The organism is Saprospira grandis str. Lewin (genome assembly GCF_000250635.1).
Classification (GTDB): Bacteria; Bacteroidota; Bacteroidia; order Chitinophagales; family Saprospiraceae; genus Saprospira; species Saprospira grandis.
The window spans coordinates 3,948,090-4,063,432 of record NC_016940.1; the positions used below are offsets into that span (position 1 = coordinate 3,948,090).

89 protein-coding genes (2 of these 89 cut by a window edge) are annotated in these 115,343 nt (G+C 45.0%); 56 read left to right on the forward strand and 33 right to left on the reverse strand.

The window, feature by feature from the left end; genetic code table 11:
- On the forward strand, nucleotides 1-356 hold the 3' portion of the coding sequence (dut, locus tag SGRA_RS17485; RefSeq protein WP_015694141.1) for a dUTP diphosphatase. 79 nt of this gene lie to the left of the window's left edge; 356 of the gene's 435 nt are visible here — the last part of the coding sequence; its start codon lies beyond the left edge, outside the window; its stop codon occupies nucleotides 354-356.
- A gap of 281 nt (nucleotides 357-637) precedes the next feature.
- Nucleotides 638-1,642 (forward strand): sugar phosphate nucleotidyltransferase, encoded by a 1,005-nt coding sequence (locus SGRA_RS17490; RefSeq protein WP_041329761.1) that lies wholly within the window; start codon nucleotides 638-640, stop codon nucleotides 1,640-1,642.
- Between the two features lie 510 nt (nucleotides 1,643-2,152).
- Here SGRA_RS17490 and SGRA_RS17495 read toward each other — a convergent pair.
- Entirely contained in the window at nucleotides 2,153-3,097 is a 945-nt protein-coding gene (locus SGRA_RS17495; protein WP_015694144.1) for a LysR substrate-binding domain-containing protein, read from the reverse strand.
- Nucleotides 3,098-3,417: 320 nt separating this feature from the next.
- Here SGRA_RS17495 and SGRA_RS17500 point away from each other — a divergent pair, with 320 nt between their 5' ends.
- Both SGRA_RS17500 and SGRA_RS17505 read left to right on the forward strand, forming a co-directional pair.
- The gene (locus SGRA_RS17500) at nucleotides 3,418-4,077 is read left to right on the forward strand and encodes a peroxiredoxin (RefSeq protein WP_015694145.1); all 660 of its coding nucleotides are present in this window, start codon (nucleotides 3,418-3,420) and stop codon (nucleotides 4,075-4,077) included.
- A 228-nt stretch (nucleotides 4,078-4,305) separates the two neighbouring features.
- Nucleotides 4,306-5,691, forward strand: coding sequence for an MBL fold metallo-hydrolase (locus tag SGRA_RS17505; protein ID WP_015694146.1), 1,386 nt, complete (start codon nucleotides 4,306-4,308; stop codon nucleotides 5,689-5,691).
- 235 nt (nucleotides 5,692-5,926) lie between these two features.
- Here the strand turns inward: SGRA_RS17505 and SGRA_RS17510 are convergent, their stop codons facing one another.
- The 6 genes from SGRA_RS17510 to SGRA_RS17535 all read right to left on the reverse strand — a co-directional run bounded on the left by SGRA_RS17510 (nucleotide 5,927) and on the right by SGRA_RS17535 (nucleotide 14,281).
- A complete protein-coding gene (locus SGRA_RS17510; RefSeq protein WP_015694148.1) occupies nucleotides 5,927-7,501 on the reverse strand; it encodes a CHAT domain-containing protein in 1,575 nt (524 codons plus the stop codon).
- Between the two features lie 263 nt (nucleotides 7,502-7,764).
- Nucleotides 7,765-8,769 (reverse strand): cation diffusion facilitator family transporter, encoded by a 1,005-nt coding sequence (locus SGRA_RS17515; protein ID WP_015694149.1) that lies wholly within the window; start codon nucleotides 8,767-8,769, stop codon nucleotides 7,765-7,767.
- 6 nt (nucleotides 8,770-8,775) lie between these two features.
- Nucleotides 8,776-10,158 (reverse strand): DEAD/DEAH box helicase, encoded by a 1,383-nt coding sequence (locus SGRA_RS17520; RefSeq protein WP_015694150.1) that lies wholly within the window; start codon nucleotides 10,156-10,158, stop codon nucleotides 8,776-8,778.
- Between the two features lie 227 nt (nucleotides 10,159-10,385).
- Nucleotides 10,386-12,365, reverse strand: coding sequence for a BRCT domain-containing protein (locus tag SGRA_RS17525; RefSeq protein ID WP_015694151.1), 1,980 nt, complete (start codon nucleotides 12,363-12,365; stop codon nucleotides 10,386-10,388).
- Between the two features lie 58 nt (nucleotides 12,366-12,423).
- Nucleotides 12,424-13,449, reverse strand: coding sequence for an OmpA family protein (locus SGRA_RS19635; protein WP_015694152.1), 1,026 nt, complete (start codon nucleotides 13,447-13,449; stop codon nucleotides 12,424-12,426).
- A 13-nt stretch (nucleotides 13,450-13,462) separates the two neighbouring features.
- A complete protein-coding gene (locus tag SGRA_RS17535) occupies nucleotides 13,463-14,281 on the reverse strand; it encodes a protoglobin domain-containing protein (RefSeq protein ID WP_245538579.1) in 819 nt (272 codons plus the stop codon).
- A 450-nt stretch (nucleotides 14,282-14,731) separates the two neighbouring features.
- Between SGRA_RS17535 and SGRA_RS17540 the strand changes: the two genes are divergently transcribed.
- Both SGRA_RS17540 and SGRA_RS17545 read left to right on the forward strand, forming a co-directional pair.
- The gene (locus SGRA_RS17540) at nucleotides 14,732-15,223 is read left to right on the forward strand and encodes an LURP-one-related/scramblase family protein (protein WP_015694155.1); all 492 of its coding nucleotides are present in this window, start codon (nucleotides 14,732-14,734) and stop codon (nucleotides 15,221-15,223) included.
- 6 nt (nucleotides 15,224-15,229) lie between these two features.
- On the forward strand, nucleotides 15,230-15,721 hold the full coding sequence (locus SGRA_RS17545; protein WP_015694156.1) for an LURP-one-related/scramblase family protein: 492 nt from the start codon (nucleotides 15,230-15,232) through the stop codon (nucleotides 15,719-15,721).
- Nucleotides 15,722-15,955: 234 nt separating this feature from the next.
- Here SGRA_RS17545 and SGRA_RS17550 read toward each other — a convergent pair whose 3' ends face one another.
- From SGRA_RS17550 to SGRA_RS22345, 5 genes are all read right to left on the reverse strand, one after another.
- The gene (locus SGRA_RS17550; protein ID WP_015694157.1) at nucleotides 15,956-16,573 is read right to left on the reverse strand and encodes a peroxiredoxin-like family protein; all 618 of its coding nucleotides are present in this window, start codon (nucleotides 16,571-16,573) and stop codon (nucleotides 15,956-15,958) included.
- 24 nt (nucleotides 16,574-16,597) lie between these two features.
- Nucleotides 16,598-18,136, reverse strand: a complete 1,539-nt coding sequence (locus SGRA_RS17555; protein ID WP_015694158.1) for a polyamine aminopropyltransferase — start codon at nucleotides 18,134-18,136, stop codon at nucleotides 16,598-16,600.
- 88 nt (nucleotides 18,137-18,224) lie between these two features.
- Nucleotides 18,225-18,794 carry an energy transducer TonB gene (locus tag SGRA_RS17560; RefSeq protein WP_015694159.1) on the reverse strand — a complete coding sequence of 190 codons (570 nt, stop codon included), beginning with the start codon at nucleotides 18,792-18,794 and terminating at the stop codon, nucleotides 18,225-18,227.
- 82 nt (nucleotides 18,795-18,876) lie between these two features.
- Nucleotides 18,877-19,434: an energy transducer TonB gene (locus tag SGRA_RS17565; protein ID WP_041329762.1), complete on the reverse strand. Its 558-nt coding sequence runs from the start codon at nucleotides 19,432-19,434 to the stop codon at nucleotides 18,877-18,879.
- Between the two features lie 139 nt (nucleotides 19,435-19,573).
- A complete protein-coding gene (locus tag SGRA_RS22345) occupies nucleotides 19,574-21,787 on the reverse strand; it encodes an SDR family NAD(P)-dependent oxidoreductase (RefSeq protein WP_015694162.1) in 2,214 nt (737 codons plus the stop codon).
- Nucleotides 21,788-22,324: 537 nt separating this feature from the next.
- Between SGRA_RS22345 and SGRA_RS17575 the strand changes: the two genes are divergently transcribed.
- Nucleotides 22,325-22,780, forward strand: a complete 456-nt coding sequence (locus SGRA_RS17575; protein ID WP_041329763.1) for a hypothetical protein — start codon at nucleotides 22,325-22,327, stop codon at nucleotides 22,778-22,780.
- Between the two features lie 1,145 nt (nucleotides 22,781-23,925).
- Here SGRA_RS17575 and SGRA_RS17580 read toward each other — a convergent pair.
- Complete coding sequence (locus tag SGRA_RS17580; RefSeq protein ID WP_015694165.1) at nucleotides 23,926-25,590, reverse strand: IS1182 family transposase; 1,665 nt, start codon at nucleotides 25,588-25,590, stop codon at nucleotides 23,926-23,928.
- A gap of 74 nt (nucleotides 25,591-25,664) precedes the next feature.
- On the opposite strand from SGRA_RS17580, the gene SGRA_RS23875 reads away from it, so the two are divergent.
- Nucleotides 25,665-25,844: a hypothetical protein gene (locus SGRA_RS23875; protein WP_041329764.1), complete on the forward strand. Its 180-nt coding sequence runs from the start codon at nucleotides 25,665-25,667 to the stop codon at nucleotides 25,842-25,844.
- Between the two features lie 542 nt (nucleotides 25,845-26,386).
- On the opposite strand, the gene SGRA_RS17595 is transcribed toward SGRA_RS23875, so the two are convergent.
- A complete protein-coding gene (locus SGRA_RS17595; protein WP_015694168.1) occupies nucleotides 26,387-27,577 on the reverse strand; it encodes an OmpA family protein in 1,191 nt (396 codons plus the stop codon).
- 118 nt (nucleotides 27,578-27,695) lie between these two features.
- Here SGRA_RS17595 and nadD point away from each other — a divergent pair, with 118 nt between their 5' ends.
- Genes nadD through SGRA_RS17610 form a run of 3 tightly spaced genes read left to right on the forward strand, consistent with a single transcriptional unit; the run spans nucleotide 27,696 to nucleotide 30,492 of the window.
- Complete coding sequence (gene nadD / locus SGRA_RS17600; protein ID WP_015694169.1) at nucleotides 27,696-28,271, forward strand: nicotinate (nicotinamide) nucleotide adenylyltransferase; 576 nt, start codon at nucleotides 27,696-27,698, stop codon at nucleotides 28,269-28,271.
- Nucleotides 28,272-28,307: 36 nt separating this feature from the next.
- The gene (locus SGRA_RS17605) at nucleotides 28,308-29,609 is read left to right on the forward strand and encodes an AAA family ATPase (protein WP_015694170.1); all 1,302 of its coding nucleotides are present in this window, start codon (nucleotides 28,308-28,310) and stop codon (nucleotides 29,607-29,609) included.
- Entirely contained in the window at nucleotides 29,593-30,492 is a 900-nt protein-coding gene (locus SGRA_RS17610) for an HNH endonuclease family protein (protein ID WP_015694171.1), read from the forward strand. Before SGRA_RS17605 ends, SGRA_RS17610 begins: the two co-directional genes overlap by 17 nt.
- Nucleotides 30,493-30,549: 57 nt before the next feature.
- Here the strand turns inward: SGRA_RS17610 and SGRA_RS17615 are convergent, their stop codons facing one another.
- The gene (locus SGRA_RS17615) at nucleotides 30,550-32,058 is read right to left on the reverse strand and encodes a catalase (protein ID WP_041329984.1); all 1,509 of its coding nucleotides are present in this window, start codon (nucleotides 32,056-32,058) and stop codon (nucleotides 30,550-30,552) included.
- A gap of 322 nt (nucleotides 32,059-32,380) precedes the next feature.
- Between SGRA_RS17615 and SGRA_RS17620 the strand changes: the two genes are divergently transcribed.
- The 3 genes from SGRA_RS17620 to SGRA_RS17635 all read left to right on the forward strand — a co-directional run bounded on the left by SGRA_RS17620 (nucleotide 32,381) and on the right by SGRA_RS17635 (nucleotide 34,872).
- Nucleotides 32,381-33,328 carry a hydrogen peroxide-inducible genes activator gene (locus tag SGRA_RS17620; protein ID WP_015694173.1) on the forward strand — a complete coding sequence of 316 codons (948 nt, stop codon included), beginning with the start codon at nucleotides 32,381-32,383 and terminating at the stop codon, nucleotides 33,326-33,328.
- 251 nt (nucleotides 33,329-33,579) lie between these two features.
- Nucleotides 33,580-34,131, forward strand: coding sequence for a hypothetical protein (locus SGRA_RS17630; RefSeq protein WP_148268389.1), 552 nt, complete (start codon nucleotides 33,580-33,582; stop codon nucleotides 34,129-34,131).
- A 48-nt stretch (nucleotides 34,132-34,179) separates the two neighbouring features.
- Nucleotides 34,180-34,872, forward strand: a complete 693-nt coding sequence (locus SGRA_RS17635; protein ID WP_015694176.1) for a DUF2461 domain-containing protein — start codon at nucleotides 34,180-34,182, stop codon at nucleotides 34,870-34,872.
- Here SGRA_RS17635 and SGRA_RS17640 read toward each other — a convergent pair whose 3' ends face one another.
- From SGRA_RS17640 to SGRA_RS17660, 5 genes are all read right to left on the reverse strand, one after another.
- Complete coding sequence (locus SGRA_RS17640; RefSeq protein WP_015694177.1) at nucleotides 34,873-35,802, reverse strand: ion channel; 930 nt, start codon at nucleotides 35,800-35,802, stop codon at nucleotides 34,873-34,875.
- A gap of 6 nt (nucleotides 35,803-35,808) precedes the next feature.
- On the reverse strand, nucleotides 35,809-37,053 hold the full coding sequence (locus SGRA_RS17645; RefSeq protein WP_015694178.1) for a DEAD/DEAH box helicase: 1,245 nt from the start codon (nucleotides 37,051-37,053) through the stop codon (nucleotides 35,809-35,811).
- A complete protein-coding gene (gene dapB / locus SGRA_RS17650; protein ID WP_015694179.1) occupies nucleotides 37,054-37,782 on the reverse strand; it encodes a 4-hydroxy-tetrahydrodipicolinate reductase in 729 nt (242 codons plus the stop codon).
- Nucleotides 37,783-37,967: 185 nt separating this feature from the next.
- A complete protein-coding gene (locus SGRA_RS17655) occupies nucleotides 37,968-38,456 on the reverse strand; it encodes a hypothetical protein (RefSeq protein WP_015694180.1) in 489 nt (162 codons plus the stop codon).
- Nucleotides 38,449-39,717, reverse strand: coding sequence for an AAA family ATPase (locus tag SGRA_RS17660; protein ID WP_015694181.1), 1,269 nt, complete (start codon nucleotides 39,715-39,717; stop codon nucleotides 38,449-38,451). The genes SGRA_RS17655 and SGRA_RS17660 overlap by 8 nt, the downstream gene beginning before the upstream one ends.
- A gap of 193 nt (nucleotides 39,718-39,910) precedes the next feature.
- On the opposite strand from SGRA_RS17660, the gene SGRA_RS17665 reads away from it, so the two are divergent.
- Nucleotides 39,911-40,654, forward strand: coding sequence for a lysophospholipid acyltransferase family protein (locus SGRA_RS17665; protein ID WP_015694182.1), 744 nt, complete (start codon nucleotides 39,911-39,913; stop codon nucleotides 40,652-40,654).
- Here the strand turns inward: SGRA_RS17665 and SGRA_RS17670 are convergent.
- Entirely contained in the window at nucleotides 40,651-41,148 is a 498-nt protein-coding gene (locus SGRA_RS17670; protein ID WP_041329986.1) for a GbsR/MarR family transcriptional regulator, read from the reverse strand. The genes SGRA_RS17665 and SGRA_RS17670 overlap by 4 nt on opposite strands.
- A 171-nt stretch (nucleotides 41,149-41,319) precedes the next feature.
- A complete protein-coding gene (locus SGRA_RS17675; RefSeq protein ID WP_015694184.1) occupies nucleotides 41,320-42,345 on the reverse strand; it encodes an NAD-dependent epimerase/dehydratase family protein in 1,026 nt (341 codons plus the stop codon).
- Between the two features lie 304 nt (nucleotides 42,346-42,649).
- Between SGRA_RS17675 and SGRA_RS17685 the strand changes: the two genes are divergently transcribed.
- From SGRA_RS17685 to apaG, 3 genes are all read left to right on the forward strand, one after another.
- Nucleotides 42,650-43,525 (forward strand): YicC/YloC family endoribonuclease, encoded by an 876-nt coding sequence (locus SGRA_RS17685; RefSeq protein ID WP_245538581.1) that lies wholly within the window; start codon nucleotides 42,650-42,652, stop codon nucleotides 43,523-43,525.
- Between the two features lie 90 nt (nucleotides 43,526-43,615).
- Entirely contained in the window at nucleotides 43,616-44,236 is a 621-nt protein-coding gene (gene gmk / locus SGRA_RS17690) for a guanylate kinase (protein ID WP_015694187.1), read from the forward strand.
- The gene (gene apaG / locus SGRA_RS17695; protein WP_015694188.1) at nucleotides 44,214-44,603 is read left to right on the forward strand and encodes a Co2+/Mg2+ efflux protein ApaG; all 390 of its coding nucleotides are present in this window, start codon (nucleotides 44,214-44,216) and stop codon (nucleotides 44,601-44,603) included. Before gmk ends, apaG begins: the two co-directional genes overlap by 23 nt.
- 480 nt (nucleotides 44,604-45,083) lie before the next feature.
- On the opposite strand, the gene SGRA_RS23880 is transcribed toward apaG, so the two are convergent.
- On the reverse strand, nucleotides 45,084-45,989 hold the full coding sequence (locus tag SGRA_RS23880; RefSeq protein WP_245538582.1) for a hypothetical protein: 906 nt from the start codon (nucleotides 45,987-45,989) through the stop codon (nucleotides 45,084-45,086).
- A gap of 332 nt (nucleotides 45,990-46,321) precedes the next feature.
- On the opposite strand from SGRA_RS23880, the gene SGRA_RS17705 reads away from it, so the two are divergent.
- A complete protein-coding gene (locus tag SGRA_RS17705; protein ID WP_015691783.1) occupies nucleotides 46,322-47,518 on the forward strand; it encodes an IS256 family transposase in 1,197 nt (398 codons plus the stop codon).
- 91 nt (nucleotides 47,519-47,609) lie between these two features.
- Nucleotides 47,610-48,059: a hypothetical protein gene (locus tag SGRA_RS23565; RefSeq protein ID WP_148268390.1), complete on the forward strand. Its 450-nt coding sequence runs from the start codon at nucleotides 47,610-47,612 to the stop codon at nucleotides 48,057-48,059.
- Here the strand turns inward: SGRA_RS23565 and SGRA_RS22360 are convergent.
- Nucleotides 48,038-48,400, reverse strand: coding sequence for a hypothetical protein (locus tag SGRA_RS22360; RefSeq protein WP_245538583.1), 363 nt, complete (start codon nucleotides 48,398-48,400; stop codon nucleotides 48,038-48,040). The two genes, SGRA_RS23565 and SGRA_RS22360, sit on opposite strands and share 22 nt — an antisense overlap.
- 633 nt (nucleotides 48,401-49,033) lie before the next feature.
- On the opposite strand from SGRA_RS22360, the gene SGRA_RS17715 reads away from it, so the two are divergent.
- From SGRA_RS17715 to SGRA_RS17745, 7 genes are all read left to right on the forward strand, one after another.
- Nucleotides 49,034-50,572 carry a type I restriction-modification system subunit M gene (locus SGRA_RS17715; RefSeq protein ID WP_015694191.1) on the forward strand — a complete coding sequence of 513 codons (1,539 nt, stop codon included), beginning with the start codon at nucleotides 49,034-49,036 and terminating at the stop codon, nucleotides 50,570-50,572.
- An 18-nt stretch (nucleotides 50,573-50,590) separates the two neighbouring features.
- The gene (locus tag SGRA_RS17720) at nucleotides 50,591-51,979 is read left to right on the forward strand and encodes a Fic family protein (protein WP_015694192.1); all 1,389 of its coding nucleotides are present in this window, start codon (nucleotides 50,591-50,593) and stop codon (nucleotides 51,977-51,979) included.
- Entirely contained in the window at nucleotides 51,963-53,120 is a 1,158-nt protein-coding gene (locus tag SGRA_RS17725; RefSeq protein ID WP_015694193.1) for a restriction endonuclease subunit S, read from the forward strand. Before SGRA_RS17720 ends, SGRA_RS17725 begins: the two co-directional genes overlap by 17 nt.
- Nucleotides 53,121-53,162: 42 nt before the next feature.
- Nucleotides 53,163-54,488 (forward strand): AAA family ATPase, encoded by a 1,326-nt coding sequence (locus SGRA_RS17730; RefSeq protein ID WP_015694194.1) that lies wholly within the window; start codon nucleotides 53,163-53,165, stop codon nucleotides 54,486-54,488.
- Complete coding sequence (locus SGRA_RS17735) at nucleotides 54,475-55,425, forward strand: HNH endonuclease family protein (protein ID WP_015694195.1); 951 nt, start codon at nucleotides 54,475-54,477, stop codon at nucleotides 55,423-55,425. The genes SGRA_RS17730 and SGRA_RS17735 overlap by 14 nt, the downstream gene beginning before the upstream one ends.
- Before the next feature lie 193 nt (nucleotides 55,426-55,618).
- Nucleotides 55,619-58,831, forward strand: coding sequence for a type I restriction endonuclease subunit R (locus SGRA_RS17740; RefSeq protein WP_015694196.1), 3,213 nt, complete (start codon nucleotides 55,619-55,621; stop codon nucleotides 58,829-58,831).
- Entirely contained in the window at nucleotides 58,828-59,526 is a 699-nt protein-coding gene (locus SGRA_RS17745) for a M48 family metallopeptidase (protein WP_015694197.1), read from the forward strand. Before SGRA_RS17740 ends, SGRA_RS17745 begins: the two co-directional genes overlap by 4 nt.
- A 423-nt stretch (nucleotides 59,527-59,949) precedes the next feature.
- Here the strand turns inward: SGRA_RS17745 and bioA are convergent, their stop codons facing one another.
- A complete protein-coding gene (gene bioA, locus SGRA_RS17755; RefSeq protein ID WP_015694198.1) occupies nucleotides 59,950-61,248 on the reverse strand; it encodes an adenosylmethionine--8-amino-7-oxononanoate transaminase in 1,299 nt (432 codons plus the stop codon).
- Nucleotides 61,249-61,338: 90 nt separating this feature from the next.
- Nucleotides 61,339-61,818 (reverse strand): Dps family protein, encoded by a 480-nt coding sequence (locus SGRA_RS17760; RefSeq protein WP_148268392.1) that lies wholly within the window; start codon nucleotides 61,816-61,818, stop codon nucleotides 61,339-61,341.
- A gap of 803 nt (nucleotides 61,819-62,621) precedes the next feature.
- Between SGRA_RS17760 and leuS the strand changes: the two genes are divergently transcribed.
- The 4 genes from leuS to SGRA_RS17790 all read left to right on the forward strand — a co-directional run bounded on the left by leuS (nucleotide 62,622) and on the right by SGRA_RS17790 (nucleotide 69,550).
- Nucleotides 62,622-65,441 (forward strand): leucine--tRNA ligase, encoded by a 2,820-nt coding sequence (leuS, locus tag SGRA_RS17770; RefSeq protein WP_015694202.1) that lies wholly within the window; start codon nucleotides 62,622-62,624, stop codon nucleotides 65,439-65,441.
- Between the two features lie 441 nt (nucleotides 65,442-65,882).
- Nucleotides 65,883-66,500: a class I SAM-dependent methyltransferase gene (locus tag SGRA_RS17780; RefSeq protein ID WP_015694204.1), complete on the forward strand. Its 618-nt coding sequence runs from the start codon at nucleotides 65,883-65,885 to the stop codon at nucleotides 66,498-66,500.
- Nucleotides 66,501-66,503: 3 nt separating this feature from the next.
- Nucleotides 66,504-67,310, forward strand: coding sequence for an ABC transporter substrate-binding protein (locus SGRA_RS17785; protein ID WP_015694205.1), 807 nt, complete (start codon nucleotides 66,504-66,506; stop codon nucleotides 67,308-67,310).
- Nucleotides 67,311-67,507: 197 nt separating this feature from the next.
- Entirely contained in the window at nucleotides 67,508-69,550 is a 2,043-nt protein-coding gene (locus tag SGRA_RS17790; protein ID WP_015694206.1) for a DUF3857 domain-containing protein, read from the forward strand.
- Between the two features lie 66 nt (nucleotides 69,551-69,616).
- Here the strand turns inward: SGRA_RS17790 and SGRA_RS17795 are convergent, their stop codons facing one another.
- Complete coding sequence (locus SGRA_RS17795; RefSeq protein ID WP_015694207.1) at nucleotides 69,617-72,913, reverse strand: AAA family ATPase; 3,297 nt, start codon at nucleotides 72,911-72,913, stop codon at nucleotides 69,617-69,619.
- A gap of 522 nt (nucleotides 72,914-73,435) precedes the next feature.
- Here SGRA_RS17795 and SGRA_RS17800 point away from each other — a divergent pair.
- The 3 genes from SGRA_RS17800 (at nucleotide 73,436) to SGRA_RS17815 (ending at nucleotide 75,954) form a co-directional block, all read left to right on the forward strand.
- On the forward strand, nucleotides 73,436-73,966 hold the full coding sequence (locus SGRA_RS17800; protein WP_015694208.1) for a hypothetical protein: 531 nt from the start codon (nucleotides 73,436-73,438) through the stop codon (nucleotides 73,964-73,966).
- A 156-nt stretch (nucleotides 73,967-74,122) separates the two neighbouring features.
- Nucleotides 74,123-74,959, forward strand: a complete 837-nt coding sequence (locus SGRA_RS17805; protein ID WP_015694209.1) for a hypothetical protein — start codon at nucleotides 74,123-74,125, stop codon at nucleotides 74,957-74,959.
- A gap of 569 nt (nucleotides 74,960-75,528) precedes the next feature.
- Nucleotides 75,529-75,954, forward strand: coding sequence for a hypothetical protein (locus SGRA_RS17815; protein WP_015694211.1), 426 nt, complete (start codon nucleotides 75,529-75,531; stop codon nucleotides 75,952-75,954).
- 450 nt (nucleotides 75,955-76,404) lie between these two features.
- On the opposite strand, the gene SGRA_RS17820 is transcribed toward SGRA_RS17815, so the two are convergent.
- Together SGRA_RS17820 and SGRA_RS23575 are read right to left on the reverse strand one after the other, a co-directional pair.
- On the reverse strand, nucleotides 76,405-78,069 hold the full coding sequence (locus SGRA_RS17820) for an IS1182 family transposase (RefSeq protein ID WP_015694165.1): 1,665 nt from the start codon (nucleotides 78,067-78,069) through the stop codon (nucleotides 76,405-76,407).
- A gap of 615 nt (nucleotides 78,070-78,684) precedes the next feature.
- Nucleotides 78,685-85,683 carry a reprolysin-like metallopeptidase gene (locus tag SGRA_RS23575; protein ID WP_015694213.1) on the reverse strand — a complete coding sequence of 2,333 codons (6,999 nt, stop codon included), beginning with the start codon at nucleotides 85,681-85,683 and terminating at the stop codon, nucleotides 78,685-78,687.
- A 450-nt stretch (nucleotides 85,684-86,133) separates the two neighbouring features.
- On the opposite strand from SGRA_RS23575, the gene SGRA_RS24195 reads away from it, so the two are divergent.
- From SGRA_RS24195 to SGRA_RS17920, 16 genes are all read left to right on the forward strand, one after another.
- Nucleotides 86,134-87,414 (forward strand): RHS repeat domain-containing protein, encoded by a 1,281-nt coding sequence (locus SGRA_RS24195; RefSeq protein WP_245538585.1) that lies wholly within the window; start codon nucleotides 86,134-86,136, stop codon nucleotides 87,412-87,414.
- Nucleotides 87,415-88,011, forward strand: coding sequence for a hypothetical protein (locus SGRA_RS17835; protein ID WP_015694216.1), 597 nt, complete (start codon nucleotides 87,415-87,417; stop codon nucleotides 88,009-88,011).
- Nucleotides 88,012-88,275: 264 nt separating this feature from the next.
- Nucleotides 88,276-88,806, forward strand: a complete 531-nt coding sequence (locus SGRA_RS24200) for a hypothetical protein (RefSeq protein ID WP_015694217.1) — start codon at nucleotides 88,276-88,278, stop codon at nucleotides 88,804-88,806.
- Nucleotides 88,807-88,986: 180 nt separating this feature from the next.
- Complete coding sequence (locus SGRA_RS17845) at nucleotides 88,987-90,024, forward strand: RHS repeat-associated core domain-containing protein (protein ID WP_015694218.1); 1,038 nt, start codon at nucleotides 88,987-88,989, stop codon at nucleotides 90,022-90,024.
- Between the two features lie 62 nt (nucleotides 90,025-90,086).
- Nucleotides 90,087-90,755, forward strand: a complete 669-nt coding sequence (locus SGRA_RS17850; protein ID WP_148268393.1) for a hypothetical protein — start codon at nucleotides 90,087-90,089, stop codon at nucleotides 90,753-90,755.
- A 614-nt stretch (nucleotides 90,756-91,369) separates the two neighbouring features.
- Nucleotides 91,370-92,962, forward strand: coding sequence for an RHS repeat domain-containing protein (locus SGRA_RS23580; RefSeq protein WP_148268394.1), 1,593 nt, complete (start codon nucleotides 91,370-91,372; stop codon nucleotides 92,960-92,962).
- Between the two features lie 21 nt (nucleotides 92,963-92,983).
- Complete coding sequence (locus tag SGRA_RS17865; RefSeq protein WP_245538586.1) at nucleotides 92,984-93,802, forward strand: hypothetical protein; 819 nt, start codon at nucleotides 92,984-92,986, stop codon at nucleotides 93,800-93,802.
- 3 nt (nucleotides 93,803-93,805) lie between these two features.
- A complete protein-coding gene (locus SGRA_RS22430; protein WP_015694222.1) occupies nucleotides 93,806-94,366 on the forward strand; it encodes an RHS repeat domain-containing protein in 561 nt (186 codons plus the stop codon).
- Between the two features lie 64 nt (nucleotides 94,367-94,430).
- A complete protein-coding gene (gene tnpA, locus SGRA_RS17880) occupies nucleotides 94,431-94,730 on the forward strand; it encodes an IS66 family insertion sequence element accessory protein TnpA (protein WP_015691370.1) in 300 nt (99 codons plus the stop codon).
- A 36-nt stretch (nucleotides 94,731-94,766) separates the two neighbouring features.
- Nucleotides 94,767-95,537, forward strand: coding sequence for an IS3 family transposase (locus SGRA_RS17885; RefSeq protein WP_015694223.1), 771 nt, complete (start codon nucleotides 94,767-94,769; stop codon nucleotides 95,535-95,537).
- A gap of 114 nt (nucleotides 95,538-95,651) precedes the next feature.
- Complete coding sequence (locus tag SGRA_RS17890; RefSeq protein ID WP_015694224.1) at nucleotides 95,652-96,296, forward strand: hypothetical protein; 645 nt, start codon at nucleotides 95,652-95,654, stop codon at nucleotides 96,294-96,296.
- A gap of 1 nt (nucleotide 96,297) precedes the next feature.
- A complete protein-coding gene (locus tag SGRA_RS17895) occupies nucleotides 96,298-96,918 on the forward strand; it encodes a hypothetical protein (protein ID WP_015694225.1) in 621 nt (206 codons plus the stop codon).
- Nucleotides 96,919-97,570: 652 nt separating this feature from the next.
- The gene (locus tag SGRA_RS17905) at nucleotides 97,571-99,406 is read left to right on the forward strand and encodes a cell envelope biogenesis protein OmpA (RefSeq protein ID WP_015694227.1); all 1,836 of its coding nucleotides are present in this window, start codon (nucleotides 97,571-97,573) and stop codon (nucleotides 99,404-99,406) included.
- A gap of 75 nt (nucleotides 99,407-99,481) precedes the next feature.
- Nucleotides 99,482-101,926 (forward strand): TonB-dependent receptor, encoded by a 2,445-nt coding sequence (locus SGRA_RS17910; RefSeq protein ID WP_015694228.1) that lies wholly within the window; start codon nucleotides 99,482-99,484, stop codon nucleotides 101,924-101,926.
- Nucleotides 101,927-102,204: 278 nt separating this feature from the next.
- Entirely contained in the window at nucleotides 102,205-102,450 is a 246-nt protein-coding gene (locus SGRA_RS17915; protein WP_015694229.1) for an acyl carrier protein, read from the forward strand.
- A gap of 10 nt (nucleotides 102,451-102,460) precedes the next feature.
- Nucleotides 102,461-103,033, forward strand: coding sequence for a 4'-phosphopantetheinyl transferase superfamily protein (locus tag SGRA_RS17920; protein ID WP_015694230.1), 573 nt, complete (start codon nucleotides 102,461-102,463; stop codon nucleotides 103,031-103,033).
- On the opposite strand, the gene SGRA_RS17925 is transcribed toward SGRA_RS17920, so the two are convergent.
- Both SGRA_RS17925 and SGRA_RS17930 read right to left on the reverse strand, forming a co-directional pair.
- The gene (locus SGRA_RS17925; RefSeq protein ID WP_015694231.1) at nucleotides 102,990-104,039 is read right to left on the reverse strand and encodes a DUF6340 family protein; all 1,050 of its coding nucleotides are present in this window, start codon (nucleotides 104,037-104,039) and stop codon (nucleotides 102,990-102,992) included. The two genes, SGRA_RS17920 and SGRA_RS17925, sit on opposite strands and share 44 nt — an antisense overlap.
- Before the next feature lie 314 nt (nucleotides 104,040-104,353).
- The gene (locus tag SGRA_RS17930) at nucleotides 104,354-104,923 is read right to left on the reverse strand and encodes a glutathione peroxidase (RefSeq protein ID WP_015694232.1); all 570 of its coding nucleotides are present in this window, start codon (nucleotides 104,921-104,923) and stop codon (nucleotides 104,354-104,356) included.
- Between the two features lie 109 nt (nucleotides 104,924-105,032).
- Here SGRA_RS17930 and SGRA_RS17935 point away from each other — a divergent pair, with 109 nt between their 5' ends.
- Nucleotides 105,033-105,314: a hypothetical protein gene (locus tag SGRA_RS17935; RefSeq protein WP_015694233.1), complete on the forward strand. Its 282-nt coding sequence runs from the start codon at nucleotides 105,033-105,035 to the stop codon at nucleotides 105,312-105,314.
- A gap of 2 nt (nucleotides 105,315-105,316) precedes the next feature.
- Here the strand turns inward: SGRA_RS17935 and SGRA_RS17940 are convergent, their stop codons facing one another.
- A complete protein-coding gene (locus SGRA_RS17940) occupies nucleotides 105,317-108,613 on the reverse strand; it encodes an AAA family ATPase (protein WP_015694234.1) in 3,297 nt (1,098 codons plus the stop codon).
- Between the two features lie 301 nt (nucleotides 108,614-108,914).
- On the opposite strand from SGRA_RS17940, the gene SGRA_RS17950 reads away from it, so the two are divergent.
- From SGRA_RS17950 to SGRA_RS17970, 5 genes are all read left to right on the forward strand, one after another.
- Nucleotides 108,915-109,661 carry a methyltransferase family protein gene (locus tag SGRA_RS17950; protein ID WP_015694236.1) on the forward strand — a complete coding sequence of 249 codons (747 nt, stop codon included), beginning with the start codon at nucleotides 108,915-108,917 and terminating at the stop codon, nucleotides 109,659-109,661.
- Between the two features lie 39 nt (nucleotides 109,662-109,700).
- Nucleotides 109,701-110,120, forward strand: coding sequence for an acyl-CoA thioesterase (locus tag SGRA_RS17955; protein ID WP_015694237.1), 420 nt, complete (start codon nucleotides 109,701-109,703; stop codon nucleotides 110,118-110,120).
- 1 nt (nucleotide 110,121) lies between these two features.
- Complete coding sequence (locus SGRA_RS17960; RefSeq protein ID WP_015694238.1) at nucleotides 110,122-111,531, forward strand: hypothetical protein; 1,410 nt, start codon at nucleotides 110,122-110,124, stop codon at nucleotides 111,529-111,531.
- Nucleotides 111,516-112,565 (forward strand): hypothetical protein, encoded by a 1,050-nt coding sequence (locus SGRA_RS17965; RefSeq protein WP_015694239.1) that lies wholly within the window; start codon nucleotides 111,516-111,518, stop codon nucleotides 112,563-112,565. The genes SGRA_RS17960 and SGRA_RS17965 overlap by 16 nt, the downstream gene beginning before the upstream one ends.
- Before the next feature lie 193 nt (nucleotides 112,566-112,758).
- A complete protein-coding gene (locus tag SGRA_RS17970; protein WP_015694240.1) occupies nucleotides 112,759-115,236 on the forward strand; it encodes a TonB-dependent receptor plug domain-containing protein in 2,478 nt (825 codons plus the stop codon).
- A gap of 56 nt (nucleotides 115,237-115,292) precedes the next feature.
- On the opposite strand, the gene SGRA_RS17975 is transcribed toward SGRA_RS17970, so the two are convergent.
- Nucleotides 115,293-115,343 carry the final stretch of a hypothetical protein gene (locus tag SGRA_RS17975; RefSeq protein WP_015694241.1) on the reverse strand. 627 nt of this gene lie beyond the right edge of the window, so only the last 51 of its 678 coding nucleotides appear in the window; its start codon lies beyond the right edge, outside the window; it ends in the stop codon at nucleotides 115,293-115,295.

Below are 115,343 nucleotides of genomic sequence, written 5' to 3' on the forward strand. Positions count from 1 at the left end.
GAGCCAATATCGAAACGCCCATCCGCCTAGGCAGCCTAGAGCGGACTGTAGTGCCTACGGGCTTGTTTATAGAATTGCCCCAAGGCTATGAGGCCCAAGTGCGCCCCCGCTCTGGTTTGGCCCTCAAAAAAGGCCTTTCTGTTCCCAATGCTCCAGGCACCATTGATAGCGATTATCGCGGAGAAATTGGCGTTATCCTTGTCAATTTATCCAAGGAGGAAATTGAAATTGCCCCCGGCGAACGCATTGCCCAGTTGGTGGTGGCCGCCTACCAAAAAATTAGCTGGCAAGCCGTAGAAAGCCTTGAGCAAAGCGAAAGAGGTACAGGCGGTTTTGGTAGCACAGGCCGCCAATAAATACTTTTTAGTTCCCTGAAAAACTTACTATATTAGGCCGAAAATTTTTATGTTTTTTTTGGGGCCCGCGGGCTTCGCCCGCCGCTACGCTCCGCAGCTCGCAAGCCTGCTCGGCCCTTCGGCCTGCGGCCTCGGTCTGCCGCTTCGCGGCACTGCTGCGCATCGCTGGGCCAGCTCAACCATATAGCGCGCTTTTGGCCGTTCGGCTCCGGCCGCTGGCCCAATATAACGCCCTTTCATCATCTTCAATTGATCTATTCTAGGAAATAAATTAAGCAAAAATGAAACTCATTATACCCATGGCGGGAAGAGGAACCCGCCTGCGTCCCCACTCAATTACTGTCCCTAAACCTTTGGTTGCTGTAGCCGGAAAGCCTATTGTGGCCCGCTTGGTAGAAGATTTGGCCAAAGCTTGCCCAGAACCCATTGACGAAATTGCGTTCATTATTGGCGATTTTGGCGAGCAGGTAGAAGAGGATCTCAAAGCTCTCGCCCAAAGCCTTGGCGCTAAGGGAAGTATTTATCAGCAAACAGAAAAGTTGGGCACCGCTCACGCTATTCTCTGCGCCAAAGAAAGTTTGCAAGGTCCAGTTATTGTCGCTTTTGCCGATACGCTCTTCCAATCGAATTTTAAACTGAATATGGAAGAAGATGGCCTGATTTGGGTCAAAAAAGTAGCTGATCCCTCTGCTTATGGCGTAGTGAAATTGGACCAAGAAGGCTATGTAACCGACTTTGTCGAGAAGCCCAGCACTTTCGTTTCTGATTTGGCCATTGTAGGTATTTACTATTTCCAAAGTGCCGAAAACTTAGAGAAGGAACTCCAATATTTAGTAGATAACAACATTATGGACCGAGGCGAGTATCAATTGACCAATGCCTTGGAAAATATGAAAACTAAGGGCCTCAAGTTTTCTACTAGCCGCATTGATGAGTGGTTGGATTGTGGCAACAAAAAAGCTGTAGTTCATGCTAATCAGCGGGTATTAGAGATTAAGGAGGATGCGGCCCAAATTGCTAGCGATTTGCAGCAATCTAATAGCGTAGTGATTCCCCCTTGTTTTATTGGTGAGGGCGTTGTTTTGGAAAATGCGGTAGTTGGTCCACATGCTTCTATTGGCAAGGGCAGCCTTATCCGCAATTCTATTGTCCAAAATAGCTTGATTCAAGAAAACTCACAGGTGGAAGATGCTGTTTTGAGAGATACGATGCTAGGCGCATATGTAAAATATAAGGGCCAAGCACAAGCTTTGAGCTTGGGCGATTACTCAGAATATAGCTGCTAAGCCAGCTATTTGGTCCAAAGAAAAGGGCGCTTGTCTGTTCACAGACAAGCGCCCTTTTTGCGTTCAGGCGGTTAGTTTAGTTTTGCCCGCTGGCCGCAGGCCAGTTTTTTTGGCCTAGCGATGTGCAGCAGTGGCCGCAGGCCAGACCAAGGCCGTTAGGCCGCAGGGCCGAGCGAACAGCGAGCTGCGGAACGTAGCGCCTGCCGTAGGCAGGAGGCCCAAAAAAAAAGAAATTATAAGGCTGTTTAAAGTTTTGTGTTTCCCCTTTCTGCTGCCTAGGGACAAGCCCCTAGGCTAGCTTTTCAGACAGCCCTCTAAAGAGGGCCTTTGGATAAGGTCCTTCTCTGCTATAACGACTGAGCAAGGTCTTGTATATAAACCTTTTAAGCCCTTTAGGGCTGACTCCATTTAATTAGCCTGGGGGCTTGTCCCTAGGCGACTATTGGCAGCTAAAACCCCAAATTTTATTCAGGTACACAAAATCTTGAACAGTCTCAAAATTATAGCCCCTTACTCAGGCATAGTAATGCGCATTTCATTATTCTTATACTGCTGGCTCTTGAGCAGGGGCTTCACCAATTCCTTGATTTCCTTATGCAAAACTTCCATCAAGCGCAATTTCGCATAGGGCCGATAAAAAGCCAAACTAATTTCCCGAACAGGAACGGGCCGCTCAAAATAAGCCAAACGCTGCTGCCGCTCTTCAGAAAGTTGCTGGAGATAAAGCTCCGGAACCAAAGTGAGTCCCCCCATTTGGTCCACCAAAGGCAATAAACAATCAAAAGAGTTGGCCCCCAGTTTTAAGTTGGGCCAAGGACTAGCCTTTTGCCGCAACTGACAAAGATCCAACATCTGATCCCGCAAACAATTGCCCTCTTCCAATAGCCAAAGCGGCCGCTCCAACAAAATATCTGGAGTCGTATAGCGCTTAATCTGCTCCTCCGCACTGCCATAAACCAAAAGCAATTCATAATAGAGCACCCAATCCTCTATACTGCTATCCTTCAATGGCGTACTCAAAATGGCCAAATCTAATTCGCCCCGCTTGAGGGCCTCGGTCAAACTAGCCGTGGGCGCCTCGATAACCTCTAGCTCTACCTCTGGATACTTGAGCAAAAAAGGCTGCAGAAAAATAGGCAGCAAACTACTACTAATGGTCGGAATAATCCCCAAACGTAGCTGTCCCGCCACTTTTTGCTTAACATTTCGAGCCAAATCATAAAAATTATCCGTCTCCGATAAAATACGCCTAGCCGCCATAATCAACTCCTTGCCGCAGTCCGTTGTGACCAAAGGCTGCGTCTTGCGGTCAAATATCATGACCCCCAATTCCTTCTCTAATTTCCCAATCATGCTGCTCAAAGTGGCCTGACTCAAATCCAATTCCTCCGCCGCCTTGCTAAATTGCTTGTGCCGATCTACGGCAATGATGTATCGTAGCTGCTGTAATTTCATACTATTAGTTTTTGTTATACCGCCTATAGTTTTTATCATTTTTAGTTATAGTTATCTTGCCTTATCTTTGTATCAACAAGGACGGAAAGCCATAGGCCAAAAGATAGTTATTAGTTTTTATTATACAGCCTATAAATTTTATCATTTTTAGTTATAGTTATCTTGCCTTATCTTTGTATCAACAAGGACGGAAAGCTAAAGGATAATTCGTTAATTATTTATTATAGCTAATAGATTTTCTTCTTGTCCAGATTTAGTTCTTATTTTTTGTTCCTAGAACAAATTTAATTTATACAACTTATCAAATAAAAATACCAATTATGGAAAATCCCACTGAAGTAAACTTCAACCCTATGCCTCGCATCGGCGACCAAGCACCCGATTTTGTAGCACAAACTACTACCGGCCCCATGAAATTCTCTGAGTATGCAGAGGGCAAATGGATCGTTCTCTTTTCTCACCCCGCCGATTTTACACCCGTTTGTACCACTGAAATGAGTGGCTTCGCTATCCGCCAAGACGAGTTTAAAGCTCTAAATACCGAGCTCGTTGGCCTAAGCATCGATAGCCTTCACGCTCACCTCGCTTGGGTAAATAATGTACGCAACAACACTGGCGTTTACCTCAATTTCCCCATCATCGCCGATATCGACATGAAGGTCTCTAAGCTCTACGGTATGCTTCAGCCCAATGAAAGCGAAACCGCTGCCGTACGCGCCGTTTTCTTCATCGATCCTAGCAAAAAAATTCGCCTAGTTATGTATTACCCACTCAATGTGGGCCGCAATATGGACGAAATTCTCCGCGCACTAGAAGCCCTACAGGTTTCTGACGAACATAAGGTGGCTATGCCTCTAGACTGGCGCAAAGGCGATAAGGTGATCGTTCCTCCACCCAAAACTTTGGCCGAAATGGACGCTCGCATCGCCGATACTTCTTGCGAAAAAGTAGATTTCTACCTCGCTAAGAAGTCTCTCTAAGAGATTATTTTTTAGGGGCTGCCCCAGCCTTCGGCTGGGTCGCTCCCCTCTGGGCTCGCTCTTTGCTCGGCCCATCGCCAGCAAGCTGGCTTGGTCTGGCCCTTCGGGCCACCCGCCGGGCAGCTCAGCCTGCGGCCCTTCGGGCCTGCAAAACGCAGCAGACCAAATTTGTCACTCCAATTATTTTTTCCCAAACCAGAGGAGCCGATCCTCCCAATATTCCGAACTATGTTTTTTAAGCACATTTATGATAAAAGCTTAGCTCAAGCTAGCTATATGATCGCTTGTCAAAAAGCAGGCGTGGCCGCCGTAATCGATCCTAAACGGGATGTAGATACTTATCTAGATATTGCCAAGCAAGAGGGCTTTACGATTACGCATATCCTAGAAACACATATTCATGCAGACTTTTTGGCCGGTAGCCGAGAATTGGCCGAACTAACTGGAGCCAAAATGTATCTCTCCGCTGAAGGTGGCGAGGGCTGGGAATATGAGTTTCCGCATGAAGGCTTAAAAGATGGTGACGAATTTTGGTTGGGGAACCTCAAGTTTGAGGTTTGGCATACGCCTGGCCATACCCCAGAAAGTATCAGCTTCTTACTCAGCGATACGCCCGCAACGGAAGAACCCGTTATGCTCTTTACTGGAGATTTTGTCTTTGTTGGCGATATCGGACGACCCGATTTGTTGGAAAAAGCCGCAGGGATCAAAGGTACTCAAGATGAAGGGGCCAAGCAAATGCTGGCTTCTGTCCGCCGATTCAAAGAATTGCCCGATTTTATTCAGCTTTGGCCCGGCCATGGCGCCGGCTCTGCCTGTGGTAAGGCCCTTGGTGCCGTACCTAGCAGTACTGTAGGCTATGAGAAAATCCGCAACTGGGCCTGCCAATTAGCCGATGACGATAAAGCATTTACCGATTATCTGCTAGAGGACCAACCCGAGCCGCCAAAGTATTTTGCCAAAATGAAGTTGCTCAATAGAGTAGAACGCCCTCTATTAACCCAATTGGCCCCCGCTCAAGAACTCGATTGGCAGACCGTAGCCACCGCTATGCAAGCGGGCATCCCTCTAATTGATGCGCGCCCCAGAACGCAGGTCGAAAAAGAGGGCTTTATTCCCGGCACGCTAAATATTCAGCATAATAATGCCTTTTCTACTTGGGCCGGCTGGTTCCTGGATTATGATAAGGACTTTATGCTTTTGGCCGCCGAGGACCAAATCGATGAGCTCCGCCGAAAACTTATGCGCATCGGCCTAGATAATTTCAAAGGATTTTTGCCTGCTACTGCGGCCTATCCGGAAGCCTTGCATCAACCCGATATTATTGAGCTAGCAGAAGTAAAAGCGCTAAAAGGAAAGTATCGTATTTTTGATATTCGCTCAGCCAAAGAATACAAAGAGGGCCATATTGAAGGCGCAGAACATTTCTTTTTGGGCAAACTTTATGAACTAGCCAAAGATGTAGACCGCAATGAAGCCATTATTCTACACTGTCAGGGCGGAGATCGTGCGGCTATTGGCTACAGTATTTTGGTCCAAATGGGCTTTAAGAATATTAAAAACTTTAGTGGCGGAATTAAGGCCTGGACGGCTGCAAAAGAACCCTTGGTTTAGTGTATTAGTTATAGCAAGAGGACAATACATTAGTTGTCAAGCAGGGAGGAGCGAGAAATCGCTCCTCCTTTTTTGGTCCAGCTGGCCCAGCGCTGCGCAGCGGTGGCCGAAGGCCAGACCGAGCAAAATGAGCGTTAGCGAAGTTTTGTGAAGGGCCGAGCAGACCTGCGAGCCGCGCAGCATAGCGGCGGCCGACCTAGCCGAAGGCTAGCCGGCCGCGGGCCCCAAAAGCTAGTTATTTTCGGTAAACTCCTTCTGCATCAGCATCTCGTCGCCAGCGAAAGATCACCGACAAAATTAGAATTAAGCCAATGCCCCCAGCAAAAATGCTGGCCAAAAAAAGTAGGGCATTTCCCATGGTTTTTTCGGCTAAATAGAGCGGTTGATCGATACCAATTTGGACAAAAGCGGCCCAAAAAATGGGGTGGGCAGCTATGCTATTTTTATTGGCCGAAAGGTATTTTAATTTGGCCCTTTGCAAGGCACTGCTTTTATCGGCCCCGGCCGCAATTTGTCGGTAATAATCCTCCATAAGGATAGCCGTGCTCTCGTCATTTACCTGCCAAAGACTAACAAGAGCCGCAGGAGTGCCAGCATACATAAAGGCCCTAGCCAAAGAGGCCGTTGCATTTCCTTCTTGGAAGCGGCCTACGGCTGTTTCGCAGGCAGAAAGGACCACCAAATCGGCAGAAATGGGCAAATTCATAATTTCATTGGCCATCAGCAGATTGTCTTCCTCCTTTTGAGGCAGATTAGAAAAAGCGAGCCCAGATCGCAGCGGCTCTGCTTTATCCTGAATTCCGTGCATAGCCAAATGAATCACGGCATAACGTTTAATGTTAGCCTTAAAATTAGCTTCGCTGGCTAGGCTATCTAGTAAAAAACGGCCCTCAAACTGCCGAGCGAGTCGCCCAATTTCTAGGCGTGTTTTGGGCAAACTTTCTAGTTTTCGGCCTTGCCCTTCTGTGTAAGAGCCTGCAATAGCCAGCATTTGGCCGCCTTTTTTGGGGCGGTCTTTCTGTTGTTCTAAAAACAGGCTACTGCTATAGTGGTAAAAAATGGCTTTATCTTTTATCAAATAGGGCAGATCGCCAAAGCGCTTTTTGCCTGCTGGCCGATTGAGCAGCACCTCAAAAGGAAGTTGTAATAAGGGACCATCAGGAATAATCAGTAGTTTTTTGTTGCTAGGCAGCAAGCTGCTCAAGGGAGCCAAAAGCCGCTCGTACAAAGCCGAAGATTGCTGGACAAAAGGGCCAACTAGCTCTGGCTCGCCTAGTTCTAGTTGTTTGGGGGCGCTTAATTGTTGCCTAAATTGCGCTAGCTCTTCCTCCAATTGATCAGAAGCTAAGCCCAAGCGGAGAAACTGCGCGGTTTCTTGGTCCACATAAAAAACATAAACCATAAAATTGCCCCAGAAATACTCTAGGCAAGCTGTATTAGCGGGCAAATTGGCCTGCAAATCAGCTAAAGAATACTGCCGCAAACTATCCGATAGTTGGGCCAAGGCTTGCTGCTTAAACATAGCTCGGTCTCGAATCCGTTTATACTGCTGGATCCAGCTATATTTTTGCGCATGGCTCTGAGGAGACAAAAGTCCTCTTTCTAGATATAGAGCGGCTTCTTGAAGCAAACTCTCTTGCTTTTCTGCCGATAAAGAGGACCAATTTTCTTCTAAATGCTCAAAAAGGCGATCAATCTGCAGCAAAGAAAAGCTATCTACAGTAGCTAGGCTAGCTGTAGGAACCGGTTGTGCCCAAGACAACTTAAGGGCACAGCAACAGAAGAGGCTCAAGATTAGGATTCTAAACATTTTGGGCTAAATTTATAGAGTGGGGACTCCCAAGATACATAATGCCCAATTGTTCTAAAAACGAAGCCTTAACTTATTATTTATATCTTTCTGTTTTTTTGGGGCTGCCCCTCGCTTCGCTCGGGTCGGGCTGTGTCCTGGCTCGCAGGTCTGCTCGGCCCTGCAGTTTTTTCGCTGCGCTCAAAAACTTGGGTCTGCGGCTTCGCCGCCCCAGTTTCCATCCCTCAGCCGTTGCAGGCTTCGCCTGCCTAGGGGGCAGCAGACTAGCGGCCGTGCATTTTATTGAGCAAAATATTGTCTGCGGTCCAAGCTAACTGCCCTTCAAATTTGGACCTTCGTTTGGGGCAGTCTTTTTTGCTGCAAAGGGGGCAAGAGCTGGGGCGGCAGGCATCTAAATGTACAAAAAGCTCTACAGGCGAAGATAATTTTTCGCGCAAGAGTTGTTCTAATGCTTCTACTTCATCATGCCCTTCTCGGATATCAAAGTACCAAGGCACCGAGAGGTGACAGTCGATATGCAGGTCGCTCCCATACTTAATGATGCGCAGGTTGTGCACGTCAATCCAGTTTTCTTTTCGGTTATCTTGTAAATCTTGTACAATTTTATGGACCAGCTCATAATCTAGCTCATCCATAATACCCGCCAAAGATTTTCGGATAATATGATAGCCCGTATAGGCAATGAGCCCCCCAAATAGAATCGCCACTATATTATCGGCTAACCGAATCCAATATCCCTCTGCCGATTGATATTGCAAAATCATGATGAGGATAAGGCCAAAAATAAGCCCCAAAGTGGAATAAGCATCTGATTTTAGGTGCTGTCCGCTAGCAATCAGCGCAAGAGAATGTGTCTTTTTACCTTGTTTTTCGGCCAGATGGCCCAAAAAATAGTTAACCGCCCCAGCAAAGGCCGTAATATATAGCCCCAAGTCAATAGGGCGCAGCTCATAGTCTCCAGCAAAAAGACGGTAGCCAGCTTGACCAATAATCAATAGGCCAGCAAAAACAATAAGGCTGCCCTCGGCACCAGCAGAAATAAACTCTATTTTTCCATGCCCATAAGGATGATTTTCATCTTTGGGGCGGGCAGCCAGAATGAGGCTGTACAGCCCCAGCGCCCCCGCCACCACATTGATAATACTCTCCAAGGCATCGGTTAAGATACTACTCGAGTTAGTATAAAAGTAGGCGATAAACTTGGCGGCTAAAAGCAAAGCCCCCAAGAGGACCGCCCAAGCCTGTAGGCGAATATTCTGCTGGTCCAAAATACATTACTTTTTGTGGCGATTGCGCTTAGAGGTGGTTTTCTTCTTGGGCGTAGTTTTTTGAATATAGCTTTTGGCTTTTCCATTAAACTGCCGCTTGCGTTTGCTGCTTTTTTGTTTTTGCTTCTGCTTGTAATCCTTTTTTTCATGAAAAGCCCCCTGAAAGTTGGGATCTTCCTTTCTCTTTTGGTGGTCAATTTCCTTGGCAATCTCTTGCTTTTCGGCAAAAGGGGTTTCCGGAATCTCCAAATTGGCCGGTAAGTCATAAACGGGAATGGCCATTCGGATTTTCTTCTGGATTTTCTGAATGTGATATTGCTCGGCCGCTTGGGCAAAGCTAATGGCTGTTCCTGTGCGGAAAGCTCGGCCAGTGCGCCCAATGCGGTGGACATAGTCCTCATGTAGGCGGGGCACTTCAAAGTTAATGACATGGCTCACTTCGGGAATATCAATTCCTCGGGCCATGACATCGGTACTGACCAGAATGCGCAGCAAACCTTCTTTAAATTCCTTAAAGGCATTGATTCGGCTATTTTGGCCCTTATTGGAGTGAATAAGGCGCATTTCACCTTCTAGTCGAGCGTGCTGTAGGGCTTCAAAGACCTTGTTGGCGCTACGTTTAGAGCGGACAAAAATGATGACGCGATCAAAGCCCTCTTCTTTTTGGAAAAGGTGGACCAAAAGATTGAGTTTTGTTCCAAAATTGGGCGTATAATAGAGCCGTTGTTCTACGGTTTCTACGGGGGTGGCTTCTGGGGTAATTTCTACTTTATGGGGAAAATCCATAAAGTTCCAGCTGAGCTCTTCCACTTCTGGCGAGAAGGTGGCCGAAAAAAGCAAATTTTGCTTTTTTCTGGGCAAGAGGTCCAAAAGGGTATTGATTTGAGGGCGGAAGCCCATATCGAGCATGCGGTCGGCCTCATCTAGGATCAGAATTTCTACTTTTCTGAGGTCCAAATTCATTCTTTCGTAGAGTTCGAAGAGGCGGCGGGGGGTACAGACCACCATGTCTGTACCTGCTTCTAGTTGTTTGGCTTGTTTTTGCCAGCCCACGCCGCCATAAAGGCCCACCATTTTAATATCGGTGTATTTGGCTAGCTCTTGTTGCTGTTCCAAAACTTGCAAAACCAATTCTTTGGTAGGCACCATAATAATGGCCCGAATAAAATCAGGCTGATGATATTGCAGTTTTTGCAAAGAAGGCAGGAGGTAAGCCGCTGTTTTTCCGGTTCCCGTTTGGGCAATGCCAATGAGGTGTTGGCCTCCACGAATGAGCGGAATTGCTTTTTCTTGGATGCCGGTGGGTTGTTCAAAGCCTAGATCTTCTAGGGCCTTAATATATTGAGGAGAAAGGCCAAGTGGGCCAAAATTTTCTTTAGTAATAGACATAAATCTGTAGTTAGTGAGCTAGCCTTGGGCCTTTAGGCCCCTTTTTGCCCTTTAGGGCTATTTGTCGAGCCGGCCTAGCGATGCGGAAGGGGGCGGCGAAGCCGCAGACCCAACAAAATGAGCGAAGCGAATTTTGTGCAGGGCCGAGCAGGCTTGCGAGCCCTGTAGCGTAGCGCCGCAGCTTGCTGCGGAGGCCCCCTAAAAAAAGAATGCAAAGCTACAAGAAGTTAACGAAATACAGCAATCTCTACCCCTTTTTGATGTAGCTTTCTAAACATAGGCTCCTGTTTTAATACATAATCAAGACTATAGGAGATATAATTATGGCTGAGATAAATTATCTTTAGTTTGGGGAATTGAAGAATTTCTTGAGGAACTTCCTGAAGCGTTTGAATTTTTAAATCCTGATCGGGGAAGAGCGCTGCTGGCGGTTTCATTGGTGGTGTATAGCTAATGACCAATTCTTCTAAATTTTGGAAATGGACAATTGATTTAGGGACGGCCAGGTCAAAATTATTTCCTGAAATATCCAGCCTTTCCACTTGCGTCCAAGAAAGCATATGTTCGGGGATCTCGCTAAGTCCTAAGTCGAGCAGATGGAGGGTGTTTTTGGCTAGATCATCTGCAAAAAAGGCATCCATCCATTCAGGGTCATTGGATTGAACCACCTTTAGGGCCCCTAGACCTGTACGTTTATAGAATGCTTCCAAAAGGCTCTTGATTTCGAGTTCATTAGGTGCTGCATTGATATATCGATCAATGGTATGGGCAAACTGCAGTTCAGGGAACTGTTCGCTAAAGAGTTTCCAGCGTTTTTTGACCACCGTACTAAAGGAACGAGGGCTGATGCGCTCTATTTGCTTGAGGGTTAATTGTTTGATTTTCTTGTCTTTGTTGGTTTTGTAGAGCACAAATAAAGTAGTGCGGAGCTCAGTAGGGCAGCCGCCTTGTTCCAGCATATAGAGTCCTAGGCGAACCATTTCTGGATCTTCGCTGAGCAGCAACTCCTTCAAGTTGTCTAGCTCTTGGCTAGGCGCTTCTTTGAGGTAGGCCTCTCCTTTTGGTTCGAGGAGCTGCAGCAGGCTTTTTTCGCTTAGGATTTTAATTTGGGGGTATTTGGTGAGCGGATCGCCCTTAATTTTGGGCAGGTCGCCAAGGACTAAAAGTTGGGTTGTGGCGGTAATTTTATTTTTGGGAATCAACTCTAGCTCCTTAAGTTGTTCTTTGAGCTCTCGTTTATTGCTTTTAAACTTTCCTTTGAGCACAATTTCGGCTCCTGCTTTTAGCTCGGGCAAGTTTTCTTGAATGCGTTTTTCGAGCTCGGTAAAAATTTTATCTCTAAAGTTGCTCAAGGGCAAATCAAGCAGTTCAATGAGTTCATTGCTAGACAACTTAGGCAGTTCTTTTTCTGGCTGCTTCAAATAACTGATGCAATCTTGCAGAAAATCAACTTTATAATGATTCTTTTTGGCGGCATTAAAGAGGGGAACAAAATCTTGGAAAAAGGGAGAGGCCTTATCCGATTTATAGCCTCTTTTAAAGTTCTCTAGGGCTGGAAACTGCAGTAGCAGTTCGGCTTGATCCATCAGCGCCATATCGTGCAAAGATAGCTTGCGCAAATTGGGCAATTGGAGCAAAGGGCTATTTTTGTCTACTTTTAGCTTGGCCGAAGGGGCCGAAAATTCTTCTAGGGAAGTTAATTTAGAAAAGTTTTTGCCTAAACGTCTCAAGCTATAAAAATAAAGAATATGTAGCTCTTTCAGTTGAGAAAGCTTGGAAATACTATCTGGAAGTTGCGGGGTATCTTTCCAACGACAGGCTTGTAGATCCAATCTTTCGAGTTTAGAAAGTTGGCCAAAAAAGCTAAAATCTGTTTTTCTGTCAAACTGTTGCCCAGACAAACGGAGCTCGACCAAATTGGGGAAAAGATAGGGCAGTTGCGGCAGGAGCTTAGGCGAATGGGTTTCTAAATAAAGCCGCTTGATTGTAGGCATGGGCTGCGGATCTCGGCCCTCCCATTCAAAATCTTTGGGGAGTTCACTGAGCCTGAGCTCATGGATTTGAAGAGCAAAAAAAGATTTTGGAAAACGGTTGAGGTTGAGTAGGGGAGGAACATCAAAAAATAGCGATTTTTCTTGCTGCACTTGGGCAATTTCGTCGGCAATCATCTTGCGCTCCAGCTTCTCTTCCTCTATATAATGCTTCATTTTCTATATTTTGACGCAAAAATACAGTTTTTGAGGAAGAGAAGGGCCTTAAAGTGCTTTAATTAACCCAAGAAAAAACAACACGTCTATTTTCTTGGGCAGATTTACCCTTAACAGCTTGGCTTTCTCCAAAACCTTTGTAGCTAAGTCGATCTTTAGTAATACCTTCTTGAATTAGATAATCATAAACTGCTTTGGCTCTCTCCTGAGAAAGACGCAAATTACTCGCTTCGCTCCCTTCTGTATCGGTATGGCCAGCAATATTTAACTTTAGCTCGGGCCATTTTTGTAATAAGAGAATCAATTTCTGTAGCTCTTTTTTGCTATGAGGCCGTAAACTTGCCTTTTTATAGTCAAAAGCAATTGGAGAGAGGATGATTTCTGGACGGCTACTATCTGATAGGGAGCGAAGAGAAACATCATCAATGAGGTAATAAGCCATCGCTTTTTCTCCAGGAAATGGCGGAAGCCGTTCTAATTTATTCTGGGAAGCAAAATAACCAATGATCAAAGTTTGAGCGGAATGATCAGCTATAAATTCTTGACTGTAAAGTTGCCAGTTTTCCGCTTGCATGACTTCTTCAAATACAAATTGAGGACTAATTCCTTCAAGTTTTCCATGCTGTTGTTGAACAAAAAGGCTGTCACTGAAAGCAAGCCCCAATCCATGACTATAATATGCAGCCGACTTTTTTTTGCATACCCAAAAACTAAAACGATAACGTTCTCCCTTTTTTAAAGCTTGTTGAAGCTGGATTTGTACATATTCCCGCTCCTCAGAATTTTCATCATAGATCTTTAAGCCGAGCATATTATTTCCACTCTGGGGCAAGTCAATATAACTTAATTCACTCAGGGCAAACTTTAGCTTTTTAAGCTTTTTTTTAGATCGCAACCAAAGGTCTGGGCTAGCTAAATTAGGCGACTGCCAAGCCGCTAAATCGGTTCGGAAGTTTTGCGGACCGCCATAACCCAAAGGTTCTGCTTGACGGTAATTTTCAAAGCTCGGGTTGGGGATAAGCTCCAGGCCTTGAGCCTGCAGAAAACAAGGTATTAAATAGAGGAGGGGGATAAACTTTTTCATGGGGAAGAGGGGATTAAATCGCCAATTCTTGCAAATTGACCAATTTTAAGTTTCTAAAAGCGTAGGCTTTATTTAAAGCATCTTTCATACTACTTTGGCCATCAATTTCTTTAAGTCGAATGTCTAGCTCCAATAAGGTTTGGGCCATAATTGGGCTGATGCCCGAAACCAAGGCCTTGCAGCCCATCAGTTGCACAGCTTTGAGCAATTGCAACAAGCCCTTGGCCTCTTCCAATTGTAAATGATGCAAGCCTTTGATATCTAAAATAAACACCTTAGCCGATACTTCTGAAACTTTATGCAGGGCTTGTCGACTCACTTCCTTGAGCCGCTTTTTGTGCAAAATACCCACCAAAGGCAAAAATAAAATATCGTCCCAAATTTGAGAAAGTGGTGCCGCCAGACGCAGATTTTCCTCTTCCAAAACTGCTTCCTTTCGCTGGTTGTAGCTATCTACAATGATGGCGATTTCCTGCTCGATACGCATATGAAAAGCCTCTAAAAGATCAAAATCTTCTAGCTTCAGTGTTCTAAAAACTTCTCGAAAGAGATGGCCAAATAAAACCATGCCCTCAAAATAAAATTTGAGGGGCAAACCAATGCGCGCATGCACCAAACCAATATTTTTTCGCCTTTCCTGATAGGCTTCATCAAAGTCTAAGGTCCAGAAGTCGGTCCAATAACTTTCATGTAAGGCTTTGAGATGTTTGATTTGCTGCTCGGAGCTAAAAAAATGCTTAAACTCTGACTGGCTCAGCATCCGATCATAAAATTCATCTATAATCTGGGGAAGTTGGCCAAGCATCAAATCGGCATAGCTATGTAAAATCATATCGTCAGCTAAAATTTGTTCTTGACTTAAAACTTTAAGGGGCTGCATCTTATAGGTTCTTGTTCTGCTCCAAATGTACGGAAAATATATAGATGTCTTTATATTATAAAAAAAACTTTTTAAGAAAAGGATAATCCTCTTTTGTCACAAAAAATAGTTATTATTTTTTGGGGCTGCCCCTGCGGCCCTTTGGGCCTTGGGTCGGGCTGTGTCGTGGCTCGCAGGTCTGCTCGGCCCTGCAGTTTTTTCGCTGCGCTCAAAAACTTGGGTCTGCGGCTGCGCCGCACCACTTTCCATCCCTCATCCGCTCATCGGTTTTCTTTGCGCTAGCATTTTGCTTCGGCAAGAAAAACAGCGGCTTTATTGCTTAGCTTAACTTTTTTGTTTATTATTGAGTTGTAGCCAGCTCACTGGCTTTTTTATCCTCATACAACCTTAAAACATAGTAATATGCCCGGGCTATTTCAATTGAAAGAAAAAATCTGGAGTTTTGGAGGCAATTATGTCATTCGAGACCAAAATGAAGAACCTGTTTATGCGGTCAAGGGAAAAGTTTTCTCTTGGGGCAAAGACCTTTCTTTTCAGGACTACAATACTGGCCAAGAGCTGTTTCGCATCAAGCAAATTTTGATGAGCTTTATGCCGCGCTTTGAAATTTTGAAAGATGGGGCTTCGGTGGCGGAAATCCGCAAGGAGTTTCAGTGGTTTGGCCAAAAGTTTACCCTAGATGTGCCTGGCCCAAATGATTATACGATTGATGGCTCTTTTTGGCAAAGAGAATTTGAATTTCGCCGAGCTTCGGGCCTTTCTGCTAGAGTGTCTAAAGAGTTTTGGAATTGGACCGATACTTATGGCATTGAAATTTATGAGGGTGATGAGGCTTTTATCTTGGCCACCGCTATTGTTATTGATTTGGTGCTGTTTGAAAAGAAATCAAACTAAGTAGTCATGTCAAAGCGCTTTCAGCTCAAGGAAAAAGCTTGGAGTCTAGATAGTAGTTATCTAATCCGAGATGAGCTAGACCAAATTATTTATTTGGTAGACGGGAAGTTTTTTTCTTGGGGTAAAGACCTATCTTTTCGAGATTATAAAACAGGACAAGAGTTATTTCAAATTAAAAGACGGCTTTTTTGCCTGTTGCCTCAGTTTGAAATAAAACATAAGGGAGAAGTCATTGCTGAATTACGTAAGCAGTTTTACCTTTGGGGACATCGCTTTAGTTTAAGGTTTTCAGGAGGGTCAAATTACCAAGTTGAGGCTGGCTTTTGGTCCAGAAACTTTGTTGTTAGTGCAAATGAAAAACAATTAGCAAAATTGTCTAAAAAGTTTTGGGCATGGACGGATACTTATAGCGTCGAAATCTATGAAGGAGACGAACAACTAATTTTGGCTGCTGCGGTCATTCTTGATTGTGTTTTATTTAATCATGGTTCAGATTAGACAAAAAAAGAGCGGCTTTGGCCCAGCGCTGCGCAGCGGTGGCCCGAAGGGCCAGACCCAGTTTTTTTGAGCGTAGCGAAAAAAAACGCAGGGCCGAGCGAATAGCGAGCCGCGTAGCATAGCGGCGGCCGACCTAGCCGAAGGCTAGCCGGCCGCGGGCCCCAAAACATAAAAAATCTCAAAAAAAGAGATCAAAAAAAAGCCAGTAGAAAAAATCTACTGGCTTTTGTCGTTTTATTTGCTGGCTTTGAGCACCGCCAACAAAACTTCGGGGGCCAAACGCACTTTATAATTAGGATTGATGTAAGAAAACTGAACTTCTCCTTTTTTATTGAGGACAAAAACAGCAGGCGCAGGCAATTGATAGTGTGTTTCTCCAGAGCTTTTTTCTAAATCGATGCCAAAAGCTTTATAGCGCTTTCTGGTTTTATCGTCTACCTTAAAGGCTAAGCCCAGTTGTTGGGCATACTCCATTTTACTGTCAGAAAAAAGCTGATACTTGAGCTCTTCTTTATCAATGCTTTTCTTGAGATTTTCTGGAAGATCAGGAGAGACGGCGACAACTTGGAAGCCCAGCTCTTTTATTTGGTCTTCAATTTCTTGCAATCCACTAAGTTGTTTATTGCAGTAGGGGCACCAACTTCCGCGGTAAAAGACCAAAACAGTCTTTTCTTTTTTGATCAATTTCTGAACATCTACAGATTCTCCATCTGTATTTTGCAGGCTTCCTTCAGGAATAGTTTCGCCAATAAGGATCGGACAAATTTCATTGGCTGCGGTGGGAACATTTTCGTTTTGGGCAAAAGAAAGACTGGCCCAAAAAAGGAACAAAAAAACAAATAACTTTTTCATAGGAGAGGGTTGTTGTTGATGAAGTTAATACCAGTCCCAATTTCCTTTGCGGTAATAACTGCTAAGTACAGGATCATGAATTCGGTTGATTTCAATTTCTGTTGTATCTATGGGAATTACTGGTTTACCGAATGAAGTAATATGCAAAAGTGCATCTTTGTTTAGCCATTTTGTAGGGATCTGCTCAAGATTAACATTTCTTAAAGCTTTGAGAAAACCTTCTTGGGGCAAATCTTTGGCGCCGAGTGTCCAGCCCCATTGCCCTAGTGTAAGTACTTGATTATGAATTTGTAAACTGCTAAATCCCGCTTCTTTTACTGTTTTGTCAATGCAAGCAAAAGCCTTGCTGGCATAATAAGGGCTGCCCGATTGAATAGAAATGAGTCCGCCTGGCCTTAACTGTTTATAACACATTTTATAAAATTCATAAGAGTATAAACGGCCCAACTCAATACTTTTGGGGTCTGGAAAATCGCAATAAATCAAATCGTAAAAATCTAAGGTCTTTTCCATATACTGAAACGCATCGCCATTGAGAATTTCTACTCGAGGATCTAGCAAGGCGCTGTCATTCATAGTTAAAAAAATGGGGTTGGTTTTGGCCAGCTCGGTCACTTTGGGGTCTAAATCAACCAACATAATTTTTTCAATGCTGGGATATTTGAGTAATTCTCGAACCACGCAGCCATCGCCACCGCCTAAAACTAAAGCCGTTTTGGGATCGGGATGCAAACTGGCGATAGGATGGACCATAGGTTCATGATACATCCATTCATCTAAGGTAGAAAGTTGCTGGTTGCCATTGATATAAAACCAATGATTGCCCTTCCATTCGGTAATAACCAGTTTTTGATACTTAGATTGATGCTGGAAAATGACTTTATCTTTATAACGTTTCTGTTCGCCAAAAAGAATAATAGGTTCTGCCGCAAAAAAACCAGCCAAAAGCACTAAACCTACGGCAAAAGCCCCAATTTTAAAGGCCAATTTATGCGCTTTGGGAAAAAGTTGGCCCAAAAAGACCAATAATAAAAGCGCTACGCCAAAATTGACAGCCCCCAAAACAAAAGGCGTATAGGTAAGGCCCAAATAGGGAAGGCCCACAAAAGCAAAAAATAATCCGCCAATCAAACTGCCGTAGTAATCGTTTTCCATTACCGCAGAAACATTTACCCGCAACTCCTGATAAGCATCATTGAGCCGAACCACCAAAGGAATTTCCATCCCAATCAATAAACCAATCAGAATACAAAAGCTATAAATAAAAACGCCAGTGTATTCCATATAAGCCGTGGCCGTATAGGTAAATAAAGCCGAAAAGGCCACCAAAAGGGAAAGCGTAAACTCAATAATGACAAAACTGCTCAGCAAATTCTTTTCAAAATACTTGGAAATCCTACTGCCCAAGCCCATAGAAAAAAGCATAACAGACAAGACAATCGTAAACTGAAAAACAGAATTGCCCAAAAAATAAGTGGCCAAGGTGGCCAAAATGTATTCGGCCACAATACCCGAAAGACCAGTGGCAAAAAGAGATAATTTGAGAATGTTGGATTTTAACATGACAGCTTGAATAGGTCCATAAAAAAACTAGCCGCCCAAAATAGACAGCTAGTTGCAATTTTGCTAATTTTTAAAGGAGTTCGACCCGCTAATCTTTTTCTGACTTAAATCGAATCGGTACAACCATGCGCATCGAAACTTTTTTTCCGAATTCTTCTGCCGCTTCCCATTTTGCCGTTATGGCTACAACTTTTACGGCATTTAATGCAACTCCCTCTAAACCCAATCCTTCTTCGCCCATAAACCGAAGAAGTTCAATGTTTTCCATTTTTCCCTCAGCTGTTACCACAAATCGAATATAAGCTACCGAATTGATGTTTTTTCCCTTGGCCGCCTTAGGAAAAACAGTAGCAGCCGATAAATCTTTCATCAACGCTAGCTGCCCACAGGTTTTTCGCTCTTCTGGACTTTCATCTTCTGAACATTCTTCTGTAAGATAATAACAATATTTCGGCACATAATCTATAGTCGGAGCCGGTGCGGGTGGTGGCGGCGGTGGTGGCGGCGGCATGTCTTCTACAACTGGCGCTGGAGGAACTGGCGGCGGTGGCGGAATTAAAGTATCAACCTCCACAATATATTGCGGAGCTCCCGCAGCTTGCGTAGCCTGAATTCCCCCTACAAAAAAGAGGAGCAAAAATAAATAGCGATAATACATGAGCATATTTTTCAGAGGTGAAATAAAATCTTTGCCTAAAAGATGTTTGTATGAGTTTTTTGTTGGAAAATGGAGCAAAAAATTAGTCCTGCTCCTCCAATTTAAATTTAATAGGGACAACCATTTTCATCGGGATATATTCCCCCTTATGTTTTGTCGCTTTCCATTTTGCCGTTTTAGCTACGGTTTTTACTGCATTTAATGCAGCTTCTTCAAAGCCCATATTTTCTTCTCCTACTAATTTGGCCAACTCAATATTTTCCATTTTTCCCTCCACAGTTACCGTATAGCGAATGTAAACTGTTGCCTCCAAAGATTTTTCTTTGGCCGTTTTAGGGTAAATAGTGGCCGCTGTTAAAACTTTATGTAAGGCAAGGTCAGCACATCTATTTTTTGACCAAAAATCATCATCGGGACAATCATCAGAAAGATAATAGGGGTCCATGTAGTTTATTTCAAACCCACTATATTGATCTGCTGCAGCTGTTCTTGGCGGTGGCGGAGGTGGTGGCGGAGGAAAAGGAAGTGCTGTTTTCTCTTTTGTTTGCGGAACTAAAGTATCAGCCACTGCAATTGCCGCTAGCATACTATTAACTCCCCCCAGAAAAAAGAGGAACAAAAATAAATAGCGATAATACATGAGCTTGTTTTTCGGCGGTGAAATAAAAGCTTTATCTAAAAGATGTTTATATCAGCTCTTTTGGTGGAAAAACTACCCCAAAAAAAAGCGCGCAAAAAACTTTTGTTTTCTGCGCGCCTCTCTTTATTTCTCTAAAGTTTTACTCAAACTTTTTTCCAGAGCGATCAATAACGGCCGCACTAGCTTGCTGATTGGCAAAAAGAAGCAAATCTTGAATATTTACTCTTTCTGGGCGACTAGCCACAAAGAAAATAGTTTCCGCTACATCTTCGGCTCGCAAGGGCGTGAAATCATCATAAATTTTTGCTTTTTCTTCATCGCCATCAAAACGAACCAAAGCAAATTCAGTTTCTACATGCCCCGGATGAATAGCGGCTACCCGAACGCCATAGCGATGCAAATCTAAACGCATTCCTTTGGTGAGCATATCTAAAGCGGCTTTTGTGGCGCAATAAACATTTCCGTCAGAATAAGCTTCTTTGCCTGCAATCGATCCGATGTTGATAATAAATCCTTTTTTATTTTGGACCATAATCGGACTGATCGCCCGGCTCAAGTAAAGTAATCCTTTCAGATTGGTATCAATCATTGTTTCCCAATCCTCAATTTTTCCCTCATGAATGGGGCCTCTACCTTTTGCCAAGCCCGCATTATTGATCAAAATATCAATGTTGCTCCAAGATTCGGGCAATTTGGCCAAGGCGGCATCAATTTCTTCTTTATTTCGAACATCAAAAGAAAGCGTTTGCACTTCTAACTGCTCAAAATTTTCACGTAATTGCTCCGAAAGTTCTTCTAAACAGGCTGCTCGGCGACCAGTTAATACCAAACGGTAACCTGCGCGAGCAAATTGCCAAGCCGTAGCCCGACCAATACCAGAGGTTGCGCCCGTAATAAAAACAACTTCTTCTGCATGAGGTGAGCGCAAAATTTCTTCTTCCGATTCAGGCAGTTGTAATTCTTCGGCCAATGGTTTTTGTTCTTCTGGGCGAATCACTTTATACAACTGATCCAATTCTTCTGCCTGCAATTCGGGATTTAGCAAACAAGCTTGCAAATAATTTGCTCTGGCCGCTTCAATTTGTCCCTGTTTTGCCTGGCAATCGGCCAAAGCCAAATAAGCCAACTCATATTGCGGATCAATTTCTAAGGCCCGATGCAATAATTCATTCACTCTAAACAATGAGGCAAATCTTTTGCGCAAATGCAAAGCATACTCATAATAAAGCGCTGCCGATTCTTCATTGACAAAAATTGCTTTTTTATAATATTCTTGCGCCAATTGCTGCTCTTCTTCCTCAAAATGACGATCTAACAAACGCGCCAACCAAATCAAAGCGCGACCATTACTGGGATCCAACACTAAAATTCGTTCATAAGCCAAACGGGCTACTTCATAATCCGCTTCTTCCGTTTCGGTTTCTGCAATGACAAAAAGCGCATCCAAAGAGCGAACTTCTGTCAAATATTCTTGGGCCGCTTCCAAATTTTCGTCTTCTAAAACTACTTTTTCGGTCGCCACTTCTTTTTCTTCCTCTTTTTCTAGAACGGTCGGAATTTCTTCCACTTTTTCCTCTTCTACAGCTTCCATGGGTTCTTTTTCCTCCGCTGTTTTTTCTTCCTCTTCGATTTCCTCAACAGAATTTTCTGCCTGCTCTTCTTCCGCTTCTTTTTCTTCTAGGGGCGTTTCTTCAGGGCTTTCCGCTTCCAAAATTTCTTCTTCGGCCCGAGATTCTACTTCTATTTCTGGAGCTTCTTCAATTTCTGCTTGCTCTTCTTCTGTTTCTTTTTCTTCGCTTTTTTGCAAAGCTGTAATATCGATTGCTTGCAAAAGGCGACTAAACTCGCTGGCTTCAAAGTCGGCCCAAGGACTAGGCGAAAGCGCATTGATTTTTCGCAAAAAGCTGCCAATATTTGTCGATAAACGTTTGGCAAAAAGTTTTTTCGCTTCAATTTCTTCTAATTCATCGGCTGCTGCTTCTCGGTTGGCTTTGCGCAGGCGAATCCATTCCTCATGCCAAAAATCTCGGTAGCGCATGAGTTCATGAATGGTTTTTGTCTGCGTGGGCGTTTCGATAATTTGGCCGTTAACATCTTTTTGCCGACCATTTAAAATAATGGGCAAAATTCGCTCGGTTTCTAGCATCAGCGAGCTCAGCGCTTGCATGGCCAGATGATCTTTTAAAAAGTTATCGCTAAGTAGCAGCAAAACTTTTTCTTCACTATTTTCTAGCTGCTGGGGGCTGGGGTTGGCCACTAACTGGACTTGGCTGCCAGCAAAAAAATGCTGCAAGCGTTGAAATTCTTCGCTGTTGGCCGCTACATATAATACAGGGAGTTGATATTGAGGCATAGTTTGACGTTATTTTTTTCCTTGGCCTAAAGTAAGGGCTTTTGAAAAGAAATGAAAGTTTAAAACTACAGAACTTTTCATTTTAGATAAAAATTAGAGCTATTTTTTGGGGCCTCCGCCTCCCTTCGGTCGTCGGCGCTACGCTTTGGGGCTCGCTGTTCGCTCGGCCCTGCGTTTTTTTCGCTGCGCTCAAAAAACTGGGTCTGGCCTGCGGCCACCCCGCCGCATCGCTAGGCCAGTCGCTTCGCTCCTTCTAGACGCAGAAATTTAGTTCTGCTAGTTATGGGCCGATGGTTTTAACCATCGGCTCATTTTTTTGGATGTAGAATGGATTTCTTTTTTGCTGTGGGTTTTAACCCACTGGTCAAGAAAACCATCAAGAAAAATCCCCCTTTCAAATAGCGGCTTTCAATTAGCGATGGGGATAAAAATTACATTGATTTTTCGGCCACTTTTTTTCTAAAAAATTATTAGTCAGTCTATTGACATTATTATTTTTTAGTCGTAACTTTAAAAACAACAAAAAAATGGCGCCCCATGATGACTCTCGAACAAAAAATGCAGGATTATAAACTGACTAAGAAAATGCTCAAGGCTTTTTACGGCATTTCTTATCCCACTTTGCGCAAACGCCTGCGCGCTGCGGGTTTGGACCATTTTATTGGCCGCAGAAAATTTTTCTTTGCCGAATTTCTCCTCATTTTTAAGGCATTGGGCCAACCTACAAGCATTTTAGAAGAAGTTGCAGAACTGGCCCTTATTTATGAGCAACTCATTAGCTTGGGCTTATTGCAGGGGCAATCTCAGAAAGATTTGCCGCAAAAAGGACAAAAAAAGGAGGAAATTCTTTTTTCCTCGTCAAAATTACGGCTTTTGCAAAAGCCCTTGGCTTTGCTCAATCGCTTTATTGCGCTCTATTATCAAGTTTTACTAAATGGTTTGGACCTTTTATATGGCCCAACAAAAAAATATGCTGTTCAACAAGCAGCTTAGCTTCGTCTATCAAGAATAGCAGTTATTTTAGCCCTCAATTTTTACAATCTAATTTTTTATAGCCATAGCCTAAAGCTCATGGTTGTAAGTCTATGCAAACTGGCGGGCTGAAGCCCTTGTTTGCTGGGAAATGGAAAAGGATTTTAGTTGACTTTTCCTGAGCCGATGGTTTCAACCCACTGGTCTAGAAAACCATCAAGAAAAAATCCCCCTTTCAATTAGCAGCTTTCAATTAGGTTCAAGCCTAAAAACAACAAAATTTTTCTTCGGCGGAAAAACTGCGGTGGTCTGTAGGTTGAAACCTACAGCCAGGCAACAAAAAGGCATTTCATTTTAAATGGAGGTTTAAAAACCTCCATAAAAAAACAGGGATTAAAATTTCTCTTGGGGAAAATCAATGGACCAAAAATCATCATGTTCAAAGCGGCAGAGGATTTTAATCCTCTCCGCACTATAGATGTAGAATAGGATTGTTGTATGGCTGTGGGTTTCAACCCACAGGTTCAAAAAAACAACCGCCCCGAAAAAGGAAACGGTTTTAGTTTAATTTTTTAGGAGCCGATAGTTTTAACCATCGGCTCATTTTTTTGGATGTAGAATGGCCTCCCTTCTTGCTGTGGGTTTTAACCCACTGGACCAAAAAAAACTTCAAAAAAAACACCGCCCCAACCACAACCGCAAAAATAATCCCCTCGAATGAGGGGATGACAATTTTTTGCTTAGCCTAGGGCCTTGGCCCTGGGGTTCCTATGAAATTTATGGGCGCTAATAATAGACATTATTTTTAGTCTTTAATTTTTAGTGTGGAACTTGTTTTATGGTCATGGGCTAAAGCCCATGCTTGTAAGTCTATGCAAAGAGCGGGCTGAAGCCCTTGTTTGCTGGGAAATGGAAAAGGATTTTAGTTGACTTTTCCTGAGCCGATGGTTTCAACCCACTGGTCTAGAAAACCATCAAGAAAAAATCCCCCTTTCAATTAGCAGCTTTCAATTAGGTTCAAGCCTAAAAACAACAAAATTTTTCTTCGGCGGAAAAACTGCGGTGGTGGGGCTGTTGAGGAAGTCAAAAGTCATTTTTAGGACTAAAAAAATAAAAAATGTTAATAAGTGTCCATTTTTTACAAAAAGGCAATACTTGCCCCTTAATTACCCTCTTTTTGCGGCAATACTTTTGTTATTTCTGTTAAAAAGAGTCGTTTTTGATGTTTTTGGACAGACTTCGTCCATAGTTCGAGCTTTATGCTTTGCTAGTTTGGCAATATTCATACTCATAGCAAGCAAGCCGACCTCTATATTCACCTTCTTTAATCCTCGAAGCATCAGTCGCCGAAAGCCTTTGTTTTGTTTTAGCTCTCCAAAACAGCCTTCAACATCTACTGATCTTCGTTTTCGTTTTCTAATCCCCTCTTCACTTAAAAGTAATTTTCTTGCTTTGGCTCTTAATCGCTCTAGATTAGGCGTTCTATGGATTCTTCGATTTGTAGAGGTTTTTTTATTTGAGTTCTGTTTTAAGCAGGGCTCCATCAGCGCACAGCCCTTACAGTCTGCTGCTTCATATATATTTGTTTCTTTAATGTAGCCTGACCGAAGTGTCTTTTTAGTCTCTCCTATTCGGTTTATTTTTTTCCCAACAGGACAAATATAAAAGTCACCTTTTTCATCATAGTGAAGGTTTCTAGCATTCGCAAACTCTTTTGTTTTAAAATTTCTTCGATGCTCTCTGTAAAAAGAGCCATACTTTACAAAACCCTCTATTCCTTTTTCTTCTAAAAAAAGATAATTTTCTTCGCTTCCATAGCCAGCATCTGCGGTAACTTGCTTGGGATAAAAATTATAACGCTCTTTAAATCCCTCTAAATGACGGATATAGGTGGCCATATCAGAAGATGTTCGCTCTACTGAATAATGAGTAATTACTCTATTGGATGTCGAAAATTGAATATTGTAATTTGCTTTAAGCTGGCCATTTTTTAAATGATCATCCTTAGTTCGCATAAAGGTGGCATCATGATCCGTTTTACTATAACTTCCACGGCCATCTATAATAGCTTCCTGATCTTCATAACGTTTATAGCGATCTGCAAATTTATTTATCGCCCTTAAGTTTTTTTTTTCTTCCTTGGCGATCTTTGCTTTTATTTCCTTATCTGACACTAACTGATTGATTCTATCAACAGTCTCTTGTATCTTTTCTGAGCTAGCCTTTTTTCCTAAATTTAAGGGCTCAATCTCTTGTTCCTCAGACTTATAAAGGCCTTCTAAATAAGCCCAGAAACCTTCCAGGCGCTCTCTGATTTTTTCTTTACTACTAGATAAACGATTCGCCCAAACATAAGTATAGCGATTTGCATTAGCCTCTAATTTTGTCCCATCTGTATAAACATCTTGCAAATCAACTAGACCTGCTTCTGCAAGTAGCAAAACGATATCTGTAAAAATATCTTTAAACATCTCTCCCTCAAATCCTTGTAGGCGCTTTGAGCGAAATATACTAATCGTAGAATGATCTGGAGTAGAACGGCCACTCAACCAAATAAAAGGAATACTCTCTTTTAAGGCTTTTTCTATTTTTCGAGAAGAGTAAGTGTTGTCTAAATACGCATAAATCAACACTTTAATCATCATTTTCGGGTCGTAAGATGAGCTTCCTCCACCTTTATAACTATCATATAGGCGTTTCAAGTTGACTTGTTCAATCACTTGATTGACAACTCGAACAGGGTGATCTGCTGGAATCCATGCTCCTAAATCCTCAGGAAACATGCTCATCTGATTTTGTTGGCTATTGCGAAATACAGCTTTTCTTTTCATCCTTAAATTTACAAAAAATAGACAACTTATACAACTATATACCTATATAGTTTTTCGGTAAAAGTAATTAGCTAATGTCTTTTTCAACAGCCCCCCAGGCAACAAAAAGGCATTTCATTTTAAATGGAGGTTTAAAAACCTCCATAAAAAAACAGGGATTAAAATTTCTCTTGGGGAAAATCAATGGACCAAAAATCATCATGTTCAAAGCGGCAGAGGATTTTAATCCTCTCCGCACTATAGATGTAGAATAGGATTGTTGTATGGCTGTGGGTTTCAACCCACAGGTTCAAAAAAACAACCGCCCCGAAAAAGGAAACAGTTTTAGTTTAATTTTTTAGGAGCCGATAGTTTTAACCATCGGCTCATTTTTTTGGATGTAGAATGGCCTCCCTTCTTGCTGTGGGTTTTAACCCACTGGACCAAAAAAAACTTCAAAAAACAACAACCGTCCAAGCACAAGCGCCAAGAAAAATCCCCTCGAAAGAGGGGATGACAATTTTTTGCTTAGCCTAGGGCCTTGGCCCTGGGGTTCCTATGAAATTTATGCGGGATAGAAAAAACAAGAAGCCAAAACCGCCGAAGAAAAAAGCCCAAAGAAAAAAAACAGATGAGCGGATGAGCGATGCGCAGCAGTGCGGCGCAGCCGCAGACCCAGCAAAAAACTTGTTTTTTTGCGCAGGGCCGAGCGACCAGCGAGCTGCGAAGCGTAGCGACCCGAGCCAAAGGCGAGGGGCAGCCCCCAAAAAAAGCCCAAAATTTTACTTTTGGGCTTTAAAGTGCTTATGAAATATGTTTAATCCTCATCGGTATAAGGATCAACTTCTGTTTCGTATTCGACTTCGAGATTTTCGGCATCTACTTTAGTGACGGTAAACTCTACGCGGCGGTTAATTTGTCGGCCTTCGGCGGTATTATTGTCGGCAACGGGTTTGCTTTCGCCAAAGCCTTTATAACTTAAGCGATTTGGGGCCACGCTTCCTTTTTGGACCAAATAATTATAGACCGATTTTGCGCGGTTTTCTGATAAGCGTTGGTTGTAGCTATTGTCTCCGCGGCTATCGGTATGCCCATGAATGGCAATTTCCATGCTTGGATATTCATTGAGCAGGTCAATGACCTCTTGTAATTGCTCGTTAGATTCGGGCAAGAGGCCCCATTTTGCAGTCACAAAGAAAATGCGATCCAATTTAACCACATCGCCAACTTTTGGTGGCGGGGGCGGAGGCAATGCGGGGGGCTCTTCTTTAAAGTTGAGTTCGCAAAGCATGATATCATCAATGAGGTAGTAGGCATTTTCAAAATCTCCGGCGGGATCGGCAGAGCCTTCGATCATTTCTGTACTTTCATTATCGAAAAAATTGCCGAGGATAATCCAATTGGAGCGGTTTGGCGAGACAAAAGTGCCAGAATACTTCACCCATTCTCTTTTATCTTTATTGATGACCTCTTCCACATTAAAATCGGGTTTAATTTCGGTGAGCGGGTCCCAAGTTTTTCCTTTGGTCAGTCGGGTAGGCGAGAGGGCCAGCCCAATATTATTGCTTACATATTTTGAGCGAACGGCACGGCAGACCCAAAATTCAAAGTAATATTCGGTTCCTTTGCGCAAAGTTTGGGTCAATTTGGCCTGCACATATTCTCTATAGACGCTGCTGCGTTCCGATTTTGGGTTGTGCGTTAAAATAGCGGCCATTTTATAGCCCGAATGCGGTTCGTCAATGATTTCATTGTTTCTTTTTGCCGACTTTAGGGTTTGTGGAAACACAATTTTTAAGTCAGGCGTCGATAAAGAAGGGCTAGACCAATCAGAAACGCTATAACGAAAGGTTTTAAAGCCATCGAGATCATCTTTAGGCGGTTTTGCTCTAAGTTTTTCAAAACCGGGATTCGGAACCAAGTTGGGGCCCGATCCTTCTGGAGCTTGCGCCATCAAATGAAAAGGCAGGGCCAGAAAAGCTGGCCAAAAAAGGTATTTTTTCCACATAATTAAAGTCTGTTTTATTTAAAGATACTAAAGGCGGGCTAAAGTCACAAAAAAACGGAGCCTTCTAGGGCAATCCGAAAAGAAGGCTGTATATTTTCGGCAGAATAAATTAAAAATTATGAAAGTAGGACTCTTTTTCGGCTCTTTTAATCCCATTCATATCGGGCATTTAATGATTAGCAGTTATTTGTTGCAACATAGTCCTTTGGATGAGCTATGGTTGGTGCTTAGTCCGCATAATCCACATAAAGAACGAAAAACTTTGGCCGATGACTACCTGCGTTTAGAAATGTTGCAGGCTGCGGTGGAGGAGGAGCCGGGCTTAAAAGCTTGCGCTATCGAGTTTGATTTGCCCAAGCCCTCTTATACCGTAGATACTTTGGCTTATTTGCGAGAAGAGCATCCCGAGCATGAATTTGTTTTGCTGATGGGGGGCGATAATCTGCGCTCTTTGCCCAAATGGAAAAATTATGAGCAAATTTTGGCGCATCATACTATATATGTATATAAACGGCCAAAAGTAAATTTGGGCGAGCTGGAAAATCATCCCAGTATTCATTTATTTCCAGAAGCGCCTTTGGTAGAAATTTCAGCTACTTATATTCGTCGGCAAGTAGCCAATGGGGGAAGTATTCGTTATTGGGTGCCCGATGCCGTGCGAGAAATTATTGAGAAATCGGGAGTGTATCGTTAGGTTTTAAATATTCAGGGACATTAAATTGATGAGCGTATGCAGTTAAAAAGCTTGAGCATAGAGGGTTTTAGAGGCTTTAAGGATAGACAAGAAATTATTTTTCCTGAAAATGGGGAGCCTTTGGTCATTTTAGGGGTAAATGGAGCGGGAAAAACTGCGGTCTTGGAGGCAATTCGTGCGGCAATTGCTCCTTTTGTGTTTGACTTAGGAAGTCAAAACAAAGCATCTGTTTCAGATGCTATGGAGCGAATGCTTAAATATCAAGATATACATTTAGAAGCAAAGAGAGCTGCAGTATTTTTAAAATGGAGTTGTGATTTGGGTTCTAGGAGGTTTGACTTGTATGCACAAACCATCTTTTATAAAAGGGATGCACAGAAAGTAGAGTTTTTTTTGAAGAAAAAAAATGACTACAGATTTTACGTTAATAGGGTCCTCCGTTACGACACTGAAGTAAGCCTACCTGTAATTAGTTATTATGCTTCAGATAGGAATATTAGAGATTCATCTTTAGATTTTCTGCAGAAAGAAGAAATTACCACTTGGTATGCAAACACATTAAGTAATGGCCCAGTCGATTTTAAGCGGTTTTTTTCTTGGTATCGTTTTACAGAAGATATTGAAAATGAGCAACGATTAGGACAAGAAGATTTTAGCTACAAGCATCCTCAGTTAGAAGCTGTTCGGCAGGCAATTATACAAATGATGGGAGATGAGTTTAAGGATTTGCGAATACAACGCAGTCCTTATGTCGATATGATTCTCAAAAAACAAGGGGCACAATTATCCGTCATGCAATTATCTTCAGGAGAAAAAGCATTACTAGCTTTAGCAGGAGATTTAGCAATGCGTTTGGCTTTGGCCAATGAAGGGGAAGAGCATCCGCTGCGAGGCGCAGGCGTAGTCATGATTGATGAAATTGATTTGCATTTGCATCCTTCTTGGCAGCGTAAAGTGGTGAGCCGCCTACGGCAAACTTTCCCTAACATTCAGTTTATTTTGACGACTCATTCTCCTTTGGTAATTAACCATTTAAAAGCAGAATCTTTATATCTCTTAAAAGATAACCAATGTTTTCCAGTCATTGATTTTAATCCTTATGGTGCAGATATAGAAACTGTTTTGGCTTGGCAGGGGCTATCGCCTGAAGAAATTCAGGGAGAAGTTCCGCTAGAAGGAATAAGTAAAACACTTCAGCTTATCCAAGATAATCAGTTGCAAAAAGCAAAAGAGGAAATTGTAAAGCTTAAGAAAGAAATGGATAAAGAGCATCCTAAAATTAAGGCCTTGGAGAGCCAAATCGAAATAAAAGAAATGCTTAATGGAATGGATTTATAAAGCAGTTTGTAGTGAAGGGAAAGAGGCCTTAGATAATTGGCGTCAGCCACATGAAATTGCTTTAGACGCTATGTATTCAGATAGTCGGATTCCGGCTTCTACTTTATGGGAGTATTTAGACGATAATAGAACGGCCAATTTTGATAAAAAAATTCTTCGAAAGTTTCTATTAGAGGAGCAGGGCCACATCTGTTGCTATTGCGGTCAGCGAATAGATATGAATACAACTGTCATCGAGCATCTACTTGATAAAGGAACAGACAGAAGGCTTACCTATGATTACTCTAATCTTTTGGCTTCATGCAATGGAGGCAAAATGAAAATACATCAGGTAAAAGTAGCAGAAACCCTAACTGATATCGCAAGTTTATATGCTTGTCATCCTGCTGATTTAGAGGAGTTACATGAAAGTATCCCTGAGAAAACACATATTAAAAAATTAAAGCGAAAAGCAGATATTAAAAACCTTCGAGAAGGAGATCGTTTATTTATTCAGTTTGGAGATAAAGCAACAAGACATTGCGATGCAGCAAAAGGCAAAGAGGAGTTAAGATTGTTACCAACAACTAGTTTTCGTATTGAAAATAAGTTTAGCTACGATCTAGCAAAAGGCGAAATATTGGCTAAGAATGAGGGGGCAAAAATAAATATTAAAGTTTTGGGTCTCAATCAAAATAACTTACTTAAACAACGGCGGGTGGAGGCTAGCGAACAACAAGAACAGCAGTTGTTACAACTTTTTAATGAACTTAAAGCCATGGGGCAATTAGCAAAATTTAAGCTGCTACTAAAAAAATTATGGCTTTCAACTTTTGAAAAAAATGCAGAAGGAGAAAAGAAAACCTTTCCGTTTCTCCGAAGGTTTATCATAGATAACTACTAGCTGTCCCAAAAAAAAGCCCAGTCTACAGACTGGGCTTTTTATCTTTCTCCACTAAATTTATTCATGTTTCAAACTGGCCATGACCGCCTCCACATCAACTTCTAGGCCTTGGGCCACGGCAGCACCCAATTTGGGGTCTACTCTAAAGAAGTGACAAAGTTGGCGATTGATAATCGTCTCTCGTTTTGGACCAGCAATGCCTTGCATAGCCCCCACAATATTGGCCACCAAATTATGACGATCATAATCGTTCATGACTTCATTGAAAAGGGCGGCGGGCTGACTAAAATGATCGTTTTCGCCAGGCCCCTCATTCCGATCAAAGAAATCGGCCACAGGATCCTTAATTTCCTCCGCAGGCTCCGTATAACTCGCATCCTCATAAATGTCATCAAAACTATTGGGATAATAGTTGGGCCCCTCTTCGCCATTGCCATCTACCCGCATCAAGCCATCTCTTTGGTAATTTTTTACCGCAAAAGGACAACGATTGACGGGAATTTGCTCATAATTGGCCCCCAAACGATAACGATGCGCATCGGGATAAGACAATAAACGACCCTGCAACATTTTATCGGGCGAGTAGCCAATGCCATCCACAATATGAGCGGGCGCAAAAGCACTTTGCTCTACGGTAGCAAAATAATTTCTGGGAATTTGATTCAATTCCAAAATCCCCACTTCCTGCAAAGGGAAGTCTTTATGCGACCAAACTTTTGATAAGTCAAAGGGATTAAAAGGCAAAGCCTGCGCCTGCTCATCCGTCATGGTCTGAATCATAAATCGCCATTTAGGGAAGTTGCCCGACTCAATCGCTTCTACCAAATCCCGCTGAGAGAAATCCATATCTTTGGCCCGCATCTGATCGGCCTCTGCCCCAGTCATATTTTTGATGCCTTGTAGGGTCTTAAAATGGAATTTTACCCAAACGCGCTCGTTATCCGCATTCACCATACTAAAGGTATGCGAACCATAACCATTCATATGGCGATAACCATAAGGCGTGCCTCGGTCCGAAAATAAAATCAAAACCTGATGCAAACTCTCTGGATTTAAGCTCCAAAAATCCCACATCATGGTTGGACTTTTCAAGTTGGTTTTAGGATCCCGCTTCTGTGTATGAATAAAATCGGGAAACTTTTTGGGGTCTTTGATAAAAAAGACGGGCGTATTATTCCCCACCATGTCAAAATTGCCGTCTTCGGTGTAAAATTTTACCGCAAAACCTCTAGGATCTCGCTCGCTATCGGCGCTGCCTTTTTCGCCACCTACGGTAGAAAAACGCAGAAAAACCTTGGTCTCTTTGCCAATTTGGTTCAAAAACTTGGCGCGGCTGTACTTAGATACGTCTTGGGTCACGGTAAAAGTACCAAAAGCACCGCTCCCTTTGGCATGCACCACCCGCTCGGGAATCCGTTCGCGGTTAAAATGCGCCAATTTTTCATGCAAAATATAATCTTCTAGCAAAAGAGGACCCCGACGGCCCGCAGATTTACTATTTTCGTGATTCGTATAAGGACGGCCAGAAGCCGAACGCAATTTATGATTTTGCTCTTTCTTACTCATAATATATGCTATGTTTAGGATGAGGAAAATAATATGATTTTTGGGCCTCCCGCCTTCGGCGGGCGCTACGTTTCGCAGCTCGCAGGTCTGCTCGGCCCTTCGCAAAAAAACGCAGTTTTTTGCTCGGTCTGCCGCTGCGCGGCACTGCTGCACATCGCTAGGCCAACTAAAAGTTGCTTCGCAAAGAAAGGCTCCCTTTGGTCGCCCCGCTTGGCGCGCCATTGAATTTAGTATTTTTTCTTTGCTTAGACAAATATAGTTTGCTGCCCCAATTGTTTAAAATGATATATTTGATATAAGTATCGACTAAACCGATGATAAGATGAATTTACAGCAACTCGAATATATTTTGGCCCTAGAAGAGCATCGGCATTTTGTCAAGGCGGCAGAGGCTTGCTTTGTTACGCAATCTACCTTGAGCATGATGGTCAAAAAGTTGGAGGAAGAACTGGGCGCGCCTATTTTTGACCGAAAACAAAAACCTTTGGCCCCAACGCCTCTAGGCGAAAAAATTTTGCGACAAGCTCGTTTGGTTTTGCAGCAGGCTGGGCAGCTTAAAGCTATGGTCGATTGGGAACAAAATCAGTTGGGCGGATGCTTGCGCTTGGGAGTGATTCCTACCTTAGCGCCTTATTTATTGCCCTTGTTTTTGCCTAGTTTTCTGGCGGCTTGTCCAGACTTGCAAGTAGAGCTCCGAGAAATGCAAACCCAAGAGATGGAACGGGCCATGCTTGCGGGAGATTTGGACCTAGGCATTTTGGCTTTGCCTTTTGGCCATCCTACTTTGGTCCAAGAAAGCCTCTTTTATGAAGACTTCTTATTATATGGAGATGATTTTGAAATGGAGAAAAACTACTTCTTAACCGAAGAGTTGGACCTTTCTCAACTTTGGTTGCTGGAAGAAGGCCATTGTTTGCGCCAACAATTGGTTGATTTTTGTGCCTTGCAGTTGCAAACTGGCGAAAGTCGACAGCTTAATTATTTGGCGGGCAGTTTGGAAAGCCTCCGAATGCTAGTCGATTATCAGGGAGGATTTACCATTTTGCCCAGATTGGCGGGCCAGGCTTTGCCCCCAAAACAACAGGCGAGCTTGCGCAGTTTTGCCGCCCCCCAACCTTATCGAGAAATTGGTTTGCTTCGGCCCGCCAACTTTGAGCGCCAAGCTCTGTTAGATTTACTCAAAGAACAAATTTGGTCTCATTTGCCTCCTGCTTGTCCCAGAGAATTGCCCGCAGCAGGAAAATCTTGGCCCGTTCATTTTGAGGATTAGGGGCGGCGAAGCCGCCCTGGCCCGAAGGGCCAATTGGCCCAGCGCTGCGGAGCGGGTGGCCGCAGGCCAGACCGAGCAAAACGAGCCCTAGCGAAGTTTTGCGAAGGGCCGAGCGAGCAGCGAGCCCCGCAGCATAGCGGCGGCCGCCCCAAATTGAAGGGCGGCCGCGGGCCCCAAAAAAGAAATAATCTAAAAACTAAGGACTGCATTTCATTTTTGATGATTAAAGCAGCTGAAAAACAATGAAAAATATGGTGGTTGATAATTTACAATCCTTGATAGATGAGGTGCTTTTACTGGCTAAGGATAAAGAAAAGTATATAGAAAAAATAGTTCAGCCTTATCCCTTGATGGAAGAATTGCGCAAAGAACTGAGCGACTATGCCGATGTATCAATACATGATGGATTCAAAGTGCAAGTTTATATTGACCACTCCGAATTCAAATCTGGAGACTTGGAAATCTACTATCAGACGAGCCTGTCTTTTTCTAAGTTTGTCAATGCAGTAAGACTCACGTTTTATTGTTCTGTGAAAAATCCAGATCCTAGGACTCATAGCGGATACATTGACAGAGAAAGTTATGACGATTGCTTTATTCAAGAACAATTTGATTTGTGCAAAAAAATATGGTCATTTTTTGAAAAACATGGAATTACAGTAATTATGGATCAAGAATATGAATATGTTGTAGCTGGTTTAGACTTTGTTAATCAAAGATTAGCTCTTCGAGGAGCACAACCTACGGCAGGAATGTTGTTTTTTGAAGACTTTTTTGGTTATGCTGAAGAGCGATGGGGATAAGGGCGGCCGCGGGCCCCAACATTATAGAAAGATAAAAAAGAATTGAAGATGCAATATTTTGATGCGGATTTCCTCGGTTTTTTTCGAGAATTGGCCGCCAACAACGAAAGAGAATGGTTTAAGGCGCGCAAAAAGCGCTATGAGGAGTCGGTCAAGCAGCCTTTTGAGCGTTTGATTGAGGATTTGGGCCAAGAAATGCAGCGGATAGAGCCGGGCATTGATTTGCGTTTGCCCAAAGAATTGATCTTTCGGATTTATAAGGACAGTCGATTTTCCAAGGATAAAACACCTTATAAGCTGCATGCTTCGGCTATTTTATCATCCAAAGGGCGAAAAGCGATTGATTGGCCCGCCTATTATTTGCAATTTGGTCCGGCGGGAGTTTGGGTGGGCGGTGGTGCCTATCGTTTGTCGCCGGCTCAAGTTTTGGCTGTTCGGGAAGCTATTTTGGACCAAAGAGAAAACTTTGAGCGTTTATTGGCTCAGCCTGCTTTTGAGCAGTATTATCCAGCAGGTTTGCAGGGCGAAAAACATAAGCGCATCCCCAAGCAATTTCGGGCTTTGGGCGAGGAATTGCCCCTGATTTACCAAAAGCAATATTATTTTATGCGGACCTATGAGGAGGAGGCAGAAATGGATGAAATTCTGCAAAGCAAAGAGCTTTTGCCTTGGCTTTTAGAACATTTTGAGGCGGCCATGGGAGTTAATCGCTTTTTGCGAGAGGCTTTGGCGGGGGAGTAGTTAGTTGCTACTCAGATACTCAAAATCAGATATTTTACTCAGCTCCAATAGCGTCTTCCCATTTCGGCCAGCATGAAACATAGGTACAAATTGCGCATTCCAAACCATTTCCTCGCTACTATAAGAGTGGTAGGACCGGAGTTGGATGCCATGGCTATCATCATGGGCCTGAAAAATGACAATTAGCTCTAGTTTTTGGCGAGAACAACTGCTTTTCCCCAAATTTTGAATGGGCGAATCTTCATTGAGCGGATGCACTACGGTCCAATTGAGAGGCATAATGCGCAGTTGTTCCCGCTCCAAAGGCAAAAGCGAAAATTTTCGGCTCAATTGGCCCAATTCATTTTCTTCCAACCAACTGGCCACCAAAGAAATTTGCGCCTCGGCCAATACTTTTTGTCGGGCATTGGCTATGCGAAACATCAGGGCTTTTCCATCTTGATAAGGCGCAATCAAGATGTTTTTGCTATAACGCAATTTTAAATTGGGCTTAGAAAAACGGGCAAAAAGCAGCCCCGTGGCCAAGGCAAAACTCAATAAACCCACAAAGGCACCCGCCGCAGCAATGCAATTGGCCGCAAAACCTTCTGGACTCACACTGCCATAACCTACGGTGGTCAGGGTTTGTACACTAAAAAAAAAGGCCTGCCAAAAATGCGAAAGTTCGGGATTTCCCGTACTCAATTGCTCAATGCCCACAGCCAAATACAAAAGCGCAAAAACTGTGTTGATGAGCAAATAAAAAGCAGTGAGGACCAAAAAGAAACTGCTCCAGGAGAGCTCTACCAACCACTGATAGGACTGAAAACGCTCAAAAAAAGCATTGTCTCTATAGATGTTGAACTGCCCATTAGGCAAAATTAAACGATCTTGTTCCCCTCGAAGGGCGGTGCCAAAACCCAAATCCTGAAAGCGCCTCTTTTTGGCCATCTCCTTTTATTTCTTCCGTTTTTTACGTCGATTTTTCTTGCTGTCTTCGGCTTCTTGGATTTCTCGCATTACATCTTTAAACGAATAAGTCTGCGAATCACTGAGGTCGATGGTGGCTTCATAATCCTCTACCGGAATATCCAGCAATTTGATTTTTTGCCCCATATACTCCTCAATTTTCTCCAACATTTCTTCTTCTCTAGGCGCACAAAAAGAAATGGCTTTCCCTCTTTTTCGACCTCGGCCCGTTCGGCCCACTCGATGCACATAGTTCTCGGCCTGGTCGGGCAAATCGTAATTGATGACCAAATGCACATTGGGAATATCAATGCCTCGAGCACTTACATCGGTGGCAATGAGCAAACGAACTTCGCCTTCGGCAAAGGCTTTGAGCGCAGCAGTTCGCTCTTGCTGTTCTTTGTCGCCATGCAGACTCCTGGCCTCAATTTTCACTCTTTGCATAGCCGCCAACAGCCGCTCTGCCCGCACACGGGTGCGCACAAAGGCCAAAATCTTCTGATTGGGATTTTCCTTATACAAACGCTCCAAGAAAAAGCGCTTATCCTCCATATCTACAAAGCAAAGGGAGTGGTCAATATTTTTATTGACGGGATCTTTGGGCGAAATCTGAATCCGAATGGGATTAGAGACTAGCGAATAGGCCAGTTTCTTAATTTTCTGGTCAATCGTAGCCGAAAAAAACAGGGTTTGCCGCTTTTGGGGCAGCCGCTGCAAAAGGTCCTGAATATCTTCATAAAAACCAAATTGCAACATTCTATCGGCCTCATCCAAAACCAAGGTTTTTACAGCCTGCAAACGCAATGCGCCCTGAGCTTGTAAATCAAATAAACGACCAGGCGTAGCGACCAAAATATCAACTCCTGTCTCCAATTTAGCCAATTGTTTATCCTGCTTGCTCCCCCCATAAATGGCCAGGGTTTCAATCCAACTTCCACGAGTCAAATTATGAATAAAGGACTCAATTTGTTGGGCCAATTCATGCGTAGGCACCATGACCACCACCTTGGGCGACCGTCCTTTGCTTTGATCCTTTCCCGCTAGCAGTTGCTGCGCCAAAGGAATGGCAAAAGCGGCTGTTTTTCCCGTTCCGGTTTGGGCCACGGCCAAAACATCCTGCCCTTTCAAAATGGGCTCAATCGCTTTATACTGAATATCGGTGGGCCGCTTAAATTCTAGGGCGGCCAGACGCTCCTTTAAGATTTGCTCAAAGGGATAACGACTAAATTTCATTTATTGCTCTTTTAAAAGGTCTTTCATTCCAAATACACCATTTTTTCCCGCCAACCATTCGGCCGCTTTGAGGGCGCCAGCCGCAAAACCAATGCGGCCTTTTGCACGATGCGTAATTATAATTTCATCTTCCGAAGATGCATATTTCAGGCTGTGCGTGCCCGGAACTCCCGCTTCTCTTAGCGCAAAAATGGGAAAATGATTTTCTTTTTGGCTGCCTTCCAAATTGGGAAATTCGGCCAAATACCAATCTTCAAAGCGCTTATTATGGGCCAAAACGCCCTGCGCCAAAGAAATAGCGGTCCCAGAAGGAGCATCTTTTTTCTCCAAATGATGAATTTCCTCCATTTCCAATTGGTATTGCGGCTGCCCGGCCATCAATTCGGCCAAACGCTCATTGAGGGCAAAAAATAAATTGACGCCAATGCTAAAGTTAGAGGCATAAAAGAAGGCCCCCTTTTTTTCTTCGCAGGCAGCAGCCATTTTATCCCAATCAGCTAACCAGGCAGTAGTGCCCGAAACAACGGGAATCCCTCTTTCAAAGCAAGCCAAATAATTGTTCAAGGCAGCATCGGGCTGACTAAATTCAATGGCTACCTCTGCTTCCAACTCAAAATTATCCCAATCGCTAGCTTGGTTAATTTTTCCGACCACTTCATGCCCGGCAGCCTGCGCCATTTTATCTAGGGTTTGCCCCATTTTTCCATATCCGATGAGTAGAATTTTCATTTTTTCTGTTTTTATTTTTTTTGGGGCCTCCGCTGCGGCTTCGCCTTGCGGCGGGCTGTGTCGCGGCTCGCTATTCGCTCGGCCCTGCAGTTTTTTCGCTGCGCTCAAAAACTTGGGTCTGCGGCTGCGCCGCCCCGCTGTCCATCCCTAGGCCTGCGGGCGCTTCGCGCCCTGTAGGACCGAAATTAAATATGATGTTCTGATTTTATGGCAAAATCTGTTTTTTTGTAGTTTTTCCTTAGCCTCGCTTTGAATCGTTTAATCTTTGTGTTCAGCTTTTTTAGCCCTTTGCTATTGCAACTCAAAAAAAGCTTTTTTTGCCAATTAGCTTTGGCAAATAAATTTAGGCTGGCTTCTAGTTGCTCTATTCCCGCTGCAATATCCTGCCCTTTTAGCTCAACAAAAATTTGTGTTTCTTTTTCCGCTATTTCTAAAAGGGCATCGCAGCGCTTTTGTCCCTGCCAATTGCTAACCTTCTGTTGTAAGTTGTTTTGAAAAGCACAGGTTTTAGTTTGCTCTTTACAGCCTAGCTGATTTCCTCTAGCCTGGCATTCGTCCAACTTAAAATGCGCCACTTCTAGTTTTTTAGGGTTTTTGAGTCTAAAAGTAGAGCGTTCGCCCGGTTCTTTTACCACAATTGTCGAATGGGCTATCTTTTGATGACAACTATTCATAGGGTTCTAGATTAAGGAGCTCATCAAAATCTCGATCAATATTTTCGCCGACCTCATCAAGGATTTGGGCATTGAGCAAGCCTGTTTCTTCATCCCAAAGCGAAAAAGCAGCTCCATCTTTTAGCATATAAGCCGAGAGCTCTTCTTTTTTTACTCTTAAATAAGACGGATGCTTTTGGTCCAATGCCTTTTGGTCCACCTTTTCATTTTGGGCCAACTGTCCCGCCAACAACATATTATTAAGCACACTAATGAGGTAGGGACTATGCGTACTAATTTCTAAATGCATATCTTCTTCATGTGCATTATACATTAAAATCAATGCTTCTAGTACTTGGCGCTGCGCCTGTGGAAATAAATGGGTTTCTGGCTCTTCTATGTAGAGGCTAACTGCCGTTTTTGTTCTTCTAAACCAATGACGGATTACTTGCAAAAGGGGCAAAACTTCCTGTTGGCCCGAAGAAGCTTGTAGTAAATTGATGTGACGACCATCTGCTAAGCTTAAAAAGTCGCCATCTACTTCTTGCACATATTTTCCCTTCAGCACCTGCTGAATTAGCACTTCTAGTTCTTGTTCTAGAGGAAGAAGTTCGCGCCCTTCTCGATTTTCTCGAGCCAATGTCTTTTTCATGCGCTCATACTCAGAGGCAAAGTCCACAAAACTAGGGTCCAACTCATTTTCTGAACGCAAAAAAGAAAAGATGTTCTCTTGTAGAAAAGCAAAAAAACTACGACCAGAGGGGACAATTTTATTAGTGGCTAAAGATGCTGTTTTTAGCTTTTGAATGAAATCGTTCCTAAAATCTTCCTCTAAATGGTATTCGTCATAAACACCATAAAAATCTACAGGGTTTTCGCCTCTACTTAATATTTCTGATACATTCGTGAATGTAGAAATATAGTTATCAATCCAATCTTTTGTTGTTTTTGAGGTATCCAGTCTTATGTTCTGTTCATTCGGCTCTCGCTTTATATAAATAACATAGCCATTCAACTGATAGGAAATGCTAAAAGCGCTATCCTTGGGCCAGCTAGAAATTGGAAAAGTTTTTTTAAAGTTTTTATCTGCTTCTTTATCTAAGATCGAGATCCCATTAAAAAAATGCCAAGGAAAATTAGAGTAAATATTCCTAAAAAAATAAGCCAGCTTCATCAGCACACTTTTGCCAGAGGCTTGAGGGCCAATAAAGAGGTTAATTTTATTGAGTTCGATTTTAAGGTCCTTAAACCCAGCGAAGCCTTGTATTTCCAGACTTTCCATAGCTGCTATATTATGCTTTGAATTTATGTAGAGGAGATTCTATTCCGCCCCAAAGATACGCAAGTCTATAAGAACTCATTTAAAAATGGCGGTCTTATAGACTTGTTTTTTTAAGTTTTCCCTAAGCGTTCTTTTTCTATAACTTGTTTATCTTGCCCAAAATTTTACTCCACGCCTAAACCTACTTAAGCTCATGCTTCGCCTCCTACGCAATATCTTTTGTTTTTGGCTGCTGCTGATGTTTTTATTCACTGGCGCTTTGGTCTTCCCTTTCTTTTGGCTCAGTTTCAAGTTGCTCAAAGGAGAGCGAGAAGCCTGGACCACCCTCTATATTACCAAGTTTTGGGGCTTTTTATTGGGCCTTTTGGCGGGACACTGGATTCGGATTCGAGGCAAAGAAAAAATTGACCCCAAAGAACGCTATGTCATGGTGAGCAATCACTTATCTATGATGGATATTCCCGTTTGTGCGGCTGCCGCCCCCATGCCTTTTTCTTATTTGGCCAAATGGGGCGTGCGAAAAATTCCCGTGGTGGGCTTTGTCTCCCACTACCGAGACGTTTTTGTCGATCGCCGTAGCCCCGAAAGCCGCAAAGCGAGTATGCTCAAATTGCAAAAGTATTTGGAGGAGCAGCGCTCGATCCACTTGTTTATTGAAGGTACCCGAAATGTCTCCGATGAGCCCCTGCAGGCCTTCCATAATGGCGCTTTCAACTTGGCGGTAGACAGCCAGCAGCCTATTGCGGTGCTGACCATCATCAATACCGATAAGATTCTGAGCTCCAAAAATAAGTTTCAGGCAGGGCCCGGCCTTTGCTGGGGCGTTTGGTCCGATCCCATTTCCACTCAAGGAAAAACTCGAGCCGATATCCCCGCCCTAAAAGAAGAGGTGCGCCAAAAAATGCTAGCAACCCTAAAAGAATTTGGCCGCGCCTAAATCATCTTGAGCAAAACGCTCATCAGCCATTCGCTATCGGCATCTACCAATCTTTCGAGCAAACCATCGGCTTTTTTAGAAAAGAGCTCAATAGATTGAATCATGGCCACAAATTCCTCCTTTTCCTTGCTTTCTCCCTCAATATCTTGCACATCTTCTAGCACTTTGAGGGCGGGCTCTAGCTCTTTTTTCTTGCGGTGAATAATAATTTGCCGCACGACTTTCCACATATCTTTTTCGGCCACAAAATACTCTCTTCGCTCTCCCGCTTTTAGGCGTTTATAGACTAAGCCCCAGTCAATTAGGGCGCGGAGATTCATGTTTGAGCTACCTCTAGAAATTTGTAGCTCGGCCATCACATCATCGGCAGAGAGGGGCGCTTCGGAGACTAGCAGCAGGGCATGTACCTGGGCCATACTCCTGTTGATTCCCCAATTGGAGCCAAATCCGCCCCAGGCTTCAATAAATTTTTCTTTTGCTTCTTGCAGTTGCATAGTTGTTCTTGTTTCTGAGCAGATTTTTCTTTTTTTTGGGGCCTCAGCTGCGGCTTCGCCTTGCTGCGCTATGTTGCGGGGCTCGCAGGTCTGCTCGGCCCTGCGTTTTTTTTCGCTGCGCTCAAAAAAACTGGGTCTGGCCTGCGGCCACCCCTGCACAGCGCTAGGCCTTTAGGGGGCCAGTAGTCCAAAGGGCTGTTCTCCGCTCTCGGCTAATTTATACAATTTGGCGCTATCTTGCATACAAACAGACAAGGGACGGAAATCTTTGCCTAAAAAATCAATCACTTTTTGGTTGTCATATTCGTATTTGCTATTCAAATTGCGGGCAATTTCTTCGGTAATTACTGGGGGCAAGCCTCTAATCCAACTACGGAGCTTTTCCAGTCGCCAAAGGAGTTCAACGCCCCAACTGGGCAGTTTTCTTTTGGGGGGCTTTTTGCCCAAGGCATTGGCCATTTCGCTAAATAGGGTTTGGTAGCTACAATTTATACCATTTAAGATAAAGCGTTGTCCCTGCGCCTGAGGATTTTGCAAAAGGGCCAAGGAAAACTCGGCTACATCTCGCACATCCACAAAGCCCGTAGCCCCAGCAGGATAAAAGGAAAGTCCCTTGGCCACTTGCTGAAACATTTGGGCGGTGCCCTTGGCCCAATAGCCTGCCCCCATAATCACCGAGGGATTGACAATGCAGGCGGGCAAACCCTCCTGAATTCCCCGCCAAACCTCGCATTCTGCCTTAAATTTACTAATGGCGTAGTTAGAATTATATTTACTGTTTTCCCATTGCGATTGTTCATCAATGCGCAACTTTTTTTCGTCTCGGCCCAAAGCGGCAATGCTACTCACAAAAAGCGACTCAGAAATATGGGCATTTAGGGCCGCATTGACCAAATAAGTGGTGCTATCGGCATTGAAGCGGATCATTTTTTCGGCCTCTTTGGGCTGAAAAGAGACCAAGGCTGCCGCATGAATCAGGCTATCTACTCCCTCTAGGCAACTTTCTACAAAAGAGAGGTCCAGTAAATCGCCTTCTCGCCAATCAATTTGTTGGGCCATTTCGCCCAGTAGGTCCATAGGGCTGCCTGGCCGTTTGCTGGCCCGAATCCGGTAGCCTGCCTTTAGGGCCTCTCGGACCAAATAGGCGCCTAAAAAGCCGGTGGCCCCAGTAATGAAAAGTAGTTTTTGATTATCCATGCGAAAGAGAAAAAAATTCTGAGCGTTGCAAAATAAATAGCGGCGGGCTGTGCCGCCAAGCGCTATTTGGCCTAGCGATGCGAAAGGGGGCGGCGAAGCCGCAGACCAAAGCCCGCAGGGCTGCAGGGCCGAGCAGACCTGCGAGCCCTGAAGCGTAGCGCCGCAAGGCGAAGCCGCAGCGGAGGCCCCAAAAAATAAAAACAGTTTGGGCCAAGATAAAGCTTTTGGGCAAAAAAAAGGCGGCTAGCTTGGGAAGACAATGGAATAATGCGACCTTTGTGCCCTTAACCAACATCATTTGGAGATGCTATACTCAATGACGGGCTACGGACGTGGCCAAAAAGAAGGCAACAAAGGCCATTATTTAGTAGAAATTCGGGCCGTAAATAGCAAAGGCTGTGATTTGCGTCTGCGTTTGCCCTTGCAGTTTCAGGCCAAAGAAATGGAGCTGCGCCGTTTGTTGCAACAGCGATTGGGCCGCGGGAAAATTGATTTTAGCCTACAATTAAGCCATGCCGAAAAAAGCGATTACCGCATTGATGAGGGCGCTTTTATGGCTTATGCCGAGCAACTCAAAAGTTTGGGGGCCGAGCTAGAAGTGCCGCCCGGCGATTTGTTGTATACGGTAAGCCGCCTGCCTGCGGTGGTCGTGCCCAATGAGGATAGTTTGTCGGAAGAAAGTTGGGCCGAGCTTTTGGCTGCGGTAGAGTTGGCCATTGCGCAATTTAATAGTTTTCGGGCCGAGGAAGGCTTGGCTATGCAAAAAGATTTGTTGGGCCGACTAGAAGAAATTGAGGCGCTTTTGCAAGAGCTGCCCAAACATGAAGAAGAGCGGCTGCAAAATGTACGCGAGCGCTTGCACAACAATTTAGATAGCATTTCTTTGAAAAAAGAGCTAGATGAAAACCGCTTTGAGCAAGAGTTGTTGTATTACCTAGATAAGCTCGACATCTCGGAAGAAAAAGTGCGTTTGGCCCAACACTGCCAGTACTTTAAAGAGGTACTTTTGGCCAAAAAGCCCGCCCAAAAAGGGAAAAAGCTCAACTTTATCAACCAAGAGATGGGCCGAGAAATCAATACCCTAGGCTCTAAGGCCAATCATGCGCCCATTCAACGCCTGGTCATTCAAATGAAAGAGGAAGCCGATAAAATCAAGGAGCAACTAGCTAATGTGCTCTAAAAATCGGCCTAATTTCCCTATCTTCGTGGCCTATTTCAAAATGGAAGCGTTTTATAAAAAAGCACTTTCTCACAGAATATCGCAGAATACATGCAGCAAGAAGCCAAACTGATCATCTTTACCGCCCCTTCTGGAGCGGGGAAAACCACTATCGTCAAACATTTGCTCAAAACCCGCAAAGATTTGGCCTTCTCTATTTCGGCCTGTACCCGTAGCCAGCGCTATGGCGAGGTGAACGGAATGGATTATTACTTTTTGTCTTTACAAGACTTTAAGCGCCGGATCGAGGCCGATGAATTTGTGGAATGGGAGGAAGTCTATGACAATCAGTTTTATGGCACCTTAAAAGAAGAGGTGGAGCGTTTGTTGGCCTTGGGCAAAAGTGTCCTTTTTGACATTGATGTCAAAGGAGCCGTAAATATCCAGAAGCATTATCCAGAGCGCTCGCTTTCTATTTTTGTCAAGCCGCCTTCTGCCGATACGCTTTTTGCGCGTTTGCGGGGCCGCAAAACGGAAGATGAAGAAAGTCTGCGCAAGCGGATTGCTCGGGCTAGCGATGAGCTGACCTATGAATGTAAATTTGACTACACTTTGGTCAATGACAATTTGGAGGTGGCCTTAGCGGAAGCCGAAAAAGTAGTAGAAGCCTTTATTTCGGAAGGCAATTCGGGTTTAGAAAAACTGAAGCATGGAAACGGCCATCACGCATAATATTAAGGTTACGGTAACTGCTGTTTATCAGCCCGATTACTCTCGGCCCTTGCGCTCGGAGTTTGTCTTTGCCTATCAAATTCGCATTGACAATTTGGGCAAGCGTCCTTTGCAGCTACTCAGCCGATATTGGTTGATTTGGGATTCTAATGGCAGCCAAAGAGAGGTAGAAGGCGAGGGCGTAGTGGGCCAACAGCCGGTATTATATGCTGGCGATTTTCATGAATATGTTTCGGCCTGCCCCTTACAGAGCGATATTGGCTATATGCAGGGCTATTATGTCATGCGTTATTTGGATGGCGAAGAGGAGGAGGTCAAGGTGATTGTTCCTCGTTTCCGTTTGCAAACGCCTTTTAAGAATAATTAGAAAGGAGCGACTCTGAGGAGTCGCTTTTTTTATGCCAAATAGTTAGTTCATTTTCTTGTCGATGGGGTAACGATTAGAAGGATTTGGGGCCCGCGGCCAGCAAGCTGGCCGCCGCTATGCTGCGGGGCTAAATTTAATGAGGGTTTCAACCCTCATCTATATATCATTGCGAAGCAATACCATTGTTGCGGTGGGTTTTAACCTACCGAAACGGGCCTGCGCAGCGCTGGGCCTTTTGGCCTTCGGCCATGGCGGCGAAGCCGCCATCTGCAGCCTAAAGGCCGCAGCCAATCCGGTTGGGCTATCATCTTGCTCGCCGCAGGAGCTTAAAAGCCCCTGCTTCCAAGATAGAAGGCAGGGACTTAGGTTTTTCAGGACCTGCGGCTTTTAAGCTGCAGGCCATGGACCCCATAAAGAGTTAGCTGATTGGGTCTTAATCTGGCTGCGGGTTTTAACCCGCAGAGATATAAAAACAGCCCCCTACATCAATTCCAATTCAACCTTAGCCATTTGGCTTGCTGGATTATCAAAGAAGAGCAAGCGGTGGCCCACAGGCAGTTGCAAACTAACGCTTTGGTTGGGCTGCAACTCATAGATCTGAGCGGGGATATCATTTGCATTAGCGGCAGAGTAATACTTGACAGCCTCTCCCTCAAGATGTGTAATGCGGATGGTTTCTCCACCACGGAGCAAACCCTCTAGCTGGGCCGAGCGGCTTTCTGCAGCTAGATCTATCTCAAAGAGGCCATAATCTTCTTCTTCTGTGCTTTCTTCGCTGCTACCGTTGTTGCTGCGGCGGAAGTACTTGAGTTCGTAAAAGTCAGCCACCTGATTGATGTCTCGGTAGTAGTGAAACTCTAGGCGAGCAAAGCAGGCAAAGAGTCCCAAAGACAATTCTTCTCGCTGCTGCTCGAGCAGGGTAGAGTTGTTACTGTAGTGGTATTCTAGTCCCTGCTGTTCGTTGCGGAGATCTTCTAGTTGTTGGCCATAGCTGGCAACGGTAGTTCCTAGGTTAGCCAATTGGGGGTCTTGGAGTAGGTTGCGCCCCAAAGTTTTAACGAGTTGGATGCGAACTTCAAGGCTATTATTTTGAAAAACGCGACGCCCCTGCGGAAAGAAGCTTTTGTACTGACGGCTCTGATTGTCATAGCTGATCTGAATCTCGGCGGCCCAACGGCGAAGTAGGGGGCCCGTTACTTCTTCTAGCAGCTCATTAAATTCAGCTGTTTTTGCATGATAAGCCGTACGCCCATCAATAGAACGCTCATACTGCTGCAAGAAAGCAAAATAAAAAGGCTCGAAAAAGGTCAAGATGTCCTGAATGTCAGGATCCGTAGCCGCTTTGATGCGTAGCTTGCTCAAATGATCTGTAGCTAGCTGATACATTTTTTTGAAGGACCCTTTCGTACTGCTATAAAAGAAATTACTTAGGGCTGCCCAATCTGGATTTTGAAACATAATAATAAAATTATTGGGGTTGTAAAATATATAACGTTATAAACTTAGGTAAATACTTTTTAAATGTCAAGCTTTTCCCTAAATAATTATAACTTTTTTGGTATTTGCTGTTTACGACTTATTGTTTTAGTGCGTTAAATAGGCATTTTAGTATGTATTTGCAAAATGGAGACTGTTTAAAATTTTGTGTATGGGCAAAAAAAGGGGTAAAGATTAGGAGGTTTAATATCAATTTAATTACTTAGAAAAAAAGTACCGCTATGGACAAGAAACAAGAAGAGTTATTAAACCGCCTACTAGGAGATGTGAAGAACATTGAGGAGCTAGACAAGCTAACAGATGACCTCAAAAAACGAGGAATTCAAAGTTTGTTAGAAGGAGAAATGTCAGCGCATTTAGGGTATGCTCGTGGCGAAGAAGTCCAAGGAGAAAATCGCAGAAATGGCCATTCTTCAAAGAAGATCAAGACGGAAAGTGGCAAATTACAAATAGAAATACCAAGAGATCGAGAGGGTAAATTTGACCCTGTAACAGTCCCCAAACACAAATCGATGACGGCTAAGCTGGAGAGTGTGATTACACTATTGTATGCTAAAGGTATGAGCCTGTCTGATATAGTAGAGTATATGGATGAAATTTATGGTCAGCAGTACTCTAAGAGTCAAATTACAACCATTACTAATAGCCTCTTAGATAGTATTCGAGAGTGGCAAAATCGGGTTCTTGATGAGAAGTATGCGATTCTTTGGATTGATGGGATTCACTATAAAATTAGAGAGGATGGGCAGATTAAAAGCAAGGTTTGCATGATTGTACTTGGGGTTAATTTAGCAGGCTATCAAGACATTATTGGCATGTATCTCTTTGAAAAAGAGACTGCTGCAAATTGGGCCACAACTTTGAATGACATTAAAACAAGAGGGGTAAAGGATGTTTTATTTATCTGCTCAGACAATCTAGCTGGCTTGGACCAAAGCGTTGAGGCCGTCTTTCCTCAGGCAGCTCATCAAATTTGTGTGGTCCATCAAATTCGCAATTCTATGAAGGTTGTTGAAGCCTCTAATAGAAGAAAAGTGGCCAAAGATATTAAGCTCATTTATACAGCTCCTAATGAAGCTGAGGCCAGAAATCGGCTTCAAGATTTTGAAGAAAAATGGGGTGATCGCTATCCTTACATCATTAAATCTTGGGAGAAAAACTGGGACAATCTCACTGTCTTTTTATACTATCCTCAAGAAATCAGAAAGCTTATTTATACCACAAATATTATTGAAGGCTTTAATGCTGGCCTGAGAAAATATACCAATAACAAACGCTCATTTCCAAATGATGCTGCGGCCATAAAATCTATCTATTTAGCCGCTATGCAAATTCAAAAACGATGGAAGGTCAAACGAGCTGGTTGGACCAAAGTTTTCAGCCAGCTTTGTGTCTGTTTCCCTGACCGGGTCATCTAAATTTTACCACTCGCCTCCTAGTCTCTATTGACCAAATTTTATTCTGATACACAAAATCCTGAACAGTCCCGCAAAATGGATTATCAAGGTATTGACAAGCTATTCTGCAGCTACAAAATGGCATCTTACATTTGCGGTAAGCTATTCTGCAGCTGCAAAATGGCATCTTACATTTGCGGTAAGCTATTCTGCAGCTGCAAAATGGCATCTTACATTTGCGCTAAGCTATTCTGCAGCTACAAAATGGCATCTTACATTTGCGGTAAGCTATTCTGCAGCTACAAAATGGCATCTTACACTTGCGGTAAGCTATTCTGCAGCTACAAAATGGCATCTTACACTTGCGGTGAGCTATTCTGCAGCTACAAAACGGCATATTACATTTGCGGTAAGCTATTCTGCAGCTACAAAACGGTATATTACATTTGCGGTAAGCTATTCTGCAGCTACAAAACGGCATATTACATTTGCGGTAAGCTATTCTGCAGCTACAAAACAGCATATTACATTTGCGCTAAGCTATTCTGCAGCTACAGAATAGGGCATAAAAGTTTTGATTGGGTGTTCTGCAACTGCAGAATAGGGCATAAAGGTTTTGATATGGTGTTCTGCAACTGCAGAATAGGGCATAAAGGTTTTGATTGGGTGTTCTGCAACTGCAGAATAGGGCATAAAGGTTTTGATTGGGTGTTCTGCAACTGCAGAATAGGGCATAAAGGTTTTGATATGGTGTTCTGCAACTGCAGAATAGGGCATAAAGGTTTTGATATGGTGTTCTGCAACTGCAGAATAGGGCATAAAGGTTTTGATATGGTATTCTGCAACTGCAGAACAGGGCGTAAAGGTTTTGATGGGGTATTCTGCAGCTACAGAATAGGGCATAAAGGTTTTGATGGGCCGTTTGGCCTTCGGCCATGGCGGCAAAGCCGCCATCTGCAGCCTAAAGGCCGCAGCCAATCCGGTTGGGCCATCATCTTGCTCGCCGCAGGAGCTTAAAAGCCCCTGCTTCCAAGATAGAAGGCAGGGACTTAGGTTTTTCAGGACCTGCGGCTTTTAAGCTGCAGGCCATGGACCCCATAAAGCGTTAGCTCATTGGATCCTAATCTGGCTGCGGCTTTTAAGCTGCAGGCCATGGCCGAAGGCCAAACGGCCAGATAGCAGGCCCGAAGGGCCGCAGGCCTAGCGATGTGCAGCAGTGGCCGTCAGGCCAGACCGAGCCGCCCTAGGCGGCGAAGGGCCGAGCAGACCTGCGAGCTGCGAAACGTAGCGCCGCAAGGCGCAGCCGCAGCGGAGGCCCCAAAACAACAGCGAGCTGCGACAACCAGCCTCGAAGAGGCGCCAGTTCGATGACCGAAGGGAATAAACGTAGCGCCTGCCGCAGGCAGACAACAAGGCTGCAAGCCGCAGTTCGACGACTGAAAGGAGTAACGCCCCCAAAAAAACAGCAGCATCTCCCGCCAAAAAAAACTTGCTCAAGCTTACTGAAAGCCTTACTTTGGGTGCATTATATATAGCATGCTAAAAGCTAAAACAGTGAGTAAAAAACTAACTACAGCAGAGATTAACCAGGTGGTTTGGAAGGCCTGCGATACCTTTAGAGGGGTGATTGACCCCAGCCAGTATAAAGACTATATTCTGACGATGCTCTTTTTGAAGTATGTGAGCTCGGTGCATGATGCTAAACGGGCCTTTTATATGGATAAATATGAGGGGAATGAGCAGCGAGTGCAGCGGGCCATGGAGCGAGAGCGCTTTAAGTTGCCCGTGATGAGTAATTTTGCCTACCTCTATGAGCAGCGAAATGCAGTAGATATTGGGGAGCTGATTGATAAGGCTTTGGCGGCCTTGGAAGAGGCGAATCCCGAAAAGCTGAGCGGAGAAGGTGCGGGGATTTTCCGCAATGTATCGTTTAATAGCAGCAATTTGGGGGATCTCAAGGAGAAGAATGTCCGCCTAAAGCATTTGCTGAAAGACTTTAATAGTCTGGACCTGCGGCCAGAGCATTTGGAGGGCAATGATGTGATTGGAGATGCCTATGAGTATCTGATTCAGAACTTTGCGGGAGATGCGGGCAAGAAGGCTGGGGAGTTTTATACCCCCAGCGAGGTCTCTACTTTGGTGGCTCGATTGAGCAAGCAGGGGCCTGGGGTCCGCATTTATGACCCCACTTGCGGCTCTGGTTCTCTATTGATTAAGGCGGCCAAAGAGGTGGGCAGCAAGGATGTTTCGCTCTATGGGCAGGAGGCCAATGGCAGCACCTGGGCCATGGCTATTATGAATATGTTTTTGCATGGCTTTGATGATGCAACCATCCGTTGGGGCGATACCCTGCGCAACCCCAAACATAAGGAAGGGGATGAGCTGATGAAATTTGATACGGTGGTGGCCAATCCCCCTTTTTCTTTGGATAAATGGGGTAGAGAAGAAGCGGAGACCGATCCCTACAACCGCTTTTGGCGGGGAATGCCCCCCAAGAGCAAGGGCGATTGGGCCTTTATTAGCCACATGATCGAGTCGACTTATGCGCAAAAGGGGCTGGCTATTGTGGTGGTGCCGCATGGGGTGCTTTTTAGAGGCAGCTCGGAGGGCAAGATCAGAAAGCAAGTGATTGAGGAGAACCTCTTGGATGCCGTGATTGGCTTGCCGGCCAACCTCTTTTATGGAACTGGGATTCCCGCCGCCATTCTGGTCTTTAGCAAGGCCCGGCAAAAAGATCGCTCGGTCCTCTTTATTGATGGGAGTCAAGGTTTTGAGGCCGGCAAAAAGCAAAACCGCCTAGGCGAGCAAGACCTAGAGAAAATCGTGGCGACTTATCGGGCCTATAAGGCTGGAGATTATGCCCTGGGGGTAGTCGAGGATAAATATAGCTATCTGGCCAGCTTTGAGGAGATCGAGGAGAATGATTTTAACCTCAATATTCCCCGCTATGTAGATACCTTTGAGGAGGAAGCGCCCGTAGATATGGCCGCTGTGCAAAAGGAGATTGCAGCGCTAGAAGCAGAATTGAAGGCGGTGGAAGCCGAGATGCAGGGCTATTTAAAACAGTTGTTTTAGACCAAAAAACAAGAAGCTATGAAATGGCAAACAAGCATAAGACGGATTAAGGAAATTCAAGAGGAAATTGCTCAATTGGGCGAGCTCTCTAAAGCTCGGAAGCAGGAGCTCTGGGAGCGCATACGTTTGGATTGGAATTATCATTCCAATGCCATGGAGGGAAATACGCTGACCTTGAGCGAAACCAAAATTTTGCTGACGCATGGTATTCATGCGGGGAATAAGTATGGGCGACATTATGAAGAAATGAAACTTCATCATGAGGTACTGAATATGCTTCAGGCTATTGTGAGAGAAGAACGTCCTATTACGCAGCACCTTATTAGAGGCTTGCATGCCGAAATGATGGGGGAAAAGTATGAAATTGATGCGCAGGACCCTCAAGGGAATCCTGTAAAGGTAGCTGGACGGCCAGGTGAGTATAAAAAGACCCAAAACTTTGTGCAGCGAGGGGCTGAACGCTATACTTATGCAGCGGTGGAAGATGTGGAGCCTCGGATGCAATCCCTGATTGCTTGGCTGCAGGAAGAAGAAGAAAAGGGAGAGCGGCATCCCATAGAACTGGCCTGTCGCTTTCATTTGGAATTTGTAACTATTCATCCCTTTGATGATGGCAATGGCCGTATGGGCCGCATCTTGATGAATTTGATTTTGATGAGAATGGGCTTGGCCCCAGCCATTATCCTGAGAGAAGAAAAAGAGCAATACCTAAGAAGGCTGATTATTGCGCAGGATGGGGGAGCCCTGGAGCCCCTGCTTGATTTTGTCGCAGAAAGTTGTTTGGCCGCCATGGAGTTTCGCCTCAAGGCCTATAGGGGCGAAAGCTTAGAGCGGCCAGATGATTGGGAGAAGCGCTTGCTTCTTTTGCGAGAAGGGCCTAAGCTGCCCACATTAGAGAAAAATGCGGAGCGGGTTTATGAAAGTTACTATAAAAGCATTTTGCCTTTGTTTGAGCGCTTGAAAGATAAGCTGAAGCAGAATTTTGCGCCCTTTTTTTATGATGGGAAGGATACTCATTATATAGATGAAACGGAAGTATCCTTATCATCATTAGATTTAGATTTCGGTTTTAATCGTAATAAGATTAAGGAAGACCGAGATATTATGGATATGACAGGGATGCATAATTCTGGTGTTAGCTCTGCAGGACTTCATATACAGTTTATCTCTTTAATGGAGGACCGTACTAAAAGCTTAGAAATAACCATTAAGGCTTTTTTTCACGGCTATTCTTATCGAGTAGTGATTAGTTCTCCTCAAATAGAAGAAACCACTCTTCTAGATAAACGCTATGCCGAAGAAATAACTGCCGAAGAACAGGCTACAATCATCTCTACTATTGGTAGCTCATTAGCCAAACAACTAGAAGCACTATTAAAGAAAAAAGGGAATGAAGACAGAATATAAAAAAACAAAGCTGGGACTGATTCCTGAGGATTGGGAGCTGGTGAAGTTGGGGGATGTGGTGAATAAAATTTCTTCAGGAAAAACAAAAACAAAATCAGCAGAGGGGAAATATCCTGTTTATGGCTCAACTGGCGAGATAGGGAAAATCGGTAGCTCAGATTATAGTGGGAAGAGAATTTTGGTAGCAAGGGTTGGCGCTAATGCTGGAACTTTGTATCAAGTTGATGGCAGTTATGGAGTTTCTGATAATACATTGATTGTTGACGTTAAACCTGCTGCAGAAATAAACTATGTGTACAATCTTTTAATAAAACTTAGGTTGACACAAATGGCTTTTGGCTCAGGGCAACCACTAATAACAGGAGGCCAATTAAAAAGTCTAAAAATCCCCCTTCCCCCCCTCCCTGAGCAGGTTCGCATAGCGGACTGTCTATCGCAATGGGATCGGGGCATTGCCCTATTAGAGCGTTTGATTGCCCAAAAAGAGGAGCAAAAGAAGGGCTTAATGCAGCAGTTGTTGACGGGCAGGCAGCGTTTGCCGGGCTTTGCGGGGGAATGGGAGCGGGTGAAGTTGGGGGATGTAACTAAACGTGTTAAGAGAAAAAACACAGAGTTGAATGATAATGTAATTACTATATCTGCCCAAAGAGGATTTGTAAGACAAGAAGACTTCTTTAGTAAAAGGGTAGCAAGTAGTACATTATCTAATTACTATCTACTTCACAAGGGCGAATTTGCATATAATAAGAGCTATTCAAAGGGCTACCCAATGGGAGCTTTTAAGCGACTAGATGATTTTGATAAAGCTGTAGTGACAACACTTTACATTTGCTTTAAATGTAAAGAGCATGTAGACTCAGATTTTATGCAACAATTTTTTGAAGGAGGAATGATGATAAAGGGGCTGATGAGAGTCGCTCAAGAGGGAGGCCGAGCCCATGGATTATTAAATATTAGCTTAACAGACTTTTTTGATTTACCGCTAAGTCTTCCCCCTCTTCCCGAGCAAAAGGCCATTGCGGCGGTATTAAACACTGCGGATCGGGAGTTAAGTTTATTGGGGGCCAAGTTGGGGCAGTATCGTCTGCAAAAGCGGGGGTTAATGCAGCAGTTATTGACGGGGCGGAAGCGCTTGGTTTAGCAAATGTTATTATATTGAGGGGGAAAGAAAAAAACAACAGATATGGAATTGAAACGCTTAGTCCTAGAAGGCTACAAAGGCTTTAAAAACAGGCAGGAAATTGTTTTTCCAGAAGATCGCAAGCCTTTGGTTTTTGTGGGGATGAATGGGGCGGGGAAAACCGCTTTGTTGGAGGCGATACGCTTGGGCTGTGATGCTTTTGCTGCAGCCTTGTTTGATTCAGAGAGCGAAGGGTTGACAATCAATCAATTATCCTATATCGCTCAAGAAGTTCAATCCTCAATTCATATCGATAAGGAGGAAGCAAGCATAAAGCTAAGCTGGAGCTATCCTATTGAGGAGCCCTCAACGCTATTTTTTGTCCAAACAGATTTAAGGAATGGTCCAACTCTCTCCGAGGGCTATCGAAGAAGTCAGCTAGCTGGAAATTTTTGGGAGCTACCAAAGCGGATTCTTACGAACCTAAATGAACGTCGAAAAGACTATTCCTTGTCCTTGGCGGTTTATTATCCCTCGGAGCGTTTGATTGGAAAAGGGGATGACTATGATTTTGAGCTTGACTATTTTAATCGCAATCAGTTGATGGCTTTTAAGGGAGCTTTAGAGCGCAGTATCAACTTTCAGCAGTTTTTAGATTGGTTTAAGGAGCAGGAAGATTTAGAAAATGAACTGCGGATTAGCTCGAAAGATGACTATAGAGATCGTGCTCTAGAAGCGGTACGCCAGGCCATTGCATCTGTTTTAGATGATTTTAGTTCCGTTCGGATACAGCGACATCCTTATGTAGATATGGTGGTCAAGAAAGGGGAGCAAAAGCTTTCTTTAAAACAACTGTCCTCTGGTGAAAAGGCCTTATTGACTCTTGCGGGAGATTTGGCCATGCGTCTATCTTTGGCCAATCCGGGTTTAAAGCAACCCCTAGAAGGTCGGGGCGTGGTGATGATCGATGAGATAGATTTGCATTTGCATCCTCGCTGGCAGGTGGATGTTATTGGGCGTTTGCGCAAAACCTTTCCCAACATTCAATTTATTTTCACTACGCATTCGCCTCTAATCATCAATAGGCTGCCCCCCGAAAGCTTATATTATCTGGATAATAATGAATGTTATCCCGCCACAAGCATGGAGGAAATAACCTATGGGGCCGATATTGATCGGATATTGGCTTGGCAGGGCGTAAAGGATGTTTTGCCAAGGGATATTGTGGATAAGATGGATGAAATCAGCCTCTTGATTAAAGATAACGCATTGGAAAAGGCCCATATAGAGCTGCAGCAGCTAAAACAAAGGATGAACAGCGCTCATCCGACTTTGGCTGATTTGGAAATGGATTTAGAGTTTAAACAATCAGAAAATGAAATGGATTGATAAATCAAAACCAACTCCTGCAGACCTAAAAGAATGGCATGACTATCAATTATCCTTGGGGAAATTAGCTGCAGATTATGCAGATTCCAATGTAAAAGGAGCTGATATTTATAAATATCTCGATCATAGTCGAGAAAGGTATTTGGGAGATACGGAAGGCTATACTAAAGAGGCTCTCCGAAAAACCTTAGTCGAGGAGCAGGCTTATCTTTGCTGTTATTGTGGAAAACAAATAGAGCTTAATCATAAAACGATTATTGAGCATCTGTACCCCAAGTCCAAAGATAAAAGCAAGACTTTTGAGTACGCCAACTTATTGGCCTCTTGTGATGGGGGACAGCATTACAAACCCTTCTATACCCTCAAGGCTGCAGACATTAAGGCGAGCTATGAAGAGACTCTTAATACTTTGGAGGAGCAGCTAAGTTTAGAGCGAGATAGCCTTTTAGCCTTGTATGTAGAGATTCCGGTAGAGGAACATGAAAAGTGGTTAAAGCAATTATGTGATATTGAAAACCTAAAATCTGGGGATCAACTGTTTATTGCTCGTCCTTCTTCCGTACAACCTCATTGCGACGATAAAAAGGGGGGGCATATTATTCCCTTGGATCCAACAATGAAGACTATAGCCACTTATTTTGAATATCTCCCTTCGGGGAAAATCCAAGCTGCCAATCTCGCAGACCCAATAAAAGAGGAGGCCGTAAAAAAGACAATAGATAGATTGGGGCTAGATGCTCCCCTGTTAGAAGACGGCCGAGAGAGGGCTTTTAAAGAGGGGAAAAAGTGGAAGAGGAAGCTTGGGCTTGAGTATGGAAGAGCTACTCCAGATTATGAGAAGGCGGTCGCTTTTTACGTAAAAAAATGGAATCAGCCTGATGCTGCAGGGAAATTAGCCCCCTTTGTATTTGTGAAGATAGCGGCTCTCTGTTCTTAGTATAGTATTTTGGGGCCTCCTGCCTGCGGCAGGCGCTACGTTTCGCAGCTCGCTCTTCGCTCGGCCCTGCGGCGCTTGCAGCGCCTTGGTCTGCGGCTGCGCCGCACTGCTGCACATCGCTAGGCCGAATGGAAGCTCTGCGCTTCGGCCATATAGAAAAACGCATTACAGACAAACATTAAACATAAAAACAATGCAAAGACCATCCTTTAAAGAAGATCATATCTCGCAAATACCGGCTTTAGCCCTTCTAATCAATATGGGCTATCGTTATTTATCGCCTTCGGCTTGTTTGCAAGCAAGAGGGGGCAGTCATCGGACCGTATTATTAGAAAACATCTTGGCGCAGCAGCTCAAGCGGCTCAACAAGATAGAGCGGGCAGGCCAGCAAATAGACTTTACGGAGGCCAATATAGGGCAGGCTATTCGCCGCTTGACTAGTTTACCTTTGGCAGAGGGCTATATTACGGCTAGTCAAAAGCTCTATGATCTATTGACGGCGGGAATATCTTTAGAGCAATCCATAGCGGGCCAAAAAAAGAGCTACAACCTAAAGTATATCGACTTTGAGCATCCAGAGCGCAACTGTTTTCATCTCACAGAAGAGTATTCTGTTTTGCGTACGGGCCGCCGGGATCATTATCGGCCAGATATTGTCCTTTTTGTCAATGGGATTCCCTTGGGCATCATAGAATGCAAGCGGCCCGATATGAAGCAGCCCATAGCGCAGGCTATTTCTCAGCATCTGCGCAATCAGCAAGAGGATGGGATACGGAATTTGTATGTCTATGCACAAATCTTATTAAGCATCTCGACCAATTCGGGCAAGTACGCCACCAATGGCACCGCAGAGAAATTCTGGTCGCACTGGCAAGAGAAATTTGCCAATGCGCAGGCCAAGCAAGATTATGAGCAGCAGCTATATGCCCTAAAGAACCGCCCATTAAGCGAAGCAACTAAAAATGCCCTTTTTGAGGAGCGTTATCGCTATGTTCGTCAGTACTTTGATGCCTTGGGGGCAGAGCCCATAGCGCCTAGTCCGCAGGATGCCTACCTTTATGGTTTGTTTCGGCCTGAGCGTTTGTTAGACTTTGTGCGCAACTTCATTCTTTATGACAATGGGGTAAAGAAACTAGCTCGCTACCAGCAGTATTTTGCGGTGGCCAAGGCGATGGAGCAATTGCGGCCCATACAGGCGGGCAAGCGCTCCGGGGGCGTGATTTGGCATACACAGGGTTCGGGTAAGTCGCTAACCATGGTGCTATTGGCACAGGCCATTGTGATGGATCCACAAATCAAGAACCCGAAGATCGTACTCGTAACGGACCGCACGGATTTGGATGAGCAAATTACCAAAACCTTTCAGAAATGTGGGATGCCCGTAGAGAATGCAAAGACGGGCAAGCAATTGGTGAGGCTCTTAGAAGAAGATGGGGATGTGGTCATTACCACGGTCATCAATAAGTTTGAGACCGCAGTAAAGAAAATGAGCCAGCCCTTGCAGAGTCCCAATATCTTTGTTTTGGTGGATGAGGGCCACCGCACACAACATGGAACCTTCAATGTCAATATGGAGCGGGTATTACCCAATGCTTGCTTTATAGCCTTGACGGGAACGCCCTTATTCAAGAAAGACAAAAACACCTTGAGTAAGTTTGGGAAGTTGATCGATCATTATACCGTCGATCAGGCTGTCAAGGATGGGGCCGTTGTGCCCTTGCTCTATGAGGGGCGGCATACGGCCCAAACTGTAAATGCGGCAGCTTTAGATAACTTCTTTTCGATGATTGCGGAGCCCTTAACGGAATATGAGCGCAAGGATTTGAAAAAGAAATTTAGTCGGGCGGATCAGCTCAATAAGGCGGATCAGAAGGTTTATGCGCAGGCTTGGGATATTGCCAAGCATTTTGAGGAGAACTTTCAGGGGACAGGCTTTAAGGGGCAATTAGTGGCTCCCAACAAAGAGACGGCCATCAAGTACAAAGAATTTTTGGATGCCACTACTTTGGTCAGTAGTGAGGTCGTCATCTCGGCCATAGATGATCGGGAGGGAGAAGATAGTGCTTATGGGGCCAGTTCTGGTCGGCTAAACTCCTTTTGGAAAAGGATGATGGAAGAGCATGGAAATGCCAGTCGTTATCAGAAAAACATTGTCAATCGCTACAAAAATGAGGAGCATCCTGAGCTCATCATTGTTGTTGATAAGCTATTGACTGGTTTTGATGCGCCACAGAATACCGTATTATATTTGACCAGAAACCTCCGCAATCATAGTCTATTGCAGGCCATAGCGCGGGTCAATCGGGTGCATCCGGACAAGGACTATGGGTACATCATTGATTACTATGGGGTATTAGGAGCCTTAGATGATGCTTTGGCCACTTACTCCTCCTTTGATGATTTTGATCCTGATGACTTGAAGGGCACTTTAACCGATATTAAGGAAGAGATTGGCAAATTGCCGCAGCGGCATACGGATCTTTGGGACATTTTTAAAACGGTCAAAAACAAGCGAGATGCAGAGGCTTATCAACAGCTCTTGGCAGATGAAGCCATTCGCCTTAGCTTTTATGATAAGCTGCGGGCCTATGCGCGGACATTAAAAATGGCTTTATCTTCTGTAGACTTTCATAAGGAGGAGCCCAAAAATCAATTGGCCCAATACAAAGAGGATTTAGCCTTTTTCTTAAAGCTGCGGAAGGCGGTACTCACTCGCTATTCTGATCAGGTAGATTACAAGCGCTATGAGGGCCAGATTCAGAAGTTGATTGACCAGCACATCAGCAGTTCGGGAGTAGAGCAAATTGTAAGCATGGTCGATATCTTTGATACCGAGGCCTTTCAGGAAGAGGTGGAAAAAACCATAGGGGATCGGGCCAAGGCGGATAAAATAGCTTCTCGGACGGCCAAGCACATTAGTGAGCGGCTAGAAGAGGACCCTGCTTTTTACCGCAAATTCTCGGAGATGTTAGAAGAGGCTATACGAGATTTCAAGGAAAAGCGAATGACAGAGCTACAATATCTCAACAAGCTCAAGGACCTGATGCAAAAGGTCTTGAATCGGGAAGATAGTAGTTTGCCGGCGGCATTGGCTGGGCATTCGGAGGCACAAGCCTTTTATGGTTTGGCTTTGGAGGAGTTAGGGAATTTGGTCCCCTCGGAGCTGGAAGCGGAGAAAAAGCAACAGTTAGCCTTAGCTTTTGCCTTAACTAGCGATCAGCTCATAAAGGATATGATTGTAGTAGATTGGGTACAAAAGCAGGATGTACAGGGGCAGATGTCGATTTCGTTGAGTGATATTATAATTGATAGTTTAGAGGCAGAGGGCTTATCTCCTGATTTTGACCAGGTCTATCATTTAGTAGATCGTATTATTGCCAATGCCAAAAAGAGATATAAATCATGAGGGATGTCATTGCCTTTGGTTCCAAGCAAATCACTTATGAAATCAAGTATGTGGACCGTAAATCTTTGGGAATTACGGTCACGCCAGAAATGCAAGTGATTGTAAAGGTGCCGCCAGAGACCTCCTTGGCGCTGATTCGGGAGAAGGTGCACAAGCGGGCGCCTTGGATCATCAAGCAATTGAGTTACTTCTTATCCTTTCATCCTAGGCGGACAGAGCGGACCTATGTCAGTGGGGAAACGCATTTATATATGGGGCGGCAGTACTTGCTCAAAGTCATCCTTTCGGAGGGGCCGCAGGGTGTAAAATATCGGGGGCGCTATATAGAAGTGCATACTAAAGAGAAGGCCAAGGCAAAAGAGCTGCTTTTAGCTTGGTATCGGGGGCGGGCCGAGCTTAAATTTAAAGAAATTGCTGCGCCTTTAATTCAGCGCTTTAAGTCCTTTCATGAAGGGCCAAGCGCCATACAGTTAAGAGAAATGCCCAGTCGATGGGGGAGTTGTACGCCCAAGGGGAAAATCATCCTCAATCCAGAGTTGATTATGGCCCCCAAGCGTTGTATAGAGTATGTGATTATACATGAGCTTTGTCATTTGTTGCATCCCCATCACAATCAGGCATTTTTTGAGTTGCAGACGCTGCTCCTACCAGATTGGGAAAAGTGGAAATTTCGTTTAGAGCAATTGCTGGCTTAAGCTATTTGGCCTTCAGCCATGGCGGCTTTGCAGCCACCTGCAGCCTAAAGGCCGCAAATTCTAGAGCTGTAGGTTAAAACCCACAGCCAATTAACGAATGCATTTTAATATGGTATGGAGGGTTGAAACCCTCCATAGATAAACAGCTTCTGGGCGGTTTAAATCATAAATGCGGTGGCTAAGAGGTCCGTTAAAAGAATGAGGGTTTCAACCCTCATACATATATCATTGCGAAGCAATACCGCTGTTGTATGGCTGTAGGTTTCAACCTACAGGCCCGTATAGCAGGCCCGAAGGGCCGCAGGCCTAGGGGCCTGTAAGGGGGCCGCGCAGCGGCAGACCCAGCCAGCTTGCTGGCGCAGGGCCGAGCAGACCTGCGAGCCCTGCAAGGGCCCGGCCGCCAAAGGCGGCAGGCCCCCAAACCTACCCCCCAACAGCACTATCCAAAAGAGCCAAAATCCCCTCATGTACCTTGCCCATTTGCTCTTCTGTGATGCAGTAGGGCGGCAAAACATAGACCGTATTGCCCAAGGGGCGCAACAACAAGCCTCTCTGAATGAAAAACTGCCAAATCTCATCGCGGATGTTGTTGAAGTAAGAGGTGGAGTCGGGCGTCTGTAAATCAAAGGCCCAAACTACTCCCTTCTGACGCATATTCGTCACTTTGGGGTGCCCAATGATCTGCTGCCCAAAGGCTTTATGCTGCTGCTCGATCCAGCGAATCTGCTCCCAGGTTTTTTCCGAATTGGTCAGCTCAAAGCTGGCCAAGGCCACCGCGCAGGCCAAGGGATTGCCCGTGCAGCTATGCCCATGAAAGAGGGTTTTGTATTTGTCATCGGACCAAAATGCCTGAAAAATTCTATCGCTGCAAGTAGTCGCGCCCAAGGCCATCGTGCCGCCCGTAAGGCCCTTAGATAAGCAAAAAATATCGGGATCATGAGCCAAAAAATCACTGGCCCACCAACTGCCCGTTCGACCAAAACCCACCATGACCTCATCGGCAATAATGAGAATGTCTTCCGATTTGCAATGGGCCAAAAAAGGATCTAAGGCCGCAGCCTCATAGATCCGCATACCCGCCGAACCCTGTACCAAAGGCTCAAAGATAAATCCCGCAATTTCTCCCTGATGTTGGTCCAATAACTGCTCAAAAGCAGCCAAACTCTCGGCTTCCTGGCCAGGCAAAGGTGGCTCTACAAAAAGCACATCAAAAAGATAGGGGGCAAAAGGGGCCGAAAAAGCAGAGCGTCCCCCCACCGACATGGCCCCAAAGGTGTCGCCATGATAGGCCCCCTCAAAAGCAATGATCTTCGTTTTGGGGTTCCCGATGTTGTGCCAATACTGAAAACACATTTTTAGGCCCACCTCTACGGCTGTAGACCCATTGTCCGAAAAGAAGAAACGAGACTGATTATCAGGGAGTTTACTCAGTACTTTTTCGGCAATTTGTACAGCAGGCTCATGCGTAAAATTGGCAAAAATGACATGCTCCAATTGCTCGGCCTGCTGCTTGAGGGCCGCCGCAAAATTGGGGTGGCTGTGCCCATGCAAATTCATCCACCAAGAAGCAATGGCATCAATGTATTCCTTGCCGTCCTCATCCCAGAGCAAAGCGCCCTTCCCTTTCGCAATCGCAATCGGCGCCTCGGCCGTTTTCATCTGTGTAAAAGGGTGCCAAACGACAGCCTGGTCTCTTTGGACCAAAGAACTTTTCTTTTGCATAAGATTCTTTTTTGTGAGCAAAATGTTGGGCGAAAAAAAAGCGCCCCGGCCAATCTGACCAGCGCGCTTAAGATATAAAACTATTTAGAACTAGCCCAAATAGGCATTATACATCCAAGCCAATTTCTCTTGCTCCCGAATATAGTCGCTCATCAAGGCATTAGTGCCCTCATCATTGGCCTCATCAGAAAGCCCAAGCAGCTCGCGTTCTAGCTCAATAATGACCGAAAAGGCCTTTAGTACATGGGCCAAACCCTCTTTTCCATCAGTCACATTGGTGATTTCTTCAATAGATGATTGCTCCAAATATTGGCTGTAGGCATGCAAAGGCTGCTGCCCCAAAGTCAAAATCCGCTCCGCAATTTCATCGATTTTGATCTGCAAATCGGTGTAAATTTCCTCAAATTTGGCGTGCAGCTCAAAAAAGTTATCGCCCTTGATGTTCCAATGAAATCCACGAGTATTGATGTACAACAATTGGTAATTTGCCAATAGTACGTTTAGTTTTTCAGCCAATTGTTGGCTCTCGGCATGGTCCAAACCAATGGTAGTTGTCTGTTTTTTCATCATTGTTTTTTTATGAGTTAATGCCCAATTATACATAAAAAAAGAGGGATAATCAACCTTTCTAAGTGGTTTAGGACTTTCTTATTTTTTGGGGCCTCCGCTGCGGCCTGCGGCCTTGCGGCGGTTACTCCCGTTGGTCGTCGAACTGCGCCCTAAAGGGCTTGTTGTCGGTCCGCAGCTCGCAGGTCTGCTCGGCCCTGCGCAAAAAAACAAGTTTTTTGCTTGGTCTGCGGCTTCGCCGCACTGCTCCCCATCGCTAGGCCGTTTGGCCTTCGGCCATGGCGGCTTCGCCGCTATCTGCAGCCTAAAGGCCGCAGCTCCTAGAGCTGTAGGTTGAAACCTACAGCCAATTAACGAATGCATTTTTATATGGTATGGAGGGTTGAAACCCTCCATAGATAAACAGCTTCTGGGCTGTGTAAATCATAAATGCGGTGGCTAAGAGGTCCGTTAAAAGTATGAGGGTTTCAACCCTTATACATATATCATTGCGAAGCAATACCGCTGTTGTATGGCTGTAGGTTTCAACCTACAGGCCCGTATAGCAGGCCCGAAGGGCCGCAGGCCTAGGGGCCTGAAAGGGTGGCCGTCAGGCCAGACCCAGCCGCTGAAAGCGGCGCAGGGCCGAGCAGACCTGCGAGCCCTGAAAGGGCCCGGCCGCCGCAGGCGGCAGGCCCCAAAAAAAAACAGATAAAGCAGCTTAAAATCCCTTCAGTTAAAACAGTTCTTTGAAAAACGCCAAAACTTGGCTAATTTGCAGCCTTAGATCGAATTCATTTTTAGTATCATTCAAGACAAGAAAAAAAATGGAATATAGGCCACAGGAGATCGAAGAAAAATGGAGATCCTATTGGAAAGAAAATAAGACCTACCAAACTCCCACTACTTCAGATAAGCCCAAGTATTATGTGCTCGATATGTTTCCCTATCCTTCTGGAGCAGGTTTGCATGTGGGCCACCCCCTAGGGTATATCGCTAGCGATATTTTTGCTCGTTATAAGCGCCTTTCGGGCTTTAATGTGCTGCACCCTATGGGCTATGATGCCTTTGGCCTGCCCGCCGAGCAATATGCCATCCAAACGGGGGTACATCCTGCAGTATCTACAGCCGAAAATGTGGGCCGCTATCGCCAACAGCTCGATAAATTGGGCTTTAGCTATGATTGGGACCGCTCGGTCAATACTTCTTCTCCTGAATACTATAAATGGACGCAGCAGATTTTTATCTGGTTGTTTGAGCATTATTATGATACCACTGCCGATAAGGCTTTGCCCATAACAGAACTCATCCGTCAGTTTGAGGAAAAAGGCTCTGCCACCGTAGCAGCAGCCCATAGCCATGAAGAGCATTTCTCTGCCGCCGATTGGCAGGGCTTTTCGGCCCAAGAAAAGGAAGAGGTGCTCATGAATTATCGCCTAGCTTACCGCAAAGTGGGCTATGTGAACTGGTGCGAGGAACTCGGAACCGTTTTGGCGAATGACGAAATTAAGGATGGCCGCTCGGAACGCGGAGGCTTTCCCGTGGTCCAAAAACCTATGATGCAATGGGCTTTGCGCATTACTGCCTATGCCCAACGCCTACTCGATGGCCTAGATACGGTAGACTTTTCAGAGGCGCTCAAAACACAGCAGCGCAACTGGATCGGTCGCTCTGAAGGGGCCGAACTCTTCTTCCTCACCGAAAATGAAGAGGATAAAATCGAGGTCTTTACCACCCGCCCCGATACCCTTTTTGGGGTGAGCTTTATGGTGCTCGCTCCCGAGCATGAGTTGGTCCAAAAACTAACCACTGCCGAACAAAAAGAAGAAATTGATGCTTACCTACACTATGTAGAAGGCCGCTCGGAACGCGACCGTATGATGGATGTAAAAACCATTAGCGGCGCCTTTACGGGCAGTTATGCTATTCATCCATTTACCGGCAAAAAAGTGCCGATTTGGATCAGTGAATACGTTTTGGCAGGTTATGGCACCGGCGCTATCATGGCCGTTCCTTCAGATGATGAACGAGATCAGCGTTTTGCCCAGCATTTTGGCCTAGATATCTTGCCCGTAGTCGATCAATCGGACTACCCCAATGCAGAAATGGGCCAAAAAATCGGCAAACTAATCAATAGCGATTTCTTGAATGGCCTAGAGGTTAAAGCCGCTATTCCCAAAGCTATCGAAAAGCTAGAGGCCCTAAATATTGGCCAGCGCAAAGTGAATTTCCGCTTGCATGATGCCAACTTTAGCCGCCAACGTTATTGGGGCGAGCCTTTCCCCATCTCTTATGATGCAGAGGGCCTCACGCAGGTAGAAACCGCCTTGCCCGTAGAATTGCCCGAGCTAGATAATTTCCAACCTACAGCCGACGGACATTCTCCCCTGGCCCGAGTGGAGTCTTGGGTAAATACTCCCGAAGGCCGCAAAAGAGAAACCGATACCATGCCTGGTTTTGCTGGCTCTAGCTGGTATTTCCTCCGCTATATGGACCCCAAAAATGAAAATGCTCCCTTCTCTGAAGAAGCCGTTAATTATTGGCAGGATGTCGATCTTTACCTCGGTGGAGCAGAACATGCCGTGGGCCATTTGATGTATTCTCGCTTTTGGCATAAGTTCCTTTACGATTTGGGCAAAGTACCCACGCAAGAGCCCTACAAAAAACTGGTCAATCAAGGCATGATCCAAGGGATCATCGAGCAGATTTATATGTTCAAAGAAAAGAATGAAGCTGGCCAAACGGTCTTTGTTTCTGCCGACCGCATTGCCGAATATGGTGGCGAAGAGGCTTTTGCCCTTTTGCCTGTGCATATCGATTTTGTGAGCAATTATGGCCAAGAAGATTCTCATTTGGACCAAGAAGGGGTGGCTAAATTCCTGGAATGGCGCCCTAGCTATGCCGATGCCGAATTTATCTATAATGAAGCGGGACAGCTAATGACGGATAGCGAAATTGGCAAGATGTCTAAGCGCTATTATAATGTGGTCAATCCCGATGATATGGTGGCCCTTTACGGTAGCGACTGTTTCCGCCTCTACGAAATGTTCCTCGGTCCCTTGGAAGACTCTAAGCCTTGGAACACGAGCGGAATTTCTGGTGTGGCCAAATTTCTCCGCCGCCTTTGGTTGTTGTTCTACAGCCCAGAAGGGGAGTGGTTGGTCCAAAAAGAAACGCCTACGGCCAAAGAACGCAAGGCTTTGCACCATTGCATCAAGCAAGTGCAGCATGGGCTCGAAAGCTTCTCGCTCAATACCTGCGTGTCCGATTTCATGAAGCTCAGCAATGAGTTGCGCGATCTCAATTGCCATAAGGCCGAAATTCTAGAGGGTTTTGTCTTGTTGCTCGCTCCCTTTGCCCCGCATCTCGCCGAAGAACTTTGGCAGGCTTTGGGCCATCAGGAGTCGGTCTTCAAAACGGGGGCTTTCCCTAGCTTTAATCCCGCCTATTTGGTGGAGGATAGCATCGTTTATCCCGTTTGTGTCAATGGGAAAAAGCGGGCGGCTATCGAGCTAGCCAATGGTTTGGCCCAAGAGGCCATCAAGGAGCAAGCTTTGGCTCTAGAAGATATTCAAAAATGGATTGAAGGAAAGACGATCCGCAAGGTGATTGTTGTGCCCAAGCGCATGGTCAATATTGTGGTTTAAGTTTTGTTTAAGGTCTCCAAGTTTGCGAATTTGGAGACCTTTCTGTTTTTTAGGGGCCTCAGCTGCGGCTTCGCCTTGCTGCGGTTACTCCCTTTGGTCGTCGAACTGCGGTCTAAAGACCTTGTTGTCGCTTCAGGGCTCGCAGGTCTGCTCGGCCCTTCAGCCGCCTTTGGCGGCTTCGGTCTGGCCTTCGGCCACCCTTTCGCATCGCTAGGCCATAACTGTAGGTTGAAACCTACAGCAAAAATGCTATTGCTTCGCAATGATATATGTCTGAGGGTTGAAACCCTCAGGAATTTAACTTTTTGGCCCTCCTTTGATAAATGGAAGGCAGAATAGCAGGAAATTAAAGCAAGGAATAGAAGTGACAGGGCTTCTATTTTGCCTGCAGCTCACAAAAAAAATTAGAACTCAAAACCGCCCCTCCCCAAAAAAAGAAAGATGAAAGAATTTTGGAACCAGCGTTATGGCGCTGAAGATTTTGCTTATGGCCGTCGGCCCAATCGTTATTTTGCTGCTCATTTACATGATGTAGCGCCCGGAAAAATTCTCCTCATTGCCGAGGGGGAAGGCCGAAACGCTATTTTTGCCGCTCAAAATGGCTGGGATGTTTGCGCCTGCGACCTCAGTGAGGAGGGCCAACAAAAAGCCTTGGCTTGGGCCAAAAAAGAGGGCTTAGACTTGCGCTATGATCTAGGCGATTTTGGAGCCTTGGATTATCCCAAAGAAAGCTTTGATGCCTTGGGTTTGGTCTATGCGCATTTTCCGCCTCATCTCAAGGCCGATTATCTGCGCAAAGCGGCCGACCTCATTAAGCCTGGGGGGCTTTTGCTCTTAGAGGGCTTTGCTAAGGGACATACCGTCTATCAAGAAAAAAATCCGGCCGTAGGAGGTCCAAAAAATGTAGAAATGCTCTTTGATAAAGAGGAAATGCTCGAGATTTTCTCTGATTTTGAGTTCTCTATTCTCAAAGAGGAGGTGGTAGAGCTGCAAGAAGGGCTATATCATAATGGAGAGGCCGAAGTCTTGCGCATTATGGCCCAGAAAAAAGAAAACTAAAACATGCCGATTTATATCGATCAAATGGGCCGCTCTGTAAGGATTGCAGAGCGGCCTCAACGTATTATATCGCTGGTCCCTTCTCAGACAGAATGGCTGGCGGATTTGGGGTTGGAGCAGGAAGTCATTGCTTTGACCAAATTTTGTATTCATCCCAAGGCTTGGTGGCGAGAAAAAGAGCGGATTGGCGGGACCAAAAGCTTGGACCTAGACAAAATCAGAAGTCTTCAGCCAGATTTAATTATTGCCAACAAAGAGGAAAACAGCAAGGCAGAAATAGAACTTTTGGCCCAAGAATTTCCAGTTTGGATTTCGGATATCGCCAATTTGCCGCAGGCCCTAGAAATGATGCGGGCTTTGGGCCAAATTACGGGCCAAGCCGAGCGGGCCGAAAGCCTTTTGGGCCCTTTTGAAGAGGCCTTGGCGGCTTATCAGGCGCCTGCAGCTAATTTGTCGGTGGCCTATTTTATTTGGCGGCAGCCCTGGATGCTGGCCGCAGGCCAAACCTTTATAGACGAAATGCTCAATTGGGCGGGATTTAAAAACGCTCTAGGGCATTTGGCCCGTTATCCTAGTCTATCGCTAAAGGAATTGGAGCAAGAAAAAATTGATTTGATTTTCTTATCTTCGGAGCCCTATCCCTTTAAGGAAAAACATATCGCCGAGCTAAAAGAAATTTGGCCCAATAGCCAGATCCTTTTGGTAGATGGCGAGATTTTTTCTTGGTATGGTTCTCGTCTTTTTAAGGCCCCAGATTATTGTCGGGCGCTATGGAAAAGAATCTTGGCGGCAGGGAAGTTGGGCGGCTAGCCGCCCTTGGCCCGCAGGGCCAAAACGGCTGAGGGATGGATAGTGGTGCGGCGCAGCCGCAGACCGAGCCAGCTTGCTGGCGAAGGGCCGAGCAGGCCTGCGAGCCACGACACAGCCCGACCCGAGCCGATAGGCGAGGGGCAGCCCCAAAAGAAAAAAAATAATCAGTTTATCAACAGCTAATTGGATTTAACGCTATGAAAAACAGAAAGTATCCCCTTTTACTCTTGTCTTTTGCGCTTTTGGGCGCCAATAGCCTGATGGGGCAAACCTTTAGTGAGTATGATTGGGGGGGCGAGATGCCCAAAGCGGGGGAAATTCCCGCAGAAATGCAGCAAGAAGATGCCGTCATTCTGAAAAGCTCGACCTATAGTAGCAATGAGTTTTCGGGGACCTTCCCTTATATCGAGCAGCTGGCCAACTACAAAGAATACCAGCATATTAAGTTCTTGAAAGCCGAGGCCACAGAGGATTATGAGCATCTGATTATTCCCAAATTTAAGGGCCGAATTGGCGATTTTGTGCAGATGAAATATGTGGATGTGCGCATTCGCAGAAAAGATGGCAGCCTAGAGGACCTGGTCATTCGGGACTTGGAGCAGCCCAAATTTGAGGAAGATGATGAGTTGTATGAGACGCAAAAAAATGCATATATCTATAAGTTGCCCAAGCTAGAGCCGGGTGATGAGATGGAGCAAATTACGGTGATTGAGTCGAAATTTCCGGACCAAGGGCGAATTGTTACCTTATATAAGGACTACCCTGTATTGGAAAGTGAATTTAAGATTTCTGTTCCGACCTCAGTGGGTTTGAAAGGGCAGATTTATAATGGGATGCCTGCGGTAGACATTAAGGAAAGAGGCGAGCAGCGCTTTTATACTTGGAAAATGAACAACCTAAAAGCGGTACCAGAGGCCAATAGTTCGGGGACCATTTTCACGACCGAGCTGGAGCATTTTGTCTATGAGCTAGACTTTTCGGCTTTGCGTTCGGACCGCAGCATGAAGGTGAACAACTTTAGCGACCTTTTGCGTCAGTATAGCACGGACTTTATGGATGTGCGTATTCGTTCGAAGAAGAAAGTGCGCAAATTTTATGAAACCCTTTTTGCAGAAGGCGCCAAAACCTTTAAGAAGTCGGCAGAAGAACTGAGCGTAGTCGAAAAGGCCTACTTGATGAACAACTTTGTGGTCCGGGAACTACAATTGGTGGGGCGCCTTAAGGACTTTGAAGAAAGTGAGGGCATTGATTATTTCTTGACCAATAAGAAAGCGGACTTTAGCAGTTTACTTTGTATTTACCGCGACTTTTTTGAGCGTCATAATATCGAGTTCTATTTTGGCATTGGCAAAAGCCGATTCAATGGACCTTTTGACAAGGACTATCCTTCGGCCACGCAGATTAGCTCTTACCTCTTTGTCTTTAAGGATGAAAACGGTTCGCTCTTTACCATTACGCCCACAGGAGGCTTGAATGAATTGCCTGCAGAACTGCAGAATACCAGCTGTTTCATGCTTGATCTCAATGATAAAAAGGCTAGTTTGCAATCGATCAACTTTAATGATGCCGTTTTAAAGGACAGCAAAAACAACAGCCGCAAGCGCCGTTTGCAACTGACCGTAGCCAAAAATGGAGATGCTGTCATCAAGGGCGATCTCAAGCTTTCGGGTTTGTTTTCTGGCCAACGCAGCAATTGGGTAGCCGCCAATAAAGAAGGGCAAGACAGTTTGAAGCTGGCTTTAGAGCGTAGCCTAAGCAGCCGTTTTGATGACCGTGAAGTAACTGTAAAGTCGGTAGAAATCAAGCAATTGAACATTGTACAACCCTATGCTTTCTCATTGGTCTATGAAGCCGAAGTAAAAGGTCTTTTTGAAGAAAAAGAGGGCAAAATCTCGCTCAAGCTCAAAGACTGGTTGGGCCATAGCATTCGCTGGGTTAGCAATGCCGACAAGCGTACCTTAGATTATCACAACCGCTTTTTGGGCCAAGATGAAGAAGAAATCTTCTTGGTTTTTGAATCGCCTAGAAAGGTGGAGGAAATTAAAAGTCTAACGGCCAAAAAAGACAATGATCAAGCTACTTATAGCCTAAAAGTGAGTCAAATGCAGCCCAATGTGGTGCGCATCAACTCTAGCTATAGCGTCAAGCAATTGGACCTTAGCCCCAAAGAGGCCAAAAAGCAACAAGAGATCAATAAACTTTGGGATGAATTGACCGACAAACGCATTTACCTCAAATAAGCTCAGCAAGTTGAGCAAAATACTAAGGGCGGCTCCTCATCTGAGGAGCCGCCCTTTTCTTTGGCCTTAAATATAAAGTTGTTTATCAGAGGGATCTAGCGCAATATAGAGCAAGACGGCTAGTTCTTCTGGACTAATTTGGGCCTGATTGGTATAGGCCGTGCGCAGATCGGTTAGGGTAGAGCGGGCCTGTTCTTCGCCCATCCAGATATCGTACAAGCGAATAATTTCGAGGGGGCTATTGCTTAGGGGCTCTTCCTGAAACTGAATCCGCAGGCGAATGGGGAGGGCCGTTTGTTGGGGCCGATAAAAGAGGTGGTAGCCTTCTTCTTTTTTGAACAAATCATAGAGCGCATAGCCTTCCACCCAAATCTTTTGAGGCTGCATCCGATAATTGAGGTCCAAATACTCTAAAAGGCGAGCATAATTGGTCTGCAAATAATCAATTTCTTTTTGTCCTTGGCCCTCAATAGCCGACTCAAAATGCAGGCAGATCGCATCGGTTTCCTCTTGCAGCGCTAGGCGGCAAGCCATACTCAAATAAGTAACCTTAAGCAACTGTTGCAAATAAAGCGATTGGCTGCGGTCAAATTGATCGGGAGCATTTTGGTAGACATAGCGAAGTTCGGCCAAGGCGGCATCTTCAAAAACGGCCTCTTGCTTGAGCTGTTCCTGACTAGCGGCTGCTTTTTGGTAGAGCAGGCTGCGGGTACCACTATTCTTTAAGCGCAGAGGCGTTACTTCCAGACTGAGGCTCTTAAATTCGAGGAGCAGGTGCTGTAGGCGTTCCTTGCTTTGTTCCAGTTGCTCTTTTAGCTGAAAGAAATGCCATTGTTCTTGAGCGGGTTGGCTGCTATAAAAGTGGCTTTCCTCTTCTTGGCTCTCTCGGAGTAGGCCTTGCATCTGTTCTACCTTTCGGAGCAAATCTTTATAGGCATAAGGCCCTTTTTGCTGCTGCATATTGGGTAGGCCGCTTTGCTCTAAACGCTGAATAAAGCGCAGCTCTTCGATGCGGGCCTGTAGTTTATCCTCCTTGAGTTGGATATCGAAAATAACGGGTTGTTCTCCGGTTGTTTTCAGTAGTTCTTCGGCGGTAAAGGCCGTTAGGTCTCGTTCAATTTGTCTTTTGAGGGCGCGTCCCCCCATCCGTTTGCTATAGCCCCTATTGGCCACCCACTCTAGGGCGGCCGCCGAAATATTGAGGATACTAGTTCTTCGAACAAAGCCATCTCTACTGAGCAGCTGCTTAATTTGCAGCTGAGCAATTTGTAGAATATGGGGCAGTTCTAGGCTATTAAAGATCACGATTTCCTCAATGCGATTGATGAGCTCTGGACGGAAGAAATTCTCTACGGCTCGGCGATAAATAGCGGCTTGTTCATCGGGACTATTGCCAAAACCCAGGCGGCGGTCCAAATCTTCGGCCCCAATATTCGAGGTCATGATGATAATGGTATTGCTAAAGTCTATCGGGCGACCTAGGGCATCGCTCAGGCGGCCATCGTCCAAAACTTGTAGCAAGAGGTCGTGCACTAGGGGGTGGGCCTTCTCGATCTCATCAAAAAGCAAAATGCCAAAGGGATTATAGCGAAGTTTTGCGCCCAATTGTCCCTCGGGTTGGTTGTAGCTGCCCAATAGTCGGCTACTGGCATTATAATCATTATACTCATTCATATCAAAGCGAATGAGTTGTTTGGGGTCTCCGGTCAAATAATCGCAAATGACCTTGGCGGCCTCGGTTTTTCCTACGCCAGTGGGGCCAATAAAGAGGAAGGAGGCCAGCGGGCGGTTGGGGTTTTGCAATTTGGCCTTCAGCAAATGAATCAATTGGCTGAGCCGCTCCACGGCCTGTTCTTGTCCAATCAAGCGGGCCGAAATATTTTTGCGCAATTCCTCGGCCTCTAGCTGATAGTTATCGTCTAGAATAGGCGAGGCCAAGCCCGTATACTCCTTAAATTCTTCCTGTACTTCTTCTACATCAATACTTTGACCCTGTAGTTTTCGGGCGAGTTGCCGCATCATTTTGGCCACACTACCCGGCAGGGCTCTTTTCTTAAAGTAGTTATGATGGATATTGAGCATCTGCTGCAGGGCAGGCACACTAATGCTACAAGCCTCTTGCAATTCGAGCTCTTTGCGTAGGCCCAAAAGCATGCGGGCGGCCTCCTCCTCCTTGGCGGCGGGAATCCGTTTGAGCTGAAACAGTTCGGTAAATCGACGGTCTTTTTCTTGCAAAAGTTTCCATTCTTCCGAGCTAGCAATCAGGATGAGCTGAAAGGCCTGCTGCTCCAGATAGGGCTTGAGCAAATCGGCCAAGGTCATGCTGTTTTGGGCCGTTTTCCCAATTCGGACCAAAGCCAAAGGGTTGTCAATAACGAGTTTATGGCTCAGTTGTTTGTTGCGATAGCCTTTGGGCGAGCGCAGTTCCTCCACAATGGCCTCCATTCGCTTTTGCCACATACCCACAATGCTCATTCCCGAGATCACTCGGATGGGATCGAGCCGCCAGATGATTTCTTCCTCCTCGGGCAGCTCTTCTTCGCCCTTTTGCATATAACGGTAGACCATCTCTTCAATCAGGCTGTGCCGCCCCACACCGGCCTCACCAATGAGGACCAAAGGCTGGTTGTTGGGTCCATACACCAAGGGGTAAAGCTCTTTTATCAGCTCTTCTCGCTCAAAGGCGCGTTGCAATTCACTAGGGTAAAAGTTGTTGAGGTTGCGCCCCAAACGCTCTAGTTCATCGGCACCATCAAAGGAAGTAGGAGCCTGAAAAAAGGCCATCATATCACTGCCTGCAGTCGCTTCAAAAGAGAAATCTCCCTGCTCTAAGCTAATGCGCATTTGTAGTTCTTGCACAAACTCAGAACGCTGCAAACAAAACTGCTGCAACTCCTCCAAACTGCTGCCTTCTTCCAGTTCCGTCAACAGCAATTCCTCAATCACTTCTTTTGTTTGGGCCAAAATATCAGAGGGCTTTTGCCGCTCTGCATCCACCAAAAAACAATAGGACTGAAAACTGGGCAAACAAACAATGCCCTGCTCCTGCAACTGAAAATAAAGGATGTGAAAACGTCCCTGAAAGAGCTGCTCTTTCTCTAACAGAAACTTGAGCTGCGGCTTGAAGGATTGCATCTTTGGCGAAAAACGAAACCAAAAAAGCTGCTCCATATTCTCTCTGCGCAACTTGAAATCTCTAAAATAGGCCCGCAACTCTTTTCTAAATTGCTGAAGCGCAGCTTCATAACGACGGTCGGTGGCAATGGGCGATTGGAAAAATAGCGGGCGAATATAATATTGCCAGCGCTCATCTACCTTAATATTTTGGACCAAAATAGGCAGTTGCAGCTGTACAGAGGACATAAATTTTACTGGTTTTAGTTTAAGCTTAGCAAGCTAAGGAATCTAAACTGTTTGGGCAAAGGCCTCCGCATATATTTAAGGCGCAGTTTGCTTTTTTATTTTTTTTTGGGCGTTACTCCTTTCAGTCGTCGAACTGCGGCCAAAGGCCTTGTTGTCGCAGCAAAGCTGCGGCGCTACGTTTCGCAGCTCGCTGCTCGCTCGGCCCTGCGGCGGCTGTGCCGCCTGGGTCTGGCCTGCGGCCACTGCTGCACATCGCTAGGCCGTTTGGCCTTCGGCCATGGCGGCTTTGCCGCACTGCCTACCATCGGTTACTCCCGTTGGTCGTCGAACTGCACCCTAAAGGGCTTGTTGTGGCCGCTCAACGGTCTTTTTTCTTCTGGCTTTTTTTCTTCGGCCCTTAATTTTAGGAGGGTCCAAAACCTAGGATATCTAAATAGTTCTGTCTATAGTTGAAAACAAAGTCTAGAAGGGCTATTTTGAGCTTGATGGACCTCTGTTATTATCGTAAATAAGGACTAAACAATGAATGAGCAACTAAAAGAGCGAATAAAAAAAATATCTGTTCGTGGACGCTTTGCTATAGCTTTACGTATTCTAGAAATAGAACTGTCAAAATATCTTGTCTTTCAGCAGAGTCCTACTTCAAAAATCCTAATCAATAAACTGAAAGAATTTACCAATAGTACGACCGTAGATGATTGGATGGAGGAAACAAATCGAATAATTCCAGCTACAGTTCTAGAAGATGAGGGACGCTATGATGCAGAATATTTCGCTGACTTTCTAAAGGAAGAAGATTTTAATGAATTTTACAAGCAGTATAAAGCTTTGCCAGAGCGTTTTTTGACTGCAATAGATTATACGACCTGGCTTGGTCAAGCCCATATTTATGTGGGAGTTCCAAGTTACTCAGAGGAGACTTATGAATATTTATTGGAGGTAATCGAATTAACTGCTGTTGATAACTTGCCTGAAATCATAGCCCGTTATGAGTTTTCTTCTTTTGAGCAACGTCAAGGGTGGGGAAATCGCTTTAATTATGATGAGGTCTAGGCGAGGGGGCGAATAAACTAAAAACTTATGGAAACTAATGTAAGGGCAAGGTTTGTCCTTAAGTCTTGAGCTTAACAAAAGACTGCTTAGGTTTCTCTATTTAACAGATACGGATTTAGATATAGATTTATATGTCAATTGGTAAAATAGGACGATATGATTTTTGAAAAAATTGGATACGGTACGGAAGAATTTCTTGTTTGTGAATCAAGTGAAATTCCTTTAATAGAGGCAGCGTTAGAGAAAGGAAATGAAAAGTGTTCATATATCTATCTGAATCCTGGTAAAGGCTATGAATGGGATAATATTATATGGTTATTGGCGTACAAAGATAGAATAAAAGGATTGGTCATAGTTGGAGAACAAATAGACATTTATGGAATAGATCAATTTGAAAATCTTGAGGTATTAAGTTTTCCCGAAACTAATGAGTACGCTATTGATTTTTCAGTTTTTAGCAAGTTAAAAGAGTGCCGAATCACTTGGAATACTAAGTATAAAAATTTGGACCAATGTCTTCTTTTAGAAGAGTTAGCGATCTGGAAGTTTAAATCAACCACTAAAAGTCGGAACCAACTATCCAAGTTGTATAATTTAAAGAAATTGAAATTTGTGCAGGGAAATATAAAAGACTTAGATTTTATTGCTAAACTTGAAAAACTGGAAATTTTTGAGGGCCATTATCAGACTAAGTTAGAAAACATAGAGGCTTTAGGAAGCCTGAAAAGCCTGAAAAGAGTTGTCTTAGATATCTGTAGAAAAGTGCTAGATTACAAGGCACTAGGTAGCTTAGTTGGCCTATCATATTTAATGATAGCCGAATGTTCTAAAATGGATAGCTTAGAATTTATAAAAGAGATGAAAAATTTAGATTTCTTATCGTTTTATGGCACATTGGTAGAAGATGGGGACTTGTCTTTTTGTGTCGGAATAAAAACGGTTACCTTTGATGATAGGAAGCATTACTCGCATCGTCGCGAAGAATTTAACTAGTTCAGGTCTACAGCCAGCAGTTTATTGCCTTCACTTTACTCCCTTTCTAAAAGCATATCATTATGAGAGCTGTTTTTCTGCTCTTAATTCTAACCATCTATAGTTGTAGACATCTTGAGCGGAAAGACTTTTTTAAACAAAAAGAATTGACGCTTAAAGCACAGAAACTGCTTTATCAGTACTACTCTTTAGACAGTATGCCGCAGTGCTTTTGTGAGGTTTCATTTTTGGATAGCCTGATAAAAGAAAGGTATATAAAGGAGGACTATCGACCGAGAAATGTGGATAGCCTTACCAAAGATACTAGATGTGTATCTTCAGTTTTGGACTGTCAACTTCGGTATAGTTCTGCTGGGAAATGCCAGAGGGATACAGCAATGACTGAATTATATTTTGAGCTAACCTTAAATGGTCAATATGTAGGGGTTGTACGGCAAAGCGGCAATATAGTAGTTCCGATCACTACATTTTGTACAAAAAATGACAGCTTTTATTATCTAACAGATGGCCGAGAGTATCACAGCTGTAAACCAATAGATTTGGTCCAGTAGACGATTGCAAAAATGGCCATGCTACAATTTGAAATGTTGAAACGGATTAAGTTTTTGATTTTTTTGCTTCTGCTATCTTCCTGTGCTTTTTTAAGGAAGCCTATCGAAAGAAAAGAGTATAAAGTAGTGTATGGGTCTTATGGAATAATGTCTGATATGGAATATATATCTATAGAGCATAGAGATATAGATGAAGTTCTGAAGAGAAAATTATCTCTAGAATTGAATGAATTATCTAAAGGATACTTGTCTATATCAATTGTTGATGGTGAAGTTAGTATGGACTCTCTAAAGCTGCGAAGGTTAGATGGCGTTACTCTGAGTTTCTATAAAAACAAGGATAAATTGGATAAAAAATTTAAGCCCAAGTTATTATCTCCAAATAAAAGTGAACTTATGGGTAAGACTTTTCACGCTTCTAGGCGATTGAAGTGGAACTACTAAATGGTACACCAATCTTATTAGTAGGGGCCTCCCGCCTACGGCGGGCGGTTACTCCCTCCGGTCGTCGAAGACGCCCTAAAGGGCTTGTTGTGGCAGTTTGGCCTTCGGCCATGGCGGCTTTGCCGCTTGCTATTCATCGCCTAGGGACAAGCCCCTAGGCTAACCTAATGGAGTCAGCCCTAAAGGGCCTCAATTGTTGATATCATGGCTTTGCTTATCTGTTTTTGCAGAGAAGAATGATATCCAAAGGCCCTCGCAGAGGGCTGTCTGAAAAAGCTAGCCTAGGGGCTTGTCCCTAGGCAGTAAGCATAGCCGCTGTTGACTAAGCTTAAATATTCTAGCAGCTAGTGGGGGCTGTTGAGGAAGTCAAAAGTCATTTTTTAGGGCTAAAAAAATAAAAAATGTTAATAAGTGTCCATTTTTTACAAAAAGGCAATACTTGCCCCTTAATTACCCTCTTTTTGCGGCAATACTTTTGTTATTTCTGTTAAAAAGAGTCGTTTTTGATGTTTTTGGACAGACTTCGTCCATAGTTCGAGCTTTATGCTTTGCTAGTTTGGCAATATTCATACTCATAGCAAGCAAGCCGACCTCTATATTCACCTTCTTTAATCCTCGAAGCATCAGTCGCCGAAAGCCTTTGTTTTGTTTTAGCTCTCCAAAACAGCCTTCAACATCTACTGATCTTCGTTTTCGTTTTCTAATCCCCTCTTCACTTAAAAGTAATTTTCTTGCTTTGGCTCTTAATCGCTCTAGATTAGGCGTTCTATGGATTCTTCGATTTGTAGAGGTTTTTTTATTTGAGTTCTGTTTTAAGCAGGGCTCCATCAGCGCACAGCCCTTACAGTCTGCTGCTTCATATATATTTGTTTCTTTAATGTAGCCTGACCGAAGTGTCTTTTTAGTCTCTCCTATTCGGTTTATTTTTTTCCCAACAGGACAAATATAAAAGTCACCTTTTTCATCATAGTGAAGGTTTCTAGCATTCGCAAACTCTTTTGTTTTAAAATTTCTTCGATGCTCTCTGTAAAAAGAGCCATACTTTACAAAACCCTCTATTCCTTTTTCTTCTAAAAAAAGATAATTTTCTTCGCTTCCATAGCCAGCATCTGCGGTAACTTGCTTGGGATAAAAATTATAACGCTCTTTAAATCCCTCTAAATGACGGATATAGGTGGCCATATCAGAAGATGTTCGCTCTACTGAATAATGAGTAATTACTCTATTGGATGTCGAAAATTGAATATTGTAATTTGCTTTAAGCTGGCCATTTTTTAAATGATCATCCTTAGTTCGCATAAAGGTGGCATCATGATCCGTTTTACTATAACTTCCACGGCCATCTATAATAGCTTCCTGATCTTCATAACGTTTATAGCGATCTGCAAATTTATTTATCGCCCTTAAGTTTTTTTTTTCTTCCTTGGCGATCTTTGCTTTTATTTCCTTATCTGACACTAACTGATTGATTCTATCAACAGTCTCTTGTATCTTTTCTGAGCTAGCCTTTTTTCCTAAATTTAAGGGCTCAATCTCTTGTTCCTCAGACTTATAAAGGCCTTCTAAATAAGCCCAGAAACCTTCCAGGCGCTCTCTGATTTTTTCTTTACTACTAGATAAACGATTGGCCCAAACATAAGTATAGCGATTTGCATTAGCCTCTAATTTTGTCCCATCTGTATAAACATCTTGCAAATCAACTAGACCTGCTTCTGCAAGTAGCAAAACGATATCTGTAAATATATCTTTAAACATCTCTCCCTCAAAGCCTTGTAGGCGCTTTGAGCGAAATATACTAATCGTAGAATGATCTGGAGTAGAACGACCACTCAACCAAATAAAAGGAATACTCTCTTTTAAGGCTTTTTCTATTTTTCGAGAAGAATAAGTGTTGTCTAAATAGGCATAAATCAACACTTTAATCATCATTTTCGGGTCGTAAGATGAGCTTCCTCCACCTTTATAACTATCATATAGGCGTTTCAAGTTGACTTGTTCAATCACTTGATTGACAACTCGAACAGGGTGATCTGCTGGAATCCATGCTCCTAAATCCTCAGGAAACATGCTCATCTGATTTTGTTGGCTATTGCGAAATACAGCTTTTCTTTTCATCCTTAAATTTACAAAAAATAGACAACTTATACAACTATATACCTATATAGTTTTTGGGTAAAAGTAATTAGCTAATGTCTTTTTCAACAGCCCCTTGCGGGGCTATGCAAACGGGCGGGCTAAAGCCCTTGTTTGCTATAAAAATGGAAAAGGTTCGCTCCTCAAAAACAACAACCGTCCAACCACAACGGCGAAGAAAAATCCCCTCGAAGGAGGGGATGACGATTTTTTAGTTAGCCTAGGGCCTTGGCCCTAGGGTTCCTATGAAATTTATGGGGGAGAAAAAACAAAATCAAACTACCGAAGAAAAAAATAACCCTTGTTCAAAGCGGTAGAGGATTTTAATCCTCTCCGCACTATAGATGTAGAATGGGGTTGTTGTATGGCTGTAGGTTTCAACCTACAGGTTATATATCCATCCTACAGGCCCGAAGGGCCGCAGGCCTAGGGATGGACAGCAGTGGCCGTTAGGCCAGACCAAGGCGCTGAAAGCGCCGCAGGGCCGAGCGAACAGCGAGCTGCGAAACAGCCCGGCCGCCGCAGGCGGCAGGCCCCCAAAAAAAGCCCCCTCCTTCATACAGAAAGAGAGGGCATAAAAACAGTTAGAAAAAGGCCTTAACGGCGAATGACAAACTTCTGGCTAATTTGTCCCTCCGGACTAGAGAGGCGCAAGAAGTAAGTACCTGCAGGCCAATCAAAAGAGAGCGGCAAGCTAAACTGCTGACCACTTAAGCGCTGCTGATATAGCTGGCGGCCCAAAACATCAAAGATAGCCAACTCCAGTTGCTGAGACTGCTGAAGAACAAGCTCTAGCTGCATCTGGCCATTGCTCGGATTGGGATAGAGGCTAAAGGCCTCTGCCCATTGGACGTTGATGCCCGTTACCGCCGATACAAAAATGCTATCTGTTGCAGTACAGCCATTGGCATCCGTTACTGTAACGCTATAGCTACCAACGCCTACATTGGTCAATTGCGACACACTATCTCCAGTGCTCCAAAGATAACTGAAGGGAGCGGTTCCGCCATTTTCGCTAGCGGCCAAAGCGCCATTGTTGCTTGTTGGTGTATGTGGTTGAGTGACCGAAAAGGCGAGCTGCAAACTAGCGGGGGCATTTACCGTATCGCTGAGGACAACCGTACAGCCTTGGGCGGTATCGGTTACCGAAACCTGGTAAATACCTCCGGCTAATCCCTGAAGGTCCTCTGTATTGGCGCCATTGGACCAACTATAGAGGTAGTTTCCTGCAGGACTGACCGTGAGGTCAAGGCTTCCATCTGCCGTATTAGAGCAGTTCGGGCTACTGCTTAGACTACTCAATACAGGTCCTTGAGGAATATTAAAGCTAGCGCTTCTTTGTTCCTCACAACCATTGGCAGAAGTAATTGTCACGCTATAGTTGCCATTGGCCAAGTTGCTCACATTAGCTGTAGTGGCTCCATTGGACCAAAGATAGCTATAAGGCGCTCCGCCTCCGCCACTGACATTAAGCGCCAAGGCGCCCGTGCCAGGTACACAGTTTTGCTCCGTACTCATGAGTTGGATTTGCATGGCCGCAGGCTCTGTAACTTGAACGCTACGCTGTGCACTACATACTCCAGAACTAATCGTGACGGTATAATTACCAGCAGCCAAACCACTGGCTACTTGCGTATTGGCCCCATTGGACCAGCTGTAATTCATGGGAAGACCCGTGCCTGTTCCCACAGCCTGAGCCTCTCCATCTGCATAGCCTGCACAGCTTGCATTTTGGCTAGCTACGGCATTGCTGGCTAAACTATTGTCTAGGGCCACGGTATAAGCCGCCGTCAAATCACAAGCATTAGCATCGGTTACAGTGAGTTGGTAAACTCCTGCCGCTAGAGCCGTTAGGCTACTTGTGTTTGCTCCATTAGACCAAGCAAAAGTGTAAGGCGTCGTTCCACCATTAACAATGGCCGTTAGGTTTCCATCATTACCCGCACAGCTCTCATTGTTGATTCCTGTGGCTAGGGTCATGGCGGTAGGTTGAGCTACTGTCGTACTGGCAATAGCAACACAGCCATTTGCATCGGTGGCGGTTACACTGTAGTTGCCTCCACAAAGGTTAATGGGGTTGGCTACTGTGGCCCCATTTGTCCAACGATAACTAATTGGAGCTTGTAGTCCACTGCTTTGTAGACTAATGCTGCCATTGCAGTTGCTTGCACAACTTACATCTGTAGGCGTAAGCTGTAGACTGCCATTACAAGGACAGTTGTAGTTGACTACAGCCGTGGCCACAGTCGTACAGCCATTGGCATCAGTAATTGTTAGGGTATAAGTACCAGCGATTAGGTTGGTAGCGGTAGCCGTAGTTTGTCCATCGGACCAAAGGAAAGTATAGCCAGCTGTACCGCCACTAATTGTAGCCGTAGCTGTACCATCATTTCCGGCGCAAGTTTCATCACTACTACTTGCCGAAGCGACCAAAGCAGTAGGTTCATTGACTACTGCAGTAGCTGTAGTTGTACATCCCGCAGCATCAGTAACCGTTACGGTATAAGTACCAGCGATTAGGTTACTTGCGGTAGCCGTAGTTTGACCATCAGACCAAAGGAAGCTATAAGGTGTGGTTCCTGCGGTAGCGATAGCCGTGGCCGAACCATCATTGCTTGCATTACAGCTGGCATCCGTGGCGCTACTGCTTGCGGCCAATGTACAAGGCGTACAGCTGTTGTTGACTACAGCCGTGGCCGTTGTTTGGCAGCCATTGGCATCAGTAATACTTACGGTATAAGTACCCGCTACTAGGTTATTGGCGGTAACAGTAGTTTGCCCATCGGACCAAAGGAAAGTATAGCCAGCTGTACCGCCACTAATCGTAGCCGTAGCTGTACCATCATTTCCGGCGCAAGTCTCATCACTACTACTAGCCGAAGCGACCAAAGCAGTAGGTTCATTGACCACTGCAGTAGCTGTAGTTGTACATCCTGCAGCATCGGTAACCGTCACGATATAAGTACCAGCGATTAGGTTGCTTGCGCTAGCCGTAGTTTGACCATCCGACCAAAGGAAGCTGTAAGGCGTGGTTCCTGCTGTAGCGATAGCCGTGGCCGAACCATCATTGCTCGCATTACAGCTCGCATCCGTGGCGCTAGTGGTCGCGGCTAGGGTACAAGGCGTACAGCTGTTGTTGACTACAGCCGTGGCTGTTGTTTGGCAGCCATTGGCATCAGTAATTGTTACAGTATAAGTACCCGCTACTAGGTTATTGGCGGTTGCCGTAGTTTGTCCATCGGACCAAAGGAAGGTGTATCCAGCCGTACCGCCACTAATTGTAGCCGTAGCTGTACCATCATTTCCGGCACAAGTCTCATCACTACTACTGGCCGAAGCGACCAAAGCAGTAGGTTCATTGACCACTGCTGTAGCTGTAGTTGTACATCCCGCAGCATCGGTAACCGTCACGATATAAGTACCAGCGATTAGGTTGGTAGCGGTAGCCATAGTTTGACCATCCGACCAAAGGAAGCTATAAGGCGTAGTTCCTGCGGTAGCGATAGCCGTGGCCGAACCATCATTGCTAGCATTACAGCTAGCATCCGTGGCGCTAGTGGTCGAAGCCAATGTACAAGGCGTACAGCTATTATTGACTACAGCCGTGGCCGTTGTTTGGCAGCCGTTCGCATCAGTAATTGTTAGGGTATAAGTACCAGCGATTAGGTTGGTAGCGGTAGCCGTAGTTTGTCCATCGGACCAAAGGAAAGTATATCCAGCTGTACCGCCACTAATTGTAGCCGTAGCTGTACCATCATTTCCGGCACAAGTTTCATCACTACTACTAGCCGAAGCGACCAAAGCAGTAGGTTCATTGACTACTGCAGTAGCTGTAGTTGTACATCCCGCAGCATCGGTAACTGTCACGATATAAGTACCTGCGATTAGGTTAGTAGCTGTAGCCGTCGTTTGTCCATCCGACCAAAGGAAGCTGTAAGGCGTGGTTCCTGCGGTAGCGATAGCCGTGGCCGAACCATCATTGCTAGCATTACAGCTCGCATCCGTGGCGCTAGTGGTCGCGGCTAGGGTACAGCTACAGTTTAGCGTGACGGCCACGCTACTTACAGCAGTACAGCCATTGGCATCAGTAACCGTAACAAAATAGTTAGCTGCGCTTAATCCTGAAGCGGTAGCCGTAGTTTGTCCATCGGACCAAAGGAAGGTATAAGGAGCTGTTCCGCTAGTGGCAGAAACAGTTGCTGTACCATCATTTCCAGCACAAGTCTCATCGCTGCTGCCAATTCCTGTAACTACCTCACTCACGGTAATAGCAGAAAGGACAATAAGGGTATCACTAATACAGTCATTTGTGGCAACAAGGGCCACATCATAAGTGCCCGCAGTGTTATAGCTTACGCTAGGGTTCATTGCTGTGGAGCTAGCGGGGCTTCCACCAGGGAAGAACCACTCATAGCTATCCGCATCGGTAGAGCTATTATTAAATGTAATGCTATTGCCCAAACAGATTGTACTGTTATTGGGGCTAAAGTTAGCCGAGGGCAAGGTCCCTAAAACGGGGACAATATAATGAGCGACATCAATTCCCCAGCTACCGGTTTCGTCATAGGCGTGCCAAGTTCCGTCACCCCATTGTTCCCAAGCGGTAGCAGGTGATGTTTCTCCATCGGTGTTAGTAATGAGTGCAATGGTATCGTTGCCATAGGTATATTCTATACCGACAAAGACTTCATTGGAGGCGGGTAAGGCGATGTTTCCAAAGGGAACAAAGGCCACATTATTTCCGCCAGCAATCAAGGTGACAATATCCTGATAAGCGATAGGAATACTGGCAATTATGGCTCCTGGCGTTCCGCCTGTACCATCCCAAACCTGTACATTAAAGCTATTGCTAGCATTGGCGGCTACGGCCTGACCAAAACCAAAGTAGGCTCCAGTCAAATGCGTATTGGCTCCACCATAATTAAAGTAGTCCGCCTTGGCGAGGTCTCCATAGCCATTGTGACCAGAAAGGTATCCACCTGGTCCCCCTGCATTATAGAGGGCTGGGTTGTCATTAGCTACATCATAATTTGAAATTGTGTCGCAAGCTTGTAGGCCAGAACTAAAACTGGCACCAGCTGCTGGCGAACTTCCACAACTATTTATTGCAATGACCTCCCAAAAGTACTGTGTGCCTGTCCCCAATACATTAGAAGTGTAGTTGGGAGAGCTGAGTCCTGTAGCTTGGTCGACAACATTTGTAAATGCGGCATCTGTAGCAATGCTAATGGTATAGCTATTAGCTCCTGCTGCTGTCGACCAGTCAAAATTGACGGGTAGGGCTAGGGCTGTTGCGCCATTGGCTGGACTGTTGAGTGTAACAGCTGTAGGTGTGGGGTCATTAACAACAAGGGTTAATGCTAGACTTTTGTTCCCTGAGGTACTGCTCGCATTAACGGTAAAGGGATAACTACCCGCTGTTACTCCTCCGCCTACATTGAGGGTTAGTGTACTGCTAGCTGCAGGCGTAACGGGGTTGGTACTAAAGCTGCCCACAACTCCTGTCGGCAAACCACTAAGGCTAAGCGTAACTGGGTCGCTATAGCTGCCAATTTGGCCCACATCTATGCTGTAGCTGGGCGTGGCTGCTGCACAAACGGACTGACTGTTATTCGTTGTACTTAGCGTATAGTCATTAGTGGCCAAAACAATCGTAAAGTCATTATCCGAAATGTCAAAGAAGTAGCCATTGGCGCAACGCACCATAATGCGGCCAGTGGTTGTGCCTACATTAGGAACGCTAATGGGCTCAGTTCCATCATTGGGAACATTGCTAGCTAATACGGTTGGATAGGTCAATCCACCATCTGTAGAAAGTAGAATGTCCACATTGGCACAGCTGACTGGGCTACCATCGGTGCCAGCTACATCCCAAGTTACGGTTTCTGTTCCGCCTCCATTCCAGCTAATTCCACTAGCAGAGGGATAAAGAACAACAAAGGGCCCAGAGTTGGCATCTACGGTCACTTGCATATCTGCATGATCGCTACAGCCTCCGCCAGCAGCATTATCACGTACGGTTACTCTAAAGTCCATGACCCGACTTACAGAAGGAAGTACCTCCCAAGTAAAAGGTCCACCCGCAGCCAAATCCACTAAATTGGGGAAGTAGCGAGTGGGGTCAGTAACTGGCTCAAAAGAACGGAAGTTTGGTCCTGCCGTAGAACTAGCTACAGGAGGCATGGTCGCTGTAGCATTTTCCATCTGTTCCCAACTATAAGTCAGGGTATTGCCATCGGGGTCTGTGGCCGAGGCGGTCAATGAAAAAGGCGTATTGGCTGGAATGTTAATGTTGGCCGCAGGGGCATTTACGGTAGGGGCATTATTGGCCAAGGCTGTTGTAGCCGGACAGTTGTGGCCTGCTCCCGTAATAAAGGCGCCCATTTCCTCCAATGAAATCGAGTGAAAGTAGTCATCACTCTGGTTTTGTACATTGGGGGCACAAATGCCAGCATATCCCATAATGGTAGAGGCACTACCGGGCTCCATGGCGGTGGCATTGTTGCGGTTACAGTTGTTGTTTTGGGTGTGGTTACATCCAAATTGATGGCCTACTTCATGGGCCACATAATCAATATCAAAAGGGTCGCCAATGGGCGCAGCACTACCTGTAACTCCACGGGCCTTGCCCGAATTGCTACAAACAACGCCCAAACCAGCCAATCCACCACTGTTGGTCCCAAACACATGACCAATATCGTAGTTGGCCGATCCAATTTCGCTGTCAATATTAGCCTGGTTTTCAGTAATCATTGTGCCTGGCGCGCCATTAGTATAAGGGTCCGTTGTTGCATTAGTATAAATAATGAGGTTGTTGTTGGCCACCAAGTTCATCCGAATGGCCATCTCTCGCTCATAAACACTATTTACTCGGTTGATGGTGGTGGTTTGTGCCGCTAGGGCCAAAGCTACCGTCCCCCCATGAAATTGAGTGTATTCTCCTGTGGCGGCAACGGCCATGCGGTAGGTCCGCAATTCACAGCTCCCAAAACGAGCGGCGCTCTGCCCAGCAGCCTTAAAGTTAGATAAGGGAATATTGTTACCCGTCAAGCCACAAACAAATTGCTTGGGAGCAGCTGGCCGAAAGTCCCGACGGTTATAAACAATATAGTGCTCAATATCGCCCCCGCCAAATTGATAGGGGTCAATATAGATGGTTCCCTTGCCCGCCGTCAAAATGATGGCGTGAAAGCCCTGTGGGGTCAAATCAAAACGAAGCGACTTGGAGGGGTCATTGATGCTCCGCCCCGCATAGGTCTGAATTTCCGGAAACTTTTCTGCCAATTCGGTCTCCATAATCGGCGACTCTACAATGTCAAAAACTTCATAGCTGCCATCGGGCATAGGCAGGCTCAAAAGGGTCTGGCTCATTGCCGCAATGGGCGTTCGCTCCATAGGGGCCACATCTAAAATGGTCCGAATTTCATCTAGGTTCAATCGAACCGTTTGGTACTGCTCTGCAAAAATGTAGCGAGTACCCGATTTGGGGATTTGGTCCTCGACTATTGGCGACCAAAGCTCTGTTTGCCCCCACAATTGGGAGCCCAAGAGCAATAGCCAAGCCAGTAGAAAGGACCTGAGGTAGGTCAGTTGCATAGGCGTTTACTGCTTAATGATTTAAAAATGAGTTAAGAAGTCCTTAATATAAAGCTTCTCTTTTTTTAGAACGCCTTTCCTGCCTTTATTGTGTGTTGATCTTTAAAAGAATAACTATAGGGAGAATTTGGGGCCCGCGGCCGGCTAGGCTTCGCCTAGTTCGGCCGCCGCTATGCTGCGGGGCTCGCTGTTCGCTCGGCCCTTCGCTTTTTCGCTTTGCTCAAAAAGCTCGGTCTGGCCTTCGGCCACCCGCTCCGCAGCGCTGGGCCGTTTGGCCTTCGGCCATGGCGGCTAGGCCGCCTGCTGTTCATCGCCTAGGGGCTTGTCCCTAGGCGGTTATTGGTATTTTGTATATGATCGGTTTATCAGTACAATGAAGAAAATATTGCGCTGGTCGATGACAAAGATAGTTTGTATTTGGAGGAGCTGCATTTATATGGCTCGGCCCGTTTGGGAATCTTGAAAAAAGCCTTAGCTTTAAGGTATCGGGATGAATCGGGCACCGTTGGCTTACCTGCTGGGAGCCTGCTCAAAACGGCTTTGGCGCAAAGTAGTTACCAGCAACTAGAGCTGGGTCGCCGCCGCTACGAGCTGTCCAACCACCTAGGCAACGTACTCGCTACGGTCAGTGATAAATCCTTGGGCCAAGACAGCAGCCAAACTGGACAGGCAGATTATTATTTGGCGCAGGTATCCTCGGCTAGTTTGTATTATCCCTTCGGTTGGGAAATGCCTGGGCGCAAGTTTGTGAGTGGGGAGGAGTATCGTTTTGGGTTTAATGGGCAAGAGGAGGATAATGAAGTAGGAGGAGATGGAAACTATTTGTCTTTCGGGAACTATGGGTATAATACTAGAACTGGGCGCAGATGGCAAATAGACCCTGTCGAACAAATTGGAGTATCTAGATATAGTGTCTTCAATGATAATCCGAATTATCACATTGATCCTGATGGTAATATACCTATACCAGCGATAGTTGGAGGTATTTGGCTTCTTGTAGAAGCAGGCTTAACTGCGTATGATGCGTATGATGTAGCAGTAACAGTAACAGATCCGAATAAATCAACAGCCGAAAAAGTTACAACAACAACATTAGCTCTAGGTGGTTTGGTGTTGCCTGGAGGGGGCTATTCTTCTTTGGATAATATTGCAAAGTACGGAGATGAAGTACTAGATGCAGCTAAATATGGAGATGAAATACTTGATATAGGAAAACATGGAGATGACCTTGTAGAAAGTAGACGTGCTGGAAACCAATTTATGAAGGATGCTGACTTCTCAAAAGGGTTCACTAAAGGGTGGTGGAATAAACAGGTGAAAAAGACAACTAATGCAACAAAAACTTCAAATTATTTAGGTGAGGCTGGAGAAAAAGCCCTTAATACTTTATACCCTGGTGGGAAAGCCAAAAAGTTTGATACGAAAAAAGGAGGGCGAATAATAGATAGCTATAATCCAAAAACAAAGGTTGCAAGAGAAGCCAAAGTTGGCTATCTTAGTCCTGGTTCATCAGCAGAAAAACGAGCTTTAGCACAGTTAGATAAGGATATTGAGTTATTGAAAGAAGGTGATATAGAAGAATCTGTATGGACCTTTTTTAGGAGTCCTGTTACTGGTAAAGTGGGGGCGAGTCCTAAATTTTTAGATGCGGTTAAGAAAGCTCAAAACCAAGGAATAGACATAAAAACAGAGATTTCAGATATAAAAATATCTTTACCAAAAGAAAAATAGATGAATAAAATAATAGCTTATCCGAGAATACCTGCTTTAGAAGAGAGGAAGATGGAGTTTTTAGGTGAAGATGTAGCAGTCGTAAATCAAGAGCCATATAAAAAATGGTTTATCAAAGCGCTACCTTCTCGCTTAGAGATAGTGCGTAGGCTAATATTACGCAAAGAGCTGGATTACAGTTATGAATCCCTATATGAATGCTTTTCTTTTCTAAAGGAGCATTTAGTGAAGCGGGAGACAACTGAAGAAGAAAATTTAAAGCTGAAAGAAGAGCTTCCAGTTTATTATCGAGGTTCATTTGAGCCGCAGAAGTATACGATCTTGAGCCCCACTTATTCCATAGCTTATGATATTGGAATTTATTGGGGAGAAATTATGATTAGGAAGTTTAATAAGCAATGGAGTATTTATGAAGATGAAGAGGCTTATAAATATGGTTATCCCATAATTGATTTAGAGTCCAAAAGACATAATGTGGTTTTTTGTCCTATTTGGGTAATGTCAATTACAGCTACAAAGATTGCTAAACGTAATATCGGACTATCTGTCTTTAAAGGCTTTGTAGAGACTTGGGATGAAAATTTTTTAAATGCTTAGTTTTTTTGTTGGGAGTAAGGATAACTCTGCTTGGTCTGGCCTTCGGCCACCCCTGCACATCGCTAGGCCGTTTGGCCTTCGGCCATGGCGGCTTTGCCGCCTGCTGTTCATCGCCTAGGGACAAGCCCCTAGGCTAACCTAATGGAGTCAGCCCTAAAGGGCCTCAACTGCTTATATAGCTGGCCTTGCTCATCTGCTTTTGCCGAGAAGTGCTATATCCAAAGGCCCTCGTAGAGGGCTGTCTAAAAAAGCTAGCCTAGGGGCTTGTCCCTAGGCGGTTATTGGCATTTTGAGGCAGGCAAGCCGGGCCCTGATGCCTTGAAGTATGAGTACGACCCCATGGGCAACCGCTTGGCCAAAAAGAAATTGTATGTTGATGGTCCTGCGGATATCCGATCAGAAGGGCAGTATTATGTCCGTGACCCTCAGGGGAATGTGCTGGCGGTTTATCAATTCAATGAAGCGGATATAGCTGTAGTTGGGGATAGAGATAGTCTGTATTTGGAGGAGCTGCATTTATATGGCTCTGCCCGTTTGGGAATCTTGAAAAAAGCCTTAGCTTTAAGGTATCGGGATGAGTCGGGGACCGTTGGTTTGCCTGCTGGGAGCCTGCTCAAAACCACTTTGGCGCAAAGCAGCTACCAGCAACTAGAGCTGGGCCGCCGCCGCTACGAGCTTTCCAACCACTTAGGCAACGTACTGGCTACGGTCAGTGATAAATCTTTGGGTCAAGACAGCAGTCAAACTGGACAGGCAGATTATTATTTGGCGCAGGTATCTTCGGCTAGTTTGTAGAACTCATTTGAAAGCGACGTTCTTGAAGGGCTTGAGTAATAATTTTGTGGGCCTTCTAGGCATTTTTTGACGGGATAGCAGCGCTATCGTGGAGAAAAATAACGACGAAGGACGCAAAATTAGCTTTCAAGTCCAAGAACAGTTGTTTTTAAATGAGTTCAAAATCCCTTTGGTTGGGAAATGCCTGGCCGTAAGTTTGTGAGTGGGGAGGAGTATCGTTTTGGGTTTAATGGGAAGGAAGATGACCGAGATTGGGGGACGCAAAACATTCAGGATTATGGCTTTAGGTTGTATAATCCGAGTATAGGGAAGTTTTTGAGTGTGGATCCGTTGGCGCCTAAATATCCAGAACTAACTCCTTATCAATTTGCGTCTAATACTCCTATTGCTGCAATTGATTTGGATGGACTAGAAGCGTACTTTGTATTTGGAACTGGTCAAGATCCCTCATGGTGGAATAATTCTAGTAATGCTAATATTGTATTGAGTAAAATACCGAACTTATTCAGAAACTCTACAACAATATCAACAAGCTTACCAACTAATATTTGGGATGGTGGAAATAGTGTGACAAGTAGAATGGAAGGAGCGGATAATTTAGCTTCATATATTAGTTCAACTAGAACAGGGACAGAACCCATTACTATTGCAGGACATAGTCATGGTGGAAATGTTGCAATATATACAGCTCACATATTAATTACTCGACATCAAATTAACCCCAAAGATATTAACTTAGTTCTTTTAAATACTCCTGATAGAGTACGTGATAAAAACTATGGTTTTATAGGACCTTATCATGAAATTCAAGATCAATTAGGAAATAATACTTATATAGAGTACCCATTTCTACCACCTTTAGATGCTAACACATACGAAATAGATGCAAATTGGGATGTTGTTAAGTATTGGGGGGAAGCTGCTAGTTGGACTCAAGATGATATGTGTCCTGAGTATGTTCTGGGTGTACTTTGGGGGCAAAAACATTATTTCGATTTGAGAATAGATTATGTAGATCAGTACCCTCAATATGGTGATGGTTGGGCATCATGGGCAAATCATTTGGGAACAATGGACAAAAACGTAGGAGTTTGGTTTGCACCTCTTGAAAGACATGTCAAGGCAACTAGACGAGACTTATATCCAAATAGCAGCAGCAGTAGCTATACTCCTCAGAATGGAACGAATTATAAAGTCAAAACACCTAAACCTAAATAAAGTACCTGAAAAATATTTTGGAGGAAATGGAGCAACTGGTGGATATTAAAAAAAAAATCTCTATGGGTATCATCAATATAGTTAATCAAAAAGTCCTTATATCTAGTTTTGTTTTTTCTTGGGTACTGCTACTGTTGATTTGGACATTTCTTGTTTTAAGTGTTTATGTTGAGGGCGGAAACATCTTTTCTAAGCTTATAGTTTTTTACTTAGATTGGATTGGACTATTTCAATATGCTGTAGCATTATTGTTTGTTTTTAGATACTCTCTCAAAAAGAAACTAAACTGGATTGTAGGGGGAATCCCAATGGCATTATTTTCGGTCTTTACATTTGCCTTACCTGTGTCAAATGATAATTTAGTTGATTTATCTAAAGTGATTCCTCAAAAGATGAGTTTTAAAGAACTTCCTATTGAAGTAAGTAATATATTTAGAAATATTGCTAACAATAAATATTTAGATGATGAGTTATCCTTGGGGGTATTTAGTACCAATGATACTAATATAGAAAGGTCAACCATAACTTTATCAGATGGGATATATGTTTATAGTAAACGGGGGTATAGCACGACATTGTCCGTTGGGCAGAATAGTTACTACATGGGCAATATGAGGGTTAACTACTTCGTCCTACATAAGAATGAACTTTTTTTTGATAAAGAAGTTTTTTTAATGAAAGAAAAGCTACAATCTACATCTTTTTATGTCATAGATTTAACAGAAAGATAGGCGTTCATCCGTACTAGTTCACGTCTATACTCAGCTAGTTTTGCGAGACAAAAAACACAGAGCTCGCTGATTGTTTTCTAGCTTTTACATTTAATGTTTTTATTGCTGTGTTTTTTGGGGCCTCCGCTTCGCTACGCTTGCGGCGCTACGTTTCAGGGCTCGCTGTTCGCTCGGCCCTGCGCGGGCTTCGCCCGCTGGGTCTGGCCTTCGGCCACCCCTGCACATCGGTTACTCCCTTTGGTCGTCGAACTGCGGCTTTCAGCCTTGTTGTGGACAGTCGCTTCGCTCCTTCTAGACGCAGGAAATTAGTTCTGCTAGTTATGGGCCGATGGTTTCCACCTTCGGCTCATTTTATTGTGCATAGTATGGCCGCTTTGGTTGCTGTGGGTTTCAACCCACTGGGATATACATCCATCCTACAGGCGGCGAAGCCGCCGCAAAGGAGCGAAGCGACTTGGCCTAGGGGCCTGCAAGGGTGCCGCACAGCGGCAGACCCAGCCAGCTTGCTGGCGCAGGGCCGAGCAGACCTGCGAGCCCTGCAAGGGCCCGGCCGCCGCAGGCGGCAGGCCCCAAAAACATCCTCACAGAACTATGTTTATGACGAAATCGGCAATTTGGTTCGAGATTATTCGGAGCAGATTGAGGAGATTGTCTGGAACGTACAAGGTAAGGTGCAAGAGGTTCATTTTGAGGTGGGCAAGCCGGGCCCCTCGATCTTGCAATATGAGTACGACCCCATGGGCAACCGCTTGGCCAAAAAGAAATTGTATGTTGATGGTCCTGTAGATATTCGGTCAGAGGGGCAGTATTATGTCCGTGACCCTCAGGGGAATGTGCTGGCGGTTTATCAGTACAATGAAGAAAATATTGCGCTGGTCGATGACAAAGATAGTTTGTATTTGGAGGAGCTGCATTTATATGGCTCTGCCCGTTTGGGAATCTTGAAAAAAGCCTTAGCTTTAAGGTATCGGGATGAGTCGGGGGCCGTTGGCTTACCTGCTGGGAGTCTGCTCAAAACGGCTTTGGCGCAAAGCAGCTACCAGCAACTAGAGCTGGGCCGCCGCCGCTACGAGCTGTCCAACCACTTAGGCAACGTTCTGGCTACGGTCAGTGATAAATCTTTGGGCCAAGACAGCAGCCAAACTGGACAGGCAGATTATTATTTGGCGCAGGTATCTTCGGCAAGCCTATATTATCCATTTGGTTGGGAAATGCCTGGGCGTAAGTTTGTGAGTGGGGAGGGGTATCGTTTTGGGTTTAATGGGCAAGAGGAGGATCCTGATATGGGAGTGGTCTTTAAGTATCGTGTCCATGATGTGAGGGTTGGTAGGTTTTTGTCTGTGGACCCACTTGCGCCGGATTACCCTTGGAATAGCTGTTATGCTTTTGCGGAGAATCGGGTGATTGATGGGATTGATTTGGAGGGGCTTGAACATTTTTACGCTCCTCTAAAAGGAGAAGGTTATATATATTTAGGACATGATGGAGAGATTGAAAATAATGAAGTTGTTATTTTCAGAGTTTCTGCAGTAGATGTAGAGATGATGCGAGATAAAAATTTAGATCCAATAACATGTAGACCTATAAATTGTAGAGAAACTTCATTGTCTCTTATTGAATTAAAAAATTCAGGAAATGCTACTTATAGTGAGTTAGATATAACTAATGACGAACTATTAGATCGGGCTAATTTTTATGTTGCAGAAGCAGGAACAGGAACAGTTGACGAAACAGAGTCTCCAGAATTTTTATTGATGGCATACGCTCAGGTAAATTATAAGCGAGATGTTAATGGAACCGAACGTGAATTGATGGATGCTCATATGTCTATGACTCCAATAGGAGCTAATAAGGTACATTATATTTCTAAAGCTGGTAATAAAGATTTGTATTTGCAAGGAAATTATCCTAAGACTAGCACCCAAGGACGACATTTTTGGGGGCAAAGGAGTGATGTAGGTTCCATGACTTCAGAAAATAGAAATGCAATATCATCTGTGATTTATGCAATATTACACCCAAAAGACGATCCTACAAATGGGGCGAATGGATGGGATCAAGCTACCAGTATAGGGCAAGTTAAATATGGCAATATATCATTTCCTAAATGGGCTAATGGAGGTAAAGTTAAGAACTCCCCAACACCTTTGACAGATGATGATATTCCTGATTACAAGAGTCCTCCATCTGTTCAAGATGAAGATTAATTTTTATTAAATATTTTTAAGATGAAATTGATAAAGAGTTATTTTATAATAAGTTGTTATTTGTTGATGATATCATGTAGAGCCTCAGTAGATGTAAACGAAGAAAAGAAAGGTAATTGGTCGGCTGCGCTTGAATTTAAGGATGTCACTTATTTTTCTTGTGATGAGTTAATCAAGAACCACTTTATAGATAGTACTTTTGAAATAGATCAAATAACAGTTAAGTACAATAAATATATACATAGCTCGGATACTTCAGTTTATGATATTGATACGATACTTCTTAATAAAGAGTATGATGTAAAGTTTTTGATTGAAAAAAACTATACCTATGGGAGTGAGTATATTTCTGTGTTAGGTAAGGAGTTCTTAATTGATAGCCTTTTTTTTCCTAATAATTCTAGTCGGTACCAAAAGGTATTGTTTTTTGCCGATGAGATTTATAGGTTTAAGGACAAACGATATTTATTATTAAATGCAAGGCGTAGAATTCCTTATCAAGTCATTCCTACTTCTTATGGATTGCTGCTGTTTATTGAGGGCAAGGAAATAAAAAATTACTTTACTTTCGAAAGTTCAATGCCAGATATTTGTGCTTGTTTTGGCGATATAGATGAGGATGCTCAATTGGATTACATTGCTTGGGAGAATGTTTACCAGCTAGCTCAAGAGCACTTAATAGTAGCGGACACAGCTCATCTTTATTCTTTTCGAGAAGGAGAGCAGCAAGTTATTGGACAGTTTATATTGGGGCCATCTTGGCAGAGGCGAGAGGCCTTAAAAGGAATTCGTTCGAATGGGATGGCCTATGATTCTGTCCTGCAACTAGACTTTAAATAACGGTTGTACTCCTCTAAAGTTAATTCAGCCAGAGATGAGGCCTTAGCTTTTAGAACTTTGATGGGAGTAGCGCAAAGCAGCTACCAGCAACTAGAGCTAGGCCGCCGCCGCTATGAGCTTTCCAACCACTTAGGCAACGTACTGGCTACGGTCAGCGATAAATCTTTGGGCCAAGACAGCAGCCAAACGGGACAAGCAGATTATTATCTGGCGCAGGTATCTTCGGCTAGTTTGTATTATCCATTTGGTTGGGAAATGCCTGGGCGCAAGTTTGTGAGTGGGGAGGGGTATCGTTTTGGGTTTAATGGGAAGGAGGATGACCGAGATTGGGGGACGCAAAACATTCAGGATTATGGCTTTAGGTTGTATAATCCGAGTATAGGGAAGTTTTTGAGTGTGGATCCGTTGAGTCCGGATTATCCTTGGTATACGCCCTATCAGTTTGCAGGGAATATGCCGATATCAGCAATAGATTTAGATGGACTTGAAATATTTTTTGCGGCAGATGGTTCTCGTATTGATAAATGGGGAACTAATCCCGAAATAAGGGTTGTGAAGGTGTAGCCTGCCCAAAAAAGCAACCATTAGTTATAGAAAATAATTATCTTAAAGAACAAAAACTAAAAGGATGCGAAAAAGTAAATTCACGGAAAAGCAGAAGTTATCAATTTTAGCTGAGCACGACAGCGGCCTTAGCGTGGCAGATTTGTGTAGAAAGCACCAAATAAGCCCAGCCACTTTCTATAAATGGAAAAGATCCAAAGAGCAAGAAGTTGACGATAAAGAGCGTTTAATCAAGGAATTAGAGGCCCAAAATACTCGTTTAAAAAAGATGTATGCAGACTTAAGCATGAATTATGAAATTTTAGAAGAGGGCTATGTAATGGCAAAAAAGCACTTAACCCCAAAAGACAAGAAAGAGTCATAGACGAGCTGTCCAAGAAGTACAGTGTGCGTCGAATCTGTGTCGTTTTGGGGTTTCGTCGTCAAACATACTAATAAACGAAAGTCAGGTCATCGGCCAGAAGTAGTCGATGATCAAATCGCTAAATTACTGCATGAAGTCACGAAAGAATATTTAGCTTGGGGCTTTTGGAAGGTTTTTCATTACATTAGAAATCAAGGTGTTATCTTCAATCATAAGAAGGTGTATAGAATCTGGAAGAGAGAAAAATTAAACTTAAGACAGCGCCCAAAGCGTCAGCGTATTCGCCGAAAATTTGAACCTATCTCTTTGCCCAAGGAGGTAAATAAGGGTTGGTCTATGGATTTTTTAAGCGATTGGGTCATGAGCTCAGATAAGAAATCGGTCCGAATTATCAACATTATGGATGAGACCTCAAGGCGAGCTTTGTGGACAGAAGCCCATCAAAGTATCTCTGCAAAAAAGCTTACTGATGTACTTGATAAAGTACTGGATTACAGAGGTAAACCTGACTATATTCGTTGCGATAATGGGCCAGAATTCATCTCTAAAAAGTTAGCTGCTTGGGCCCAAAAACATGATATTGAATTAAAGTTCATCCAGCCAGGAAAACCTACCCAAAATGCATTTATTGAGCGATTAAATAAAACTTTGAGAACAGAGTGTTTAAACTTATCTTGGTTCCACTCTTTAGAAGAACTAAATGAGGAAATTCAAAATTGGTTTCAGCACTACAATTTTAATCGTCCCCACCAAAGTCTGGGAAATATTAGCCCATATGACTTTGAAAGGACGATGTTAGATGTATAGTATTTTTTGGTTGCACCTTACGGGTAGGCTACAAAGGAAGGAGAGGTAGAGAAATTTAAAAGGGATATTAAAAAGGCTCGAAGCAATCCAAATAATATAAATCTTCAAGATGTAATGGACTTTTATTGGAATGGTTCTGCGAGCAGTTTGCATTTAAATCAGGCCTCAAAATCTATACAAGAAAGTGTAGTAACAACTATATATAAAGAATACATAGAATCTACTATTCCTTTAAAGTCTATAACTGTTTATTATTTTAAGGGTAGTCATGATTTTGGTGTCAACAACAAAAAGGGAGTGTTCAGCATAAACATGGGAGTTCAAAGTGGAGGGGAAATGATGCACTCTGATAATATTTATAATTTAATTTTAACTCTTTGGCATGAAGAGCAACATAATCAAGGAAGAGGAGGTGATCATTATACCCATTTTGACATAGAAATGGAAGCTAGAGAACATAAGTATTTTTCTCAGACCTCGGATAAGTTTAAGAAAGCAAATTTGGTTCTTTTAAGAAAGTATGTAACAAAACAACCAACATCTATAATCATTGAAGCTTTTAAGCGTAGTGTAAACCTGTCAACGTTGATGGAATATAAATCAACTTTTGATTACTACTCAAAATTATATAAAAAAAATGTAGAGAAATTTAATTCAATTGTTCCTGAATCAGATAAGGTTAAGTTGGTAGACATGAAAGCTAAATGGAATGAACTCATGAAAGATGCCAAGTCTAGAGGAAATAAAACTAAAAAATAATATGTTGAGAATAGCTGTTTGGGTTGTTGTAGTGTCTTTGATGTTTTCTTGTGATCCTTTAGATAAAGTAAATGGAAGACTAGAAAATATTAAGTTATGCCATGATTTTAGGAAGTGGACGAAAGGGGAGTGTAATTTAGTTTACATTGAGTTTAATCTTGAAATAGAAAATTTATCTTCAGAAGAAGTGAGTATAGAGCTCCCATTTGGTAAAGAAAAATGCATAGATAATTCTCCATCTATAAATAGCATGGCTCTTTACGTTGAAGACACATCTTATTTTTTAATTTCCCCAACTTGGGAAAGAACGACAAAGATTATAAAGCCTTATTCTAAAGACAGTCTTTCTGTAATTTTTATAGAAGAAACCATGCTGCCCTCAATTTCGTTAGAGGTATTTTCAGACTATTATTCTACGTACTTCAGTAAGAAATCTAGAATAGATTTACAACTGAACATAGGCCAGGTAAAAAAGACTATGTCTATAGAGATAGACGAAAATCCAATTTTTGAATATTGGGTTTTAAAGAGTAAGGAGGATTTGACATGGGAGTGGGAATCGATTCAAAGAGATCATCCTGATTTTGACTATTCTCCATTTAGACCACCTGAAATAAAGTAAATAGGTATTTATCCGTACTAGTAGCCGAATCTATCTTCAGATGAATAGCCCTATCTATATTGATGTGTAGCAGGGGCCTCCCGCCTTTGGCGGGCGCTACGTTTCGGGGCTCGCTGCTCGCTCGGCCCTGCGCGGGCTGCGCCCGCTTGGTCTGGCCTACGGCCACCCCTGCACCTCGGTTACTCCCGTTGGTCGTCGAAGACGCCCTAAAGGGCTTGTTGTGGCCGTTTGGCCCTCGGCCATGGCGGCTTTGCCGCTATCTGCAGCCTAAAGGCCGCAGCCATTCTTGTTGGGCCTTGGTCTTTCTCGCCGCAGCGGCTTAAAAGCCCCTGCTTTGTTTGGGGGAAGAAGATATTTGGTTTTCAGGTCCTGCGGCTTTTAAGCTGCAGGCCAATTGTTGCTGAGGAGCTAGCTCTGCTGTACCTAAATTGGCTGCTGGTTTTAACCTGCAGCCACAGCTAGCAGGCGGCGAAGCCGCCGCAGGCCTAGGGGCCTGCAAGGGTGGCCGCAGGCCAGACCGAAGCCCGAAGGGCTGAAGGGCCGAGCAGACTTGCGAGCCCTGAAAGGGCCCGGCCGCCAAAGGCGGCAGGCCCCAAAAAAACAAACAGATTACCTAGTTCTAGAGCAACTTCATTATCTTTCCTAAAAAAAGATGAGGTACCCTATACTTGCTCTCTTCCTATTTTTTGGACTACCGCTTTGGGCACAATCCTTAAAAGCCTATGAAAAGGCCGCTCAGGCAGCCCTAGAGCGGGCCGATTATTACAATGCTATTTATTATTATGAGGCGGTTTTGCAAAGCAAAGCCCAAGCCGATATTTATTGGGCCTATGCTCGGGCTTTGGCTGGCGCTTTGGCCCATGAGCAGGCCGTGAGCGCTTACCAAAAGGCCGAGAAAAAAGCCAAAGATTATCCGAATTTTTATTATTGCTATGGTCTGAGCCTGCAGCAGTCTGGGCAGTATGAGCAGGCCCAACAAGCCTGGGAAAAGCAAGCCGCAGAGCAGCTGTCTCCCTATGAAAAAGCGCATTTGCAGCAGTGTTTAAAGGGGCTGGCGATGATTGAGGAGCAAGTTGTGGATGAAGATTGGAACTGCCAAAATATGGGGCCAAAAATTAACGGCCCCTCGGCAGATTATGCAGCTTATCCGGATAGTCTGGACCGCCTGCAGTTTTCGGCCCTGCGACAAAAAAATGCTGAGGCGGCCTTTCGCAGCCAGTTGTACAGAGAGCGAGAAAAAGGAAAAAAGGCCCAGCAAGAGGAGCGAATTAGTCAGCAAAAGCAGCTAGGCGCCAGTTGTTGGGGCAAAAACTTTGCTTCTCGATACCTTACAATTATAGAGGATAGCAGCTCTTATTTGGCCTATAGCTATTTGCAGGAAAATGGCCGTTTTTCGCTTCCCAAAGCCTTAAAAGGCTTGCCTGATCACTCTAGCCAACCGCATTATTATGCCTTTGGTGAGGATTCGGCCTATTTGTATTTTGTCCATCAAACGGCCCAACAAAAGGAAGATATTTATTGGGCCAAAATAGCTGAGGATACGCTTGTGCTCGCCTTTGCTCCCTTGGGGGCCAAAATAAATAGCCCCGGCCGAGAGCTTTCTCCTTTTAGACGAGGCGATAGTCTGTTTTTTGCCTCAGATTTTTGGGCGGGCTATGGCGGTTTAGACATTTTTTGCGCCAGCAGCGATAGCGTTTTTAATTTGGGGCCGGGCCTGAACTCTGCCGCCCATGAGCTCTATTTTTATCTGAATCAGGGCGATAGCAGTGGCTATTTTGCTTCTAATCGAAAGGGCTCGCAGCAATTGAAGGAGGCGGTTTGCTGCACCGATATATATCAATTTGAAACTAGTCGGTTTTTGCCCAGCGAGCCCCCACTTTTGGTCCAACTAGATAGTCCAGCACCACCCCAGCCAATAGGGCCCAGCCAAGAAGAAGAACTCCTCACGGCCTTGCAACAAGCTCTGCCCCTAGCGCTCTATTTCCATAATGACGAACCCGATAGCAATAGCCTCTCCCTATCGGCTAGCCAAACTTATCGGCAATCTTGGGGGAGCTATAGTCAGCTTTTTCCTAGCTATCGCCAACAAAATAGCGCCAATTTGGCCGCTTGGGAACAGTTTGAAGCGCAGGCTAGCGCCAACTATCAGCAACTACAGCAGTTTGAAGAACAATTGTTGGCCCTTTTGCAAACAGGGGCTAGGGTAGAAGTCGCCCTAAGGGCCTATTGTTCGCCTCGTTCTTGGACGGATTACAATTTTAATTTGGCCCAAAGGCGCTTAGATGCTCTCATCAATAATTGGGAGGAAGGCCCCCTAGCGCCTTATTATGCCAGCGGCCAACTCCAACTCAAATCTTTGCCTCTGGGCGAAAGCCAAGCCCCAAAAACAGTAAATGATCGCTTTGATCAACCCCAACTATCGATCTTTTCGCCTGCCGCAGCCAGAGAACGACGACTAGAAATTGAATTTGTTTCCCTTAAAAACTAAAATTTAGGCCTCTAGGCAGATTTAAAAAACGTACTTTTAACCCTAAGTTTTTATCTCACCCAAGCTTTATAACTTATGCGCTGGATTAACCTCTGCATCTTTATGGGCCTTATGCTCCCCACTTTATGGGCCCAAAATACCCAAGAAATTCGAGGCCGTGTCCTTGATAAAACGAGCAAACAACCACTAGTTGGCGTTACGGTTCTCCTCTTTGAAAGTGACCCTGTTTTGGCCACAGTTACCGATTTTGACGGCTTCTATAGATTAGAAGTCCCTCTTGGCCGCCAACAAATCGAAGCCCGATATTTAGGCTATGAACCCTTTCTCAGCAAACCCCTAATTGTTTCTAGGGCCAAAGAATTGACCCTAGATATTGAACTGCTAGAGGCGGTTCAAGAAACGGGAGAGGTGACCGTAACCGCCGCCGCAGCTAGTAGCGGAAATGAAGCGATTAACGAGCTTTCGGTGGTCAGTACCCGTTCTTTTTCTGTAGAAGAAACAGAGCGCTATGCCGCTTCTATCAATGACCCCGGGCGGATGGTGATGGCCTTCCCCGGTGTACAAGCTAACCAAGATACCGAAAACGATATCATCATCCGAGGAAACTCTGCGGTGGGCGTGCTCTGGCGAGTAGAAGGACTCGATATTGCCAACCCTAGCCATTTTGCCCGCCCAGCAACCACGGGGGGCGGAATTACCGTCTTTAGTGCCTCTCTTTTGAGTAATTCTGATTTTAGTACTGGCGCTTTTGCCGCAGAATATGGCAATGCTTTTTCGGGTGCTTTTGATGTGCGTTTCCGAAAAGGAAACCTAGAAAAACGAGAGTATACCTTTAGAGCGGGACTGATCGGTATCGACTTTGCCGCTGAAGGCCCAATCAAAAAAGGTAGAAGTTCTTATCTCATCAATTACCGCTATTCTACTATGGGCCTTTTGGCCAAAGGAGGACTCTATGTGGTTAGAGAAAATGCCTCGAATACCTTTCAAGATCTTTCGTTTAACCTCTATTTCTCTGGCCCAAAAAATAAAAACCGCTTTACGATCTTTGGTATGGGCGGTTTGAGCCAAGAATACTGGTGGATGCTGCCCAAAGACCGCTGGAAAAATAGCCTAGATTATGTCTGGGATGCCAATACGAGTAATATGGGCGTTTTGGGAACCACCTATACCCGACTAATTGATGATAAATCCTTCTTTAAGATGTCTGCTGGGGTAGGGACCAATTACCTCAATGATTATCAGATAGAACCCACGGTTGCCGCCGACTCTATTTATTGGCTAGAACGCAATAATTTCCTGACCACCAAGTTTAGCTGGCATGGGGTTTATAGCCGAAAAATTAACCGACAATTGCGGATTAAAGCAGGCTTGATTAGTACTTACCACCTCTGGGACCTAGAATATGGCTTGTTTCAGGGCGATAGCTTAGGCTACCAAAACTATTTGGGCCAATTTACCCCCGGTCCCCGCCGCCCACTGACCGCCGCCTATTTTGATCCAGCTCAAGTGGGCGATATCCCTACTTTTGATGGAGAAGGCGAATTGGGAACGGCCTTTAGCCAACAGGCTTATGCCCAAGCTAGTTACCACCTCAACGAGAAGTTTACGATTAACGCAGGTGCTCATTTCTTGTTTTTGGCCCTCAATCAGGACTGGGCCCTCGATCCCCGCCTTTCTATGCGCTACGAATTGAGCCAAAATACAAAGTTTACTTTTGCCTATGGCCTGCACTCAAAAATGCAGCCTTTTGGCACCTATATGCTGAGCTTTGAAGGGGCCGATGGTGCCCTCTATCAGCCCAATAAAAACCTTAAGTTTACAAGGGCGCACCATCTTATTGCTGGCCTAGAACAAATGCTTACGCCTAGGCTTCGCCTACAAGTAGAAGGCTACTTCCAGCAACTCTATAATGTGCCCATTTCTACAGATCCAAATAGCAATTTCTGGTTCTATAATCTTCGCGATAATTATGGTACGATCCCCATGCTCTCAGAAGGAAAAGGCCAAAATTATGGGGTTGACCTTACCCTAGAACAGTTCTTTGGCAAAGGGTTTTTTATGCTCTTTACGGCTTCGGCTTTCCGCTCTACCTTCAAGGCTTGGGAGCAAGATTACCGCCCTGCCCGCCTCGATAACCGCTTCTCTAGCAGCCTGATGGCCACAAAGGAATTTGTCTTTAAAAATGGAGGTGTCCTACAATTGGGGATCAAAACTTTCTTCCGTGGTGGCTTGCACCACCCCCAAGCCGATATTGAGGCTTCCCGAGAATTGGGCGCCTTTGTAGAGGACCAAGAAGCCGCTTTCGATGCTAGTTTTCCCCCTTATTTTCGCCTCGATACTCGCCTGGCTTACCGTAAAGATCTCAAAAACTTTTCTTATACGATTGGCCTCGATATCCAAAATACCACCAACAAAAGAGATAACTGGAGATCGGTGGAGTATGACAGAAATCTACAAACTATTGTGCTAGATCCCAATACGGGCTTTTTACCAATCTTGAGCTTTCAGGTCAATTTTTAGGGGCCTCCGCATCCCTTTGGTCGTCGGCGGTTACTCCCTTTGGTCGTCGAACTGCGGCCTAAAGGCCTTGTTGTCGTTCCGCAGCTCGCTGCTATTTAGGGGCCTCCTGCCTTCGGCAGGCGCTACGTTTCGCAGCTCGCAGGTCTGCTCGGCCCTGCGGCCTAAGGGCCTTGGTCTGCGGCTGCGCCGCACTGCTGCACATCGCTAGGCCATCTGGCTTTGGGGGGCATCTAGCCCCCCAAAGCCAGCTTATTTTTCCATTTCCTCAACTTTTAATCATGACAAGAGAAGAATTAACTGCCACCCTAAAAGAAATTATGGGGCCTTATGTTCAAGACCAAGCTGCTTTTGAAGCCGCTCAAGAGGACACTCATTTGATGAATGACCTCAAAATCAATTCTCAACATTTGGTGGATATTATCCTAGATGTAGAAGATGCCTTTGATATTGAAATTGATGATGAAGCCGCCGAAAAGATGATGACTGTAGGCGCCGCCGTCGATATCATTCAAGCTTTAATTTAGCCAGCCTACTATGCTTGGAACCGATATCGTTGCTTTGGAGCAACTGTATAGCAACCGCTGGGCTAGGCGCTTAGATAAGGTTTGTAGCCTAGAGGAACAAAAATGGCTGGGGCAAAGGCCCCAGCCATTTTTGGCTTTTGCCCAGCTCTGGGCCATGAAAGAGGCCGCCTATAAATTGGGCCTTCGTTTGGGAGCCCCTCTGGGCTATTACCCCAAAAAAATTAGCCTGCAAGCTAGGACCGATGGCTACTTTTATTGTCCCCTTTGGAATATCTACTTATCGCTCAAGCAAACAGAAGGCTACCTTTGGGCCCAAGCCGCCGAGCAGCTTGCTGGCTTGTCCAAAATTCATTATGAGGTCTATCATTGGCCAGCGCTTGCCTTATCGCCTCGCTTGCGCTCGGCGGCCTTGCGAGAAGAGTTGGTCCAGCATTTAGGGCCAGGCCAGCTCATTAAAGACGAAAAGGGCCTGCCTTTTTGGAGAAAAAAGACAGGCTCCTCGCTTATAGCATTAAGCCTTAGTTATGATGGTCCCTGGGCTAGTTGGGCCAGGGTAATTCCTGCTGCCGCAGATAATTCTTAATCCGTTTTTGTTCCTCGGCCAACCATTTGTAGTACTCCCTCGCTGGCTGAAAGGCATTGAGAAAATAGGCCTCTCGAGCTAGGGTTTCTGCATTGGCCAATTCTCCTTTTTGCTCTTCATAGACGCCTAGATTAAATAAGAGTTTACCCCTAAGTTTTTGATCATTCGTTTCTAGTTGCTGCCGCCAAATTTTAGCAGCTCCATCCCAATCGCCTATTTTGACCAATTTATAGGCGGCTTTCATCTCTTTATGCCCTTTATGGTAGATGTAGCGTCTTTTTTGGACCATCGTGCTGCAAATGCGCATGGCGTATTGTCGGCCCAAGCGATAGCCCTGAGACTTCATTTTTTTGCTTTTAAAAGGCGAAATAATTTGGCCTACAACATCATAGTCGCTACTTGTAGAGTTGCCACTAAACTGCTTCTCGGACCGCCAAATGTCTACCACTTCTTGGCGCTCAAGGTCATATAGTCGCCAACAAACTTTTAGGTAAATTTGGTTTGTGGCGGTGGGCCTAGGGGCCCGGCCCTGACTACCGTTGCGGGCATATTCTGTATGGGGATCTTCTTGGTCACTATCTACCATATCTAAACTGGCCAATAGTTGTCCCTTTTTGGCCAAAGTCCGTAGAAAGCTATCGGGCAAAGGGGGCGGAATTTCGCCACTGAGTTGTAGTCGCCCATAGCTGGTATCTATTTTTTGTTGTTTTCTTTTTCGTTCTTCTATTAGGGTTTCTTCTAGACCCTGCAGAATGCCTTTGGCGGCTTGTCGGTCATCGCCTACGCTTTCGCCAGAGGCTAAGCCCTCTAGGGTGTTGAGTAAAAGTTGGTTGCCCTTTTTGTTGCTAAAAGCGCGGTTCCAAACTAAAACTTGCTCCAAACTATCGGGAATATAAAGGTCGGGGCAACGCATTTGATAGTAGTAAACAGATTTTCTGCTGCTACAACTGCTCAGCAGCAGGGCCGCAAACAGCAGAAGGAACAGGGCGCTTAGAGTGTTTTTCATTTTTTTGAGGTTTCAATGAGGAATAAAATAGGCTGAGTTAAGATAATGCTTCTTTGCATCTTGCAAGAAGAAGCGCTCTAAAGATTTTGCCTAACGGCCCCCCTAAAAGGCCCGAAGGGCCGTCGGCTGAGGGATGGATAGCAGTGGCCGAAGGCCAGACCCAGGGCTTTTGAAGCGCAGCGAAAAAGCCCGCAGGGCCGAGCAGACCTGCGAGCTGCGGCACAGCCCGACCCGCCCGCAGGGCGGGGCAGCCCCAAATAAAAAACCGCCTAGCCTAAAAAAGCTAAGCGGTAAAAAAACAGTTGGAGAACTGCTTATTGGGGAAGGGCGGCAACAATTGCTTGGCGCACCTCTTTTTCGGTTACTTTTTCTCTAGGGGCAAAAGACTGCAGCAGCTTGCCTTCCGGCGAAATGAGGAACTTTTGGAAGTTCCAGCGCACTTTAGCATCGAGGACCCCGTTTTCTGACTTTTGCGTGAGGTAGCTATACAAAGGGTGAATATCTTTGCCCTTGACCGATATTTTGGCAAACATGGGAAAGCCAACCCCATAATTTAGGCGACAAAAACTTTTAATTTCCTCATTACTTCCGGGTTCTTGGCCCATAAAGTTATTGGCGGGAAAGCCCAAAATGAGGAGCCCTTGATCTTTGTATTCCTCATAGAGCGCCTGTAGCTCTTCATACTGAGGAGTGAGGCCGCATTTGCTAGCCACATTGACAATCAGTAGGGTTTTGCCCTTATATTGGTTGAGCTGAATCTCTTCTCCGTCAATGGTTTCTACCTTAAAATCATAAATCTTTGCCATATCGTTGCAGGGTTTGAATGCCAGAAAACTAAAAGCGAGGCCAAAAAATACTAGGCCCGAAACAAATAGGTACTTCATGAAGAATCCGTTTTTCTATTTGATTAAATATACGTACTTTTTACAAACGGCAGGGCGATGTAAATGTTTGCCACAGCCATTCTTAAATTTACTTTAAATTGACCAACTTATGAAATATTTATTGATCGCCATTTCCTTTCTGTTTATTCTTTCTAGCGGTTTGCAAAGTTGCAACCGAGGTCCTTCTTGCCCTGCTTATGGAGGCATTGACCCCGGTTTTAGCACCCCCAATCCCGATGATAAGGCCAGAGAAACGGCCCTAAAAAGCAAGGGGAAATACAACAATAAAAAAGAGGTAGAAAAGAAAAAGAAGAAAGAGCTCAGTGCCAAGCGCACTAAAAAGGGCAAATCCAATCTTTTTCCGGGCTATATGCGCAAAAAGCGCCGCTAAGCCTACTGCATTAATGCCTCAATATGGTCCCTAAAGAGCTGCTTCCAGATGCTGTATAGCTGTTGAAAGTATTGTTCTTTGGGGACTTCTTGTTTAGAGAGCTGAAACTCGCTATCCTCTATGCGCTGAAGGCGATATTTGCGTTTGGGGCTACGGCTAAGCGAGCGAACCTTCATGCGGTGTGGGGCTTCAGGCAGTTCGCTTTGGTCTTTTCCCTGCAACAAATAGTAATAATGAAATTTATCCAAATCGTACTCTAGGGCATGCAGGCCATACTCATGGGCAAAGAAGAGGCGAGCGCCAGGCCCCTGAATATTCAGGCGCAAGGCAAATAGTCGACCCAAGCTATCGAGCTGGTCCAATTCTTCTAGCTGTTGTAGCCTACGCTCTAGGTATTGGTATTGGCTAAGGCGGATTTTATAATAATTTTGGCCATTTTCTTCTTTTTCCTCCAAAAGTTCAGCCTGTTCGAGGGCCTGATAAGCGGTAGCATCTAGCCAAACCTCTTCCTCTAGCTTTTCCATCTGTTTGGGGGCCAAAATAGCGGTCATCTCTAACTGAAAGCCCTCCTCATAGCAGGCCTGAGCAATAAATTGCGGAAGCCGAAGGTCGCTAAAGGCCTCAGGCGTACTATATATAGACAAAGTTAGTTGATCGGCCTGCTGGTCCATCAAACGATAGAGCGATAATTTGCTTTCAAAAAAGGCTTTTTCCCAATCTTTTAGGGCCTGATGTCGTTGCCGATTGAAGCTCCGGTAACCCAAGCTACAAAGGGCCATTTCGGTTTCTAAGGCATCAATTTCTTCTCCCTTTTGCTGAATTTCGGCCAAGAGCTGGCTGCCCTTATTGAGGAAGCGAGCCGCATTGGCTTGCTCTTGCTCGGCCTGCTCTCTGCGAATTTGTTCTAGTTGCCGCTCTAGCTGGATGAAAAACTGCCCTTCTTTGAGCAAATGAAAGTCGTAGCGCAACTCACTGGCAAAATCCATATACTGCCCCTGACTCAGTTGTTCAATCAGCGCACTAAATTCCTGACTCTGCGCTTTGAGCTGAAAGACTACTCGCTGCTCCTTGGGGGCGTAGTCGGCCAAAACATCCAGACGGTCGTCGGGCCCATATTTGTTGAGCTCTTCGGCCAAAGGCAAATAGAGGAGACTACGCATCGCCCGCTGCAAGGCCCGAGCTCCATATTTAGGCTGATAGCCCTCCTGGGCAAGGCGGATTTTAAGCGCCATAGAGCAGCTGAGGACAATGGGGCGACGCTTCAGCCCCTCCCGCTCCTTAAATAAAGCCAGTTCTCTTTCCACCAATTGGAGCATCAGTTCTTGCCCCAAAGGCTGAAAAGGCAAAATCCGATCGAGACGGTTGTAAATCTCTGGACGGAAAAACTTTTGTAGTTCCTGCTCAAAATGCTGCTGCAGCTCCATATTAGACAGCTGATCGGCCCAACCAATGCGCTTGTTTTGCATTTTTGCAGCCCCCACATTAGAGGTCATGATGATGATGCAACTGCAAAAGTTAACCAATTGCCCCCGACTGTCGGTAAGTCGCCCTTCGCCCAAAATCTGAAGCAAAAGGTCGTTGAAGGAAGGGTGGGCTTTCTCTAATTCATCAAAAAGCAGGACCGAAAAGGGCTCTCTGCGAACAGCCGAACTCAACAAACCATCCGAGTTGAAGTCGGTCCCAATTAAACGCATGACATCATAAGGCGAAGAAAATTCACTCATGTCAAAACGAATCATCCGCTCTCGGCTGCCAAACATATAGTCGGCTAGTAGCTTGGCCAATTCCGTTTTTCCGACTCCCGTAGGGCCCGCAAATAGGAGAGAGGCAATGGGTTTTTCAGGCCGGTTGAGGCCCGTTTTAACCAAAGCCAAAACATCTCTTAGACTCTCTATGGCCGCATCCTGCCCAAAGAGCTGTTTTCTAAAAAATTGTTCTAAAGCAAATGGATCTAGCTTGATTTCAGGGTCTACCATAAAGGCCGGCATATTGCTCTCCTGACAAAAGGCCTGCACCACTTGGCTGCGGCTGACTTTTCCGCCCTGCTCTTTTTGTTGCTGCAATACACTCTCTAAAAAACGAATGCTCCTGGCCGGAAAACCCGAGTAGGGTTGATAACGCAATTGCAAGCGCAAGCCTTCGGCAATGGCTTCAGAAGAGATTTTAAGGCCCATGTTTTTGGCCTTCTGCTGTATTTTTCCACTCACTATTGCGCTGAGCTCGGCCCCCTTGGGCGCAAAAAGCTCCAAGCGCTGAAAATGCTGCAAAAAGGAGGGACTCCGACTCTCAATCAGCGCAAGCTCCTCCGCTGTGCATTCGGCAATTAGGCGAATTTCGCCTCGGTCCAAATACTGGCGAACTAGCTCGGCCATGCTCAAATCACTGCCCGAGTATTGCCCCACCTCAAAAAGAGAAAGCAGATGCTCTACGTACAGAATTTCTTGGGCCTGTCGTAGCTCTTGCACCAATAAATGCAGCTTTTCTTGCCAACCACTCTCCCCACTTAGCTCCTTGATGAGCCGAGCCGCGGTGGTCCGCCAAATCTGAGGCTTTTTGGCCTTCCGCTTCCGCATCGCTTCCAACAAAAGGGTAGATTTCCCCACTCCCGAAGGCCCAACCAATAAAATAGATTGCCCCTCTTGCTGCAAAAGTTGCAAAAGCTCCTCTAAGGCCGAGGCATGTCCCCAAAGTTGCTGTTTTTTGGCCTTGGGCAAAAGGCTGGCCGCCTGAGGCAAGAGGTTGTTTTCTTGCTTTTCCTTGAGCTCGGCCAATTCCTTGAGGTTGTAGGCCATTAAGTCAACGCTGCCCTTTTGCAAACTCATTTTTTCGGCCCAAAATAAAGGCATTAAACCCTGCACATACTCCAAACGACCCGCCCGAAGCACATCAATTTCAACCAATTGCTTGAGCTGCTGCGGAATATCCTCCTCCCGAGCCGCAAAACCCTCCAAACCCAACTGAGGCAACATCAACCAATAGCCCTGCTCTTGCTGCCGACGCAAATAAGGCAGCCGCAAATGAAAGGCTTGCAGGTCCAAACGCTCCTCAAAACTCGGATGCTCAAAGTATAAGGTCGTCTCCGCCAACTCAAAATCCTCCGGCAACTCATAGTCCGCCATAAAAAGATATTCTCCCTCTTTCATGACCGCCTCCTGAAAACGCTGCTGAAAATGTTGACGCAAATCTTCCTCCCGCTCCAAAGATAAATAATCTTGCTCGGCCAAAGGAATGCGAATAGGGCTGGCTTGCCCCGCCAAATAAAGCGATATAATCGGAAACGGAAGTTGTACTTTCTGCATATTCAATGATTCGTTTGGCCGAAAATACAAATAAGTTTTTAAATAGATTTCTATTCGAAGAGGTTTTGGGGCTGCCCCTCCCTGCGGTCGGGTCGCTCCACTTCGCAGCTCGCTGTTCGCTCGGCCCTGCAGCCCTACGGGCTTTGGTCTGTCGCCCTGCCGGGCGGCCCTGCTTCGGCAGCTCAGCCTGCGGCGGCTTCGCCGCCTGTCCACCGCAAAAGTATAGCCCAAGCCCCCTTTTTTTATTAGATTTTCTTAGCTTTGCGCCACTAGGCCAAAATTGGCGAAAATAAAGCAACCTATGAGTTTAAAAACAGAGCTAAGAACAGAGGGCGATTTCCTCTTTAAGCACCGCAGTTACCTCCCTTTAGTGATTATTGTCTTGGGCCTGGGTGCCTATATATATAATGTATATAATAAGCAACTAATTGATCCCAATTATGCCGAATACTATAAATGGGGCTGCCTAGCCGTCTCCCTGATCGGCCTGTTTATCCGTATGCACGCTATTGGCCATGCCGCCCCCAATACCTCGGGCCGCAATACCTCTGAGGGCCAAATTGCCGACCATATCAATAGCTCTGGCTGGTACGCTATCTGCCGCCATCCCCTTTATGTCGGGAATTTCTTTATGTGGCTGGGCCTCGCTGGCCTCACCCAAGATTTTTGGTTTACCATTGCTTTTGTATTTATGTATTGGGTCTACTACGAACGCATCATGTACGCCGAAGAAGCCTTTTTGATTGATAAATACGGAAAAGCCTATACCGATTGGTCGGCCAAAACTCCTGCCTTCTGGCCCAAATTCAGCCAATGGCGCAAACCCGATTATCCCTTTTCTTGGGCCAAGATTATTCGCCAAGAAAAAGCCGGTATTCTCAACCTCTTTTTGGTCTTCTTTATCTTTGAAGCCCTCGGCAGCTATATCAGTAGCCAAGAATGGCTCAATATGTCGCCACTTTGGTATAGCCTACTTATTGGGGCCATTGTTTGGTATGTGATTATTAAAGTTCTCCAAAAAACAACCAACATTTTTGAAGGACGCTAAGCCTAATGTATCATTGAGCTCACTAAAATCAATTATATTATGAGCAAGCTTCCTTTAATCTGGAAACAGCCCGTTGCCTGGGGCGATATGGACGCCTTTGGCCATGTGAACAATGTGCAGTATCTACGCTATTTTGAAACCGCTAGGGTCAAGTACTTTGAAGACCTCATGACTGGCGAAAAAGGCAAAGGACCTGTCCAACCCGTTGTGGCTAGCCTCACTGCCGATTATAAAGCCCCAGTCACTTATCCCGATACCTTAGAAGTGAAATTAGGGGTAACCGAAATGGGCAATAGCAGCCTAAAAATGCGGGCCGAAATGCATAGCGCCAAAGGCTATTTGGCGGTAGTGGCCCATTGTAGTATTGTAATGTTCGACTTTGTGAAAAAACGCCCTGCTCGTATCTCTGATGAACTCCGTCAGTTTATTGAGGAGTTGGAGGCTAAAGCCAAAGAATAGCTTGAAAGAAGAATCTACTGTTTATGATATAGGCCTCCTGATGGAGGACGAAATGGCCCAATGGCTCAGTGCTTATGCTGCTGCCTTGGGCCTCTCTGTTTTTTGCTTTAAAGCTCCATCTAGCCGAAGCGAACTTGCTTTGCTGCGCCCTGCTGCTCAGTTTTTTCTCTGGCAATTCAAGGAGGAAGGAAAAATGAAGGACTGGGGGTATAAGGTCCAAAGCCGCCGCGGCAAAGCCTTTGCCCATCAGCAGATGAAGGCCTTAGGCGAAAAAAAGTTGCGCCTGCCTAGCTCGGCCCAATTTCGGCAGTTTCCCTTGGCCCAATTAGAAGCAATAGAAGAAGAGGAAGAAAGTTTTATTTGCTGGCATAGCCAAGCCGGTATGGAGCTGCAAGCAGTTCGCTGCCGTTACCTAATTCTCTCTAAGGGCTGTCCCGAAAAATATATAGAGCAGTTTGAGCTTTTGCAGCAAGCCTTGCCCCAATTAGAAAAGCCGCTCCAACATTATCAATTAAAATCTAAAGACAAAAAACGTCAAAGAGAACTTCTCCTTTTGGGCCAAAAAGCCTACACCCTAGAGGATGATGGCCAAGACCTCCACTACCGCTTTTATGGTCAGGATTGGAGCCCCGAAGAGGAGGAGCGCTTGCTTCCTGGCCCCGCTCTAAAAAGCGAAAAAAAATTATCGAAGGCTTATCGCCTAAAGAATTGGCGAAAGGGCCGCCTTTTTGTTTTGGGTCCCTTGGCCCATCATCTGCCCGCTTATTTTGGCCTTACAAGCAGTTTGTTTTGGGAAGAAATGGGCAATCTGCTCTGGCGCTTGGCCTATATACAAGCAGGCTATTTGGCTGAAGAACCGCTTTTGGCTGCCTGGGAAGAAGAACAGGGCCGCGATTGGCAAAAGGTGTTTGGCCTGCAAAAAGAGCTATTGAAAAAGCAAGCCTCTTTTTGGTCTCGACTGAAGGAGTATTGGCGGGGGGCGGACTTTTGGGCCCAGCGCCTAGCGGCCCGAAAAAATCCTTTGCTGCCCAATTTGCCCCTAGAAGATGCCTTTGAGCGAAAAACGAAACTTTGGGCCATCAAGCAAAAGGGTTTTCTCCTTTTGGGCCTAGCGGCCAATCCCGTAGATTTATTAGCGCCTAAGGAGTTGGCCCTTTTTGCCCGTTTGCGTAGCCAGTTTGTTGGCCTTTACCAAGACCGCCTGCCCGAACAGCCTCGTTTTGCCGCCGCCTATCAGTTGCCAAAACTAAAGGAGTTGGGCCGGCCAGGCAGCCTGCTCTTAGTGGGTCCGCAAGGCTGTATTTTGGCCGTCTTGAAGAGCCGAAAAAAGATTCAGGCTTTTTGTAAACGTCTAGAACAGGAGTATCCCGAGCCCATCAAAATAGAAGAAGAGGCATGCGAAGAAGACTAAAGCAGTGGATGGTGTTTTTACCCTTTTTTTTCCTTTTGGCCTGCCAACCCTCTGGCCCAAAATGGGAAGAGCGACACTTCTACCATTGGAAGATGAATTGGAGTTGGGGCGAAGCCGAAACCCAAGCAATGCAAGCGCTGGGCAGCAAAACCATTTATTTGCATTTGGCCGATTTAGATTGGGTGCCTGGCCAAAAGGGCATTTTCCCTATTGCCAATTTGCAGTTGCCCAAAGATTTTTCGCCCCCAGCCATTTGGGAAGAGCTGCGGCCGGTGGTCTTTATTACCAACCGCAGCTTTTTGCAACAAAATAAGCCGGGCCAATTGGAGGTCTTGGCCAGAGAACTGGCCAATTATCTACGGGCCTATGAAGAAAAACTCCCGCCCCGCTTGGCCTTTAAGGAGGTACAGATAGATTGTGATTGGAGCCTGAAAACCAAGGCCCCTTATTTTATGTTTTTAAAGTTGCTCAAAAAGGAATTGGGCCCCAACTTGCGGCTGTCGGTTACCCTGCGGCTGCACCAAGTCAAATACCAACAAAAGACAGGCATCCCCCCAGCCGATAGAGCCGTACTGATGTTTTATAATATGGGCGCTTTGCGAGATTGGGAAACCGATAACTCCATTTTGGATCTAGAATTGGCCCAATCCTATTTAGAAAACTTTTCCACTTATCCTTTGCCCATGGATCTGGCCCTGCCCATTTTTCATTGGGGGGCTTGTTTCCGAAATGGGGAGTTGCTCTATCTGCTCAATAAAAAGACGGAGGCCGATTTTCTAGCTACTGCTCTGGCCCATGAAAAATTGGGTCCTAGGCGCTATAAGGTCTTGGCCGAGGGCTTTTTTGGTGGACATTATCTGTACGAGGGTGATCAAATTCGCTTTGAGGCTTGTTCTTTAGCCGAACTTGAGCAAAGTTTGCAGGCCTTGCGCCCAATTTGGCCCAAAATGCAAGACAGCCAATTGCTATTTTACGAACTGCAATCGGTTTATTTAGAACAATTATCAGCAGAGCAGCTGCGGTCCATTCGCTAGGCGGAACGAGCTTGGGCCAAAGGCCCTTTTGGGCGACCAAAGGGAGCGCTCTCGAGCCGGCTGAGGGATGGAAAGTGGTGCGGCGCAGCCGCAGACCAAGGCGCTGCAAGCGCCGAAGGGCCGAGCAGACCTGCGAGCCACGACACAGCCCGACCCGAGCCAAAGGCGAGGGGCAGCCCCCAAAAAAAACAGCATGAAAAAACAGCTACTTCTACTTTTTGCCTTGGCCTATGCCAACCTACTGTTTGCCCAAGATAGCCTATATATATTGGATGCGGATAGTCGACAGGCGGTGGCCAATGCCCAATTGCAGATTTTGGATGAGGCGGGCCGAGGCTTGCTCTCTGCGCCTTTGTTTTCCTCGGAAAAGGGCCTTTTTGTCTTAGATTCATTTGTAGAAGGGCAATTTGTGCTCATTACGCATCTGAATTATCATCGTTATTATGGCGACTACTTTGATTTGAAGGCCAAAAAAGGGCGTTTGCTGCTGCAAAAGCGGCCCATTGATCTGATTGAGGTCTTGGTGCAGGGCTCTTCTAAGCGAGAAGAACCCTTGCGGGAAGTGCCTTCGCAGCTAACGCTAATTGATAAAAAAGAGATTGAGATTTTGCAGCCACAGACCACGGCTGGGGTGATGGAAAACTCTGGGGAGGTCTTTGTGCAACGCTCTCAGATGGGGGGCGGAAGTCCGATCATTAGAGGCTTTGAGGCCAATAAGGTCCTGATTGTTTTGGATGGCATACGGATGAATAACGCCATTTATCGGGCGGGGCATTTGCAGAATATCATCACCATTGACCCTGCTATTATAGAAGGGGTGGAGCTGCATCATGGGCCTGCTTCGACCATTTATGGTTCCGATGCTTTGGGGGGCGTGATGTACATCAAGACCAAATCGCCTAGATTTTTGGAGGAGCAGGGCAAGGCCTGGCATATACATGCCTACAGTCGCTTTTCGACGGCCAATTTAGAGCGGCGTTTGCATAGCGACATCCATTGGTCGGGCCAGCGTTGGGCCAGCCTCAGCAGCCTGAGTTTTTCTAAATACGGCGATCTTCGGGCGGGGAGGTACAAGGCTGATAGCAGCATGGCTCGCTACTGGAACCGTTATTTTTATGTAGAAAGAGATGAGGAATTGGGCCAAGACCTGATTCGGATTAACGAAAACCCCAATGTGCAATTGGGGAGCGCTTATGGGCAAATGGACCTGATGCAAAAACTGCGGTACCGCTATAATGAGCAGCTAGATTTTGAGTTTAATTTTCAGTATTCGACCTCTACGGAAGTGCCTCGTTACGACCAATTGACGGAGGGCGATGTGAGCTTTAGCAATGGGCAAATTATCTCGCAAAACTTAGAGTATGCCGAATGGAATTATGGTCCACAAAAGCGCTTACTCTCTGCCTTGCGGGCCAATATCAAGGGCGACAGCAGCCGTTGGTTGGGGCAGGGCCAATTGGTGGCCGCCTTTCAGAAAATTGATGAAGAGCGGATTAGCCGAAAATTTAATGACCCCCTACGCAGAACCCAAGCCGAGCAGGTTTATGTCTTGACCTTAAATGCGGACTTTTTGCGGAAGATTTGCAATAAACAGGAGCTATTATATGGGGCCGAATGGACCCACAACTGGGTCTCATCGACTGCTTTTACGGAGAATATTGAAACGGGAGAGCAATCGAACAGGGGCTTGGGGACCCGCTACCCCGATGGGGGCAGCCAGATGGGAAACTTTGGTCTGTATAGCAGTTATCGCCTGAAGTTTGCCCAAGAAAAGGCCAAATTGATTTTGGGGAGCCGCTATACTTATACCTCCTTATCGGCTAGTTACTTGGATACCTTACTTTATAGTTTGCCTTATCAGGATTTGAGTTTGCAGACCCATGCGCTAACGGCTAGTGCGGGCTTGAGTTGGGATATGGGGCGGCAGTTTCAGCTGCGGGCGGTAGCCTCTACGGCCTTTCGGACGCCCAATATTGATGATATGGCCAAGTTGCGGGCCAAGGGAGATAATGTTACGGTGCCCAATGCCGAGATTGGTCCAGAAAAATCGCTTAATATGGAGTTGGGCCTATCGAAGCAGTTTGCCAAGAAGCTTAAAATTAGCAGTACGGTTTATTACAATTACCTTTTTGATGCTATTGTGCAGCAAGAATACAGCATTAATGGGCAGGACAGCATGTATTATGATGGGCGTTTTCGGAACATTCAGGCCCTGGTCAATATTGGTCGAGGGGCAGTTTGGGGCCTACACGCCAGTTTGGCCTATGAGCTCAATGATTTTGCCTTTTTCAAATGGAGTTTGGTCTATACGCAGGGGCTCGACTACTCGGAGGCGGAGCCCCTGCCCCTGCCGCATATTCCGCCCTTATGTGGCCAATGGAGTTTTCATTATCAGAAAAAGGCCTTTAGTCTACAGAGCAATATTCGCTTTAATGGCCCCAAGCGCCTAGAAGATTATGCGGATGAGAGTTCGGAAAATTTGGACCAAGCCTTACCCAGCGGAACCCCTGCCTGGTTTGTCATCAACTTTTATACGGCCTATGAGTTGAGCAGCAAATGGAAGTTGCAATTGGGCATAGAAAACCTTTTAGATTGGCATTATCGGCCTTATGCTTCGGGGATTTCGGCCCCAGGGCAAAACATCATCCTCACTTTAAGGGCCAATTTATAAACAGAAAGCCCCTAGATGCTTGCATCTAGGGGCTTTTATATGCTTAGGGGCAGCGATTAGCGCATGCCAAAGCTTTGTTGAACTTGTTGTAGTTCTTGTTTTCTGGG

Excerpts from the sequence above, each read along its gene's own strand:
- SGRA_RS17890 (WP_015694224.1), top strand. The coding sequence starts at position 95,652 with ATGGACTTTTATTGGAATGGTTCTGCGAGCAGTTTGCATTTAAATCAG.
- leuS (WP_015694202.1), top strand. The coding sequence starts at position 62,622 with ATGGAATATAGGCCACAGGAGATCGAAGAAAAATGGAGATCCTATTGG.
- gmk (WP_015694187.1), top strand. The coding sequence starts at position 43,616 with ATGCAGCAAGAAGCCAAACTGATCATCTTTACCGCCCCTTCTGGAGCG.
- SGRA_RS17915 (WP_015694229.1), top strand. The coding sequence starts at position 102,205 with ATGACAAGAGAAGAATTAACTGCCACCCTAAAAGAAATTATGGGGCCT.
- SGRA_RS17780 (WP_015694204.1), top strand. The coding sequence starts at position 65,883 with ATGAAAGAATTTTGGAACCAGCGTTATGGCGCTGAAGATTTTGCTTAT.
- SGRA_RS17970 (WP_015694240.1), top strand. The coding sequence starts at position 112,759 with ATGAAAAAACAGCTACTTCTACTTTTTGCCTTGGCCTATGCCAACCTA.
- SGRA_RS17520 (WP_015694150.1), bottom strand. The coding sequence starts at position 10,158 with ATGTCTATTACTAAAGAAAATTTTGGCCCACTTGGCCTTTCTCCTCAA.
- SGRA_RS17965 (WP_015694239.1), top strand. The coding sequence starts at position 111,516 with ATGCGAAGAAGACTAAAGCAGTGGATGGTGTTTTTACCCTTTTTTTTC.
- SGRA_RS17660 (WP_015694181.1), bottom strand. The coding sequence starts at position 39,717 with ATGGAAAGTCTGGAAATACAAGGCTTCGCTGGGTTTAAGGACCTTAAA.
- SGRA_RS17745 (WP_015694197.1), top strand. The coding sequence starts at position 58,828 with ATGAGGGATGTCATTGCCTTTGGTTCCAAGCAAATCACTTATGAAATC.
- SGRA_RS17610 (WP_015694171.1), top strand. The coding sequence starts at position 29,593 with ATGGAATGGATTTATAAAGCAGTTTGTAGTGAAGGGAAAGAGGCCTTA.
- SGRA_RS23875 (WP_041329764.1), top strand. The coding sequence starts at position 25,665 with ATGTCTTTTTCAACAGCCCCCCAGGCAACAAAAAGGCATTTCATTTTA.
- SGRA_RS17505 (WP_015694146.1), top strand. The coding sequence starts at position 4,306 with ATGTTTTTTAAGCACATTTATGATAAAAGCTTAGCTCAAGCTAGCTAT.
- SGRA_RS17645 (WP_015694178.1), bottom strand. The coding sequence starts at position 37,053 with ATGAAATTTAGTCGTTATCCCTTTGAGCAAATCTTAAAGGAGCGTCTG.
- SGRA_RS17800 (WP_015694208.1), top strand. The coding sequence starts at position 73,436 with ATGAATGAGCAACTAAAAGAGCGAATAAAAAAAATATCTGTTCGTGGA.
- SGRA_RS19635 (WP_015694152.1), bottom strand. The coding sequence starts at position 13,449 with ATGAAAAAGTTTATCCCCCTCCTCTATTTAATACCTTGTTTTCTGCAG.
- SGRA_RS17560 (WP_015694159.1), bottom strand. The coding sequence starts at position 18,794 with ATGTATTATCGCTATTTATTTTTGCTCCTCTTTTTTGTAGGGGGAATT.
- SGRA_RS17595 (WP_015694168.1), bottom strand. The coding sequence starts at position 27,577 with ATGTGGAAAAAATACCTTTTTTGGCCAGCTTTTCTGGCCCTGCCTTTT.
- SGRA_RS17495 (WP_015694144.1), bottom strand. The coding sequence starts at position 3,097 with ATGAAATTACAGCAGCTACGATACATCATTGCCGTAGATCGGCACAAG.
- SGRA_RS22360 (WP_245538583.1), bottom strand. The coding sequence starts at position 48,400 with ATGCCCTATTCTGTAGCTGCAGAATACCCCATCAAAACCTTTACGCCC.
- SGRA_RS17615 (WP_041329984.1), bottom strand. The coding sequence starts at position 32,058 with ATGAGTAAGAAAGAGCAAAATCATAAATTGCGTTCGGCTTCTGGCCGT.
- SGRA_RS17575 (WP_041329763.1), top strand. The coding sequence starts at position 22,325 with ATGATGACTCTCGAACAAAAAATGCAGGATTATAAACTGACTAAGAAA.
- SGRA_RS17705 (WP_015691783.1), top strand. The coding sequence starts at position 46,322 with ATGGACAAGAAACAAGAAGAGTTATTAAACCGCCTACTAGGAGATGTG.
- SGRA_RS17545 (WP_015694156.1), top strand. The coding sequence starts at position 15,230 with ATGTCAAAGCGCTTTCAGCTCAAGGAAAAAGCTTGGAGTCTAGATAGT.
- SGRA_RS17940 (WP_015694234.1), bottom strand. The coding sequence starts at position 108,613 with ATGCAGAAAGTACAACTTCCGTTTCCGATTATATCGCTTTATTTGGCG.
- SGRA_RS17850 (WP_148268393.1), top strand. The coding sequence starts at position 90,087 with ATGGGTATCATCAATATAGTTAATCAAAAAGTCCTTATATCTAGTTTT.
- SGRA_RS17725 (WP_015694193.1), top strand. The coding sequence starts at position 51,963 with ATGAAGACAGAATATAAAAAAACAAAGCTGGGACTGATTCCTGAGGAT.
- SGRA_RS17490 (WP_041329761.1), top strand. The coding sequence starts at position 638 with ATGAAACTCATTATACCCATGGCGGGAAGAGGAACCCGCCTGCGTCCC.
- bioA (WP_015694198.1), bottom strand. The coding sequence starts at position 61,248 with ATGCAAAAGAAAAGTTCTTTGGTCCAAAGAGACCAGGCTGTCGTTTGG.
- SGRA_RS22345 (WP_015694162.1), bottom strand. The coding sequence starts at position 21,787 with ATGCCTCAATATCAACTCCCTGTATTATATGTAGCGGCCAACAGCGAA.
- SGRA_RS17665 (WP_015694182.1), top strand. The coding sequence starts at position 39,911 with ATGCTTCGCCTCCTACGCAATATCTTTTGTTTTTGGCTGCTGCTGATG.
- SGRA_RS17655 (WP_015694180.1), bottom strand. The coding sequence starts at position 38,456 with ATGAATAGTTGTCATCAAAAGATAGCCCATTCGACAATTGTGGTAAAA.
- SGRA_RS17720 (WP_015694192.1), top strand. The coding sequence starts at position 50,591 with ATGAAATGGCAAACAAGCATAAGACGGATTAAGGAAATTCAAGAGGAA.
- SGRA_RS17820 (WP_015694165.1), bottom strand. The coding sequence starts at position 78,069 with ATGAAAAGAAAAGCTGTATTTCGCAATAGCCAACAAAATCAGATGAGC.
- SGRA_RS17565 (WP_041329762.1), bottom strand. The coding sequence starts at position 19,434 with ATGTATTATCGCTATTTATTTTTGTTCCTCTTTTTTCTGGGGGGAGTT.
- apaG (WP_015694188.1), top strand. The coding sequence starts at position 44,214 with ATGGAAACGGCCATCACGCATAATATTAAGGTTACGGTAACTGCTGTT.
- SGRA_RS17925 (WP_015694231.1), bottom strand. The coding sequence starts at position 104,039 with ATGAAAAACACTCTAAGCGCCCTGTTCCTTCTGCTGTTTGCGGCCCTG.
- SGRA_RS17735 (WP_015694195.1), top strand. The coding sequence starts at position 54,475 with ATGAAATGGATTGATAAATCAAAACCAACTCCTGCAGACCTAAAAGAA.
- SGRA_RS17910 (WP_015694228.1), top strand. The coding sequence starts at position 99,482 with ATGCGCTGGATTAACCTCTGCATCTTTATGGGCCTTATGCTCCCCACT.
- tnpA (WP_015691370.1), top strand. The coding sequence starts at position 94,431 with ATGCGAAAAAGTAAATTCACGGAAAAGCAGAAGTTATCAATTTTAGCT.
- SGRA_RS17715 (WP_015694191.1), top strand. The coding sequence starts at position 49,034 with ATGCTAAAAGCTAAAACAGTGAGTAAAAAACTAACTACAGCAGAGATT.
- SGRA_RS17905 (WP_015694227.1), top strand. The coding sequence starts at position 97,571 with ATGAGGTACCCTATACTTGCTCTCTTCCTATTTTTTGGACTACCGCTT.
- SGRA_RS17815 (WP_015694211.1), top strand. The coding sequence starts at position 75,529 with ATGCTACAATTTGAAATGTTGAAACGGATTAAGTTTTTGATTTTTTTG.
- SGRA_RS17845 (WP_015694218.1), top strand. The coding sequence starts at position 88,987 with ATGCCTGGCCGTAAGTTTGTGAGTGGGGAGGAGTATCGTTTTGGGTTT.
- SGRA_RS17640 (WP_015694177.1), bottom strand. The coding sequence starts at position 35,802 with ATGGCCAAAAAGAGGCGCTTTCAGGATTTGGGTTTTGGCACCGCCCTT.
- SGRA_RS17730 (WP_015694194.1), top strand. The coding sequence starts at position 53,163 with ATGGAATTGAAACGCTTAGTCCTAGAAGGCTACAAAGGCTTTAAAAAC.
- SGRA_RS17795 (WP_015694207.1), bottom strand. The coding sequence starts at position 72,913 with ATGTCCTCTGTACAGCTGCAACTGCCTATTTTGGTCCAAAATATTAAG.
- SGRA_RS17540 (WP_015694155.1), top strand. The coding sequence starts at position 14,732 with ATGCCCGGGCTATTTCAATTGAAAGAAAAAATCTGGAGTTTTGGAGGC.
- SGRA_RS17805 (WP_015694209.1), top strand. The coding sequence starts at position 74,123 with ATGATTTTTGAAAAAATTGGATACGGTACGGAAGAATTTCTTGTTTGT.
- SGRA_RS17670 (WP_041329986.1), bottom strand. The coding sequence starts at position 41,148 with ATGCAACTGCAAGAAGCAAAAGAAAAATTTATTGAAGCCTGGGGCGGA.
- SGRA_RS23575 (WP_015694213.1), bottom strand. The coding sequence starts at position 85,683 with ATGCAACTGACCTACCTCAGGTCCTTTCTACTGGCTTGGCTATTGCTC.
- SGRA_RS17605 (WP_015694170.1), top strand. The coding sequence starts at position 28,308 with ATGCAGTTAAAAAGCTTGAGCATAGAGGGTTTTAGAGGCTTTAAGGAT.
- SGRA_RS17630 (WP_148268389.1), top strand. The coding sequence starts at position 33,580 with ATGGTGGTTGATAATTTACAATCCTTGATAGATGAGGTGCTTTTACTG.
- SGRA_RS17685 (WP_245538581.1), top strand. The coding sequence starts at position 42,650 with ATGCTATACTCAATGACGGGCTACGGACGTGGCCAAAAAGAAGGCAAC.
- SGRA_RS17950 (WP_015694236.1), top strand. The coding sequence starts at position 108,915 with ATGAGTTTAAAAACAGAGCTAAGAACAGAGGGCGATTTCCTCTTTAAG.
- dapB (WP_015694179.1), bottom strand. The coding sequence starts at position 37,782 with ATGAAAATTCTACTCATCGGATATGGAAAAATGGGGCAAACCCTAGAT.
- SGRA_RS23880 (WP_245538582.1), bottom strand. The coding sequence starts at position 45,989 with ATGTATCAGCTAGCTACAGATCATTTGAGCAAGCTACGCATCAAAGCG.
- SGRA_RS17920 (WP_015694230.1), top strand. The coding sequence starts at position 102,461 with ATGCTTGGAACCGATATCGTTGCTTTGGAGCAACTGTATAGCAACCGC.
- SGRA_RS17500 (WP_015694145.1), top strand. The coding sequence starts at position 3,418 with ATGGAAAATCCCACTGAAGTAAACTTCAACCCTATGCCTCGCATCGGC.
- SGRA_RS17525 (WP_015694151.1), bottom strand. The coding sequence starts at position 12,365 with ATGAAGCATTATATAGAGGAAGAGAAGCTGGAGCGCAAGATGATTGCC.
- SGRA_RS17535 (WP_245538579.1), bottom strand. The coding sequence starts at position 14,281 with ATGATTTTACATAGCTATGCCGATTTGATGCTTGGCCAACTTCCCCAG.
- SGRA_RS17835 (WP_015694216.1), top strand. The coding sequence starts at position 87,415 with ATGAATAAAATAATAGCTTATCCGAGAATACCTGCTTTAGAAGAGAGG.
- SGRA_RS17790 (WP_015694206.1), top strand. The coding sequence starts at position 67,508 with ATGAAAAACAGAAAGTATCCCCTTTTACTCTTGTCTTTTGCGCTTTTG.
- SGRA_RS17895 (WP_015694225.1), top strand. The coding sequence starts at position 96,298 with ATGTTGAGAATAGCTGTTTGGGTTGTTGTAGTGTCTTTGATGTTTTCT.
- SGRA_RS17865 (WP_245538586.1), top strand. The coding sequence starts at position 92,984 with ATGAAATTGATAAAGAGTTATTTTATAATAAGTTGTTATTTGTTGATG.
- SGRA_RS17935 (WP_015694233.1), top strand. The coding sequence starts at position 105,033 with ATGAAATATTTATTGATCGCCATTTCCTTTCTGTTTATTCTTTCTAGC.
- SGRA_RS17510 (WP_015694148.1), bottom strand. The coding sequence starts at position 7,501 with ATGTTTAGAATCCTAATCTTGAGCCTCTTCTGTTGCTGTGCCCTTAAG.
- SGRA_RS17635 (WP_015694176.1), top strand. The coding sequence starts at position 34,180 with ATGCAATATTTTGATGCGGATTTCCTCGGTTTTTTTCGAGAATTGGCC.
- SGRA_RS17580 (WP_015694165.1), bottom strand. The coding sequence starts at position 25,590 with ATGAAAAGAAAAGCTGTATTTCGCAATAGCCAACAAAATCAGATGAGC.
- SGRA_RS17760 (WP_148268392.1), bottom strand. The coding sequence starts at position 61,818 with ATGATGAAAAAACAGACAACTACCATTGGTTTGGACCATGCCGAGAGC.
- SGRA_RS17550 (WP_015694157.1), bottom strand. The coding sequence starts at position 16,573 with ATGAAAAAGTTATTTGTTTTTTTGTTCCTTTTTTGGGCCAGTCTTTCT.
- SGRA_RS17555 (WP_015694158.1), bottom strand. The coding sequence starts at position 18,136 with ATGTTAAAATCCAACATTCTCAAATTATCTCTTTTTGCCACTGGTCTT.
- SGRA_RS17675 (WP_015694184.1), bottom strand. The coding sequence starts at position 42,345 with ATGGATAATCAAAAACTACTTTTCATTACTGGGGCCACCGGCTTTTTA.
- nadD (WP_015694169.1), top strand. The coding sequence starts at position 27,696 with ATGAAAGTAGGACTCTTTTTCGGCTCTTTTAATCCCATTCATATCGGG.
- SGRA_RS17785 (WP_015694205.1), top strand. The coding sequence starts at position 66,504 with ATGCCGATTTATATCGATCAAATGGGCCGCTCTGTAAGGATTGCAGAG.
- SGRA_RS17930 (WP_015694232.1), bottom strand. The coding sequence starts at position 104,923 with ATGAAGTACCTATTTGTTTCGGGCCTAGTATTTTTTGGCCTCGCTTTT.
- SGRA_RS17955 (WP_015694237.1), top strand. The coding sequence starts at position 109,701 with ATGAGCAAGCTTCCTTTAATCTGGAAACAGCCCGTTGCCTGGGGCGAT.
- SGRA_RS17620 (WP_015694173.1), top strand. The coding sequence starts at position 32,381 with ATGAATTTACAGCAACTCGAATATATTTTGGCCCTAGAAGAGCATCGG.
- SGRA_RS17740 (WP_015694196.1), top strand. The coding sequence starts at position 55,619 with ATGCAAAGACCATCCTTTAAAGAAGATCATATCTCGCAAATACCGGCT.